The organism is Arthrobacter sp. NPDC058288 (assembly GCF_042880995.1).
In the GTDB taxonomy this organism is placed as follows: domain Bacteria; phylum Actinomycetota; class Actinomycetes; order Actinomycetales; family Micrococcaceae; genus Arthrobacter.
This window is the reverse complement of the sequence record NZ_JBHVYH010000001.1, coordinates 281,394-394,183: the sequence shown is the minus strand read 5'-3', so window position 1 is coordinate 394,183 and position 112,790 is coordinate 281,394. Positions and strand designations below refer to the sequence as shown.

The window sequence follows — 112,790 nt, the reverse complement described above, 5'->3', positions numbered from 1 at the left end:
CCACCTTGAGCATCCCGAGGGAGAAGTCGCAGGCGATGACGTCGATTCCCGCATCCGCGTAGGGCTCGCTGGAGGTGCCCGTTCCCGCGGCAAGGTCCAGCACGCGCTGGCCGGCCTTCACATCCATTGCTTCGACGACTACCCGGCGCCAGCGGCGCGTCTGTCCCATGGACAGGACATCGTTCACGACGTCGTATTTGGGGGCGACGTCGTCAAACATCGTGGCTACTTCGTCCGGACGCTTATCCAAGGATGCTCGGTTCACCATGACATTGTCTCAAATGTTGGGCTGACCCACGAACCACGGCGATTCTTTGGGCTGTGGGCTGAAAGCTGCGCGGTGGCCTTCGCCCCGACAGGGCGCCGGCCGGACTCGGGAGTACTGTTATCTCATCATGACGAGTACGTTCCGCACCTTGACAGTCCCTCTGGATGGAAGATCATTCTCCGGGGGGCTGCCGTCATTTCTGGTCCGGGACGATGTCCTCTGCTGGACCCGCCGCGAGGCCGGCCTGGTGGGCTTCGGCGAGATCGCCCGCTTCACCGCCACAGGGCCCGAGCGTTTCCTGGAGGCCGACATTTGGTGGCGGCACCTGGTCCTCGAGGCGGACGTCACCGACTCCGTGGAATGCCCCGGCACCGGTCCGGTGGCCTTCGGCTCCTTCGCGTTCTCCAAGGTGTCCACGCACCGTTCACGGCTGATCGTTCCCGAGATTGTCGTGGGGGTCAGGGACGGCCGCGCCTGGCTCACCCAATTAACGTTCGACGACGGCGAACTCACCGAGGCGGGCGCCCTCGCCGCCCTGGAGCGCTGGCTCGAGGCAGACCCCCTGGACTCCGAATCTTCGGACCCCGAACTGCGGGAAACCGGGCTGCCGGACACCGGCTTGGCGGGCTCCGCCGTCGGACTGGCCCCGAACGGGCCGCCCCGTGGCGACCGTCCCGGCGGCGGCATAACCGCAAACCCGGGTGCCGACGTCGTACCTAAACTCGAAACCGGATCGCTCAGCGAGCATGACTGGATGGCCGCGGTGGCGGCAGGTGTCGCGGAAATCCGCACCGGCAAGCTGGAGAAGCTGGTGCTGGCCCGGGACATCGTGGCCACCATTCCGGAGGGTGTGAACGCGGCGGAGATCCTGCGCCAGCTGGCTGTCCGGTACCGCGAATGCTGGACCTACGGCGTGGACGGCCTGGTGGGGTCGACTCCGGAAATGCTGATCCAGGTGGAGGGGCGGACTGCCCAGGCGCGGGTCCTGGCCGGAACCCTGGACCGGCGCGACGCCGAAGGGATGGACGGCTCGCCGCTCGAATTTGCCGAGCGCGTGCTGGCGGGATCCGAGAAGCAGCGGCATGAGCACGAGATTGCCATCCAGTCGCTCACCACCCAGCTGGCGCCTTTCTCCGAGGCCATGAACGCGCACAGCGAACCGTTCATCCTGGAGCTGCCGAACGTGTGGCATCTGGCGTCCGATGTGAAGGCCGAACTGACCGAGGTGGAGGGGCACGTGCCGACGTGCCTGGCGCTGATCAACGCGCTGCATCCCACAGCAGCGGTCTGCGGCACGCCCACCACCGTGGCCGGTGCACTGATCCGCAAGCTGGAACACATGGACCGCGGACCGTACGCCGGCCCCGTGGGCTGGCTGGATGCGGCGGGGAACGGCGAATGGGGCATCGCGCTGCGCGGCGCCGTCGTCGAGGCGCCGGACACGGTGCGGCTCTACGCGGGCTGCGGCATCGTGGAGGGCTCGCATCCCGAAGCCGAACTCGCGGAGACCTGGGCCAAGTTCCGGCCAATGCTCGAGTCGCTGGGGATCAAAAGCTGACTTCAACGCCGCCGGGGACCCAACTGACTGGCAGTTAACGTCGCGAAACAGCGTTTTCAGGACGTTAACTGCCAGCCAGTTGGGGTGAGGGAACGCCAGCGGGTAGCCAGCCGGGCCGAGAGTCCGGGATTTCAGACAATGCTCCGGTGCGGGGTCTTGCGCTAGCCTCGATATTAGTTATCCAATAGTGAAACTAAGTTTTCTGTGATGCACATCTCAGGTTCGGCGATACACTATAAGCCGTTTTAGTCACGCATACCCCTGCAACAAAAGGTAAGAAACTATGCAGCTCATGTCCTCCGCCACGGCAAAGCTGGCCGCCAAGGCAGCCGCAATCCTCGCCGTCGGCGCCCTCTCCCTCACGGCCTGCGGCGGCAGCTCCACCCCCGCCGCGTCCTCCGCGGGCGGCGTCCAGCTCATCAACGCCGGCAAGCTGACCGTTTGCTCCGACGTCCCCTACGAGCCGTTCGAGTTCCAGAAGGACGGCAAGATTGTCGGCTTCGACATGGACATCGCCGCCGAGGTCGCCAAGGACCTGAAGGCCGAGCTCAGCGTGGTGGACAGCTCCTTCGAGGCCATCGAGACCGGCACAGCGCTCACCGGCTGCGACGTTTCCATCTCCTCGGTCTCCATCACGGACACCCGCAAGGCCGTCATGGACTTCTCCGACCCGTACCTCAACGACGATCTGACCCTGGTGGCCACTGAGGCTTCAGGTATCACGAACATCGACGGCGCCAAAGGCAAGAAGGTGGGTGTGCAGCAGGCCACCACCGGCGCCCAGTACGCCAAGGACAAGGGCATCGACGCGCAGCAGTTTGAAGACACCGGACTCCTGGTCCAGGCACTCAAGGCCGGCACCATCGACGCCGCCCTGGGCAACCAGTCCGTGCTTGGCTACGCCATCAAGGATGACTCCAAATTCAAGCGCGTGGAGAACTACGCAACGGGCGAGAAGCTGGGCATCGCCATCAAGAAGGGCAACACCGCCATGGCTGACCAGGTCAACTCCACCCTCAAGCGCCTGACCGACGACGGCTCCCTGAAGAAGTACGAGACCACCTGGTTCGGCGAAGCCGCCAAGTAGCCCACGCTCCAGAGACCTACGCAGCCGGGGCCCCGTCCAGCATCTGTTCATCAGCCTGCACGGGGCCCTCACTGCGCAAACGAATGTGAGAACACCATGGCAATGACCGCACGTCAACGAGCCAAAGTCAGCCTGTACGTACAGGCCGGAATCTTCGTTGTGGCTGTGGCCGCGCTGGTTCTGGCCACGGACTGGAAGACCATCGGCACCAGCGTCTTCAACTTCGCCAAGATCGGCCCGATGTTCCCGGACATCTTCTTCTCCGGCCTCAAGAACACCCTCATCTACACGGCCCTCGGTTTCATTGTGGGCCTGTCCGGCGGGTTGCTGCTGGCACTTATGAAGCTCTCCAGCTTCCCGCTCTACCGCTGGCTCGCCACGGGCTACATCGAGTTCTTCCGCGGCATTCCCGCCCTGCTGGTGTTCATCGCCTTCGGCTACGGTGTTCCGCTCGCGTTCGGCGTGCAGTGGAATGTCACCATTGTCGTGATGATTTCCTTGGGCATGGTGGCCGCGGCCTACATCGCCGAAACGCTCCGAGCCGGCCTGCAGGCGGTGCCCAAGGGCCAGTTGGAAGCCGCCCGGTCGCTCGGCATGCCCCAGTGGCGTGCCATGGTGTCCATCGTGATCCCGCAGGCGTTCCGTATCGTGCTGCCGCCGCTGACCAACGAGGTCATCCTGCTGACCAAGGACTCCTCGCTGATCTACGTGCTGGGCCTCACCGCCTCGCAGTATGAACTCACCAAGTTCGGCCGCGATGGCATCTCCAGCCTCGGCGCAGGGCTCACCCCGCTCCTCGTGGCCGGTGCCTTCTACCTGGTGATCACCATCCCGCTGAGCCTTTTGGCCCGGAAGTTCGAAAGCCGCTCCGCGCGGACGAAGCGATAGGCAGGACAGTCATGAACGACGTCGTACACTCCTCCGGCAGCGCCGGTACCAGCGGATCCGTCCATGCGGCCGGAGTCTCCCTGAAGGACCTCCGCAAGTCCTACGGCTCCAACGAAGTCCTCAAGGGCATCAGCCTCGACGTTGCCCCCGGCGAGGTTGTCTGCCTGATCGGCCCGTCCGGCTCCGGCAAGTCCACCCTGCTGCGGTGCGTGAACCTGCTCGAGCAGCCCAACGAGGGCACTATCCAGGTAGGCGGCTTCGAGGCTACCGACCCGGACGTGGACATCGACAAGATGCGCCGCAAGGTAGGCATGGTGTTCCAGCAGTTCAACCTGTTCCCGCACCTGAACGCCCGGCAGAACTGCACCATCGCCCAGACCAAGGTGCTCAAGCGCGGCCAGGCCGAGGCGGACAAGGTGGCGCAGGCCAACCTGGACCGCGTGGGCCTGGGCCACCTGGCCGACCGCTTCCCGGACCAGCTCTCAGGCGGCCAGCAGCAGCGTGTGGCGATTGCCCGCGCGCTGAGCATGGACCCCGAGCTCATGCTGTTTGATGAGCCCACCTCGGCCCTTGACCCGGAGACGGTGGGCGACGTCCTGTCGGTCATGCGGAACCTGGCCAAGGAGGGAATGACCATGCTGGTGGTGACCCACGAGATGGGCTTCGCCCGCGAAGTGGCCGACCGCGTGGTCTTCATGGACGGTGGCGTTGTGGTCGAGGAAGGCATGGCCGAACAGGTCATCAGCGCCCCCACGCAGTCCCGCACCAAGGAATTCCTCAAGCGCGTCCTGGACCCGACCCACATCGACATCTCGAGCTAGGCTCCTGCTTTCGACGCGTAAGTGCCCGGGCGCTACGCAAATGCCCTGGCGCACCTGCAATTCCGGGTGCGCCAGGGCATTTGCGCGTCACGGGGCATTTCGCGCCTCGAAGTCGGCTGAACGGGCTCGACGGCGGGGCACGCCGCCCGCTGCCAACATGCGTTCCAGCTTGCCGGGTTCCATCAGGTCGGCCCAGTCCCACCGCACCACCTTGAACCCGGCGGCCCGGATCCGGTTCTCACGCCCCTTTTCGTCCACCACCGCCTGGGATGCCGTCCGGCCCATCAGGAACTCCGGCTTGACGTACTTTGCCACGACGTCGAACTCTCCGAGGACCTTTGCCTGCTTCCACGAGAAATCTGCGTAGCCCACCAGGCCGTCGGAGTCGTAGACCGCCTGCTGGAGGACCGGTGGTTCGAAACCTCCCACGTGCATCAGCGAGCGGCTGTAGGACTCCCCCGCCGACCCGGAAAGCGGAGTCGCGAACGACAGCGCCGTGAGGATCCTCGTTTGGGCTGCCCCGGTGTAGTTCGACCCAACACCGGCCGTCAGGTCATCCAAGGTCAGGGCCCGCAACCCGCCGGTGCGGTCCGGCTTGAGCACATGGTCCAAGGGCACAGCAACTTCGGTGAACGGCGTGAACGCGGCAAGATCCAGAACAGTCCGGATGCGGTCCGTGACCAGCAGGCCCTCCCGCCGGACAACTGCCAGGCCTGACGGATCTGCGAAGTAGCGGCGGACACCGGCGCGGGACCGGCCGCCGTCGTTCTTCAACGTCAGTGCCTGAACGGGATGACGCACGCCCATGGTGGGAATCTTCCACACGCTTGCCGCGGAATGCCGAGCGAAAACGGTGGGGCTGTGAAGCGTTTCTCCTGCAGCCTGGACACGGAGCCGGTACTGTTCCCAGGGCATCAGTTCCCGCCAGGCCGGCCCGTCTACGTACACCCCGTGCCGGATTCTCACGAGCGCACCCGACGCTGCCCGCCGGACCAAGTCCTTCGCTGTCAGCCCATGCAGGACGCGGTCGCGGGCGAGGAGCAGCGGCGGGAGATCGTTCATACGTTCACGATGCCAACGGTGCCGCCCAGGTGACAGCTGCGGGCGCCTGCATGTGGATAAGGCGCCCGTTTTCGACGCACAAGGGCACTTGCGCTACGCAAATGCCCTGGCGCACCAGGAATACGGAGTGCGCCAGGGCATTTGCGCGTCGTCAGGCGTGATGCGCGTCGGGCGGCAGCCGGCGCGACGCCCCGTCAGGCGGCGCGTCGCCCGGCAGCCGGCGCGTCGCGGGTCAGCCTCCTAGAACACCCCGTGCGGCTTCCCCCACCGCGGCTTTGATGCGGGTATGCAGCTCGCGGAGAGTCGCCCGGTCCGTGCGGACTTCAACGATGCTGCGCCCCGACGGCGGCGCGGCGAGCGCGGCGGCGAGTTCCGCCGTCGTACGTACCGAGCAATGTTCGACGCCGTACGCTGCGGCGAGTGCCGCGATGTCGACTTTGTGCGGGGTGCCGAAGAGGCGTTCGACGGCGTTGCCGTAGGCTCCGGATTCCTGCACGGCGCCGTGCTCCAGAAGGTTGAAGATGGCGCCCCCGGCATCGTTCAGGACCACGATGCGCAGCAGCGGGTCGTTCTCGGCGAAGCCCAGGAGGAGGCCGCCGGCGTCGTGCAGGAAGGTGACATCGCCTATGAGCAGCGTGGTCTCCTGCCGGCCGCCCCACGCGATGCCCGTGGCCGTGGAGATCGTGCCGTCGATCCCGGCGAGGCCGCGGTTGGCGAATACGGTGGCGGACGGCTCGGGCGTGGGCTGGCCGGCGAGGTCCACGTCGCGGATGCCGTTGGAGGACCCCAGCATCAGCTGCCCGCGCGCGTGTTTCCACACCAGTGCACCGACGGTCGGTCCGGTCGCGGCCGGTTCCTCGGACAGCACCTGGTCCAGCGCGTGCTGGGCTGCGGCGCCGGCCAGCAGCCAGGCATCCAGCCACGCCGACGGGCCGCGGCCTGAGAAGTCGGCGAGGTCGCTGAGGTTGTCCAGCGGAAGCTCGGTCCGGCGGCCCGGCTCGTACCACGCCACCGGAAGCGGCTGGTAGAGGGCCGAGGGAACGTCGGCGCGGGCCAGCAGCGCGGAAACCGGGCGGGACAGGGTGGGCCGGCCGAACAGGACCACCCGCTCGATCGGCTGGGCGGAATCCGGGCCGAAATGCTCCAGCAGCAGCCGGTACGGCCCCACGGCATTGGGCCCGAAGCGCGAGTTGGAGGACGGCTCGGCCAACAACGGCAGGCCGTGGGCGCGGGCGAAGGCTTCGGCAACGGGGCCGGCGTTGTGCCCTGCCAGCACCACGGTGCGCCGTTCCGCCAGCGTGGCCGGTGCCGGTGGGAGGGTGAGCGGCTCGGGGCCCCGGCCGATCTGCCAGATCCCCGGGCCGGCTGCCTCCGGCAGGTGGTCGCCGGCCGCCGGGACCAGCGGATCGCGGAAGGCCAGGTTCAGCTGCACGGGCCCCGGCGGGGTGTCCTCGAAAACCCCCGTGGCCGCGCTGAGCGCCGTTTCGATCGCACGCTGCGGGTCCGTACCGGCGGGGACGTCGACGGCGAACCGGACGTGTTCGCCGAAGAGGTCCAGTTGGGTTGTGGTCTGGTTCGCGCCGGTTCCACGGAGTTCGTCCGGCCGGTCGGCGGAGAGCACCACCAGCGGAACAGCGGCGTGGTTGGCCTCCATCACGGCGGGCACCAGGTTCCCGACGGCGGTTCCGGACGTGGTGAGCACGGCCACCGGCGCCCCCGTTGACAGGGCGAGGCCCAGGGCAGTGAACCCGGCAGACCGCTCGTCGATCCGGACCAGGAGTTCAACCCGTCCGGCGGCGTCGGCCTCGGCGAGCGCGTAGGCCATGGGCGCGGACCGCGAACCAGGCGAAACCACCACGTACCGGACGCCGCCGTCGAGCAGGGAGGTCACGGCAACCCGCGCGGCCTCGATTGCGGTCAGGGTGCCGGATCCTGGGCTGGCCGGGGCACCCGTGGGGTCACCTTCGGAAAGCGGGGCATCATCGGCGGCGGCGTAGGCGTTGATCGGGTCCAGCGGGTTCTCGGAAGTCACCAATCCAGTCTGCCACCAACCCAACGCTCTCCCACTTCCCGCCGCCTCCACGCCAACGCTCTCCCAAAGCAGCGCCGGGCTCACACGAGTTAGGTAAACTGCAGCAAAGCAGTGATTACCATCCGGAGGATCAGCCCATGAACCGCAAGGCCACCGCACTGGACGTCGCCAAGCTGGCGGGCGTCTCGCGCAGCGCAGTGTCGCTCGTACTGAACGGGCGGGGCGACGGCAATGTGGCCCTCGAAAGTCAGCAGCGTATCCGCGAAGCCGCCGCGGCGCTCAACTACTCCCCCAACAAGATCGCCCTGAGCCTGCGCAACCAGCAGTCACGGGTCATCGGGATCGTGTCGGACCAGGTGGTCACCAGCCCGTTCGACGGCAACATCATCGCGGGAGCGGACGCCGTGGCGCGGTCTCAGGGCTTCGTGACCGTGGTGATGGACACGGAGCTGGACGAATCGCGGGACGAAAGTGCCGTGGAAACCCTGCTGGACCGGCAGGTGGACGGGCTGATGTACGTCACCGTGGGCCTGCGTCCGCTGCACGTGCCGCCGAACATGGCCCGGGTCCCGTCGATCCTGGCCAACTGCTTCGACGACCGTCCGGACGCCGGGCTGCCGGCCGTTATCCCGGACGAGGTCCGCGGTGGGCGTGAAGCCGCCAAGCACGTGATGTCGCTGGGCCACCGGGACATCGCCTTCCTCGCCGGCGACTCCCTGACCCCCGCGGCGCCGCGCCGGATTGAGGGCTACCGCGAAGCCTTTACCGGCGCGGGCCTGTCCGTCAACGAAGACCGCGTCCTCCAGGTCGGCTGGGACATCGACGCCGGTTTCCACGGCGCCATGAAACTCCTCGACGGCGTGGAACCGGCCGGCCGCCCCACCGCGATCCTGTGCGCCAACGACCGCCTGGCCATCGGCGTCGTACTGGCCTGCTACCGGCTGGGGCTCAGCGTCCCGCAGGACGTGTCGGTCATGGGCTACGACGACGAATTCCGCATCGCCAGGAACATGGTCCCCGCGCTCAGTACCATGGCCCTTCCGCTGCGGGAGATGGGCGCAGCCGCTATGACGGCGCTGCTCACCGACGTGGGGTCAGCCCCCACCGGAAAGCACGACGACGACGGCCCGGGTGCCAGCAACGGCTCCGGTTCCAGTGCTGGAACCGGAGCCGCTGCCAGCGAGGTGACGATGGTTCCGTGCCGGCTGGTGGTCCGGGATTCCACCGGTCCTGTGCCGGCCGGGCGCTAGGACGGCTGCCCGAGTTCCCAGACCTCGGCGGTGGCACCGGCGGGAAGCAGCAACTGCCACTCTTCACCGGCAGCCGGGTAGGCACGCAGCGTTGTGGCCACCGAGCCGGCCCGGTACACCTCCACCAGCGAGGCATCCACGAAGACACGCAGTTCCTCCCCCGGCTCGATGGTTCCGCTGAACACGGTCTGCCGCGCACCGTCACCCACGAGCACGAGTTCGACGGCGGTGTCCCCGCCGCCGGCATCGGTCCCGCCGCCGGCATCGGTCCCGCCGCCGGCGGTCACCAGGGCCTCGGCAAACGGCGGCAGCTGAACGGTCCCTGCGGCCTGGCTGGCCGCAAGCCTTCCCCGGTACGCATCGATTTCGGGGGCGGGACTCACCGCCAGGGCACCGTCAACCACCGACAGCTCACGCGGGAAGGTCAGCACCCCGGCCCAGCCGGCGGTGTCGATTTCGTCCTGGCTGCGGCCGCGCCGTCCGTCACGGCCCGGACCCTCGTTGGCCCAGCCCCACAGCAGGGCCCGGTCCTCCAAGGCCGCCACCTGCGGAGCGTAGAAGTCGCGTCCATGGTCCGACTTGCCGCCGCCGCGGGGCGTGAACACGGGCAGCCCGGTTTCAGGGTGCTCAGTCAGCGAACCGATCAGGTGGCCCACGCCGTTGGCGTGCTCGTGCGCGTCGCCGGAGAGCCAGAGCGAGAACATCATCAGCCAGGTCCCGGAATCGCCTGCGGCCGCGGACGCATCCGGCACCCGCACCAGCTGCGGGCACTCCCAGATTTCGGCCGGTGTGAACTCCGAGGCCACCGGGTTCTCCGAGGTCAGCCAGATGCCCTGGTACTTCCAGTCGGACATGTCCTCCACGGTGTACAGGAGCAGAGCGGCATGCCCGTTGGCCAGGCCGGCGCCCTGCATGGCGTACCGCTTCCCGTTGAACCGGAAGATGAACGGGTCCCGCACCGCGGTGACCTGTCCGTCGTCGGGCATCGAAGCCGCCACGTGGCCGGTCTGCTCCCAATGGACCAGGTCCTCCGAGCCACGGGCGATGACCACCTGCGAGTGGCCGCCGTCGCCGCGGACGCCGGAGTACGCGGCGGTGGGAACGCCGCCGTCGTCCGTCACCACACCGGTCCAGCAGCCGTACTCATCCGGCCCGCCGTGCTGCGGGCGGAGCGCTACCGGGTGTTCCTCCCAGCGCACCAGGTCGGCGGAACTGACGTGGCCCCAGGCGATCCGGTGGTGCCGGGCGGAGTCCGGGTTGTACTGGAAGAACACGTGGTACCGGCCGTTGATGAAGCTGACGCCGTTGGGGTCGTTGATCCAGCCCTGCGCGGGACGCGGGTGGAAACGCGGGAAGGCGGGGTCGGGGTGGTGGGCGGCGACGTCGTCGAAACGGACGGCGGCGAGGTCCGGGGAGGGCATGGCGGGGCCTTTCGGTGGGTAGGTTATTTTCCGGTGCCGGCCGTGAGGCCGTCCTGGAGTGCGCGCTGGCCGAACATAAAGACCACCAGCGCCGGAATCATGGATAGGACCACGCCTGCGAGCACCACGGAGATGCTGCCGGTTCCCAGGTTGCCCTGGAGCGAGACGAGTCCCAGCGGGAGCGTGAAGTTTTGCTCGGAGATGGTCAGGATGAGCGGGCGGAAGAATTCGTTCCAGTGGAAGTTGAAGGCGAGGATTCCCACGATCGCCATGCCGGGCATCGCCAGCGGTGCATAGACGGAACGGAACGTACGCCAGGGCGAGGCGCCGTCGATCGAGGCGGCCTCGGCCAGCTCAGCCGGCAGCCCCATGAAGTACTGGCGCATCAGGAAGGTGCCGAACGCCGTCGGAATGGCCGGCAGGATCAGCGCCAGCAGCGTGTCCGAGAGGCCCATGCCGCGGATCAGCATGAAGACGGGAACGATCGTGACCTGCACCGGCACCATCATCGTGGCGAGCACAATCGAGAAGAGTGCGCCGCGGCCGCGGAACTTCAGGTGCGCGAACGCGTAGCCTGCCAGCGCTGCAGAGACCATCTGGCCCACCGCGATCAGCCCGGTCACCAGGGCGCTGTTGAGGACGAGCAGGAAGATATTCAGCTGCTGGAATACTTCGCCGTAGGACGTGAAGTCGGGGTTCCAGGGGATGAACGACGGCGGAAGCTTGAAGGATTCCGACGGCGACCGCAGCGAGGTGGACAGGGTCCACAGCACCGGGCCCAGCGTCAGGGCTGCCGCGAGGAGCAGCAGGACGATGCGGATGGCGAAGGCCCCGTTGAACCGGCGCCGGTTGGGTGACGTTTCCGGGAGGCCTTCGGACAGTCGGGGGGAATGTCCGGCCAGGCCGTGGTCTGTTGTGGTTGTCATGGCTGGCCTTACTGGTAGAAGACGAATCGTTTGCTGAGCCGGAACTGCGCGGCCGTGATGGCCATGATGATCAGGGTGAGCAGCACGCCGATGGCGGACGCCTGACCGAACTCGAGGCGCTGGAAGGCCGATTCAAAGATGACCATGACGGCGGTGCGCGTGGAGTCGCCGGGGCCGCCGCGGGTTAGCACGTAGGGCTGGTCGAACACCTGCAGGGCGCTGATGATGGCCATCACCGATGCCACAAGTGTGGTGGGGCTCAGCAGCGGCAGTGTCACGTGCAGGTGCTTGCGCCAGCCGGTGGCGCCGTCGATCGCGGCTGCTTCGTATGTCTCCACGGGAATGGAAGCCAGCCCGCCGATAAACAGCAGGAAGGAGAACCCGAAGTTCTGCCACACATAAACCAGAATCACGACGGCGGCAGACCCGCCCGGTGTGGTCAGCCAGGGCACTGCGGGGATGCCCACGAGGGACAGGAACCAGTTGACCACGCCGAACTGCTCGTTGAAGAGGTACCGCATGAAGATGGATACGGAGGCCGCGGACAGGATCAACGGGAAGAAAAAGGCGGAGCGGAAGAACACGCGCAGCCAGGCCGGCATCTTCTCCTGCACCATAACGGCCAGTGCCAGGGCGAGCCCCAACTGGAGGGCCACGGCCACCACCACGAACGCGATGGTGTTCAGGAAGGACACCCGGACAGTGGGGTCCTGGACCACTTCGGAAAAGTTGTCGAAACCCACGAAGGTCGGCGCGGAAATGATGTCCCAGCGGAAGAAGGCAAGGACCACGGACGCCACGATCGGGACCAGGGTGAACAGGCCCATGCCGAGGATGGTGGGCGCCAGGAAGATCCAGGCCAGCCAGCGCTGGCTGTGCCGCGCCTTGGTTGCGGTGTTGTTGGCGTGGGCGCCGACGGGTGCAACCCCCGACGCCGCCGGCCCGGCGGCCCGCTTCGGCCGTTCCCGGTGCGGGGTGGTGGTGCTCATGACTGCCTCCTCAGGGCCAGTTCAAGGTCTCGCTGCATGGAGGCGAGGGCCTGCTTGAGCTGGCGCTCGTCGCCGCTGACTGCGAGGGATACGTTCTTCATCAGGGCCGTTTCGACGGCGGCCTGCTGGGGTGGCGCCGGGATGGGGCCAGTAGTGGGGAATCGGTCCAGGGTGTCGTAGAAGACCTTCCAGTGGGCGGGCCCCTTGCCTGCGTACAACTGTTCGTTGACCATGGAGCGTCGTGCCGGCGTCGTAATCGGGTTGGGGAAGATCAGTTCCATGGCCTCGCGGCTGGAGCTGAACTTGATCCATTCCCAGGCGGCGTCCTTGTCCTTCGCGGTCTTCATGATCGCGTAGCCTGCGGTGCCGAACTGGTGGCGCTGGGTCTTCCAGCGCGGGAAGAACTGGACGTCGAAGTCGCTTTCGCCCATCCCGGCTTCGTGCAGGCCCTGCACCCAGTAGCCGCCGGCCGGGGTGGTCCCGATGCGGTTGGATGCGAACAGTCCCACCAGTGAGCTGCCGCCGCCTTCCTCGGGGCGGACGCCGAGCCCGTCCTTGACCAGCCCGCGGAGGTAGTCGAAGGACTCGAACACGCGGTCGTCATTGGCGTTGGGTTCCAGCCACTGGTAGCCGCCGGAGCGGAGGCCGCGGGAAGGATCGTTGGCGTAGAAACCGTCCCAGAGCCACTCTCCCCCGGCGGACCTTGTCTCCTTCAGGAAGCTGGTGTCGTTGGCGTAGAGCCACGGCACCACTCCGCCGAAGAGCCGGTTGGTCCAGTAGTAGGGCGTGAAGTCCGAGGTCCTGGCCTTCCGCATGGCGGCTAGGCTGTTGCGGAAGTCCATGTGGTTCCAGTCATCCGCCGGGCGTTCGAGGCCGGCCTGCGCGAATGCTTTGGTGTTGTAGTACATGTTGGCGGCGTTCCAGTCCATGGGGAGCTGGTACAGGCTGCCTTTGTACATGAACGCCTCCACCAGGCTGGGGTGGACGTCGTCGAAGAACTCGGCCATGTCCGCGGCGTCGCGACGCACGTACTCGTCCAGCGGGTGGGCGAGCTTTTCGGCGAACAGCTGGGCGCCTTCGGTGGCCACGTAGACCACATCGGGCGGGGTGCCCGCGGCCACCATGGTGAGGATCTTGGTGAAGAAGTCCTTCCAGTCGACGGCCTGGATGGCCTGGACCTTGACCCTGATCTCTGGGTGGAGGCGGGTGAAGGCATCGATGGCGCGCTGGCGGGCAGCGGCGTCCGCGGCGGTGCCCATGATGGCGATGCTGAGGCTGTTGTCCCCGCGGCCAGGAATGTCCGTCCCGGAGAGCCGCGGCCACGACGCCACAGTTGCTCCGATGATTCCCGCGCCGAGGGCACCAAGGGCGGTACGACGGGTGATTTCCCGCAGATGCCCGCTTGTGGCTCCGGTCATGTCATTTTCCTTCCTAACACGTGTTAGGAACTTTAGATGGCGCACCTAACACGTGTCAAGCGTCACAATGATCTGGTCCGTAATGCGACGCCCTCCCCCTTCCTGCGGCTTTTTCGGACCCCTCCCTCACCCCCTGCCACTTCACCCGCCCCCTCCCCCACCTCCTGCGCCTGGAAGCCCCGGAGCGCCCTCCCGCCACGCCCTGACCTGGTCCATGACCTGGCAGGCCGCGGCGTCGGAGGGAGCGTTGCAACAAAAGGCGCAGGATCGGAGAGCGCGCTGGAACGGTCGCTGACTCCACAGGGGAATGCTAAGCGCATAGACTCATGGGAGAAGGAGAAGTGAAATGGCAAAAGGTCCCACGGTTTATCACGTCGCGGAGCGCGCGGGTGTTTCCATCGCGACTGTCTCGTTCACGTTCCGGCAGCCCGACAAAGTGAAGGCGTCCACGCGCGAACTTGTCCTCGCTGCCGCGGAAGAACTGGGCTACGTCCCCAGCGCCAGCGCACGCGGCCTGGCCAGGGGCCGCACCGGCGCCCTGGGTCTATTTGCCTACGACTACCTGTTGGACCCGGCCGGCGGAATCCGCGGCGAAGGCCAGGACCCGCTCCACCCCGCGGAGGCCGACCTTGAGCGCCGCAACGAGGATCTTCGGCTGTTTCCGCTGTATGTGGACGAGGTCCAGCGCGGCGTTGAACTCGAGTGCTGGCGCCGGGGGCAGGCGCTGCTCGTAGGCGGCGGAAATCCGGAAAACAACGAGGCCATGCTGTCGGACATTGCCGGCCGCGTTGACGGCCTGGCCGTGTTTCCGCGGTCCGTCCCGAGCGAAGCCCTCGCGCGGATCGCCCGGCGCATCCCCGTGGTGGAAGTCTCCGAGAACGTGCATAACCGCGAACTGGACCACGTGACGGTGGACAACATTTCCGGGGTGCGGGCCATCACCGAACACCTCATCTCAGCTCACGGACTCTCGGATTTGATGTTCCTCGGAGGCATGCCGTCCTCGGACAATGAGGAGCGGCTCGAGGGGTTCCTCGGGGCACTTCACGATGCGGGACTGCCAACAGCGCGCGAGCCGAAGTACCCGTGCGGCAGCGAACAGTCCCTCACGGAAGTCGTCAGCGACATCTGCCGGCAGGGCTCATTGCCCGAGGCCTTTGTGTGCGCCACCGATCAGGACGCACTGGTGGTGATGGATGCCTTGGCTGCCGCCGGCGTGGGGATTCCCAAGGATGTTGCCGTGACAGGCTTCGATGGCATCGCTGCCGGGCGGGTCATCAAGCCGTCGCTGACCACCGTGCGCCAGCCCATGGAACAAATGGGGCGCACCATGGTGGAACTGCTCCTGGACCGACTGGACCATCCCGACAAGCCCCCGGTGGCCCGCCGGCTTCCCGTCCGCGTCGTGCTGCGTGAAAGCTGTGGCTGCCAGCCGGGCTAGAACCCGCCACGCCGAATAACAGAGGCACCCGACGACGACGGCGCCGTCCGGGCGCCTTCCCTCGCCTTCGCACTCCCCCACTGGAGTTGTTCCCCCGCCGCGCACTCCGCCGCGCCCCGGAAAAACGCACTCCGCCACGCCCCGGGACGCCCCGTCGCCGCCCCTTCCGGCCACTCCAAGGCCCCTTCGGGACGTCCCTCCGCCGCCGGTGCCCACTCCCCGGGTAACAACTTTCTTTGGACTAACTGTTGCCAACATCACATTCAATGCGCTTAGATTGATCTGAGCGATAAATCAAAGCGCTTAGATACTTTGCAGAACGGCGCCCTCACAGGCCCGCCCCGCTGCACAAGAGGCCAAGCACAGGCCCACGCACCGGCCAAGCCGGCCGAGCATGCGGGGACCCACGAAAGGAACAATGATGATCCGTCCGAACGCAACGAAGGCAGCCGCAATCGGCCTTGCCGCAGCGCTGCTGATGACCGGCTGCGGCAGGGACTCCGCGGGTTCATCCGCAGCGTCATCGGCCAAGCCCATTGCCTCAGGCCAGGCATCCGGCACCATTACCCTGTGGGCACAGGGCAGCGAAGGCGAAGCCCTTCCGGCATTGCTCAAGGAGTTCGAGGCCGAGAATCCCGGCGTCAAAGTCAACGTCACGGCCATCCCCTGGGACGCGGCGCTCAGCAAATACAAGACCGCCATCGCCGGCGGGACAACACCGGACGTCGCCCAGATGGGCACCACCTGGATGGGCGATTTCGCCAGCTCCTTCGACGCGACGCCGAAGGAGATCGACGCCAGCGACTTCTTCCCCGGTTCGGTGAAGTCGACCGAAGTCGAAGGAACCACCTACGGAGTGCCGTGGTACGTCGACACCCGCGTGGTCTACTACCGCAGCGACCTGGCGGAGAAGGCCGGCATCACCAAGGCGCCCGAAACCTGGGATGACTTCAAAGCCCTTGCCAAGGGTCTGCAGGAGAAGGCCGGGGCAAAATACGGGGTCCAGCTGCCCGCCGGCGTCGCCGGCTCCTACCTGGACACCCTCCCGTTCCAGTGGTCCAACGGCGCGAAGCTGATGAACGACGACGGCACCAAGTGGACCCTTGACACCCCGGAAGCGGCAGAGGCACTGAAGTACTACTCCAGCTTCTTCGCTGATGGGCTCGCGTCCAAGGCCGTGTCCACGGGCACTACTGCCGAAGCATCCTTCGTGGACGGTTCCGCCCCCATGATGATCAGCGGCCCGTGGCACGTCGGCCTGCTCAACAAGGCCGGCGGCGCGGGCTTCGAGGACAAGTACAAGGTTGCCCCGATGCCCACGGAGAAGACTTCAACGTCCTTCGTCGGCGGCTCCAACATGGTGGTGTTCAAGAAGTCCAAGAACCGCGATGCTTCCTGGAAGCTCCTTCAGTGGCTGTCCAAGCCCGAGGTCCAGCTCAAGTGGTACAAGGCCACCGGCGACCTCCCCTCGCAGCAGAGCGCCTGGAAGGATCAGTCACTGGCATCGGACAGCAAGCTCTCCGTCTTCGGCGACCAGCTCAAGACCACCAACAACCCGCCGGCCGTTTCCACGTGGACCCAGGTTGCCGCCGCCGCTGACAGCGAAATCGAACAGATCGTCAAGGCCGGCAAGGACCCCGCGGAGGCGTTGAAGTCCCTGCAGCAGGCCGCAGATTCGATCGGCACCGGGAAGTAACAGTGGCCACCACGACAGACGTGATGCCTGCCGGCACCAAAAATGCCGGCAGGCCTCCGGCCCGCGCCAGGGTCCGTGCAGGACAGTCCCGGCGCCGCCGGAATGCCCTCACGGCATGGCTGTTCGCCCTGCCGTTCGTCCTTATCTTCGGTGTATTCATGCTGGGACCGCTGGTCTCATCGTTCCTGATGTCCTTCACGGACTTCACCAGCCGCGACATCGAGAACCCCTTCGCGGTGGGATTCGTCGGACTTGAGCAGTATGCCGCGCTCTTCCGGAATCCGCAGTTCCTGCACTCCGTGCTGAACACGGCCTATTTCGTGGCGGCCGGGATTCCACTCACTACCGTCCTGGCCCTCGCGCTGGCCGTGGCACTCAACAACGGCATCAGCCGCTTCCGCACGGCCTTCCGCGTTGGCTTCTACACGCCCGTGGTCACCAGCATTGTGGCCGTGGCCGTTGTATGGCGGTTCATCCTCCAGCCTGACGGTCTGCTGAACGTCATCCTCGGCTGGGTGGGCATCGCCGGCCCGGACTGGCTGAACAGCACCACCTGGTCCATGCCGGCCCTGATCATGCTGGCCGTCTGGCGGAACCTGGGCACGCTGATGATCATCTTCCTGGCCGGGCTGCAGGCTGTCCCCGGCGACATCCTCGAAGCCGCGGAAGTGGACGGCGCCAACGCCTGGCAGCGGTTCATGCGGATCACCCTGCCCATGCTCCGCCCTACCCTCCTACTGGGAACCGTCCTGCTGTCCGTCGGCTTCCTGCAGTTTTTCGAGGAACCGTTCGTGATGACAAAGGGCGGCCCGCTGGATTCGACCCTGTCGGTCAGCTACTTCACGTACAACCAGTTCGGGTTCGGCAAATACGGACTGGCCTCGGCGGCCAGCTATGTGCTGTTCGTGGCCATCGCGCTGTTGAGCCTGCTCCAATTCCGAGCCCTGCGATCCAAGGACTGAGGACCGATCCCCATGACGATCCCTGACACTTCAGCACCGCTTCCGGCCACCGCAGCACCCGTTGCGCCGGAACCGAAAAGTGCGCCGCCCGCCAGAACCGAACCCAACGCACGACGGCGGTCCAGCCGGCGCGCGCCGGCGCGCCGCACGCTGACCTACGCCGTCCTGGTGGTTGCCGTTTCCGCCACCCTCCTGCCGTTCGCCTGGATGTTCCTCGGCGCCTTCAAGACCCAGGGCGAGCTCCTCCGCCGGCCCATCACCTGGTGGCCCGAGCAGCCCACGCTGGACAACTTCCTGGTCTGGTTCAACGAGCTGCACATCGGCACGTTCTTCCTGAACAGCGTGGTGGTGGCTGCGTTCACGGTCCTCGGCAACCTGCTGTTCTGCTCCATGGTGGGCTACGCGCTGGCCAAGATGGATTTCCCGGGCAAGCGCTTCCTGTTTCTGCTGGTCATGGTCATGCTGATGGTCCCGGGCGTGGTCACGTTCGTGCCCCTGTTCGTGATGGTGAGCAAGCTGGGCCTGGTCAGCACCTACCCTGCCCTGATCCTGCCGTTCCTAGCGGCCCCGATGGGCGTGTTCCTGATGCGCCAGTTCATCATGGGCATCCCGGACTCCCTGATCGAAGCGGCCCGGATCGACGGTGCCGGTGAACTGCGCACCTTCCTGCGGATCGTGATGCCCCTGTGCGGGCCGCCGCTGGCCACCCTCGGCATCCTGACCTTCCTGGGGTCCTGGAACAATTTCCTCTGGCCGCTGGTCGTTGCCCAGAGCGAAGAGATGTACACCCTGCCGGTGGCACTGTCGCTGTATTCCACCGGCCAGAACGCCACCGACTACGGGCTCCTCCTGGCCGGATCGGTCCTGATCATCACGCCGATCATCCTGCTGTTCGTCGCCCTGCAGCGGTACTTCATCCAGGGCGTCGCAGCCACGGGCATCAAATAGGTCCCCATCTCCCTGCCCCTCCAGACTTCACCTGACGCAAGAGAGCACCCATGACTTCACATACCCACACCAGCCCGCGCCACGCAAACCACGGAAACCCCGTCACCTCCGTGGCTGACAACGGCACCCGATACCGGGACCTCAACGGCAACGGGATCATGGATCCCTTCGAAAACCCGGACCTCAGCCCCCACGAACGCGCCGCCGACCTCGTGGCCCGCCTCAGCCTCGAGGAAAAGGCCGGCCTGATGTTCCACACGGTCATCGAAGCCGGCCCCCACGGCACCCTGCTGGAGACACCCGGCAACATCAGCAAGTCGCCCACCAGCACCGTGATCCTGGGCAAGTTCATGAACCACTTCAACATCCACGCGCTGGGCACCGCCCGTGAGGCAGCCCGCTGGAGCAACAGCTTGCAGGCCCTTGCCGAGCAGACCCCGCACGGCATTCCGGTCACGATCTCCACGGACCCGCGGCACGCCTTCATCGAGAACTCCGGCGTCTCGTTCACCGCGGCCCACTTTTCCCAGTGGCCCGAGCCGATCGGCCTGGCCGCAGTCGGCAGTGCCGACCTCATCCGCCGCTTCGCCGAGATCGCCCGCACGGAGTACACCGCCGTCGGCATCCGTGCCGCGCTGCACCCCACCGTGGACCTCGCCACCGAGCCGCGCTGGTGCCGCCAGGCTGGAACTTTCGGGCAGGACTCGGAGCTCAGTTCGAAGTACGTCGTGGAATACCTCCAAGGGTTCCAAGGCGACGAGCTGGGTCCGGACAGCGTTGCCTGCACCACCAAACACTTCCCGGGCGGCGGTCCGCAGCGCGACGGCGAGGACGCGCACTTCCCCTACGGCCGCGAACAGGTCTACCCCGGCGGCCGTTTCGACGAGCACTTGGCTCCGTTCCGGGCCGCCATAGCGGAGAAGACCAGCGCCATCATGCCTTATTACGGCATGCCGATCGGCGTCGAGCTGGACGGCGAACCAGTGGAGGAAGTCGGCTTCGGCTACAACAAGCAGATCATCACCAACCTGCTCCGGGACGAGCTCGGCTACGACGGCGTGGTGCTCAGCGACTGGGAGCTGGTCAACGACAACATCGTGGGCGACCAGGTGCTGCCGGCACGGGCCTGGGGCGTCGAAGAGCTCACGGCCCCCGAGCGGATGCTGAAGATCCTCAACGCCGGCGTGGACCAGTTCGGCGGCGAGGAATGCACCGAACTGCTCCTCGGCCTGGTCCGGGACGGCCTGGTCAGCGAGGAACGCCTCGATGAATCCGCGCGCCGCCTGCTGCTGGTCAAGTTCCAGCTCGGCCTGTTCGACAACCCCTTCGTGGACGAGGACGCCGCGGCCGGAATCGTGGGCAACGCTGAGTTCCGGCGTGAGGGCCACCGGGCGCAGGCACGGTCCGTCACGGTACTTGCCAACGGAACGCACGACGGCGGGACCGCCCTGCCGCTGACCGGCTCACCCGCCGTCTACGTCGAGGGAATGGACCCGCTGAGTTTCGACGGTTTCGGGACTGTGGTGCAGGATCCCGAGCAGGCGGATGTTGCCGTGATCCGGCTGCACTCCCCCTGGGACCACCGCGACGACCTGTTCCTGGAACAGCACTTCCACGCCGGAAGCCTGGACTTCCCGCCCGGGTTGGTGTCCCGGCTCCGCACCCTGGCCGCGAAGGTTCCGCTGATCATCGACGTGCGGCTGGACCGGCCGGCCATCCTCACGCCCCTGGCCGGGTTCACTGCGGCCCTGGTGGGCACCTTCGGCGTCTCAGACACGGCCCTCCTCGATGCCCTGTTCGGACGCGTTGAGCCGCAGGGCAGCCTCCCGTTCGATATTCCGAGGTCCATGGACGCCGTGCGTGCTTCGCGCTCCGATGTCCCCGGAGATACCGCCGATCCCCTCTTCCGGTTCGGACACGGCCTGCGGCTGCCGCACCTGCCGCAGGCCGGAACCGCCACCGCCACCCGGTCAGGACTGAGCTCATGAACCGGCGCTTTGATGCAACCCCGGGATTCTCCACCGCCACCCGCCGCCAGCTCCTCGCCGGTGCGGCTGCCTTTGCCGTCACCGGACTCGCCTCCGCTACGGCGAAACCCGGCTTCGCAGCGGCCGGCGCGCAGTCGCCGTCGTACTTCTCCCGCGCACGAAACCTGGGCGGGGTGGACCGCAAGGTCATCACCCGGTGGGCGCAGGACACCTGGAAGTCCCTGGTCGCGATGACCGATCCCGTGACCGGACTGCCGGCCGACTACATCGGCGAGTCCATCACCGCACCGAAGCGGAGCGGCTTCACGTCGCCCACCAACATCGGCGGCTACCTGTGGAGCACCGTGGTGGCCCGGGAGCTGCACATCATCAGCGCCAGCGAGTGCCGGGAGCGGCTGACCCGCACCCTCACCACCCTGGCCGGCCTCAAGCACCACGAGCCCAGCGGCATGCTCTACAACTGGTATGACGAAGCCACCGGCGAAGTCATCACCGTGTGGCCCGAGAACGGAAACCCCGTGGCGCCGTTCATGTCCAGCGTGGACAACGGCTGGTTCGCAGCAGCGCTCATGGTGGTCCGCAACGCCGAGCCGAAGGTGGCCGGACTGGCCAACACCATCCTGGGCAGGATGGACTTCGGAATCTTCTACGACAAGGACGCCCGGCCCGGTGTGGCGGCGGGGCTGCTGCGCGGTGGCTTCTATGACGTCAAACCACCGGTGGAAACAGTCCAGGGCAACTATCTGGGCAAGGGCGCTGACGTGTACTACACGATGAACCACTACGACGTCACCAACTCCGAGCCGCGGATCGCCACGTACATCGGCATTGCCCTCGGCCAGCTTCCGCCGGCGCACTACTTCGCCACCATGCGGGTCTTCCCGGACACCTGTGACTGGTCCTGGCAGGAACAGAAGCCGGTGGGCGAGACTCGGACGTACCAGGGAATCGTTGTGTTCGAGGGCGCCTACACGTACCGCGGAATGCGGATCGTGCCGAGCTGGGGCGGCGACATGTTCGAGTCCCTGATGCCGGACCTGTTCGTTCCGGAGTCCGCCTGGGCGCCGAAGGCGTGGGGCATCAACCACCCGCTCACCGTCCGCGCCCAGCGGGAGTTCGGCCTGGACGACGCGAAGTACGGGTACTGGGGCTTCTCGCCCGCCAGCCACCCGAACGGCGGCTACTCCGAGTGGGGCGTCGACGCCCTGGGCATGAGCAGCGACGGCTACCCGTCCGACGTCGAACGCACCAGCGTGGACACCGGCTTCGACGGCTGCCGTCCCGCCGGCAACCCGACGCCGGCCTGGGGCGACGGCGTGGTGACCCCGCACGCCGCCTTCCTGGCCATGGAGTATGAGCCGCGCGAGGCGTACGACAACCTGGTGAAGATCGAACGCGACCTCGCCGCCTATGGCGCCGGCGGCTTCTTCGATGCGGTTGCGGTCAAGTCCGGAACCATCGCCCGGCGCTACCTTTCCCTGGACCAGGCCATGGTCCTCGGCGCGATCGGCAACGTCTTCGGCGACAACGTGATCCGCCGCAACTTCATCCAGGGCGAAGTCGAGAAGGTCATCAAACCGCTGATCGAGGTCGAGGAGTTCGGCGCCGGACTGGTCGGTTAAGCCCGCCCGCCGGGCGCGCATACCCTCTCACTTCCTGCCATCACGTGGCGGGAAGTGAGAGAGCGTTGGGGCTACATGTTCTCCGGAGTCTCGATTCCCAGCAGGTCCAGGCCCTCGGAGAGCCTGTGGAGGACCAGTGCGCACAAGGCGAGCCGTGACTGGCGGACGGACTCGTCCGCCTTCAGCACCGGGCACTGGTCGTAGAACGAGGTGAACAGCTGCGAGAGTTCGAACAGGTACGCACACAGCCGGTGCGGTTCCAGCAGTTCGCCCACTTTCCGGAGGGTGGCCCCGTACTCCAGCAGGTGCAGTGCCAGGGCCCGCTCGGCCGGTTCGACGACGGCGATCCTGGGTGCCGCCGCCGGCTCCCCCGCCACCTCGCCCGGCCCACCCGCCGGCGAAACGGCCGGTGCCGCCGTCGGCTCCCCCGCCTTCCGCAGGATGGAGCGGATCCGGGCCGCCGCGTACTGCACGTAGGGGCCGGTGTTGCCGCTGAGGGCCAGCATCCGGTCGAAGTCGAAGACATACTCGGTGTCGTGGCCCGTGGAGAGGTCGGCGTACTTCACTGCGCCGATGCCCACCTGCCGGGCCGTCACCGCGCGTTCCTCTTCCGAGAGCTCGGGGCGGCTCGAGTCCACCACGGCGCGGGCACGGTCCACGGCCTCATCCAGCAGGGCCATGAGCTTCACCGGGGTGCCCGAGCGCGACTTCAGGATCTTGCCGTCTTCGCCCAGCACATTTCCGATCTGCACATGCGTGGCTTCCACAGTGTCCGGGAGCCAACCGGCCTCCCGTGCGGTCTCAAAAACCATCCGGAGGTGAACGTTCTGCGGGGCGCCCACTACGTAGAGGATCCGGTCGGCATGGAGTTCGTGGACCCGGTACCGGATGGTGGCGAGGTCGGTCGTGGCGTACCCGTAGCCGCCGTCGGATTTGCGGATGATCAGCGGCAGCGGTTCACCGTCCCTGCCCTTGAAACCCGCCGGGAACGTGCACAGCGCCCCCTCGCTGACGCGGGCCAGCCCGCGCTCCTCCAGTTCCTGGCACAGCTGTGCTAGATGGGGATCGTAGGAGCTTTCGCCGGCGATATGGTCGTCCTCGAGGCTGACTCCCAGGGTGGCGTAGATGGCATTGAAGTAGACCTTCGAATGGTCCACCAGCCGCTGCCACACGTCCAACGTTTCCTCGTGGGCCGACTGGAGCGACACCACGCGAAGGCGGGCCCGCGTCGCAAAGCTGTCCGGGCTGCCGTCGGAGCTGTCGAACTTTGCCCGCGCTGCCTGGTAGAACGCACTGGGGTCCTCCACCAGCAGGGCAGCCTCGGGCGAATCCTCGCCGATCTCCAGCCAGTGCTCAATCAGCATGCCGAACGGCGTGCCCCAGTCGCCGATGTGGTTCTGCCGGATCACCGTATGGCCCAGCGCCTCAAGGACCCGGACCAGGCTGTCCCCCACCACGGTGGTGCGGAGGTGGCCCACGTGCATTTCCTTCGCAACGTTTGGGGAGGAATAGTCGACGACGACGCGGCGGGCCTGCGTCTCCGGCCCGGCCTGGGGCTGGGACGCCTGGGCGTTGAGAAGCTCCTCGATCCAGGTGCCGTCGAACGTGAGGTTGATGAAGCCGGGGCCGGATATTTCCACGGCGGTGCAGAGTCCGTCCAACTCCAGCGCCTCGACGATCCGGGCAGCAGCGTCGCGTGGCGGCAGGCCGACCTTCTTGGCGAGCGCCATGGCCGCGTTGATCTGGATGTCGGCGAACTGCGACGGCCGGACAACCGGGTCGGTGTCCCGGAACTCTTCGCCGAACGCTTGGGCAATAGCTGCCTGGACTCTGGGGACAACCATCTCGGCCGGATTATTCACAAGCTCAAATTATCAGCCCCCCGCGCGTTGCCCTATCACTTATGGTCCCCAAAGCTGCTCGTAAAGGACCACAAGTGATAGCGCAACGGTCGGGTGGGAAGGGGGTTAGGCGTCCGTGCGGAAGACCTGGACCACGGACGGGCGCGGGGCGCGGACCTGACCGCGCGCCGGCGTCGTGCCTGCCGGAACGTAGTCCGGGAAGTACGAGTGGGGCGCGTCGAACGTGCCTTCTTCGCCCGGGTGCTGCACGGAGACGAAGACGGTGCGCTCGTCGTCGTGCACGATCGGTCCACACGTTTCGGCGTCGCGCGGCACGGCCAGGAACTGCTCCACCTTGCCGCGTTCGGCGCCGTCGAGCGTCACCTTGAACAGGCCGTCCGCACGGCCGATGCCGGACGGGGCGCCATCCGTGGAAATCCAGAGGTTGCCCACGGAGTCGAACGCCACGTTGTCCGGGCAGGAGATCGGCGAAACCTGGTCCACCGGGAAGCCGGAGAAGTAGGTGACGTCGCCCTGCGCAGGGTCGCCGCAGACCATCAGCAGGTTCCAGGCGAATGCCGTGGAGGTCTGGTCGCCGGTCTCGGTGATTTCCACGATGTGGCCGTCGCGGTTGGCGTTGCGCGGGTTGATCTCGGTGGCGCCTTCCTTGCCCGCCTTGCCGCGGTCCGAGTTGTTGGTGCACGCCACGTAGACCTTGCCCGTGTGCAGGCTCGGCTGGACGTCCTCGCAGCGGTCCATCTTGGTGGGGCCAACCTTGTCCGCGGCCAGGCGGGTGTACACCAGCACTTCTTCCAGGGACATGCCCGGTACCTTCGAAGCCCCGTTCTCAACCAGCGGCAGCCATTCGCCGGTGCCGTCGAACGAACCGTCGGCCGGCACGGCGCCGGTTCCGGTGATCTCGGCGGCCGGGGAGTTGCCGGTGAACTTGGCGACGTACAGGTTGCCGGCGGACAGGAGGGTCATGTTGTGCTTGCGGTCGCCCTCCCGGTACTTGTCGGCCGAGACGAACTTGTAGAGGTAGTCGAAGCGCTCGTCGTCGCCCATGTAGGCCACCACATGGCCGGATTCAGCCACGATCACGTTGGCGCCCTCGTGCTTGAAGCGGCCCAGCGAGGAGTGCTTCTTCGGCGTGGAGGTGGGATCGAACGGGTCCACTTCCACGATCCAGCCGAAGCGGTTGGCCTCGTTCGCATAACCGGTGTTGCGGGTGTCGAAGCGGGGATCGTCCAGTTCCCACTGGCGGGCAGTCGCTTTTGAGGTCAGCCCGTAGCGGAGGTCCGACTTCGACGTTCCCGGGGAGACGAAGTAGCCGTTGAAGTTCTCTTCGCCGGAGAGGATTGTTCCCCACGGGGTGGTGCCGCCGGAGCAGTTGCCCAGGGTGCCCTTGATGGCACGGCCGGACGGGTCGTCGATGGTCTTTACCAGGGAGGATCCCGCGGCGGGGCCGGTGAGTTCGTAGACCGTGCTGTTCAGGTAGCGGCGGTTGAGTCCCGCGCCCTTGACGTAGCTCCAGGGCTTGTTCTTGTTCTTCCGCTCCAGCTCCACCACGGTGAGGCCGTGCGCAGCCTGGCCCACAGCGCGGACCTCGGCGGCCGGCATGGTGGCGGGGAACATGATGTTCTCGTTGGTGTACTCGTGGTTCGCGAACAGCACGGCGCGGCGGCCCTTGCTGCCGGGAATCTCCAGGATGTCCGAGTAGTCGTTGTTGTAGCCGAACTGCTGTTCCTGGGCGGCGGCCGTCTGGTTGTTGAGGTCGAAGTCCGGCGCGGTGTTGAAGATGGGATCGCCCCAGCGGATCACCGGCTGCCAGGTGAACCCGGCGGGCACGGTCAGCTTGTCCACGTCCGCTGCAACGGACGGGATCGCGGTGAACTGCAGCTTGGACTGGCCGAAGCCGTCCTTCGCGGCGGCGGCGAGGCCGGTGCCGCCGTCGGCCACTGCGGTGCCGGCGGAGGTCACCGCACTTCCGAGTACGACGGCGAGCGCACCGGCGGCGCCGAAGCCCAGGGCGGCGCGGCGGGACATCGTGGCGGAGGCGATGTCGCGGAAGTAGCTGTTGGAGCTGGTGTTGCAGACCTCGCCCGAGCAGGCGTTGTCGCATTTCAGCGCGCAGGTGACGGGGCTGCGCTTGCCTTTGGTGTGGCCAAGCATGGGAAGTAGGGCAAACTTGCGTCCGGTCGTTTCAGACATGGGGGCCTTCCAAGGGATGTGATGCGGTCCCGCCCACCTTTCCAGCCAGTTCCAACGCGCAGCCGTCAGCCAGATGAAGTTCCGGTTAACCGATAGTGACCTCCGGGAATCCTCGGCTCAGTCGGGCGTGGACGCGGCGGAGGCGGTCGAGCCACCAGTCCCGGCGGTCGGCCGGTGCCGCGTAACGCTCCAGCAGCCCGGCGTCGGCGGTGGCGTCGCGGACGCGGATGGCGCCGTCGTCGGCCACCAGCGGATCCAGCGTGATGTCCTGCTCAAACAGTGACACCGTTCCCAGCCCGCACGCGTACGGCAGTTCCGGGAGCGCCGCCGCCAGGGCCAGCCCGGCGCGGATCCCCACGGAGGTGTCCAGCGCGGAACTGACGACGGCGGGCAGCGCGGCCTGTGCCACGATGTCCAGGGCGCGCCGCACTCCCCCGAGCGGCGCCACCTTCACCACGATCAGGTCCGCCGCCCCTGCACGGGCGACACGGAGGGGGTCCTCCTCCTTGCGCACGCTCTCGTCCGCGGCGATCAGCACGGGGGTCCCGGCGGCGCGCAGCCGGCGGCGCACCTCGGCCAGGCCTTCGATGTCCGGGACCGGCTGCTCGGCGTATTCCAGTCCGACGGCGGAGAGCCGGGTCAGTGCCTCGACGGCGTCCGGCACATCCCAGCCGCCGTTCGCGTCCACCCGGATGGCGGCGTCGGGGAGGGCGCTGCGGACGGCGGCAACCCGGGCGGCGTCGTCGTCGAGCGTCTGGCCACGCTCGGCCACCTTGATTTTGACGGCGTCCACCCGGCCGAAGCGGGCCAGGACCTCCGGAACACGGTCTGCGGGGACGGCGGGAACCGTGGCGTTGACCGGAATCACTGACCGCAGCGCAGGCGGAAATCCCTGCCAGCCGGCTTCGACGGCGGAGGCGAGCCAGCGGGCAGCCTCGGCATCCCCGTACTCGGGGAAGGGGCAGAACTCGCCCCAGCCCAGCGGACCGTCCAGCAGCAGGGCTTCGCGCTGCGTGATGCCGCGGAACTTCACGCGCATGGGCAGGCTCACCACGTGTACGGACGCCACAAGCTGGTCCAGGGAAGGAAGGTTCACCGAAAGGAGGCTCTGGTGCTGGAGGGGTGCGTCGGCGGGCATGTTTTCACTTTACCGGCCAGGTCTGACAGCCATTCGGCCAGCCGCTCCCCTGGTAGGGCCGCCTGACGGGGCCCGCTGGAAGGGCTCCCTTGGTAGGGCCGACGGCGACTGGGGGCGAGCTTCACGTTTATGAGACTCGTCGCCGCCGGCCCAGCTCAAGGAGCCCCGGGCATGCTTTCCCTGCGGTTACCGCAGGGAAAGCTGCGGGGTTCGGCCGGTCCGCAACCCGGCCGTTAGTAAAATCGTAGGGGCCGGACTACGGTGCCGCATGAGTACCTGCTACTCGTTTTTGCCTCCGGAATGTACTCACGGAAGCGGCCACCACGCGCCGCAAAAAGCGCATGATGGCCGGCTGGTTTCCGCCCGGTTACCGGTGCCCGTGATCGTCATCCTTGGCGCGGTCCAGCATCTTGCAGATGTCCTTTGCGTGTTGGACGCTGTTATGCGTGATCTCGCCGGACACTACTTCCTTCTGGTCGGTGGAGGCATACACCACGTTGCCTGCCAGCCGTCCTTCGGTGAAGTAGAACGCCTTGGGCAGGCCCTCGTCTTCAAAGGCCTTCTCCTCAGCGGCTCCCATCGCATAGATCAGGGCGGGACCCCGGCCGGACAGGTGGGCGCTCAGCCCGTCTGCCGCAAGCCGCATGGTGAACGGCCCGGAGACGTCCAGTTCGTCGATCGTGGCTCCGTCGGAGGCCCGGGTCAGGTCGATCGTGGCGTCGCCGCGGTACTTGATGACCAGGGTCCCGTCATCCTTTTTCTCGCCCTTGTACGTCACTTCGCGCTCGTCCCCGGCAGATACCTTGATGGTGGTGTCACAGGCGTCGAACTCGTAGTCCGCGTAGTACGCGTCGGGAACGGAAACGTACTTCCCGTCCGTGTCCTCCGGGGGCCACGGCCCCACCGCGCCTCCCCCGCCGTCGGACCCGGCAAACGCAGGGGCCGAAACTCCCGACAGCAGCGCCAGCGACAACGCGGCAGGCAGGCACAGTTTCCTCATTTTTCGGTTCATGGCAGCACTCCTGAAATGTGGCAGGAGGGGACGCATACGGACCTGACCTGCCGATGTTTAAACATCAAATGCCCGCAGTGGGCGAACGAGACCAGTTGTGATGCGGTGACATTGCGGCCGCTGTGTCCAGGCCGGCAATACGATCAAGCTAGCGCCGCCGTCGCCGGGGTGTCAACGGGTTTTTTGCGGATGCCAATGCCCTGCGTGTCACCGTCCCGGGACATTGGCATCCGCCACGGTCGCCGGCTTAGTGCTGATCGGCTGACGGCCGCTGTGCCAAGCGTAAGTAGGACGACCGCCGTCGGGCACGAGTATTTACTACCTGTATTGGCGCCGGATTTCCGCCAGTGCCGGGCCCCGGTACCGTGCCGTAAAACCGGTTCCCACCCCCGCAGCCCCGCCGGTTCCCGCAGACGGCTCCCAGCATTCTGTGGGACGCTGATGGTGATGAGTTCTCACCTTAAAGATTCCCGACGACGGCGGCCCGCCGGGCAGGTGCGCGGCGCAGGGGCGCTGGCTGCGTTGTGCGTTCTCGCGACGCTGGCCTGTGTGGCCGGCTTGATTGCCACGTACTACTTCTTCGTGCGGACCACCACGGGACAGTACATTGACGAATCCGCCCTGGTGGAGGCCGTGGCCATCCACGGCCCGGCCGGGAAGGCCACCACCAGGTTCCTGGACTGGCTGCCCACCATCTCGCTGGTGGCGGGCGCCGTCGTGGTCCTGTTTGTCACGGTGATCCGGAAGCGCTGGCGCGCCGCAGGCATTGCCGTGTCCGCGTGCATCGCCGCGAACATCGCCACGCAGGTCCTGAAGGAGCTGTTGCCGGAGCGGCCGTTCCGCGGCGTGGAAACCCTGGAGCTCAATTCGCTGCCGTCCGGCCACACCACGCTGGCTGCCTCGGCTGCGGCGGCGGTGTTCCTCATGGCGTCACCGCGCTGGCGGCCGTTCGCTGGGTTTGCGGGCGGCAGCTTCGCCATTGTGTCCGGGATTTCCACCGTGGTGAACCAGTGGCACCGCCCGGCCGACGTCATCGCGGCTTTCCTGCTGGTGGGCGCGTTCGCCATCCCGGCCGGCTGGCTGATCATCCGCACCGGCAACACCTGGAACGTGTGGGACGGTTTCGGCGGGCACTGGGCGTCCTCACGCTGGTGGATCCGCCTGCCTGGCCTGCTCTGCCTGGCGTTCGCCGTGGCGGCGGCGTTCCTGCTTACCCGTTACGTCCCCGGCCAGGGCGGCAGCACCACAAGCTACTTTTGGGGCGGAATCTCACTGATTGTGGTGGCCGGGTATCTGGCCACCGTGGCAACCACTGCTCTGTTTGCGTTTGCCGCACGACGGCGGGCGGCCGGCCGGCGCTAACGGCCCGCCGGCCACTGCCGCAGGGCGCTGGATGCCACCTCATGGCTGCCCCGCCCTACTTCAGGAACGCGGCGTTGAAGGAATTCAGGTCCACCGGGACGCCGTTGAGGCTGTGCTCGAACTTCTGCTGGATGCCGATCCGCATGGTGGCGGCCGTGTTCCAGCCGCCGTACTGCACCGGTGCGGGCGCGAGGTAGTCGGCCGTCCAGGTGGAGTAGTTGAGGTTGCTGGTGTTGGTGTCCCACAGCGGAACGTCGGCGAAGGCGGTGCTGTTGCCCATGAGGTCCGGCCACATGCCGGAGCCGCTGTAGATCACGGGCCGTACGCCCGTGCTGCGGACGCCGTCCACCATGGCCCGGGTCACCGGCGGGCTGCCCGGCTCCACGTCCAGGGCGAAGAACTGAAGCTGTGCTGTGTACGGGCCTGCCGCGCTGATGCCGCCCTGCCAGCAGCTGGCATCCCGCGTGTACACGGCAATCTTCAAGCCGGCGTCCAGCGCCATCTTGAGCTGGGGCTGCGTGCGGTACCAGGGCTCGCAGGTACCCCAGGCGGTGGAGTGCATGACGTAAAGGCGGATCCCGGCGTCGTACGCTTTTTTGAACCACGCGGGATCAGTGATCGCTGCGGTGGTGTCCACCACCTTGACCGAAGAGCCTGCGGTTGGCAGAGCTGCAGCGGGCTGCATCTTCGCCTCCTGGACTGGGTTCTGCTTCGCTACCGCCGGCTTGGGTGCGGCAGGTGCCGGTGCGGCGGCGGGTGCCGAAGCGGGTGCCGCTGGGGCGGGTGCCGAAGCGGGTGCGACAGCGGGTGCCGAAGCGGGTGCCGGTGCGGCGGGTGCCGCGGCGGGTGCTGCGGCGGCGGGGGCCGAAGCGGGTGCGACGCCGAGGCTCAGCAGCAGGGGCAGGGCGGCAAGGGCCGCAGCAAGGTTGATCTGAAGCAAACGATACTCCTGGGTCTGGCCCGCCCGGTGTCATCGGAGGCAGGCATGGCGCAGCAAAGGCCGCGTTCGAAGGGGGTGCGTAGTTGATCGAGCCCAGTTCCCGGTCAACCCGTGGGACGCGCACACGTAGTGCGCAAGGTCCGCAGCCTACTTTACGGGTGTTGCGGCGGGTAGTGAAAACGGCGGAAACGAGTGTTGACGGCCGCGGTCCCGGTAGCTGGCGGCTGTGGGCGGACGCCTGCCATTTACTTTGCCGCCGGCGCGGGCCAGAATAAATCGCACAACAGCCCCCACTGGCTCAGCAGCGAGCTGACTTCCACGCTGCAAAAACAGGGGGTTGCTCTGATGGCCGGTATCTACGATTCCAAGCTCTCCGGGAGGGTGGATTTCCCGGCGAGGGCAAGGGCTGTCGCTTCCATTCCCTCCCTGCTCAGGGTCCAGGGATTCCTGCGTACGCATGCCGGCCGCCAGGACAAGCCGGGCATCTGCGACTTCACCCTCGGCAATCCCCATCAAATGCCGCAGCAGGCATATGTTGCGGCGCTGCGGGAGCAGCTGGAACCCAGGAACGAAGGCTGGTTCGCGTACAAGACCAACGGCGTCGAGGCCCAGAACGCGGCGGCTGACTCGCTGCGGCGCCTGCTGGAACTGCCGTTTGAACCGGACGACATCCACCTGACCACTGGCGGTTTCACGGCCATCGCCATGGCCTTGAAGGCCGTGGCCGATCCGGGCGACGAGGTGGTCTACAGCCTGCCGCCGTGGTTCCTGTATGAACCGATCATCACCGAAGCCGGCCTGGTCCCGGTGAAAGTCCGGATCAACCCCGAAACGTTCGACCTGGACCTGACGGCCATTGCGTCGGCCATCACGCCGCGGACCAGGGTGCTGATCGTCAACAGCCCCAACAATCCCACGGGCCGGATCTACCCGGAGACGCTGCTGGTGAAGCTGGCCGCCATGCTGGAACTTGCCTCGGAACGGAACGGACGCCGGATCTATTTGTTGTCCGATGAGGCATATAACCGGATTGTGTACGACGGCGCCCGCTTCCATAGCCCGGCCGAGTACTATCCGTACACGCTGCTGGCCTACTCCTACGGGAAGACGCACCTGGCTCCCGGGCAGCGCGTGGGGTACCTGGCGTTGCCGCCGGCCATGCCGGACCGCGACGCCATGCGGGAAATCCTGGCAGCACTCCAGGTTGCCATGGGCTGGATCTACCCCAACGCCCTGCTCCAGTACGCGCTGCCGGCGCTGGAGACGTTCACCATTGACGTGGGGCAACTGCAGCGGAAGCGGGACCGCCTCTTCGAGGAGCTCACGGGGATGGGCTATCAGCTGCACCGGCCGGAGGGTTCCTTCTACCTCTTTGTCCGCTCCCCGGTGGCTGACGACGAAGCGTTCACCGAGTCCCTGGCCACCCATGACGTGTTCGTGTTGCCGGGCGTCCTGTTCGAAACTCCCGGGTTCTTCCGAATCTCCCTGACTGCCAATGAGGAGATGGTGGAACGCAGCCTGCCCGCGTTCGCCGAAGCCATCCGGCTCGCGGGGATCGGCTAGGGAGACTCGGCGGCGGGGGCCTCCGCCCCGCTTAACATGCCGGGCCATGTGTTGACTCGCCGCAGGTCGCGGAGGAATATCGCATTTGTCCGCACCGGCGCTGTCAGGGCTCTCCACCGCCGTGCAGCGCGGGTGGCCCCAGCCGGAAGAAGGATCCTCCATGTCCATATTCGCCACCACTCCCGAAAGCCAGGCGTTCGGCCTGAAGGCGAAGATTTACGACGACGAACTGCGGTCGCGCGGTTATGTCGCCAAATTCACCAAGGACCTGGCGGTGAACCCGGAGGCGTACGTGGCGTTTGAAGCGCTCATCAGCGCTATCACCCAGAACATGGACCTGCGCCGCTACGAGCTGGTCACCCTGGCCGCCGCCCAGGCGCTCGGATCGGCACACTGCCGCCTTGCCCATGGAGTGAAGGCCCTGCGGGCGATAGACGAGGAGGAACTGGTCCAGATCGCCCGGGACTACCACAATGCGGGGCTGTCGCCGGCGGAGGTGGCCATGATGGAGTACGCCGAAAAGGTCAGCACCGATGCCGTCACCATGACGGACGCGGACACCCTGGACTTGCGGGACCACGGGCTCACCGACCGCGAAATCCTGGACATCACGCTGGCAGCCGGTGCCCGGAACTACATGAGCCGCGTGCTGCAGGCCATCGCGGCCGAGGTGGACGTTCCCACCAAGCTCTCCCCGCAGCTCCGCGGCGCCTTGCTGGCGCCACTGGCACAGTACGGAGCCGAAGCGAAGCCGCGCCACCGCGGCGCCTGAACCCGGCCCCTGAACCCGGCCCCAGGACACGGCGGCCGCCGTCGCGCGCTGCTATGCCAAAGGTTCCTACGCCAACGCGGCGGCGAGCGCTTTGAGGATCCACTCCCGGTAGGCCTCGGGGGTCCACCCGGCGTCGTTCACCAGGGTGCGGTAAGCCTGCGGATGGCCCAGGGACCAGATGGCGGCCGCGGCGTCTTCGTCGGACATGCCCGAGGTCAGGCCGCCGCGCTCCCTGACTGCCGCGGCCGCTTCGTGGTACCGGGTCAGCCGCTGCAGCGCGCGGGCCTTTTCCAGCTTCGCCACGTCGGCATCCACGGCTGCTGCCTGGGCGATCACACCCAGCACCGTGCCGGTCCGCTGATGCACCTCGACGAACCAGTCCGCAAGCATCGCCAGCAGCGATCCAAGATCCGGAGCCTGGCGGGTCCGCTCGCGCATGAATTCCAGCACCTGCGCCGGTGCGTTGGGACCGGAGGCTGCGTCATCGAGCACGGCCGAGAGCAATGCTGCCTTGTTTCCTACGGAGTTGTAGACGGTCTGCACCGCAACGCCGCTTTCGGCAGAAACGCCTTCGATGGTGGTGCGTACGTAGCCGTTGGCAGCGAAGAGCTCGCGGGCGGTGGCCACGATGTGCAGCCGGGTGTCCGCCGCCTGTGCCGTTCTTCGCGTGACTCGGGGAGCTGTTGTCTTTGGAGCTGGCGTCATGAAATTAGACTATCCCTCCACTCACTGGAATGGTATTCTAATCACATCGAAACACGGCAGTTCTCCGGTCAAAGGAGCCAGTCATGGACCAGGACATGCAACAGTTTGATGTGGTGGTGCTCGGCGCCGGGCAGGCGGGCCTTGCCGCCGGCTATCACCTTTCCAAGGCGGGGCTGCGGTTCGTCATCCTGGAGCAGGCACCCCGGATCGGGGACGTCTGGCGGGCCAGGTGGGACTCGCTCCTGCTCTTCACTCCGGCGCGCCACGACGCCCTCCCCGGGCTTTCCTTCCCGGCGGACCCGGACGCGTTTCCGTCCAAAGACGAGTTCGCCGACTACCTCGAGACGTATGCGCAGCAGTTCAGCCTTCCGGTCCGGACCGGCGTGCGGGTGGTCAGCGTACGCGGAACGGAGACCGGCTTTGCCGTCAGCACCAGCGATGGCGTGCTTCACACGCGCAACGTGATTGCCGCCGTCGGCGCCAACGCTCTCCCCCGCATCGCGGCCGCGGCGGCCGGGCTGGATGCCGGGATCCTGCAACTCCACAGCTCGCAGTACCGGCGCCCGTCGGACATCCCTGACGGGGACGTGCTGGTGGTAGGGGCCGGGACCTCGGGTGCAGAGATCGCCCTGGAGCTCGCCGCTACCCACCGCACCTTCATCTCCGGCCGCCCCACTCCCCACGTGCCCGATCCCGTGCTGCGACGCGCCGGCGGGGCCTACTGGCGCTTCATCCATTCCGTCCTGACAACGGACAACCCGCTGGGGCGGAAAGTGTCCGCCAACTTCCACCGTCGCGGGGCGCCGCTGATCCGGATCTCCGTCAAGGACCTGGACCGGGCGGGTGTGGTCCGGCTGCCGCGGTTCAGTGCCGCTGCCGGCGGACAACCCGCGTTCGACGACGGCACGTCCCGGAACGTACGCACCGTCATTTGGGCGACGGGCTACGAACCAGCGCTGGACTGGATCGACGGCCTGCCCGTGACGGACTGGGGTTGGCCCATGACCCGCCGTGGCGTCGTGCCGGAGCTTCCCGGGCTGTACTTCGTGGGCATGCCGTTCCAGTATTCGCTCACGTCGGGGCCGATCGGCGGGGTCGGCCGGGATGCGGCGTACGTTGTGGACGGCATCCTGGAGCGCAGCAAGAACGGAGTCCCCGCACCAACGAAGTAGCGCCCGCCCCAACCGGGTATGCCCGCCCCAACCGGGTGGGGGCTAGCCGGGCGGGGCCGGGAGGGGGTGGTGCGCGGCGGGGTCGAACGCGTCAAACCTGGACGAGCCCATCATGAAGATCCCGCGCTGGGGTATCCAGAAGTCGCCCAACCGGGTCTGCACCGGAAGTGCCTGCAGGGAGCCCAGGTCCTCGCCCTGCAGCGTCGCCTTGCTGCCGGAAATGAACCACATCCGCTTGGGGTTGGCCCGGAAACCCTGCCCGTTGGGGACCCGGCCAACCAGCCCTATCCTGCCGGCCTGCAGCGAGGGCCCGGCCACGGCTCCCATGACCCGCAAGAATGCCGGGCTACTCCACAGTTTCGCCGGCAGCGCGGACGCGAGCGCGGACATCGCCCGGGTGACCGGTGTGGCGGCGAGGCTGACTTCCCAGTGGAGGCCGACGTCGTCCGCTATATCCACCGTGAAGCGGTGGTCGTCGAGCCAGGCGACGTCGATCCGGTGGACCGACGTGGACTCCAGGGCGCTGCCGAAGTAGCGGGGGCAGGACACATCCGCGGGCACGTCCGTGTACATAATCCAGGAGCCCGAGGGGCGACGCATCCACACGGCGGTGTAGCCGGGACCCACTGAGGTGGCGGAAAACCGGCGCAGCGCGAGGAGGTAGCCGGAGCTGAACGGCTGGCCCATGATGCCGTAGCCGGTGAACCGCTCGTCCTCTCCTTCGGGGAGCCGGGAGTCGCGTTCCGCGGCGGTGATGATCGATCTGATGGATTCCATGGCGCCCTCCTAGGCCTGCCGGCGGTAGGTGGCCGCAACCACCTGGTACGGATCGTGGCCTGGCACCACGTTGTGCATGATGATGCGGCCGCCGTTGCCGTCGCCGGGTTCGATGTGGATCTGCCAGCCCCAGTCGGGTCCCTCCGGGGCGGGATAGGAGCCGGTCAGCCGGACCACGCCGTCGCCTCCGATGTTCCCGGACAGGGTGAGCCACTCCGGCCCCGAGTGGAACGAATCCACCCACACCGCCGTGGCGCCCGGTCCGGAAGAAGCGTCCGACGGCGGCGCCTCGCCCTCCGCCGTCGCGTCACCGCCTGCTCCGCCACGGGCCGACGGACCCGAGCCCAGGAGCAGCAGGCCGTTCTGCGGCTGGCCCTCGTGCGCCCACGTGTACTCGATGGTCACGAAGTCCTTTGCCGTCACCGCCACCGTGGCGGCGGACACTGATTCCTGGTACTCGTCCGTGGGCATGATCCGCATCCGGTTGTGGCCCTGCCAGGTCCCGGTGAACGGCGCCAAACATTCGACAATTTTCATACCGGAAGTCTGGCCCTGATCCGCCCGTGCCGCTAGGGGGCGCCGCCGGTCACGGCTCTGGCCGGTCCGGCTAGTCCTTGCGCCGCGCGGCGTCCCCCGCGGCGTCCGCTGCGGCCTCCGCTGCGGCGTCCCCCGGAGCGGCTTCTGCAGGTGCCGGCCGGGTGGTGTTCCAGATGGCCAGGAAATCGAGCTGTTCCTGGGCGTGGCTGCCGGGTTCGGCCGTGTACGCGATGAGGGTCAGGCCCTCGCCGGGGAGTTCGAGTGAGTCGCCGGTGAGTTCGATTTCGCCAATGAGGGGGTTGCGCAGGGTCTTGCGTGCCGTGCGGTGGAAGCGGACGTTATGGCGTGCCCAGCGGGTGGCGAATTCGTTGCTGCCCGTCGCGAGGTCGCCGATCAGGGCCTTGAGTTCCCGGTCGTGCGGGCTGCGTCCGGCCTCGGCGCGGAGCGCAGCAGCGAGGTCATCGGCCACGGTGTCCCATTCGCGGAAGAATTCCTGCGAGCGCGGGTCCAGGAACATGAACCGGGCGAGGTTCAGGGGCAGGGCCTCTGGCCGGAGGATGTCCCCGTACAGGGCGAAGCAAAGGCTGTTGGCGGCCAGGACGTCCATGCGGGAGTTGCGGACATAGGCCGGTGTGCCCGTCATCCCGGCCAGGATCCGTTCCACGCTCGGGCGCACTTTGGCCGAAGACCGGCGTGTTCCCGGCGCCCGTGACGGTTCGGACGCCCGGGCCAGGTCAAGCAGGTGGGCACGTTCAGCCTCGTCCAGCTGGAGGGTCCGCGCCAGGGCCTCGATGACGGATTCGGACACTCCTCGCAGGTTTCCCCGTTCAAGGCGGGCGTAGTATTCCGTGCTTACGCCGGCCAGCATGGCCACTTCCTCGCGTTTAAGTCCGGGAACCCGCCTGGCGCCTCCGTAAGACGGTATCCCGGCCTGTGCAGGTGTGATCCGTGACCGCCGGCTCGTGAGGAACTCGCGGACGTCCTTGCTGTTGTCCATGGCTACAACGCTACGACGCCGGGGCCCGGCCTAAGAGGAACTGCCAGTACACCTCACGCCAGTTACTCCCGCGCCCGCGCACGGAATGGTTCGCTGGAAGTCATCCCAACGGGGCCGGCCAACCCAGGAAAAGATACAGAATGAAACGTCTACTCATACCGTCCTCGGCGCTGCTCTGGGGGCTGCAGTTCGCCTTCCTGAGCCCGGCCCTCGCGCTCCTCCTGGTGGCGCTCTACAACGCAACGGCCGCGGAAGTGGGCTGGGTGCTCGCGGTGTCCAACGCCAGCGCGTTCGTTGCGTCCTGGCTGGTGCCCGCCTATGCCGACCGCAAGCAGAACTACCTTGCCCCCATGCTCGGCTGCGGAATCCTGACGCTGGCTCTGGCCGGACTGCTGGCGGCCACCACCTCGCTGCCGGTCGCCGTCGTCGGCCTGATTGTCCTGGGCGGTCCTGCCGGCGTGGGGTCATCGCTCCTTTTCGCCCATCTCAGGCATTCGGGCGCCAGCATTACGGATTCGATGAACACGCGGGCAATCGTGTCCTTCGCCTGGGTGGCGGGGCCGCCGCTGGCAACGTTCATCATGGGAACACTGGGCAACCGTGCAATCCTGCTGGCCATCGGGGCCGTGGCCGTTCTCAATATCGGCACCACGGCCGCCATGATCTCACGCCGGCAGCGGCGCCTCGAAGAGCGCGGGGCGTCGGCCGGCGGCGACGGTGACAGCCACCCCATGTCAACAGCAGCCATCGCAGCAGTCTTCGTTGGTTTCATTGCCCTGCACGCCGCGAACAGGTCGGCGGTTTCGATCATGAGCCTGTTCGTGACGCAAAAGCTTGGCTTGGATGTGATGTGGGCCGGAGTCATTCTCGGCGTATCCGCCGCCGCCGAGATCCCGGCCCTGCTCCTGATCGGGCGCCTGGGCCGCCGCTTCTCCAGCCGGGCGCTCCTCACTTCCGGGTGCGTTACCGGGATCGCGTACTACGCGGCCATGGCATTCGCTACAAGCCCTGCCGTCCTCGTTGCCCTGCAGGTCCTCAACGCCTGGTCGTTCGCCATGGTGGCGGGCGTGGGGCTGACATTGTTCCAGCAGATCATTCCGCGCCCCGGACTGGCGTCCGGCCTCTTCACCAATGCGGCGCGCCTCGGCGCCGTCGTCTCCGGGGCGGTCATCGGCCTGGGATCGACGACGGCGCTCGGCTATCAGGGCGTTTTCGCCGCCAGCGCGGCACTCACCGTTCTGGCAATGGTGATCCTCAGCGTGGCCGGGCGCACCACGGGCCGGCGCCGGGAGCCCGGCGGGGCAGAGCAGCCACAACCGGCCGGCGCCGCCCGCTAACACCGAGGCCCGCTAGGACCGCCGGCACTCCGCGCGGCTAGTAGTTCCGGCGGTGTTTGAGCCGCGGAATCGTGATGGCGAAGACGACGGCGGCGGCGAACCCCAGCACTCCGGTGGCCCAGACACCGGCCCCCAGTGAGACTGCGGCGGTGACGCCGGAGAGGAGGACCGGGCCGCCGGTGGCGCCGGCGTCGGCGATGAATCGCCAGAGTCCCAGGAACTGGCCGCGGCCGCGGTCCGGGGAGAAGTCGGCGCCGAGCGTCATGATCAGGCCGGAGCTGATGCCGTTGCCGAACCCGATCAGCAGGGCCGCCAGCAGCAGGCCCACGAAGCTGCCCGTCAGCGGGATGAGCATCAGGGCGGTTCCCATAATTACCGTGGACGGGATGGCCACCCATTGCCGGCCCTTGCGGTCCATGAGCTTGCCGGCCGGGTAGAACACCAGCATGTCGATCGCGCCGGAGAGTCCGTAGATCAGCGAGGCGTGGGTGGCGTCCATGCCCAGGTTGTCCGCCCACAGCGGGATGACCACCTGGCGGGAGGCGCGCAGGGCGCTGAGCAGCAGGATCCCGGCGCCCACGGTGAGGAACACGCCGGCGTGGGAGACGGCAATGCCGCGCATGGTGGGCTCCGGTCCGCGGTGGCCTTCGCCGGGACCCCCAACAGCAGGCAGGTCCGGGATGGTGACGGACAGGATGGCGGCCGCCGCCATGGCCGCCACGCCCACCCAGTACGCGCCGCTGATCCCGGCAAACTGCATCACGCCGGCGCCCACGAACGGGCCGATGAAGATGCCGATCCTGCTGACGCCGCCCAGCGTGGACAGGGCGCGGGCGCGGAAGGCCACCGGCACCGCCTCGGTCAGGTATTTCTGCCGGGCCAGGCTGAAAACGCTGGCGGCCATTCCGACGACGATCATCGCCACAGCGAGCAGCCACAGTCCGTCGGGAATCACCGAGGACAGCGCTGCCGCCGTCAGCGCCAGGGCACCGGCCGCGGCGGCGCCGACGATGGACCAGCGTTCGCCGAATTTGAGGGTGATGAGGGAGGCCGGCAGGTTGAAGAACCATGAGCCCAGGCCGATCAGCGTGACGATCAGCGCGGCCACCGCCACCGAGGCGCCGAGGTCGCGGGCGGAGAGCGCCACCACCGGCAGCACGGCTCCTTCCCCGATGCAGAACAGCAGCGCCGGTCCGAACGCGGGGACGGCAATGCTGCGGAGGCTGAAGGGTTTGGTGGCTTGTGCGGAGGTCATCCCTTTCATCCTATGCAGGCCCGGGCAATACCGGCGCGAAGCGGATCCGCCAGGACCCCCGGACCCCGGTCCGGGGGTCCTGGGCGCCCCCCAACGTCCCCTCCCGCAACGGCCCTTCCCGGGACTAGGATCAGGTATCGCCGGAAAACTTTCGGCGATACCCCGGTTAAGGACGACCCATGACATCGAAGTCCGCCAGCACGCGTGAACCTGCTGAACGGCCCACGGAGTTCACCGGCCGGCTGGCTGTCCGGCTCAGCGATCTTGCCCGGGAGCTGCAGCAGGAACAGGACACGGAAACGATCCTGCAGATCATTGTCCAGGCTGCCCTGGAATTGATCCCGCACGTCTCGGAAGCCTCCATCAGCCTGGTGACAGGCCGCCGCACGATCGACTCCCGGGCCGCCTCGGGTGAACTTCCTGTCAAAATTGACGCGCTGCAAAGCGAGATGGGCCAGGGTCCCTGCCTCGAGGCAGCCTACGACGAACGCATCGTACGCGTTCCCGACATGAGCAAGGACAAACGGTGGCCCGGCTTCGCGCAGGCGGCCTACGACCTTGGCGCCCGCAGCATGCTGTCCATCCAGCTCTTCGTTGAGGGGGACAAACTGGGTGCCTTGAACCTTTACGGCCAGGACGTGGACGTCTTCGACGAAGAATCGGAACAGATCGGACTCCTGGTGGCTGCCCACGCAGCCATCGCGTTCTCCGACGCCAAGGAAATCGCGCAGCTGACCCAGGCGTTGGACACCCGGGACCTGATCGGCCAGGCCAAGGGGATCCTGATGGAGAGGTTCAAAATCACGCCCCAACAGGCGTTCCTGGTGCTGACCAGGGCGAGCTCCGAAGCGAACATCAAGTTGCGGGACGTGGCCCAGCACCTCGCCAGCAGCGGGGAGTTTCCCACGCGCCGGAAGTGACCGGTGACCCTGCAGGGACCCTGGTCCGCAGTAAGGGCAACTCCCCGGCGGGTTATGCTGGTTACGGACCTTTCCCGGTCCCGGCTCAGCAGGGGGCATCTACCAGGACGCTTCATGTTCTGATGCAGAAGGTTTGCCCTCATGCCACGGAATCTCCCCCTCAATGAAACAACGTTCACACTGGCCCGTATCACAGGCCTGCTCCTGACACCGGAGAAGGTGGAGCGCGCCGTGCAGCTGCTCGCCGAGGGTGTCCGCGACGCCTTCCCGGGGTGCTCCGGCGCCGGAGTGTCACTGGTGGACGAACAGGGCGCCCTCTCCAGCGTGGGGTCCACGGACACCGTGGTGGTCAACGCGGACGCGGCGCAATACGACCTCGGCCAAGGGCCCTGCCTGCACTCCTGGGAGTCCCAGCGCACCGTCCTGGTCAACGACGCCGGAACTGACGACCGCTGGCCGCTCTGGTCCAAGGCCGCAATGGATCTTTCGATAAAGTCCGTGATCAGCGCGCCCCTGGTGGTAGCCAGCAGGTGCCTGGGGTCGTTGAAGGTCTACGCACCGCAGCCCGGCGCCTTTGACGGCACGGCAGCCCGGTCCCTGGAAAAGTTCGCCGTTCCCGCGGCTACACTGTTGGACCACATCCAGGGCCCCGACACCCCGCGCCGCTTCACGGACGTGGTTACCGCGGCGCTGTACGGCAGGGACACTACCCACCGTGCGCAGGGCATCCTGATGCAGCGGCATGGATTCAGCCCGGACCGCGCCCTTGAGGAACTGATGCATCTGTCCAGGTCCAGCAAACAATCTGTTGTCAGCGTCAGCGCGGAAATCCTCAAGATGTGTGCGCAACAGGAACCGGTGGGCCCGGCCTGGCAGTAGCCTGCAGCGCCTAGACGTACCCGTCCACAATCGCGGCCGCGATCTCCTTGTAGGCGCGCCGCGTCTCAGGCTTGAGCACATCCAGGGTGACCAGGTCGCCGTCGGCCACTCCGCGGTCGTGGGGAACGGCGATCAGCTGCCGGCAGATGCCGGAGAGGTGTTCCTCGATGGCGTCCTTGTCCACGCGGGAGGACACCTCGTCCTTGTCCGTGATCACCACGATGGCGTTGCGGGCCAGGTCCTCGTAGCCGTGGCTGGCGAGCCACTGCAGGGTGCTGCGGGCGCGCTTGGCGCCGCTCACCGCGTAGCCGGCGGCAATCACCAGGTTGTCCGCGGACTGCAGGATCCCGCTCATGGCGTTGTGCGTGACGCCGGTGCCGCAGTCGGTCAGGGCCACGGAGTAGTAGCCGGAAATGAGCTTGCGGATGCGGAGGTATTCCTCGGCCGTGAGCGAGTCGGACACTTCCGGGTCCTGCTCCCCCGCGATCAGGTGCAGGCGCCCGGCGTGGTGCATGTAGCGGGCCAGGGCGGTGAGCGAATCAACGGATTCGATGTTCTTGAGCAGGTCCGTGATGGTGCGCGGGCTGGACTGCTGGTAGATGCCTTCGCCGAGGGCGCGTTCCACGAGGTCGCCCGAGTCCGGGTTGGCGTCGATGGCGCAGGGGGCGTCGCCGCGGAATTCGGCGAGGGTCAGGCCCACGCCCACGGTGGTGGAGGTCTTGCCGATGCCGCCCTTGAGGCTGAGCACTGCGGTGTTGTAGCTGCCCTGCAGTTGGCGGGAGATGCGCCGGGCCAGTTCGTCTTCTTCGCGCTGACGGGGGCCGGGCCCCAGGTTGATGGCTCCGCCGGTCATGGCATAGAGGGCGCCGCGGAAGCCGCCGCGGGGGCGCGGTTTCTGTTCGCGGACAAAGGAACCTGGCGAGGTGATGAAGTCGGAGATGGGCGCGTCCGCGGCCGCCAGTTTGGCGGCCTGGCGGGAAACGTTCGACGGCGGCGCGCTGGGTTCGGCCGGGACGGCGCCCCTGCGGGAGGTGGCGGGCTGCGCGGCCGGCTGCGCAGGAACCGAGGCGGGAACCGAGGCCGGCACCGGGGCGGGAGTCGCCGCGGAAGTCTCCGGGGCACCCTCGGTTGTAGCTTCGGCTTCTGCCTGTGCGTCGGCGACGGCTGCCGCTTCGGCCCAGGAACTCCGCCGGGTGGGCGCGGTGCGGCTGTTGTTCGGGGTGGCAGCGGCTGGCATGGTTCCTGTCCGGGCGTCCGGAGAAGCGCCGGCCGGGCGACGGAGGTCACGGCGGCGGCGCGTCTGGGGCTGCCCTGCATTGTGTGCAGTGGCGCGTGCGTTCTTATCGGCCGATTCGGGCATGTTCGTCCCCCCAGGACATTCGGCAAAGCGTGCAACGGCTCTTTACGGCTTCGGTCAAAGAGCAATTCTAGGCGCAATAGGCCAAAAGTCCCCCACATTCCGGCGGAAGAGAGAAAGCGCACACAGTTGCTCCGACGGGGCGTGCGCTTTACATTGAGGCATGGCCAACTCTCCCGAGCACGAACGCGTCCTGGAACTTCAGGACCTCATTGTCGGCACCCAGAATGTCGCCGAGTTTTTGGAGCGGCTGTCCGTCATGGCGGCTGGTGCCCTGAGCCGCAACACCTCCGGCACCATTGAATGCGGGGTCACCCTGAAGCGCCGGCGAAGGACCTTTACCGTGGCCGGGAGCAGCCCGAAGGCGGTCCTCCTGGACGAGATCGAACAGCGCATCGGGGACGGCCCGTGCATCGAGGCGCTTAGGGTCAAGGAGCCGGTGCTGCTGGCCGACGTGGACAAGGATCCGCGCTGGCCGGAATACCGGAAAGCGCTGGCGGACGAGGGCTGCCGGGCTACGCTGGGTGTGCCGCTGGAGCTGGGCGAGGACGCGGCCGCGGCGCTGAACTTCTTCGCGTTCGAATCGGGCGTGTTTACGCCTGCCGTCATCCGGGAGGCGGTGGAGTTTGCCGATCTCGCCGGAGGCGCCGTGCGGCTGTCGGTGAAGCTGGGCACGGCGCAGTCGCTGGCGGACGACCTTGCCGCCGCGATGGAGAGCCGCACTTCCATCGACCTGGCGTGCGGTGTGATCATGGGCCAGAACCGCTGCACCCAGGCCGAGGCGATGGCCATCCTGACGAAGGTGTCCAGCAACCGCAACCAGAAGCTGCGCACAGTGGCCGAGGAGATGCTGGCCAACCTCGCCGGCGGCGACGTCCGGACCCACTTCGACGCGTAAGCAGGACCCGGGGCGGGAACCCCGCCTGACCAATCACCCGGCGGCCACTCCCCCGCCCGTAAGCCTCTCAGCCAGCCCGGAGAGCAGGATGCTGATGCCCTCGTCCAGTTCCGCCTCGCCGTCGTAATCCGCCAGCACGGGCGCGAGCTCGCGCAGGTGGGGGAAGTCGCGGGCCGGGAGCCGGTGCAGGCCCAGCCGGAGCAGGGCCACATTTTCTTCCGGGTCCACGATGTATTCCTGGAGTTCGTTCAGGATGTGGCCGTAGAGGAAGCCGTAATAGGCGCGGTAAACGTGGAGGGCATCGTTCGCCTCAAACCCCGCCTCGATCAGCAGTCCCAGGATCTGTTCCAGCGGGCGCAGCGTCCCCAGCGGCCGCAGACCCAGCGGCGTGGACAGCGGGCGCGTCACCAGCAGCGGCACAACGTTGGGGTGGCGGAGTGCCAGGAGCCGGAGGTCGTGGGCGATCCTGCGGAGCTGCGCCTGCCAGTCGGGGTCCTGCGGAAAGATCGCCAGCTCGTTGAGGACAAGTTCGGTGATCCCGTCCAGCAGGTCGGCGCGGTTGGCGGCGTAGCGGTAGAGGCCCATCGGGTCCCGGTCGAGCGCCTGGCCCAGCCGCCGCATGCTCAGGGCCTCGAGCCCTTCGGAGTCCACCAGCTCGAGCGCTGTCTTGAGGACTTCCTCCCGGTTCAGCCGTCTTTTGGAATCGGTATCCTGCGGGGCTGGCATGGTGGTTGGTCCTTAGCTCGGGATGGGACGGGATGGGCGCATTCGGATGTTCACTCTTGCTTAACCCGTAGTCTACGCCTAGTGTCTACAGTGTAGATGTCTCCGCAGGGAATAGTGCCAGACTTCCGGATTCACCTCGTCACTGCTGCTAATCCAGGGCGTGAGCAACCTCAGGCCTTGTGCAGTGATCTGAGGTGCAGCTGCTGTAGCCGAACGGCGGCACATGATGCACGGTACGGAAGAGAGCCAACCATGGGCGTTTCAAAGATTGACCGTTTTCTCAGTGAAGCCACCGCTCCGGACCAGGACGGCGGCGCGTCGCTCAGGAAAGACCAGCTCTACGGGCTGTACACCAGCTGGTGCATGCTCAACCAGTTCATCCCGGCATCCGCCGGGGACTTCTGGTCGGAGATGAAGACCCGCAGGATCAGGTCCACGGACAGCCGCCTGCGCATGACCGGGGCCGCCGCCGCGGACTACATCCTGGCCACCCGCCCGGTTCTGGTCTAGCGGCCGCAGGTCCGGTAGAAGCACGACGACGAGAGGCCGGTTCGCGGTCAGCCTTGGGGGCTGACCGGGGAGCCGGCCTTTTTCGCGCCTACCGGGGCAGCGCCTTCATCCCCTTCCTCGTGATCGAGGACCGCTGGCCGCAGCTGGAGCACGTGATGCGGTACGCGCGGGACATGGTGAACACCGGGATGAAGAAGAGCGTGAACTTGGACGCCCGTTCTTCGAGGTACTGCTCGACGTACTGGCCGCAGTAGCGGCACGCGGAACGCCTCCCGGGCAACGCCCGCAGGACGGTTTTGAGGCCGAAGAGTAGAAGCATCTCTGCCTTTCTGGGTTTCTCGACCCGGGTGGCGAAACACCCAATTCATCAGGGTGCTTACGATCTAATAGTAATCATGCTTAGTATTGGGATGAGGTTTCACACAACAACCCGTCACCGTGCCCCCCAGCCGCGGTCTCCCGGAAGGCAGGCAACACGCACATGGCTTTGGCCCAGCAGAACAGAGCGGCGGGATGGTCCACCCACCGCTTATTGTCGACGGCGGCGCGGCTGGACGAGCGCCGAATCAACCGGCGGCTGGTTGGGCTGGGACTCACGAAGTCGTCCTTCGACGCCCTTGATTGCGTGGAGGAGCTGGGCCCTGCCACCCAGAACTGCCTGGCCGACGAGCTCGGTATCACCGCCCAGAGCCTGGGCAAGATCCTGGACCGGCTGAAGGAGCTGGGCCTCCTCACCAAGGAACGCGGCGCGGGTGACGGCAGGAGCCGCAGCGTCAGGCTGACGCCCAGGGGACGGTCCGTGCTGCGGACGGCCGAAGAGCTGGTGCGTGGCCTCCCCCGGCCCGAGCGCGACGTCGAGGTGGACCTGCGCCGGCATCTTGAACAGCACATCGCGCACCTCACGGAGACGCAGCAAACAGACTCCCGGCAGACCCAGGTCCAGTCCCGGGCTTAGGCACTTTTACCTGTTACAAGAGTTACCAGAGTGACAGAAATAAAGTTGAGTTAATCTTGAGCTTTCCTTGGCTGCCGCTTGAGTGTGCTCCCGGAGACTCGATCTATCGGAGCCGGACAGGCCCCGAAGGTCTGCGGATAAGCCGCACAAGTTCAAGGGGAACTGCAATGAGCAAAGTAGCTGGACGCAAAAAGCGCATCATCATCACCACCGCAGCCATGGTGGCAATCGGCGGCGGTGCGGCCTTCGCCTACTGGTCCGCCGTCGGCGTCGGCACCGGCTCCTCGACCGCCGGCCAGACCGTGGCGTTCAAGGTCCTCAGCAGCCCCGCCACCGGCGAGGCCCTGAGCCCCGGCGGCCCCGTCCAGACCGTTGCCTTCACGGTCAAGAACGAAAACACCGGCGCGCAGAACCTGGCCAGCGTTACCGCCAAGGTTGCCAAGGCTGACGGTACGGACTGGGTTTCCGGAACCTGCTCGGCCACCGACTTCACGGTCACCGCGCCCTCAATCACCCTGGGCCAGCTCGCACCGGGCGCTACTGCCTCCGGCACGGTCACTGTTCAGATGGTCAACAAGGCCGCCAACCAGGACGATTGCCAGGGCGTCACGGTACCGCTGTACTTCGAAGCAAAGTGAAGGGATAGCGCGCTGACGCTCCTCCTCAATACCGCAACGTTCATTCCCCAATGGTGAACGTGGCACCCCCCACCACCCCCTGAGCCAATGTCGAGAAGGTGCGTATGTCCGGCAGGCGCAACCCCAGCTCCCCCGAAAGCCCCCGCGGCTTCCGGCGGGGGCTGGTGTTGTTTCCGCGCCTGATCCGTCGCGGCGCGGCCGCCTGCCTCGCACTGCTCCTTGCAGTACTTTTGGGCGCTCCGGCGGCGTACGCTTCCTGGTCGGCAATCGGAAAGGGAAGTACGACGGCGGCGGCCGCCACCCTGGCACCGCCCACCAATGTGACCGTCCCGTCGAGCAGCAACTCGAATGTGCCGGTCTCCTGGACCGGATCAGCCGGGACGCCCGCAGCGACGGGCTACTACGTCACCCGCGTCGCCGGCACCAGCACCGCCCCTGCCTGCGGCAGCAGCCCCGCCGCCCTCATCACCGGCACCAGCTGCACGGACTCTTCTGTTCCTGCCGGCACGCAGCAGTACGTCGTCACGGCGGTGTACCGCTCCTGGACTGCAACGGGCCTGCGCAGTGGCATGGTGACCGTCAGCAGCGCCAACTACTTCACCTTCGCTGTCCAGCCTGCGGCCATCGCCGCGGCCGGATCACCGCTGCCATCCGTCACGGTGGAGCTGCGCACCGCGTCGGGGACCAAACTGGCCACTGCCGGCGTGCAGGTGACCATCGGAATCGGCAACAACCCTGGCGGCGGAACGCTCTCCGGCTCGCTGACGGCCACCACCAACAGCCTGGGTGAGGCCACGTTCAGCGGCCTGTCCATTAACAAAGCCGGCACCGGCTACACGCTCACGGCGTCCAGCCCCGGCGTTTCCGGCGCCGTGAGCTCACCCTTCACCGTCACGGCAGCGGCCCCCGCCCAGCTTGTGGTCACGGGTCCGTCCTCGGGCACCGCCTCCGCAACAGCGGTTATCGGCCCCTTTGCCGTCCAGCGGCTGGACGCCTACGGGAACCCGGTGACCGCCGGCAGCACCGACGTCACCCTGGCCTCAAACTCCACCGGAACCAAGGTGTTTGCCGCGACGTCCGGCGGCGCAACCGTCACGAAGGTGACCATCCCGGCAGGGTCCGCATCGGCGTCGTTCTTCTATGGCGACACCAAAGCCGGACCGCACAGCCTCACGGCGGGCAGCAGCGGACTGACCGGGGCAACGGCAGCGGTCATGGTTTCGCCGGCCGCGGCGTTCAAGCTGGCCTTCGATGCCGCAACAATCGCACCGGTCAAGAACACCATCATCGATCCCCCGGTCACCGTCAGCATCCTGGACACCTTCGGCAACCTGACGGCCGGCACGGCGACGGTTACGGTGTCGTCCCAGTGCAATCTGAAGGGAACACTGAGCGTCTCCGCCGCAGCGGGGGTGGCAACGTTCTCGAACCTGGCGTTCTACGGCACCGGATCCGGCTGCACCATGGTGGCCACCGGAACAGCACTCCAGCAAGCGACCAGCAACGCCTTCACCTACGGGTGACCTGGCCTGCGGGCCGGCTGAGGCTCCTGTTCGTGGAACTTTGTCGTTGAGTGAACCCGTTGCCGCTGCCGCGGATTAGGCGCGGAACAGGGCCGCTGCCACCACGCCCGCGGTGAGCACCAGGAGCACGCCGAGCAGAAGGTAGCCGCGCCATTTGGGGCCGGAGCGGTGGGGGTTGATATCTACGTAGGGCATTACCGGCGGACCTTAACGGGAACAGGCTTCGCTGCCGCGCCGCGCTTGAGGCGGAGCATCAGGTACAAAGCGGAAAACGGAATGAACAGGGTTCCCATCAATGCGCACAGCGCAAAGACATAATCGGTCAGGGCCACGGAATTACCTCCAGGATGCGTCGTTGCACTCGAGGCTGGCACGCTACGTGGAAAGCTCTTAACGGCCGGCAACGAACGGTGGGATCCCCCATGTCGGATCGGTCATCACCCTACGTGGGCCGCGGCACATTTGTCCAACGCAGTAAAGCGGCACAAACTCCGTCAAACCCATGCCGGATTTATGCCGTGCGGTGGCGCGCTCAGCGCTGCAGCGCCATAAGCACCACCGCGGCCGTGGCCACGGCCAGGGCAGCCAGCCCCACGTTGGCCAGCACACGGAGGCGCCGCCTCCGCAGTTCGCGTCGCGAGTCCCGCGCGGTCAGTCCCTTCACGTAATTCCCCATGCCGGCGATAGTACGCCCACAATGTTTCCGGGAAACCAAGTCAAGCGGATTGTGACGCCGGCTTTATAACGACCAGCCTTTTGCGTCCCGCAGGGGCGGCGGGAAAGTGGTCCGGGTTTCCGGGGGCATATTCTGCTGGTCCAGCCAGGATCGGACGGGGTACGGATCATCAGCGACGATGTTCCTCGCCACAAAGCGGCGGAACGCTTCCTTGATGGCTCTAATCATGCACTTACGCTACGGGCGGCCAACTCCTCTAGACAGAGTGGTCTGTACTCGTCTTTTACGGCTCTCACCACTCGTTTATGGCAGTAACCGGTACTTGTTTCTTCCATCTGTCCACCAAATGCGTTAGTGCCCGTTTGAGGAACTCATAAAGCGCGAAAAATGCCGGGAAATAAACATTTGCGCACGCCCTAGCGCCGCTTTCCGGCGGAGGAGCATACTTTTAACGCCGCCCCAATCGATGGATGATTTCCACCCGGGCGGCCCATCACCGGCAGTGCCCATCGGGCCGGCCGGCATCCTGGCGAAGCGGAGTGTCCCGCACCCCTGCTTCGCGTCCCTTACCGAACAATGCAATCTCGGGTCTCAGAGGGTTGGAAGAAAAATGAGGAATCGCAGCACAACAGGACTGATGTCCATGGTGGCCGCGGCCGTCCTGGCCGTGGGGCTGGCCCCCGGGGCCGCCGTCGCGCACGAAGGCTCAGGGCACGGCGGCGGCTCGGACAAGAGTGATGACTGGAAGAACAACTCCGAGCAGCGCAGGCTGGTGAAGACACTGCGGAATGTCACTGACGATTACCGCTGGCTGGATAACGCAATCGATGACGGGTACAAGAAGATCACCGAATGCATCGAGAAGGACGGCGTCGGGGCCATGGGTTTCCATTACGCCAAGGAGTCACTGATCGATGACAAGACGCAGGCCCGCAAGCCGGAGATTCTTGTGTACATGCCCAACGACAGCGGCCGCATGAAGCTGGTGGCCGTGGAGTTCCTGTCCACGGCAGCGGTGCGGCCGGAGATCGCCGGCCTGGACTTCGACGACGGGCCCTTCCCGGGTTCCTTCGCCCTGCACGCCTGGGTATGGAAGGACAATCCGGACGGCATGTTTGCGGCCTACAACCCTGACCATAGCTGCCCGAAATAACGGAACAACGCGTGAGGGGGTGACCGGCAATCACCCCTTCGCGGTGACCAGGGCCTTCTGCAGGAGGGGAACCAGCTTGGTGTTCCGGCCCCAGACGGGGTCGAAGATCTGCAGTTCCCAGCACTCGGCCAGGGATTTGGCGAGGGTCTCGTTGGTCCAGTCCGTGTAGGTCTCGTGGGCGTAGGAGGGCCCGCCGGAGCTCCCCAGCCAGGTGAACTCCCTGGCGCCGTCGAGCGTCACGCAGATCTGTCCGGTGCCCGATTCGCCCGGAGGGAACACCAGCACCACCAGATCCGTTTCCACCAGCACTGAGGAAATAATGCCTGCCGACTGCTCGGTGCAGCGGCCGGTCACAAAGGCGCGCTGGCCGTGTCCGCTGGACATCTCGCTCCCGGGCTGGGAATCGTCCGTGAGGAAGCCAAGCCGGTTGATCGCGGCCAGGGCCTCGCTCATGGGGCCGTTCTCTCCGGCGTACTGCGGCGCGGCATAACCGGGCACGTAGCGGAGGGAACCCTCAAGCCAGCGTGCAGTCAGTTCGCAAGCGCCTTCGAGCGTGGTGCAGTTCCGCCACGCGTCCTCATCGGGGACACCTTCAAACATGCAACTATCTCCTTAAAGTTCCCCCAGTAGTCACATGCAGAATGTATCACTGCTCACACTCGCTATGCTCTGTCACTTGCGTAACACAACGGCGCGCAGGGGCCTCCCGTCAGGGCTGCACTTTGTAGCGGTACATGAACGCCGCCATCTGGTCCCGGAGGATGGAGGCTGCCGGCCGGAAAGTCGTGGACCCGTCCTCTTCAGTCCAGCCGTTGCTGATGCCCTCCTTGGCCAGCCAAGAGATCTCCTTGTAGAAGTTGTGCGTGACGGGGATGTCCGCAAACGGGGACGTCGTTTCCGGGACGAACCCGGGGGCATCCGGGTGCAGGTAGACATAGTGGCGGTACAGGAAGGCTGCCATCTGGTCCCGGTTCACAGTGGACGCCGGGCGGAACGTCCACGAGTGATCGGCCTCCTCCCAGCCCTTGCTGATGCCCTGCTTGGCCAGCCAGGAAATCTCCTTATAGAAGTGGTGCGTCGTGGGCACGTCGGCGAACGGCGACTCCGCCGGCGGCACAAAGTCCGCCGGGCTGCCTGCCAGCCGGAACAGGAAGGCCGCCATCTGGTCGCGGTTCACCTGCTCTGCCGGGCGGAAGACGCGGGTGCCGTCGGACAGTGTCCAGCCTTCCGTTATGCCCTTAAGCCCCAGCCAGTCGATCTCGGTGTGGAACGCTGACGCGGACGTGATGTCGTTGAACACCACGGGGCTGAAGGTGAAGGTCCAGCTGGAGGCCTGGCCGGCCACCAGGGCGTAACCGGCGGTGGCCCGGGAGGTCACGGAGACGGTGCCGGTGCCGGCGTAGATTCCGGCGGGAACCACGTTCCCCGCCACCAGGTACTCCACGCCGGTGGCCGAGGGCACCGTGTAGGTGTCGTTGAGGGCGCCGATCTTGTCCGTGAACTGCACCGGGGCCGGAACCGCACCCGTGGCCACGGTGGCTGTGGAAGCGCTGGTCCGCTGCGCGGACACGTAGGCGTCTTTAGTACCCGTGACACGGACCGCGAGGGTCTTTCCCTTGTCGTCCGCGGTCACGGTGTAGGTGCTGGCCGTGGCGCCGGAGATGGAAGCGCCGGCGCGAAGCCACTGGTAGGACAGCGCCACCGGGGCCGGCTGCCACACGCCCGGGTTCGCGGTCAGGGTGCCGCCCACAATGGCCTGCCCGGTGATGACGGGGTCATAGGGCGCCGTCACAGTGGCGGGCGCCACCGCGGCCGTGGGCGCGGAGGTCAAGGAGACGCTCGCCCCGAAGAACCGGCTCCCTGTCACTGTGACGGTCAGGGTGGTGCCAACGTCCGCGGGCTGCAGCTGGTAGCCCACTGCCTGCGCTCCCGGGATGGGGGTGCCGTTCCGCTTCCACTGGTAGGAGTAGGTGATGTCGCTGGGCGTCCAGTTCTGGACGACGGCGGACAGGTAGTTCCCGACGACGGCCTGGCCGCTGATGGTGGGGGTGGTCCCGGTGATGGTCCGGTCCGGCTGGAAGTTCAGCGCCGCCGTGGCGTCCAGCGCTCCGCTGCCGCAGCCTTTGGTGCCGCAGGCCCAGGAATAGTTTTTGGCGGTGGATTTCATCCGGGTTTCGACGTTGGCCGGGGTGGCCAGGTCCCCCAGCCGGGACATGAGCAGCGCAGCGAGCCCTGAGGCGTGCGGGGCCGCCATGGAGGTTCCTTCCGAGGCTGCGTAGGCTTCGGAAACCACGGGCGTGGTGGTGCCGAAGTTGAATGCCACCGCGATTCCGTCCTGCGACGTCTGGGTCATATCCCCGCCCGGTGCCGCGACGTCAACGGTGGATCCGTAGTTGGAGTACGGCGCCAGATAACCTCCGCGGCTGACGGCGGCCACGGAGATCACGTTCTGGCAGTTTGCGGGGCTTGACGAGGAAGCCAGCATGTTCTCGTTGCCGGCTGCGGCCACCACTGCTGCCCCCGTGCCGTAGGCGAAGTCCACGGCATTCTGGAACGTGGCCGAGCAGGGCTGGGTGGCGCCCAGGCTCAGGTTGATCACGCGGGCCGGGGTGGGGTTGGAAGGCAGGCCTGCGATGCTTCCGCCGGCGGCCCAGATGATGCCGTCAGTGATGTCGGAGAGGTAGCCGCCGCAGGGGCCCAGGGCACGGACCGGCAGGATCTTGGCCTCGGGGGCGACCCCCGCCAGGCCCATGCCGTTGTTCGTGGTGGCGGCAATGATTCCGGCCACCTGGGTGCCGTGCCAGGAGGACGGGCTGGCCGGGATGCCGTCCCCGCACATGCCGGCCGCGGTCCAGTCGCCTTCATCGCGGGGATTGGCGTCCCGGCCGTTGGAGTCGCGGGAGTAGGCGGGATCGGACATCATGTCGTACCCGGGGAGCACGCTGGCGTTCAGGTCGGGATGGCTGGTGATCCCCGTGTCCACCACGGCCACCACCACGCCGGCGCCCTTGGTGGCCGTCCAGGCACCCGGGAGCCTCATTCCGCCGGAGGCGTCCCCCAGTGCCCACTGCTGCGGGTAGAGGGGGTCGTTCGGAGTGGCGGCCGGGTACATCCTGCTGTCCGGTTCGGCGTATTCGACGGCGGGGTCCGCCTTCAGGGCGGCCAGCGCCTTTTCGGTTTCAGCAGTATCGAGGGAGCGGCTGGCGCGCAGGACGCGGGCCCCAGCTGCCGTCCCGCGGATGTCGGACACGGGAACGCCGACTTCCCGGGCAACAGCGGTGGAGGATTCTTTGCGCAGGGCGGACCCGGCGGCGGCTGAGTCCTTGAACTTCACAATGAACTGGTCCGTGGCGGCAACGCTGCCGGCAGCCGCATGAGCCGGCGCCGGCGCCGCGGGAAGCACGGGCGCGTCAGCGGCAACAGCCGGGACCGGGAGCGACGAGGCACACAGCAGTGCAACTACACCGGGTATCAGGAGACGGGAAGACAGCCGGGTGCGCAGAGCGTGCAACATCGCGAAATCCTAGGGGCCAGGCGTCGACCCCCCAGGAGCCGGACCGCGGGAAATAGAGACCGCGAAATCCGCGTCAAGCACGAGTGTAACAACGTGTTTGTTTATTTCTAGGCCTGCGGCCCCACCGGTTTTTAGTGGTGTGCCTGGGTTTCCTGCAGCCGCTTGATGAACCAGCGGGACTGCTCGGGTCCGTAGGGCAGCACCGGGGAAATAATGGCTGCCGACTGCTCGGTGCAGCGGCCGGTCACGAAGGCGCGCTGCCCGTGGCCGCTGGACATCTCGCTCCCGGGCTGGGAATCGTCCGTGAGGAAGCCAAGCCGGTTGATCGCGGCCAGGGCCTCGCTCATGGGGCCGTTCTCTCCGGCGTACTGTGGCGCGGCATAACCGGGCACGTAGCGGAGGGAACCCTCAAGCCAGCGTGGAGTCAGTTCGCAAGCGCCTTCGAGCGTGGTGCGGTTCCGCCACGCGTCCTCATCGGGGACACCTTCAAACAGGCAACTATCTCCTTAAAGTTCCCCCAGTAGTCACATGCAGAATGTATCACTGCTCACACTCGCTAGGCTCTGTCGCTTGCGTAACACAACGGCGCGCAGGGACCATCCGTCAGGGCTGCACTTTGTAGCGGTACATGAACGCCGCCATCTGGTCCCGGAGGATGGAGGCTGCCGGCCGGAAAGTCTTGGACCCGTCCTCTTCAGTCCAGCCGTTGCTGATGCCCTGCTTGGCCAGCCAGGAGATCTCCTTGTAGAAGTTGTGCGTGACGGGGATGTCGGCGAACGGCGACTCCGCCGGCGGAACATAGTCCTTCGGGCTGCGGCCAGCCGGAACAGGAAGGCCGCCATGTGGTCCTGATGAAAAGCTCACTCGACTACAACAAGGTCGCCTACAGGGGTAACGCGTTCTTCGTCATGACCGGTCGGCACGTTGAAACCAAGGGCAACGGCTCAGCGGGAACCACATGGACCGGCGCGGAAGGGCATTTCCAGCACACCGGGGCAGTGGCCCGCTCCGTGTTCAATGGTGTCCGCTTCGTCATCACCGGGGCGCATACCGAGCTACTCGAGCCGTGGAACGGTGACGGCGACTTCATTGATGAAACCTCGCTGGACGCCTTTGTCTTCAACCAGCCGACATTCAGTTGGGGCACGGATGGGCCTGGTCGGCCTCGTTCGCCAGCCGTCTCGCGGTCTTCCCGCATAAGCCTTACGTCAACGAGGCTAACGGGCGCCGGGGATCAAGCCGGGGGATTTTCCGTGGGGTTGGCACCACCGACTTGCGCCCGTACTTCGGCGCATCAGTTGTGCCAGGCCGGACTCAGACAGCAGCGCTGCCCACAGTTGTCCCGTCAGTATCTGCAGGCGACGCGATGTCAAGGGTGCGGAAATCTTCGCCGACCAGTCCGGAACGAAGCCCATCTCGGCAGTGATCTGGGCTGCGCCGGCCACGGCAGCAGGGAACAACAACGCGATCTTCAAGGTTCCGGTCTACGTCGGCAGAATGTTCCTCGCGGACATCCGGGCGGACATCACCGTGACGGGATCCGACTCGCAGCGCGTTGGATACATCAACTTCAAAGCGCAGAACGGCGTCACCTTCATGTCCGCAGAAGCGGCCATGACGCTGACAACGGTTCCGACCGGGACCAACACGGGCCTGTCACTGCTGCCCACCTGCTCGCAGCTCAAGGTTCCTGCAGGGACGCACTACGCGGAGATCGAACTCCAGCTCACGAAGATCCGCAACGGCGACTCGATCACCTTGTACCACCCGCAAGTGAACGTGGTGTAGGTTCCAACTCAGGCTCTGGAGTCCTCACTTGGGTGAGACTCCAGAGCGCGAGGATCGTGTAGCAGGCGAAAGCGATGGACTGGTTGCCGCCCCATGGGGAGAAGAACAGGTCCCAGATACCGTGGAGCGACGCGAATACGACGATGGGCATCATGGCGCCGTTTACGCGGATTATGGCGAGCACGAGCACTGCCAGGATGGCCACTGGCAACAGCACGCCGAGGACTCCGCCTTCGACCCACGCAGTAAAGAAGATGGAGTGAAGGGACACGCGGTGCCCGGCGCGGATCCAGACCGGCAGGTACATGGCCGGGTTGTGCATACCTAAGAAGTCCGCGACCCGGACGCCTTCCGCCAGTGTGATCGGATCGAGGCTCTGAACGTTGCCCCAGCCAAATAGTGGCTCTCGCATGATCATGGCAATGGACAAGGGCGATTCAGTGCGTCCGCCGAGGATCGCCGGTGTGTCATCGAGCGTCTGGCCGATGGTGCGCTGCTGAATCTCCAAGCCGAAGTACCCGGCCTTCATGGCCGACGGTAGGACTTCGGACAGAACGTAGACGATGATCCCGCCGACAATAGCTCGCATAGGCCGCCCCTTGCGTGGGCCGCCCTTCACGTAGATTGCGACCGCCGAGAGCATGCAGACCAAGCCCATTGATCTGTAGTCCCAGAAGATGCTGGCGATACCAACCAGGATGAGCATTGGGATAAGCATTGGCTTGGCGCGGGAGTTCATGAAGATGTAAACCAGAACTGTTCCCACGGGGTAGGCGATGCCGTACTTCCAAAGGTCATCGAACCCACCAAGCGTGTTTTCAGGCCGGGCGATCAAGTAGTACAGCAATTGCCCGAACGTGAACCATGCCAGGAGTTGCGCCGCTTCGATCTTGCTCGTGGTGATCCGGCTGAAGGCGAACAGGAAGATAGCGAACGACAGCGACTGCCCAACGTTCGAGTCCGGGATTTCAACGCCCTTGAACACGCAGACCAGTACGAAGGACGCCGAGCCGATCCCAGCAAACAGGAGGATTCGCTTCAGCCCGGCAGGAGCCTTGGTAGCGCTACGAAGCGGAAGCGTCGCCAGTGCGAGTATGAAGCCGAAGGGCATGGCCGTTCCAAGCATTGGAACGTTCGAGGCAAGTGCCACCAGACGACGGAAACCCAGCTTGTGATGTAGAGGCTGCTTATCACTTTGCGACAGGGTAGGTACTGGGATTCGACTTGCCTGCCTCACCGGGTGGCCCCCGCAGCTGACCGCTGCCTAGCCGGCGCAGCGCCAGCCGAACGCTTTGTCTTCAGCTTGAGCGCGGGCTTCTCCACCGATAGGAAGCTCGCAAAGGCAAGGGGCAGTGTGCATACGATGCTCAGCGTCACATACACCAAGGGCCCCAGTGCGTGAGCCCCGGCCAGGACTAGCAACTGCTGGACCGGAAAGGCGTACAGGTATGTCCCATAAGATATGTCCGTCTTGCTTCCGATGTGCCTCACCATCTTCGGCATGGAATTCCCAAGGTACATCATCAAATAGGCCGTCGGCAGGGCCGTCAGTGAGCGTCCGAAATCAAGAGCGCTGGCGGCTACGATAGCGACTGCCGCAAGTGCTGCGAGGCTCGCGAGCGACGGTATTTTCTCGGCGTAGGCGTAGAGCGCGGCGCCGGCGACGAAGAACGGAACCAGCAGGCCGAGCTCCCCAACGATTCCGCCGGTACCTCGTAGATCGATGACAACGCTGACCGCGGTCGCAGCGACAAGCGCAATCGGGAACAGGGCTACTGTCGTTCGAGCCTTCCTCCCCAGCAGTACGAGGCCGATCACGACGTAGCAGGCAAATTCGTAGCGCAAGGTCCAGAGGGAGCCGTTCCAGGCTTCCGGGTAAGGCGCCCCCGCCAGGGTCGTTCCGATATCACCGCCGCCAGCTTTGATCATCAGCGCGTTGCTGACCAGAAACTTCAGTCCGTCGAGCAGTGTCCACGAGCCGCGGAAGGCGCCTGCTAAGCCAGCTGCTGCGAAAGCTGTGAAGACCAGGCAGACCCAGTACCCCGGGAAAATTCGCAAGACCCGGCTCCACATGTACGTGCCCAGTCCGGACTGAAAACGACTGCGCGTAATGAGGTAGCCACTGATTGCAAAGAAACCACCAACAGCGAAATGGCCGAGGCTAAGATCGCCCACTGCCGGGTCTGGACCAAATCCGCCGATTGGAAATGAATGTGACACGATCACGAGAACCGCCAGCAAAATTCTGATCAGATTCAGGGCGTTGTCCCGCGTGATTTCTAGCGTTCTCATGTTTCCCCAGTCATTTCGTGGCCCGCCCATTCCACGCACCCATCCCGCTATCGTACTCGCCGTGCACTACGGTTCGGCTACTTCCCTTGCGTCAGGAATGCCACCAAAGGCCACAGGATCAAGAGCACTACCAAGTGAGCGCCCATCCAGCGCTCGGGCTTATCCTCGGTCCGCCGAGTATCGTCTTCGCGTCGAGCGGCGAACCAGCTTGAAACGTGGTCGATCAGCCCAATGCGAGTCCCCTAAGGAAGAGTTGCAAGTATGCCCATAGTGTATCGGCTGACATAAGTTGCGTCACATTATGGGTGGCACCACGGCCGCAACAACATTTCGTCGGGTAAGGGATGCTGTAACACAGGTAGCAACAGGTAACATGCGTCACAAAGACGGGTATATGCCACTGTCGTTTACGCAGTAGCTACGCAGGTACCTTCTAGCCATGAACGGCAAGAAGAGTAACAATGCAGTGTCCCCCCAGGGCGGGAACGCCGCGGTGAAGCGCCGGGGACTTCTCCGGATTGGCACCCTCATGACGGCATTCACTAGCGCTTCCGCTATCTCAGCTTTCAGTAACACTGGGGCTCAAGCGGCTCCGGGGGATAAAACCTCTCAAAGTTATGTGCCTACCGCCGAAAAGGGCGTTGCATTAGGCGTCGCAACGTTGGACTCTGCGTCCAAAATTCCGCCTGCGCAACTTCCAGACCTTTCTTCCACCGTTGCCATTAAGGGCCTCGAGAGCTCCAAGGTGGATAAGGCGGGGACAGGATGCGTCTACGCGACCGACTATGGGGTGACCGCAGACGGCACAAGCGACGACACCGTCGCTCTCCAGGCATTCGTAACATATATATGCAGTAATGCGAGAGTCGGAATCCTCCCGGCCGGGACGATAAAGCTCACCACCAAGATTGATTTCCCGCAAAGGCCAGGGTGGCAGCTGCGGGGCGCTGGCTCAGAAAAAACCATCATCTTGCAGGCCGCGGATAACGTCCCGATCTTCGATATCGGCGCAACGTCGGGGCCGGCTGTTCACACTTTCTTGATCCAAGACATACGCTTCACCTTCGCCAACATACAACCGCCGACTAACACGAATGCCAACCCCATCGTGTTCAGCAAGGAAGCCTATTGGGGGACGTTCAGCCGACTCGTCTTCGTGAGGGGGTTCTATGCCTTCAAGGTGAACAACGCGGTTGGTGGACCATGGGGTTCAGTATGGGACGGGATTCGCTGCGGATCGGAAATGACCGGCGGCGTAATGAACTGGTCGCTGTGCATTAACGGCGTACCGAACAATCACTTCGGGCGCATCTTCCTAGACGGGTCCAACATGCTCGGACCAATCTTCTGGGTCCGAGGTTACAACTTCACCATTGACACCATCGAGTTCGCCGCTGTTCACCAAGGCGCCCAACTGCTGGTACTCGATCCATCGTCACGTGTAGAGGTCTGCACCCTGAAGCTGGAAAACGGCACCTACGGACCCGGCTTCAACGGCAAGGCGCTGGTGGAGCTAAAGGGAAATGCCTACATGAATCTCGGCAACTTCCACATGGGCGGCAACAACATGGTCATGAACATGACCGGCGCCAAGTGCTACATGTTCGCCGTTAACAGCGGTGCAGGCGGCGGCGGGTACCTCCGCGCCGAGTTCGTTGACGCTCAATGGACTTCAAGGGCCGGCAATTCCTACGTCGCTTCGCCAGGCACCCTCGCCCGCGGCATTGATATCGGGGGGACACTTCTCTCACTCTGGGATATTACGGATTCCTCTTCGTCAACAACGCAGAACCGAACTCGCATCCTGTCCGCGATGAACGGCCGAATAAGCCTGGACAGAGGTGACGCCGACGTCACCCTGTCAGTCGGCAACGACAACATACAAATGTTCAACACACCGCTCACCGCGCCCCGCGTCGTCACGCTGCCCAGTGTGGGTGCCGCGTTCAATGGCCTCGAATACACCATCGTCTCCGACGGAGCCGTGAACGGGGCCAACATCCTGACAGTCAAGTCCGGCGAAACTCCGCTCGCTACCCTAGCGGTGGATAACACTTCCATGCGCATAGGCTTCCGACGAACCAACACCCGCGACTGGGTCGTGATCCCTAAGTAACTGTCATACCCCAGATCGAAGGACCGAAAGACCGGGACCGTTCCCCAAACTTAGGCGCCGCTCGGATTGTTTCCAGTTAGGCGGGCGAACCCGAGGGGGTTCGTGACTACCGACGCGCAACGTAACATTAGGTGTTCTGGAGATTCGGGACAGACTGTTTTCAGACCCAATTGCAGGGATACCTTTTACTCCCCTCCCGGCCGGTACCACCCGAAAGACGTCGGCCCCTATCGCTCGTGGGCTCCCATGGAATCTCCTGCAACCGCTGAGCTATCTCGACGCCCCGCGCTTGACCCCTCGGTGAGAAGGGAACGATAGACCGGCCTGGCGAACCCCGCCACGAGCGAGCAATGGCACGATGCCCGCGTGGAATTGAATACCTAGATGATTAATTCCTATTGGTTTCAGTGGTCGCAGGCGATTAGGGAGCGCTTGCGGGGCGCGCCGGTGAGCCAGTTGTGCCAGATTCCGGCCGCGAGAGCAAGGAGCCGTGCAGCGACGCGTGCTTTGACGCCTTCAAGGGTGCGCCCGCCGTGTTCGTCGAGGGTGAGTTGGCCTTTGAGGGCATCGAAAACTGACTCTATCCATTGCCGGATGCCGCCGGGTTTGCCGAAGCGTGGCTTTTCGTCCTTGTGGTCAGGTCTAATGAGGTGTGCTCCGAGGTCTGCTGTGATGAACCGTTCAAAGTCCTTGCCGGCGAAGCCTTTATCGCCCAGGATGACCTGCCCGGCTCGGACGAGGTGATGGTCCTCTTCCAGAAGGGCCTGGGTGACCTCGCGTTCGCCGACATTTCGGGTTCGCCAGGCCCCAGATGACCGGCATTCCTTCAGGGGTGCTGATCAAGTAGAGACGGAAGCCCCAGAAGAAACGTGAATGCGACGCGCAGTAGCCGTAGCTGGCATGGCCGGCAAGATCGCTGCGTTGGACGGTTACCCGTGACATTCCGCAGGGCAGCGGGGTGGAATCGACCAGCCGGAGCACGTCATACCAGGACGGGATGTCCCTGGCCAGGGCTGTGATCGTCGCGCAGATCAGCGTCCCGGCGGCCCGAAACCGTTTGTTGTATCCAGATTGCTGCGGGATGTCGGGGAACATCCCGGTCAGGTGCGTCCGGGCGTAACGGATCCACCTGGTTTCGGAGGAGTATCCGAGTAATTGCTGTGCCACCACCAGGCAGAGCAGCTCGGCATCAGACAGCCCGGGCTTGCGCCCGGGCCGCCGGTCCCGTGACACGCCAAGATCAGGCAGGACACGGTAGGTCAGAAGGACATAGAGTGTGGTCAGGAGAGTGTTTAGTTCGGGGTTCACATACCGGGTTTAACACTCTCCGCCTTACTTTAAAAGGCTCCCCACCGTCCTACCCAATAGGAATTACTCATCTAGTGCTGCGCGCGAGTCTCCTGTAGCCGCCTGATGAACCAGCGGGACTGCTCCGGCCCATACGGCAGTATGGGGATGGCCTTGGTGGCGTCGCTGGGGGTGTCGCGGATGGACTGGATGGCCTGGCGGACGGCCGTGGACATGGTGTTGGCCATGGTCTTCACGAACTGGTCGCTGCAGGGTTCGCCGTGGCCCGGGATGAGGAATTCATAGCGGTGCCGGAGCGCGGAGATGTGCCGCAGGGCGACGGCCCATTCCTCCGGGAAAGCGTCCTCGAAGGAGGGGTGTGAGCCCTGCTCCACGAGGTCGCCGGCGAAGAGCGTGGTGGACGTTCCCACCAGCAGGTCGCCGTCGGTATGGCCGCGGCCCAAATAGAAGAGGGTGACGGTCTGGCCGCCGAGGTCCACCAGGACGGGCTGGTCTTTCACGATGGCATTGGGGACCACCAGTTCGGAGTCAGCTCCTTCGCCTGCCGCCATTTCCGGCTCCAGGGCGGCGACCATGCGGCGCTGCCGGTCCCCGTTGTCCTCAATCTCCCGTGCACAGTTCTCGTGGGCATAAAACTCCGTGACGCCTTCGTCCGCGAAGATAGCGTTGCCGAAGAAGTGGTCGTAGTGGGCGTGCGTGTTCACCACCATCAGCGGCAGCTGGGTCTTTTCCCGCACCGCCGCCAGGATTTCCCGGCCCTGCCGGGGCCCGCCGCCGGTGTCGATCACTATGGCGCGTTCGGCGCCGATTATGAGTCCGGTATTGAGCTTCGAGCCTTCGGTGGTCAGCACATGGTTGCCCTGGCCGACCTCCATCCATCGCGACATTCTGTTCTCCGTATTCGTGCGTTCCGGCGATCCTAGGACTCGATTCTACCCACGGAGACTTTGAGACCCCCGAAGGGGGAACGGATTCAGCGCGACCCAAGCCGTAACCGTAGCGGACTAAATGTTTACCCGTCCGAAACCTTTACCTGCGTACTCTCTGACTATGGGGACTAAACAACACAAAGCTCTTTGCTCGGCGTGTGGAACGGCAACCAACCACGTTACGGTTTACTGGAATTCCAGCGACGACGGCTCTCTAATTGCGAATGTTCAATGCTCCGAGCACTCGGACGTACCAGCATCTTGCTAGTGAACGCGAATTGATATCCGTGGCGAACCCATGTTGGACATCGGTTTTTGACGAAAAGTCCGGCCGGCAGTGAAGTCACGACCGCAACGCCAACGTCTTTAAGCTGGAAGGCGCACTGCGGAACATTAGAACGTCACATTCCCTACGGCGCTTCCCGGCTTTCACTGCAACTCCGGCCCCGCCGACGGGAGGGTTCAGCTCCATGACTTCCCATGTTTGGCATGCCGGTGCGGTTACCGGGGGCCAAGGGCGTCAGGCGATTCCCGTGGCCGGACTGCCAGAGAACAACCGTCACCGAGGGGCATCCGATGGCTGGATCCCGGGCGAAACTCACTGCCCGGGCCGCCGGGTGGGCGACCGATGCACCGCAGCGTTCGATCTCTCGGCTTCCGCCCTGGCCCACCATCCCTGCGTTTCCTGCTCTTCGCGGTTGGTGGGGGAATGATTTCGTGTCGTAGCTAATAAAGGGCTCGTGACCCTGCTGGGATGAGTGTGTCTAGCATTCAACCAGGAACAGGACCACGATCCTTGACTAAGGCTATCGTTGTGGCGTCCGACACTGCCACCGCCACCGCGCCATGGACCCGGCCTTCCAGGATGACTACCGCACCCACCGGCCCATGCTCGAGCGGTCCATCGCCTGGCTCACCCGCGGCTACCGACGCGTTCCCCACCGCGGCATCAAACGGGACAACGCCTGGCTGAAGTTACGGACCACGGGACTAATCTTGCGACGAATGCTTGCCCTCGGACTGACCACGAAGAAGGGACCATGGGCGCTGGGATAATCCACCGCCCGGACACCGGCCAATCTATAAAACCACTGAATGACGCCCCGAATCCGAAGCAGAATGAACGCAAGCGGGCGGAACGACCCCGTTGTCGCACCTTAGGGTGCTGACCGGAACACGCCACTTGACGGCCATTGGTGGCGTTCCGTCCGCCCCACCACCCAATTGTTCAGCAGCTCCTAGGGCATCGGCAGGCCCCTGCAGATCGGCGCCGAAGCACTCACCGCAAAAAAGGCCGCCGTCTATCCCCGAAACCTACGCCAGCACATAACTCATGCGTTTACGCCTCAGGAAGCCCTCCCAGTAAACCGGTTCACTGCAACACGTAAGACCCACAAGATTCTGTGTGGCTTGCGGAATACGTGCGCAGTCAATTGAGCCACCGTCCTAAGCTGACTGGCTCGAAGCTGGAATTTTCCTACTGGAGAAGGCTCTATTTGGACGTCAAAATATGCAGCTACAACCTCGGGGGCGGCTCGAACTCCTCGCAATGCGTTGCCAATATTCAGACCATGTACCATTTGCAACCACATAGGATGAGTCACTACTTGCCTAATCGGCCCAAATTCGGCGATCTTATCATGCCGTCCCACATAGACGCCACGCAAAGGCTTGGCAGTCCGTCTTTCAATTAGTGAGATAAAAGGGCCAGATGGATCCGAACGGTAGTAAACTTCCCCGTCATCCGACATCTGGAGGCCGGACTGAAAGTTTATGAATTGATGATCCTCTTTACCGAATTGCGCCTGCACTGCATCGATGAAGTCCCGAGCCAATGCATCGTCATTGTCCACTCTCGTGGTGATAACCCAATCAGCGCTTACTCGTTCCTGCACGGCGGCAGCAGCCTTTTCTGGGCTTAGTGGTCCATCCACCCATACTGGCTCAAAAACTCCGGCAGCAAGGCGGTCAACTTCATCCTGGAACCATTCATCGCGATCGGCGTCGAAATAGATCAACCATCTGAAGTTCTTGTTTGTCTGGTTTATGACAGAGTAACGACACAAGCTTTCAAAGTATCCGATGCGGTGGCGTAACCAGGCCTCACTAGCCCGCGCATCAAGCCGAGTATTAAATCTCGTCAGCAAGAAATGGTCGAAGTCCGAAGGATTAGGCGAAACGGTCCCCATGAGTATTCCTGTCTACTTTGCCGGGCCAGTTCGGTCTCCCGGCGAGCCCACGCTGTTTCGTGGGCTAATTGAACGTCAATACGCGGTCTTCAGCCGATCAGCCGTAACGCAATGTTCGTGGCTTAGTATAGGTCACACCAACTATGAACAGGCGGCATGTAACTCCATACCTTCCCGACCACGTCTCCGGGAGCGCGACTAATCCCCGAAGTCTGGGTCGTCGCCTGCCGGTACTCTGCAGACCTTGGAAGGTGCGGAAGTTCGACCCAAGCAGCCTTGTTCATCGCTCATCTGATGTTGGCATCGCAAACCCTTGAAGACCCAGGGCCAATCATCCAGCTCGAATCGGTCGAATAGCATGTGCCAGTAACAAACTATCTCCTGTCAGGTACCGGCATAGGATCACCATCGCGGGGTCCGGGCCGTGGGCGAGGCAATGCCTCTCCTGCATGAGCCGGTACCTGGGTCCGGTTCCTCCCGTATGCTAGAGGTCATGGGGAACAACCTGATTCTTTTGACCGCCGCAGTTACGCCTGATGTCGCCTTCGGGTCTTCTCTGTCCGATCCGAAGGAAAGGCTCCGTCAATACCGCTCGGCCATCGATGAGTGGTCACGTGTAGCGGATGCGTCCGATTGCGATCTGGTCACTGTTGAAACGACGGGTTCCGGTGATTCCCTGCGCGATCAGGTAAGAGTCGTAGACTTTCACGCCCCTGAAGACACAAAACAGCACGGGAAGGGCGCAGTTGAATCCGCAGCCCTCGACGCGGCCATCTTGGCTTGCGGACTCCCAGACAGCTCGACAGTCCATAAAGTGACAGGACGACTGACGCTCCGCAACGCTGAACGCTTAGTCGCTCCCCTGGATAATGGCGCGAGGGTTCGGAGAACGTTGGACCGAACATATTGCGACACCCGTTTTTTCTCCACAAACGTTAAATTTTGGCAAACTCACCTGTCCGGTATGGCTAACGAGGTGGCCGACGATAGTGGTCGCTATTTGGAGCACGTGATGGCTCACCGCCTGATGAAAGCTGAGTATGGTGGCACCGCTGTCCAACGCTTTCCTGAACGCCCGATGCTTCTTGGTGTTTCCGGCACGACGGGGAAATCATATGGCACTCTGTGGCAGCGTGCGCTTTCCCCAGTTTTGCTAAGAGTTGAGGGTCTTCTCGACACCCGACTCAGGCTAAAGCAAATCTGACCAAAATCCATCACCTCCACGGAGCATGAGGCCGCGCCAGCATCCGGCTAACCTATCTGGTTCCAGTCGCCTTAGTCCATAACGGGCGAGCCAGAGCACTATCTAGGCGGATGTTATTCGCCACCGACTTGGGTCGGAATATTATCCTCCCTACGCCCCATCTTCATGCCCAGTGGGCGTCGTGGAAATCCGTCGGCAGCCCTACCCAACGCAAGATGTAGGAGGCTTAGACGTCGGTCAACACCGTCCCTGGGTTCTCCATCGCATCAGCCACGTACCGTAAGAACCCTCCGGCCGCGCCCCCATCGCACACCCTGTGGTCAAATGTCAGTGTCAGCTCAGTGACTTTGCGGACGGCAAGCTCACCATTGACGACCCACGGCCTGTCGATGATTCGGCCAACGCCAAGAATCCCCACCTCCGGCTGGTTGATGATCGCAGCAGAGCCGTCCACTCCGAAGACCCCGTAGTTGTTCAGCGTGAAGGTGCCGCTACCTAGCTGGGAAGGCGTCGCCCTGCCCTCCCGTACGACCACGGTGAGCCGGCGGATTTCGGCATCCAACTCACGAGCACTCATCCTGTCCGCGTTGCGGATGGATGGCACCATGAGCCCGCGTTCCGTCTGCGCTGCGAAGCCCAGGTTGACTCCGTCGAATGCGACGATCTCCTGGCTCCCACCGCCGACAGCGTCCTCCGTGGTGACGATTCTGGTGTTCAGCTCCGGATACTTCTTCAGCCCGGCGGTGACAAACCGCGCTATGAACGCCAATAGGCCGGGGGTGTTGTGCGGGTTCGCCCTCTTCAAGGCAGCACGCATCTCCACGAGGGCCGTAGCATCAACATCTACCCACACCGTGGCTTCCGGGATCTCCGAGCGGCTGCGGGTCATATTCGCGGCCACTGCCTTCCGAACGCCGCGGACAGGCGTCCGGGCGGTGACGCGAAGGCCAGTGCGGGAGTCGGTCTCCGCTCCGGTTTCGACAGGCTCAACCACCGGGGCGGGAGCAATCGCCGCTTCGACGTCCTTACGCATGATCAGCCCGCTCGTTCCCGAGCCCTGCAGGTCGCTCAAGTCAACGCCGTGGTCACGGGCCATTCGGCGGACGAGCGGCGAAATTACGGCACCGAGTTTGCCAGGCACGCGTGTACGCAGAAGCACGAGATCGTCGGCGGCTTTCTCGGCACTTGTCGTTTCGGCGGGCTCAACCACCGGGGTACGAGTTGCGACAGCACTGGCCTCAACATGTACGACCACCGGCTGCTTCCGCGCGCGCGTGCGGCGGGCTACACCGTGGCCGCCGGATGTTCCGTAGCCGATGAGGACGTTGCCGGAGCCGGCTTTTTCCTCTTCGCGGTAGGTTTCGGCCGCTGTGGTTTCTGCAGGCTCGGTTTCAGCTGGCTTGGTCTCGACAGGCCCGACCGCCGCTTTGGCGCCAACGGGTGTCACCGAGATCAGCGGCTTCCCTACGTCGAGCGTCTGGCCTGGCTCCCCATGCAGCACAGCGACAGTGCCGGCGTACGGGGACGGGACTTCCACCATGGACTTCGCGGTTTCGACCTCGGCGATGGGCTGGTCCACCCGGATTTCGTCGCCCACGGCCACGAGCCAGTTCACGAGTTCGGCTTCGGTGAGGCCTTCGCCCAGGTCCGGCAGCAGGAATACTTTCGTTTCGCTCATCTGATCAGTCTTCCCACTGGAGGTCGTCAACGGCGTCGAGGATGCGGTCCACGCCGGGCAGGTAGTAGTGCTCGAGTTTGGGCGCCGGGTAGGGAATGTCGAAGCCGGTCACGCGGCGGATCGGTGCGGCCAAGTAGTGGAAGCAACGCTCCTGGACCCGGGCCACGATTTCTGAAGAGACGGAGGCGAAACCATGCGCCTCGGCGATCACGACCGCGCGTCCGGTCTTGCGGACGGAGGAGCAAATAGTCTCGTCGTCGAACGGCACGATGGACCGGACGTCGATCACTTCCAGCGAGCGGCCCTCCTCTGCCGCCGCTGCAGCCGCGGCCAAGGCGGTCGGCACGGAGGGACCGTAGGCGATGAGCGTGGCATCGGTGCCGGGACGGGCAACGGCGGCGCGGCCTTCGGAAGAGGTGCCCCGTTCGGCGTTCGCCGAATGTTCGGCGCGGAGCCCCTCCAAGTCCACCAGGTCCTTGGACCAGTAGAGCTTCTTGGGCTCCATGAACATCACGGGGTCGTCGGAGTCGATGGCTTCCCGGAGCATGCGGTAGCCGTCGGCCACGGTGGCCGGGGTGAAGACCTTCAAACCGGCGGTGTGGGCGTAGTAGGACTCGGAGGAGTCGCAGTGGTGCTCCACTCCCCCGATGCCGCCGGCGTAGGGGACGCGGATGACGATGGGCAGCTTGACCGCACCTTTGGTCCGGTTGTGCATCTTGGCCACGTGGCTGACGATCTGCTCGAACGCCGGGTAGGCGAAGGCGTCGAACTGCATCTCGATCACGGGGCGCATGCCGTTCATGGCCATCCCCACGGCCATGCCGACGATGCCGGACTCGGCCAGCGGGGTGTCGAAGCAGCGGGACTCGCCGAAGGTCTTGGTGAGACCGTCCGTGATCCGGAAGACGCCGCCGAGCATTCCCACGTCTTCGCCGAACACCAGCACGGAGGGGTCTGCGTGCATGGCGTCGGCCATGGCGGTGTTCAAGGCCTTGGCGAGAGTGATGGTCTGCGGGCCGGTCGATTCGGCCGTGGCTGCTGCCTTGGCGGCGGCACGGGCGGTGGCGGCGCTGACGTTGCCGTTGACCTCGGAGGACGTGGTGACTGTGGGGCTCATTTTGCGGCCTCATCCCGGGAGATTTCGTCGGCGAGCATGGCGGATTGTTCCTTTAGCTGCGGGGTGGCTGTGGAGAAGACGTACCGGAAGAGGTCCTGCGGATCCACGGGGACGTCCTCGCCCAGGCCTTCGCGGAGCTGCGTGGCAACTGCCTCCGCCTTGTCCGTAATCCGGGCGGCGCCGTCGTCGTCGAGCAGTCCGCGGTCCGTCAGGTAGGTCTGCATCCGCTTCAGCGGATCCTTGGCGACCCACTGGGCCACTTCGCTGTCCTGGCGGTAGCGTGTGGCGTCATCGGCGTTGGTGTGGGCCTGCATGCGGTAGGTGTGCGCCTCCACCAGGAGCGGGCCGGAGCCTTCGCGGGCCAGCTTGACGGCGCGGCCCAGCACGGCGAGGAGCGCGACGACGTCGTTGCCGTCCACGCGTTCGCCGGCCATGCCGTAGCCCACTGCTTTATGGGCCAGCGACGGCGCCACGGACTGGTGGGCCAGCGGCACCGAGATGGCGTACTGGTTGTTCTGCACGAAGAATATGACGGGCAGGTGGAAGACGGCCGCGAAGTTGAGGGCCTCATGGAAGTCGCCTTCGCTGGTGGCACCGTCGCCGCACATGGCCAGAACGACGGTGTCCTCGCCGCGGAGTTTGGCGGCATGGGCGACGCCGACAGCGTGAAGCAGCTGGGTGGTGAGCGGGGTGCACTGGATGCCCACCTTATGCCTGAGGGGGTCGTAGCCGCTGTGCCAGTCGCCGCGGAAGAGAGTCATGGTTTGGACGGGGTCCACGCCGCGGGCCATGACTGCGACGGAGTCACGGTAGGTGGGGAAGATCCAGTCGCCCTCGGCGAGGCAGAGGGCGGCCGCCACCTGGCAGGCTTCCTGGCCGTGGCTGGAGGGATACACAGCCATGCGGCCCTGACGGACCAGGGCGGAGTTCTGGTCGTTGACGCGGCGGCCGACCACCAGCTGTTCATAGGCAGCCAGCAGTTCGGCGTCGCCCGGCAGCGCGTATTCGTGGCCGGGCTGGGCGCCCTGCTCGGTGTGAGGGTTCAGGGTCCCGTCCTGGTCCACCATCTGGATCTGGTGGCGTGCCGGCAGCATGTAGTCCTCCACCGTGATGCCGAACTTGCGCACAGCCTCGGCGGCGGCGCCTTCAGTCAGCTGGGTCCCGGCCGGCTGTTCCGGAGAGTCCTGCCCGAGGGCGGTCTGGTCCGCGGAGATCGTCATTGGTCCGTCCTTCTGTAGCCACTATTCGCTTCCAGTATCGTCCTGAATGAACTTTCGTATCCAGTCCCGGCAGGAATCGTGGAGAAGTTTGGATTTCTACCCTAATCTGAAAGACGAATCGTAAGTGTGAGCTGGGTTACCGGCGGGAGTTGTGGACAAATGGCAGAAACAGAGGCGGACCAGGTGCCGGTGCCGCTGGATGACGTGGACCGGAACATCATCGCGGAGCTGACCCGTGATGGGCGGATGTCCGTCACACAGGTGGCCGAGAACGTGCACATATCGAGGGCGCACGCGTATACGCGGATCGCCAGGCTGACCGGTGAGGGGGTGCTGACCAAATTCACGGCGCTGGTTGACCCTATTAAGGCGGGGCTCAAATCTTCCGCCTACGTGACTCTGAAGGTGAGACAGCATTCCTGGCGCGAACTGCGGGAGCTGCTGCGTGCCATTCCGGAAGTGCACCACATTGCCTTGGTTGGCGGAGACTTTGACGTCATCCTGCTGGTGCGGGCCGTGGACAACGTGGACCTGCGCCGGGTGATCTTCGACCAGCTACAGTCCATGCCCGGGGTGCTGGATACGCAGACGTTTCTGGTGTTTGAGGATGTGGATACGCGGTAGAGGCTGGATCTCGCGACCACCAGTTGACGACTCCGTCTTGTATCGCACCGTAGATGGCAATTCACACCGACGAGTCAGCTCTCGAACCAACGCTTCAGCCCGCAGGCCAAAGTTGACCGTGAACCGCGCGAACTCCTGACCACCGACGCCAACTTAAGTCCCCGACGGGTTCCACTTTCAAACAGGCATGGCAGAGGGCTCCAGAAAGCACAACCCTCTCTGGTGCCGGCACGAGGGCATCAGGACAGCAGCACAACACCTGCGTTCAGATATCGGAATGGTTTGACGGAAACCTAATGGACGTGCTGCCGACGCCCGAAATCGAACAAGTCTTAGATGTGCGGCGTCACCCTCGTAGTGCGAATTGAATAAGGTGTCCGACCGTTAGAATGGACGGGATGCAACACTCGCGCTGTGGTGGTGGCAACTTCCCGCCGACAGACCTCAGCAATCGACACAGGGGGCCTGGCTTGGATTTACGCGACTATATCCGCATTTTGCAGCGAAACTGGATGGTAGTTCTAGGCGCTATGTTGATTGGACTGCTTGCGGGAGGCGCAGCATCCGTTCTCGTCAAGCCAACTTACACGGCCGAAACGCAGCTATTCGTCGCCATTCAGAGCTCCGGGTCGGTTCAGGAGCTCCAACAGGGCAACACATTTAGCCAAGCCCGAGTTCAGTCCTATGTTAAGACTGCGGCCACTCCGGTTGTGCTTCAACCAGTAATCGACAGCCTGGGCTTGGACTTATCGCCCGGCGATCTGGCTGAACGGGTAACAGCTTCGGCCGATCTAAATACAGTGCTAATCAAGATTGCTGTAGATGACCAGTCTCCAGTCCAAGCTGCTGCAGTGGCTCAGGCCGTAGGCGACAGCCTCATTCGCGCAGTCGAGAGACTCGAAGCCCCGAAAAACGGCGGCACTTCGCCAATCAGTCTTTCCGTAATCACTCCCGCTGCGGCACCATCTTCGCCATCGGCGCCAAATACAAGACTAAACCTCCTACTGGGTCTTCTAGTTGGCACATCGTTAGGAGTCGGTGCCGCGCTGCTGAGAACTACCCTCGACAACCGTATTCGAGGTGAAGCTGACCTGCGAGGTGTGACCGAATCACCCCTCCTGGGCGGTATTGCGTTCGACAGCGACGCCACAAATAAGCCCCTGCTTACGCAAGCGCCGCACCAAAGCCCTCGTGCTGAATCATTCCGCCAGATACGAACAAACTTGCAGTTCGCGAACGTGTCCGGAATTGCTCAAACGGTTCTGATTACGTCGTCCCTGCCGGGAGAAGGTAAAAGCACCACAGCAACCAACATAGCGATCGCCCTGGCCGAAGCCGGTCAAACAGTATGCCTTGTTGACGCAGATCTCCGGCGGCCCATGATCAATGAGTATCTGGGTCTCGACAGGAACGCGGGTTTGACTACTGCTCTGGTGGGCCTTGCACCGGTTGGCGACCTTCTTCAACCGTGGGGTAACGACCAACTGTTTGTCCTAACGTCCGGCCAGATACCACCAAATCCGAGCGAATTGCTAGGGTCGGCTGCCATGAAGAATCTGATTAGCGGTCTGGAAGCGGAGTTTGACGCCGTCATCATTGACGCTCCTCCCCTACTTCCGGTCACAGACGCGGCCGTACTCTCACAGCACGTGGGAGGAGTAGTTGTCGTAGTCGGATCACATAAGATCAAACGCCAAGACCTCGAGAAATCCATGCGGGCACTGGAAATGGTGGAGGCTAATTTGCTCGGGATAATCTTGAACCGCCTTCCATCCAAAGGTCCGGATGCCTACACCTACAGCTACTACAGCCATGAGGGCGACTCGGGACGCAGGCGCGAGAAACGCGGACGTAACGAAGGACAGTTCCACATAACGAATAGTTACGACACTTCAGACAACGACGGTTGGAACACCGACACACGACCACCAGCGTTCTTCCCGGATTCGCGCGTTTAACCGCGTTCCGGGTCTAGATGAGAATATTCGCTGTAGCGGAAGTCCGCTTGGTTACGCATCTCTGACAAGGGGGGTCCTAGCCAAGTCAGATTATGGCCCGCTGGCTCTGACACTTAGCCTGCGGCGCGCTAAAGGGGAGTCACAAGGCCTGGTCAGATTCCGCAGGCCGAGAGTCCTCGGATCGTGTATTCCACGCGCTCAGCGCGCCAAAACGAAGTAATATGCAGACGACCTTAGGGATTCCCCTACGGTCCGAGTGGATTGACGACTCCAAATAGTACCGCAGTACTTAGGTGCCACAGTTTAGAGGAAGTAAGAAATGCCCAGAAGAATCGACGCTTTGGAAACGGTTACAACTGGCGCCCGGCCCGGATCCGGACGCCCATAATGAGCGGACTTATAGTCCACGAATGGATTTCGAAGGCTGGAGGCTCGGAAAAAGTTCTCGATGCCTTCACGGAGATTTACCCCGATGCGGACATAAGGTGCCTTTGGAGTGACGTTAATGATCGATATGCAGATCGAAACGTACACGAGACATGGATGGCACGAACACCGCTCCGTAAATCAAAGGCGGTAGCACTCCCATTTATGCCAGTGACATGGGCTATACCACCCAAAAAGGACTTCGAGTGGGTCCTGACCAGCTCTCATTTGTTCGCTCACCACGCCCGAGTCATGAACGGATCGCTGCCAGCAAGAAAGTTCTCCTACGTGCACACTCCGGCGAGGTACCTCTGGAGTTCCGACCTCGACGAGCGGGGAGCAAATCCGGCAATCCGGGCGGTTGCGCCTCTGTTCAGAGTCATAGATAAAGCTGCTTCAAAATCTACATTCGAATTTGCGGCTAATAGTGAGTTTATTCGAAAGAGAATTCAAACAACGTGGGGCTGCGATGCGAAGGTAATATATCCACCTGTTGATGTAGCCAGAATTCAAAGCGTGGCGGACTGGTCGGATTTTGTAACAGGCGATGAACGACGCGTCCTAGATTCCCTTCCCACAAACTTCATTCTTGGTGCTTCACGTTTTGTTCCATACAAACGACTTGACCTAGTGATCGAAGCAGGTCTGGCGTCGTCACTTCCTGTCGTCATAGCCGGTTCTGGGCCAGGCTTGCGAATGCTTAGAGAGCGTGCCGACGAAAGCGGCATTCCAGTGATATTCGTGGAGCGACCATCCGATGAAATGCTCTTCGCACTATACCAACGCGCCATGGTCTTCGTTTTTCCGGCCATCGAGGACTTTGGCATTATGCCCGTTGAGGCCATGGCGTGTGGCACTCCTGTTGTTGTTAATGCCGTTGGCGGAGCCAGCGAAAGTGTCAATGCGCCGATTGCGGGGGTTGCAATAGAGGAATTCACAGGAAGGGCCATTGCGGATGCCGTCTATAACTCGGCAGGCATCGAGCGAGATGTGGTCTCAGAAAATGCACGAAGATTTTCGCTCCAAAGGTTTAAGACCGAAATTGCCGAGTGGATTAGTCGGGGAAATTCAATATGAACAAACTAGCGGCACACGCTAATAGAAGAACCATTCAGCCGAATATTTTGGTCCTGGGGACCGCTGACTGGGATCAGGCTATCGCGACCAACCAGCACTATATTGTGCGTGAATTACTTCGCTCTTATCCCTTGACCTACAGTGAATCTTTCGGACTACGAAAACCGGAGTTTCGGCGCCGCGATTTGTCACGAATGGTCAAGAGGCTTCTCCCTCGCAGAAAACGATCGGCAACTATAGCCATGAAGCGCAGGCCTCGACCAACAGGACTAGATGTCGTATCACCTATTATTATCCCATTGCACACCAGTATTTCACGCCCTTTTAACAAACGGAAAATTCATCGCCTTTTTCGTCACTGGATCACGGCGGAAGGGCCGAAGATCCTGTGGACTTACACACCCGTGACATATGGCCTTGAGGAATATGCCGATTCGACTGTCTATCACTGCGTAGATCTCTTGGGTGAGTTTCCCGGCGTCTCAGCATCGATGATCAGGAACCAAGAAGCTCGTCTGGCACCACACACAGCTACGGCTATTGGTAGCAGCCAGGTCGTCGAACAACATTTAATTGATACAGGATTCAAAAACGTTCTACATTGGCCGAACGTCGCGGATGTTGAAACTATCCTGAATGAGCGACCGACCGAATCAGCCAGAGACCCCAAGCGCGTTGTGTTTGCGGGGAATCTAAGTCGAGCCAAAGTGGATTTCAAACTGCTGCGCGACATCGTTGAAGCCGGCTTTGAATTGCACCTGGCTGGCCCGATCGCCGAGGGCGGAGGAGACGCGACTCCAGAAGTGGAGGACTTAAGGGAGCGCGGAGCCGTTTATCACGGACTCCTGTCGCTAGAGGAACTATCACGACTTTACTGGACCTGTAGCGTCGGACTAATTCCGTACAAACTCACGTCGTACACACGTGGCGTCAATCCACTTAAGACCTTTGAATACCTCGCGGCGGGCTTAGGCGTCGTCTCTACAGCCGTTCCGGCAGTCCAAGCTGTCCCAGGACATGTCGTTGTAGTCGAGGATGCCATCGATTCTGCTGCTGCAATTGAGGCAATCTTGTCGGTGACCAACTCAGATGCCGTCGACTCCAGGCTGGAAATTTCCAAGATGAATAGCTGGCTCGGCCGAGGTGAATCTGCTCGACAACTAGTGGCTGATACCTTCGCCGATATCGACACGCCTGGAAGTCTATAGTTGAGATTCTTTAGTTCGTGCTGGCTACGGAAGGATTTCCATTCCTTCCTCGGGCGTGCTCCAGCCGGACGTTGACTTAACCTGAAAGGAAGCAAATGAAAGTTCCTGACGCGCCCAGGTCTGGGCCCGTGGTCATTATGGAGCCAAATTTCAACGGCCACCGCATGGTCTATTGTCGACTAATATCGGAATTTGCGCTTTCGCAATCGAGGCAAGTAATTCTCGCAACTAGCTCCGAAACAATTGATTCGACCGAGTACGAAACCCACATGAAGCACCTATCTCATAAGATATCTATCCATGATTTAGGGCCGCTCATGCCAAAGCCTAGCTGGCGATACCAGCGAAAATTGCTTCGCAACATTGACCGAATAGTAGCTGGTGATCATTTTGCCCAGATAATTGTCTTGGAGGGGGATAAGTTCATTCTCCCACTGGCCGCCCATACTACGTCTCATCGAAAGGCCTTGACCGTACTTGTTATGAGGGCTCCCCTTAAAGCCCGAGTTTCAGGGTTCAACAACCTCCTCAAGCGATTCGGCATCGCCGTATCTCAGCGGCGAGGCGTTGATATAAAAGTTCTGGCACCAGCACTCAAAGCAATACACCCCTATCGCTACCGGGGATATAATGCCGTGCCTGATCCAGTTGACATCAGTTCTACACCTGAATCAATAGAACGGTACCGGGCGGATATGAACCTGGATATGTCCAGACTGTGGGTGGGCGTATTTGGAAACATTACTCCGCGAAAGAATCTCGATCTAGTTGCCGACGCAATCGGGAAGTGCCATTCATTGCAATATGGCCTTCTGATAGCTGGAAAGATCACCCAGGAAGAGCGTTCAAGGTGCGATCCGAGTCTCCAGCGTCTTCGCGATTCCGGAACAGCCGTGATTTTCGACTCTCGACTGCTATCCGATAGCGAGTTGGATTCAGCGATCGCATCGGTACAAGTAGTAGCCATTGCTCACAGTTCGGAGGGACCCAGCGGAATCTTGGGCAAAGCCGCTGCTTCCGGCGTCCCAGTTGCGGCAGCTGGGGCAGTCAGCCTGCGAGAAGATATTGAACGGCTTGGCGCTGGCACGTGGGCACCGCTAGATGTAGACGCTTTCGCCGACGCGTTGCACGGCGCTGCGACCTCTACTCGTAAGGAAAACGCCGGGTTGGCTGATGGTCGGGACTTCGCTTCAGCTTTGCTGTCAGTCACGCCGGGCAAGCAGTGAGTTTCTTCGGTAAGTTGTGGGCGCAGAAGAGATTTGGTTCTGCTCTAGCTTTCCGAGTCATCGCCCGGTTCGCTGGTTCACTAGGTCAAGCTGGGTTCCTGATTCTTCTAGCACGAGAACTCGGACCCGCTGAATTTGGCATAGTAGCCATCGTTTTGTCTGTCGGATACATAGTCAGTGCGTTCACGAGCTTTGGCACAGGCGTACGAGTCCTCCGGTTGGCGGCTGAGACCGATTCTCAGCGAACCGCTACAAAGTTCCTGTACATGCGGATAACTGGCACCGCATTGACGGCTGTGATTTGCAGCACTATGGTCTTTGCCGCAAGCCCGACCTCGACGTTAATTGCCGTCTCTATGATTGCCAGCGATCAAGTGGTCGATTACGCTCAGGCATATTTGGCTGGTACCAATCGGCAGATCAAGTCGTCGCTGGTTGTCATTTTCCAGCGACTCATTCCGTTCATGGTGATCGGTTCTGCGAGCGTCGCCAGTTTTTTCTCCGGAGAGCTGATCATGATCAGCTTCTTGTCGACTCTTATTTGCGGCCTACTGATTCCCTTGCGAGAACGAGCGAAAAGTGTGAGGTATTGGTCAAAGGACACTTGGTCGGAACTTAAAGGTTCCACTGGCTATTGGATGAGTAGTCTGGCTCCCAATATCGGTCAGTTGCAGGCACCGGCGCTAGGGCTAGTAGTCGACGCTGCGAGCGTTGGCCTCTTTGCAATAGCTGCAAGGTTGACGAACCCACTCTCGATTTTGGTCGGGGCTCTTCAGACTCTTCTGATGCCCGAGCTAGCCCGCCGGCGGGGCACGGCTCGATTTCGAACCCTGTATCGTGCTTCAGTGTCAGCGTCGGCTGCCTACGGACTCGCACTATGTCTTTCAGCATGGCTAATCACAGATATCGCAATTCTACTTCTAGGACGAGACTATGAAAGTGCGCGTTGGCTCATCATCGGGATGATCATTGCGTCGGGAATGTCCGCAGTCTCTCAGGCATTCCAGTCGAAGCTCTTGGCTGAGGGCAGGGCCGCGGTTGTTGCATGGATCGTCGGTACTGGAAGTTCTATCGGACTTGCAGCCTTAGTGGTAATCGTGGCCCTAGGTGGTATGCCGTGGCTCTGGGTGAGTCCAATAGTTGCCCAAGCCATAATCGCGGTAGGCCTTGCGTCGAGCGCCAACGCCGCCCTTCCCAGAGTGGGTAGACATTCCAATCACTAGTCTGCCCAGGCAGAGGACGCCCCAGTTTCCGGGACGCCATCCGCTCCCCGGACCACTCCTCCTGACGAACTCTGGAAGCCTCCCCGGTTAGGTTGGTGAATGACCCAGCCGAGAAACATTCCTGTCAATGGCGTCGCTGTAGGTAGTATTGGGGCGGATAAGCTTCACAACATCGCGCAGCATTCCTTGTTGCGCGATTCTTCATTTTACTTGGGGGCACCTTTGACCAAACGCGCGTTAATCACCGGCATCACTGGCCAGGATGGCTCTTACTTGGCAGAACTACTCCTGCGTAAGGGGTACGAGGTCCACGGACTCATCCGAAGGGCTTCGACGTTCAACACGGCACGGATCGACCACATGTATGTAGATCCTCATGACCCAGCAGCTAAGCTTTTCCTTCATTACGGTGACTTGAGCGACGGTGCTAGGCTCGTAACGCTCCTTGCGGAAATTAAGCCAGACGAAGTGTATAACCTGGCCGCACAGTCCCATGTGCGAGTCTCGTTTGATGAACCAGAGCACACGGCAGATACAACAGGTGTCGGCACAATCCGCCTTCTCGAAGCGGTTCGTATGTCAGGTATCAAGACTAGGTTTTACCAAGCTTCCTCCTCCGAAATGTTCGGTGCCACACCGCCGCCCCAGAATGAAGAGACGCCCTTCTATCCCCGCTCTCCCTATGGAGCGGCCAAGGTGTACAGCTACTGGATCACAAAGAACTACCGCGAGGCGTACGGCATGTTCGCTGTCAACGGGATTCTCTTTAATCATGAATCCCCCCGCCGCGGTGAGACGTTCGTCACTCGGAAGATCACGCGAGCTGTGGCTGCAATCAAAGCCGGGAAGCAGGACGTTCTGTATATGGGTAACCTGGATGCCGTCCGCGACTGGGGATACGCTGCCGAGTACGTTGAGGGCATGTGGCGGATGCTCCAAGTTGATGAACCGGATGACTTCGTTTTGGCCACGGGCGGGAACTACACCGTGCGCGACTTCCTTCAGATCTCATTCGAACACGCCGGCCTCAACTGGGAGAATCACGTACGCTTCGACGAGCGCTACCTGCGCCCGACGGAGGTTGACGCTTTGGTGGGCGATGCCTCTAAAGCTCAGGAGAAGTTGGGGTGGAAGGCGTCCGTCCATACGCCGGAACTGGCGCGCATAATGGTCGACGCTGACATTGAGGCTCTCAAGCATGCGGGCAATCATTGGATCGACAGTGTGGACCTGGCAACGTGGAAGAACTAAACGTCGTGCCGACCGATTTCACACCCGGCGAACTTGATAGGTCAGAAACTTTCTACGTTGCAGGTCATAAGGGCCTAGTTGGGTCCGCCATTTGGCGAAACCTTAAAGCCGCAGGTTTCACCAATCTGATCGGCCGCACTTCGTCCGACCTCGATCTGAAGGAGCGCGATGCGGTGTTCGCGTTCTTCGCGGCAACCAAACCAAAGTATGTGGTGCTTGCGGCGGCTAAAGTCGGAGGAATTCTGGCTAATAGCACCTACCCAGTGGACTTCCTCAGCGAAAATCTCCGGATTCAAGTAAATGTCCTGGATGCTGCGGTCAAACACGGTGTAGAACGTCTCCTATTCCTCGGGTCGTCGTGCATCTATCCCAAGTTTGCTGAACAGCCCATACGTGAAGATTCCCTGCTCACAGGTCATCTAGAGCCGACAAACGATGCCTACGCAATCGCCAAGATTGCCGGAATCATGCAAATTCAGGCCGTCCGTCGGCAGTACGGGCTGCCGTGGATTTCTGCTATGCCGACTAATTTGTATGGGCCGGGAGACAACTTTTCTCCTGAGGGGTCACATGTACTGCCGGCAATGATTCGGCGTTATGACGATGCTGCCAAGTCGGGTGCCTCCAGCGTGACCAACTGGGGCACGGGGACTCCTCGGCGAGAATTCCTGCATGTGGATGACATGGCGTCTGCGTGCCTGCACCTCTTGGAGAACTACGATGGGCCCGCCCAAGTAAACGTGGGCACCGGGACTGATGTAACTATCAAGGAACTCGCAGCGATAGTTGCTGATGCTGTGGGCTTCGACGGCGAGATGGTCTGGGATACCACCAAACCGGACGGTACGCCACAGAAGCTCTTAGATGTATCTGAGCTCACCAAAGCGGGCTGGACTGCAGGGATCGGGTTGCAAGACGGCGTTCAGCGGACTGTCGAGTGGTACCGCGCAAACGTCGACAGTGTCAGATCCTAAAGGCTAGCAATGGGGGCAGCGGCAGGCTTGAAAACCAAAGTCATAAAAAGCATTCGAGAATCAACGGGCGCTGCTGACTGGCGGCGACGGTACTCGTCACGCATTAGGTTTATTGACGCCGGAGTAATCATCTGGGCAGTGGCGGGTGCCTTCGGCATCAGATTCGGTATCCCTGACCTCGACACCAGCCACATTCGTGACTCTGACTACGTCCTGCTCTCCATTGCACTTGTTGTAGCGTGGTGGATCTTACTTGAGGTCTGGGGCTCACGAGAGGCTCGAGTACTCGGCTCAGGAGCAGAAGAATACAAGCGCGTTATTGCCAGTTCCGCCTGGTTGTTCGGTTTAGTAGCGATCGTGTCTTATGCACTGAAGATAGACACAGCCCGGGGTTTTGTCGGTTTGGCTTTCCCCGCAGGTGCCGCGGGCCTGCTAATAGGTCGTTGGCTCGTCAGACAGCACCTTTCCCTGGAACGTAAATATGGGAAGAGCGACTCACGGGTACTTATCATTGGCGGCCCATTCTCTGCGGCCCACTTGGTCCGATCACTTAATAGCGCACCTTCAGCCGGGTATCGCCCTGTTGGTGTTCACTTGCCCGGGGCTGTTCCTGAACTGACGTCGAACTTCTCAGTGCCGGTCACTGGCACTCAGGCCGACTTCGATTCCATACTGGCCATCATTGTCGAGGCAAATGTAGATGCTGTGGCTGTCTCTGCGGGTGTTAACATGCATCCCCAAGACCTTCGACGACTCGGGTGGGAGCTTGCAGCGAGAGATATTGGGATGATCTTGGCACCGGCTCTTACGGACGTAGCGGGACCTCGAATTCATACCCAGCCGGTCGCTGGTTTACCACTGATCCATGTGTCTACCCCCAAGCTCACAGGCGGGAAGAAAGTGGCCAAGCGGGCTTTCGACATAGTAGGTGCGGGCGTGTTGGTTGCCTGCCTCGCGCCGTTGTTCCTTGTGTTGGCTGCGCTAGTCCGCTTTACGGATCCTGGCCCTGTCTTCTATCGCCAAGAACGAATTGGTCTTCGCGGGACGACTTTTCACATGCTGAAGTTCCGGTCTATGAAAGTCGACGCTGACGCCCAGTTAGGCGAGTTACTGGCAGCACAAGGCTCCGCTGATACACCTCTTTTCAAGGTTGAAAATGACCCGAGGATCACACCCCTAGGACGGGTCTTGCGAAAGTACTCTCTGGATGAGCTGCCCCAGCTACTCAACGTGCTGGGCGGTAGCATGAGCCTTGTCGGCCCGAGGCCGCAGCGCGAAGGCGAAGTTGCACTCTATGACGACGCGGCCCATCGGCGGCTCTACGTTAGTCCTGGCATGAGCGGCCTTTGGCAGGTCAGTGGGCGCTCCAACCTTAGCTGGGAGGAGAGCATCCGGCTCGACCTCTACTATGTGGAAAACTGGTCGCTCATGGGTGACGTGGTCATTCTCTTCAAGACTTTCAAAGCCGTATTTACAAGCACGGGCGCGGTTTGAAAAGTTCCGCTCCTTTTTCAACGGCAACAACCGCCCATTCTCTTGGGGAAGGCATCAAAATGCGTATATCAGTAATCGGCTGCGGGTATCTCGGAGCCGTCCATGCAGCTTGCATGGCCAAACTTGGACACGATGTCGTTGGCATAGACGTTGACGAACAAAAAATTGCTGCACTCTCAGCAGCCAAGGCACCGTTCTACGAACCGGGACTTGAAGAGCTTCTCGAAGAGGTCCAGACAACCGGCCGGTTGTCCTTCACAACCGACATGTCGGCGGCTGCCGGCAGTCGTGTGCACTTCGTCTGTGTTGGCACTCCACAGAAGAAAGGCGAGAACGGCGCGGACCTGACCTACGTCGATGCCGCCGTCAATGGGCTCGTGCAATACTTGGCGCCGGGGGACATCGTCGTAGGAAAATCGACGGTCCCCGTTGGAACAGCCTCGCGGCTCTCCGATCTGGTGAGAGCTCACGAGTCGGATGCCCATCTGATATGGAATCCCGAGTTTCTTCGCGAAGGCCACGCAGTAACCGACACGCTCAATCCTGACCGGTTCGTTTACGGCGTCGCCGGTGGCTCCGAAGACCATCCGGCTGTCGCTATCCTGGACGACGTCTACTCTGTTTCGCTCTCCGCTGGAACTCCTCGGCTCATCACTGATCACCCGACCGCCGAGTTGGTCAAAACCGCCGCCAACTCATTCCTGGCGACCAAGATCTCCTTCATCAATGCAATGGCTGAACTGTGCGAGGCTGCTGGCGCTGACGTAACGCGTCTGGCGGATGCTATCGGTATGGACGACCGAATCGGCCGGAAATTCCTCAATGCAGGCATCGGCTTCGGCGGAGGCTGCTTGCCGAAGGACATTCGGGCTTTTATGGCACGAGCCGGCGAATTGGGTGCGGACCAAGCCCTAACCTTCCTGCGGGAAGTTGACTCTATCAACATGCGGCGCCGCACGCGCGTGGTGGAACTGACTCGCGATCTCTGCGGCGGAACCCTGCTGGGCAAGCGAATTACAGTTCTGGGAGCAGCATTCAAGCCGGAAAGTGACGACGTTCGAGACTCCCCCGCGCTCAGTATTGCCGCGCAACTCCAGCTACAGGGTGCCGTTGTGACCGTGACAGATCCTAAAGCCCTTGCGAACGCGGCCAAGAGGTTTCCGGAGCTTCATTACGAGACCGAGACAAACATTTCAGTCGAAAAGGCCGACGCCCTGCTGCTACTTACGGAGTGGCAGGAATACCGGAATCTTGACCCGTACGAGCTCGGCGGGCGCGTCTCATCCCTCCGCATCCTTGACGGACGCAACGTTCTGGACTCGGAAAAGTGGCGAGCCGCGGGCTGGATTTATCGCGGGTTGGGACGCCCTTGACGATGGGTCACATAGATGACGACCAAAACCCGGCCGTAAGGGGCCCCAGTCGCTCTAAAGGTCTGGCTAGAAGCAAGCGGCGCCGTCCGATCCTTATTTCGGCGGTGGTTCTTGCCTCGGTTGGACTCCTGCTGCTGGCTGCTGGCGCATGGTTGGGTACAAGAGCGAACATCGTCAAGAACCAGCTTGAAGCAGCGGCTCAGCTAATCCCTGTACTCAAAACGGATATGGCGGACAACAAGCCCGAACAGGCCTCCGATACGGTCGAACAGCTCCGCTGGCATACAAAAGCGGCACGCGAAGCCGTCGAAGATCCGGTCTGGACATTAGCCTCCGTAGCGCCCGGCGTTGGCCCGAACTTCAGTGCAGTGGCTGAGGTTGCTCGCTCAGCTGACGACGTATCCACGTTGGGCGTCGCCCCACTGGTCAGGGTGTTTGATTCGCTCAACTGGGACAGCCTTGTACCGAGCAGCGCAGGGACCGACCTGAGCGGCCTCCAAAAGGCCTCCCCTAGTATTGTGTCCGCGGCTCATGCTGTTCGCGTATCTGCGGATCGGCTCGAGCGAATCGATGCCGGCGATCTCTTGCCCCAGGTCGCTGACCCACTGGCGCGAGCTAGGGAGCAACTTGAGGCAGTGACCGGAGCGCTGGACGCTTCGGCCGATGCCTCACAGGTCGCCCCCGGCCTGCTGGGGGCAAACGGCCCGCGGAACTACCTGCTGATGATCCAAAACAATGCCGAAGTCCGGGCCTCGGGAGGCATCCCCGGAGCTCTTGCCGTGCTGACCGTCGATCAAGGGAGACTCTCGCTGGCCGCCCAAAGCAGTGCTGGCGACGTTGGAGTCATGCAACCGCCTCTGCCCGTTGACGCCGAACAACAACAGATCTATTCCGGACGCCTTGGAAAATTCATGCAGGACGTCAACCTGACGCCGGACTTTGCTACTACTGCGACTACAGCCCAGGCGATGTGGGAGCGAAAATCAGGACAGCGCGTCGATGGCGTCATTTCTATGGACCCTGTGGCACTGAGCTACATTTTGGACGCCACGGGCCCTGTCAAAATCAGCAACCCAGAACTACTCGCATTGGCTTCCGGTCTCCCTACGGAGTTGAACGGCAAGAACGTTGTGCCGACTTTGCTCTCCGATGTCTACGCCAAGATCGAACAGCCAAAGCTTCAAGACGCCTACTTTGCAGGCGTCGCCCAGGAAGTCTTCACTGCTCTCTCCAACGGTAAGGGTGACGCGAAGGCCCTCGTCGAGGGCATTACGCGCGGAACTAGTGAAGGGCGCGTCCTTGTTTGGTCGGGCAAGACGGATGAACAGTCGATCATTGCAAAGTACGCCTTGAGCGGCTCAGTATCCGGCGCCAGCGTCGCTCCGGCTCAGTTCGGCGTGTACTTCAACGACGGAACAGGCGCCAAGATGGACTACTACGTCAAGCGCACGGTGCAACTCGTTGAAGAATGCACTGGAAATGACTACGGAAAAGTAAAAGTCCGGATCACGAGCACCAATACAGCACCGGCGGATGCCGCTAACGCATTGCCGGAATACGTGACTGGGGGCGGCATCTTTGGCGTACCGCCGGGTTCGGTACAGACAAATGTCATCGCTTACGGCCCAGTCCAAGCGAACGTCGAAACCGCGACCGTAGACGGCAAAAAGACGGATTTCGCCGCGCACAGGCACAGCAACAGGCCAGTAGGATCCGTAACAGTCACTTTGGCGCCTGGTCAAAGCAGCACAGTGGAACTGACTTTCGGAAAGATTGTCCAACACACTGAACCTAACCTGGTTGTCACGCCGACTGTCCAGCCAATCAAAGATGTGGTGCTCGGCACCAAACCGGCAGAATGCGTTCCGGGTAAGTAGACATCGCGTTAACAGTATGTAAAGCGACTTGATTCACTTTGGTAACACCCGTCACGGAGTGTTACCGTTTACTCGGGCACATCAAATGAGATTTCAACCTACGGTCACTCGGGGGATCGGAAATCTCCACCACATCACGTGACACATCGTAATTACGGTCTCAGGGGGACTCATGAAGAAATCACTTGCAGCAATCGCACTTGCAGGTTCCATCGCACTTATCGGCGCAGCTCCTTCCATGGCTGCAACCTACCCGGCACCGCCGGCCAACGCCGCAGTTTCTGACGGCACCGTTGGCCCCGGCGAGCAGTTCGTCTTTCGCGGCAACGGCTTCCTGGCCGGCGAAGGCCTGTCCATCACCGTGACTCTGGGCAGCGCTCCGGCAGCAACCGGCTCCAGCGTCTCCAACGGTAGCCGCACGGTTCCGACCAAGATCACCCTGCCGCTGGCACCGCAGACCTTCTCCACCACAGCTGACGCCAACGGCGCTTTCGCCTTCCCGCTGACCATCAGCGAAACGGGAACCTACACGCTGACCGCTACGGGCCTCACCTCGGGCAAGACGGCAACCGCCGTTGTCACCGTTGAGGGCACCGGCCTCGCCAACACCGGCGGCGCTCCGCTGGCTAACACCGGCGCCGGCCTGGCCAACACCGGTGCCGACGCAAGCCTGGTTCTCTGGTCCCTGGTAGGCGCAGGCGCACTGGCTGCCGGCGCAACCTCGGTAGTTGTGGTTCGCCGCCGCGCCAAGGCTGAAGCCGCAGCGTAAGGCTAAACCAACAGCACCAAAGAGGGTGGGTGGTCTCCGGGAAACCGGAGACCACCCACCCTCTTTTTTGCGATTTCGACGACCTCAATCACCGCTGTGTGGTATTGATAAGACTTATGGGGAGACATTGGCGCAGACCACGCTGGCAGTTCGACTTCACTGTGCCGCTTCCCCCGCCACAGGCACTCCCCTACCTCCTCCTGGCGCTCCTAGCCATCGCGGCGCTGGGTGTGGCGGCTTTGGCGCTGTTCCGGACGTCCTGAGGCCCGTTTGAAGCGCCTGGAGCAGTCGTGGTTTTGGCGGGCAGTGCTTGCTGCCATGCTGGTACCGCTGGCGCTGCTGGCCTTCTGGCCCAGCCCGGTAGACAAACCCGTGCAGGGCGAGCTGGCGGGCTTCCTCATCCTTATCCACGCACTAGGAATCCCAGCCTGGATCAATTACGCGTTCATTGAGGCCACAGCAAATGTAGTGCTGTTCGTAACTGTTGGCTTAGTTGCTTCCCAGGGCTTCCCGAACAAACGCATTTGGCAGCTTGGCGCCTTTGGGCTGGTGGTGTCCGGCTGCATGGAGCTGGGACAACAGCTTTTTCTTCACGACCGGTTCGCGAGCCCGCTGGATCTTGTCACAAATACTGCGGGCTGTGTCATAGGGGCTGTGGCAGCCCGCGTTGGGCTCAGGGAGCTAAAACGCAGACAGGCCCACCGCCAAATGACGATGAGCCTGCCGCAAAACAGTTTGTGAGCTGCCTTAGTCGTTCACGAACTCCTTCATCCATGCTTTCAAGTCTTCGCCGAAGTCCACACGCTCAGACGCGATGGAAATAACCGCCTTGATGTAGCTCAGCTTGTCTCCGGTGTCGTAGCGGCGCCCACGGAACACCACGCCATACACACCTCCACCTTCGCCGCCGGACGTTGCCAGGGTCTGCAGCGCATCCGTCAGTTGGATCTCGCCGCCGCGGCCCGGCTCAGTCTCTTCCAGCACATCAAAAACAGCCGGGTGCAAAACGTAGCGGCCAATGACGGCCAGGTTGGACGGAGCCTCATCTACCGAAGGCTTCTCCACCAGCCGGTTCACCCGGAAGTAGTTCTCGCCGTCCACGGGGGTGATGTCCGCGCAGCCGTACGCACTGATCTGCGACGGGTCCACCTCGATCAGTGCGACAACAGAGCCGCCGGTCTTGGCCTGCACATCAATCATGGTGCTAAGCAGCTCGTCGCGGGCGTCGATAAGGTCATCGCCCAGGAGGACAGCGAACGGCTCATCCCCCACGTGCTGGCGCGCGCACAGAACGGCGTGGCCCAGACCCTTGGGGTCACCCTGGCGCAGGTAGTGCAGCGGAGCGAGGCTGGAGGCGTGCTGAACGGCCTCCAGACGGTCCAGGTCGCCCTTGAGCTCCAAGGTGCGCTCCAGAGCCGGAGCCCGGTCAAAGTGGTCCTCCAGGGCGCGTTTCTGGCGCCCGGTGATCATGAGGAGATCAGTCAGCCCTGCCTTAACGGCTTCTTCCACCACGTATTGGATTGCGGGCTGGTCAACAACCGGCAGCATTTCCTTTGGCATTGCCTTGGTGGCGGGCAGGAAGCGAGTTCCCAAACCGGCAGCAGGAATGACGGCTTTTCTTACTGATTTCCCCAAAGTCATAGCTGAACCATACAAATCGTTGGAGGAAACTGGCAATTCAGGGCCAAGTTTACGCACCCCATGGGGAGGCCTGCCCATCGCAGCGGTTTCTATTTCGGGACATACTTCTGGTTGCAGCTTTCGAGAATATTGGGGGACATTTTGAATAACGACCAGCAGCCAGGTGTACCGCAGCAGCCGGAACACACCGGGTGGCAGCAGCCCGAGCAGCCGCAATTCGGCCAGGCGCCCTATCCCCCGCGTGCGGACCAGTACAACGTCAACCAGCCGCCCTACGGCGAGCCCGGACAAGGCCAGTACAACCAGCCTCCCTACGGTGAGCCCGGACCGGGACAGTTCGGCCAGGTCCCGTCCAAGGGTGGCTTCCCCGTCTGGGGCTGGGTGGCAAGCGGCGTGGGTGCCGTGGCAGTCCTGGCTGTGGCCGGCGTGATGGTCCTGGGCGGACTCGGCTCCAACAAACAACAAGAAGCCGCTCCGGCACCGACGGAGACCGACGGCAGTTCTGAATCGGCCGGGGCAACCGACGGCGCAACCGGCGAGTCCTCGGCCGCAGCCTCCGGCGAAGAAGACTTCTACATCTTCCAGGACGCCGACTTCACCTCGGCACCTGTCTGGTCCACCAAAATGCCGGAAGGCTGGACCACGTCAGAGGTCAAAAACGGAACCATTCAGTACCGCAGCAAAGAGAGCCCCTGCAACTTCACTACGCACCAGGCCATCCTGCCGCCCCGCGCTGAAACCACCGACGAAGAAGCGACCAAGGCCTCGATGCAGCTCGAAATCGACGGCATCAAATCAACGGTGGGAAAGCCGGTCACCGTTGTGACCGACGCGGACTCGCTCTACACCAAGTTGCGGAACGCCGATGGCCGCGTCATCGAAATGCAGGAAGCGGAGCTTCGGTTCAAGAACAAGAGTGACGTGGACGTGGTGTACCGCATCGCCGTGCGGTCCATGCCGGCCGGCGACGGCCTCATGGAACTCATCCTCGCCTGCCCTGCCAACCTGCCCACGGAGTCAGAACTGTGGACAGAACTGACGGACAGCGTCACCATGGTTGACGATCCGGCGGCCTGATTCCGTCGGGGACCATCAGCGGCCTTTGAACTCCGGGGTCCGCTTCTCCTGGAACGCCTTGAAGCCCTCTGAATAGTCTTCGGACTTGCACAGCCGGGCCTGTTCCGCGTTTTCCTCTTCCATGGCTTCCCAGAGGCCAAGGCGCTGGTCGCGGATGTGGGCCACCAGGTCCTTGCTGGCGTTGAAAGCGCCCGTGGCGCCCGTGGCAACCTTCGCCACGATGCCGCGGGTGTTTTCCAGCAGCTCGCCCTTGGGCATGGCGCGGCTGAACATCCCCTGCGCCACGGCCTCGGCGCCGGACATCAGCTCGGCGGTGTAGATCAGGTCCAGCGTCCGGTGCATGCCCAGCCGTTCGGTGAAGTACCAGTGCCCGCCGGAATCCAGGGTGGCGCCCAGCTTGGCGAACGGCGATCCGAACTTGGCGTCCTCCGCCACATACACCACGTCCGTGGCCAACAGCAGGCCCAGCCCCACACCCAGGCAGGCGCCCTGCGCCGCCGCGAACGTGGGTGCCGGAAACTCAGTCATCTTCTTCAGCAGCGGCTGCAGCAAACCGCCCAGGTACCCCTGCACATCGTCCGTCTCCGGCGTGACGCCGGCAATGTCCCGGCCCGCGCAGAAGGCGCGTCCCTCTCCCCTGAGCAGCAGCGCCCGCACCTCACCGCGCGAGGCGGCGTCAGCGGCGTCGTCGTACGCCTGTGTTAAATCCTTCAGCGCCTGCTCGTCCAGTGAGTTCAGCTTGTGCGGGGCATTCAGCACAACCTCGGCGATGCCGTCGGCGATGGAGAGGGAGATCATGGGGCTCCTGTTCGTGGCCGTGACAGCCGGGTTGGGAAGGGCTTAGACGTCGAAGTCGACGGTGACTTCCGGGGTGGTGGGGTGGGACTGGCAGGTGAGTACGTAGCCCTTGTCCAGTTCATCCTGCTCCAGGGCGTAGTTCTCGTCCATGGTGACGGCACCGGTGACCACCTTGGCGCGGCAGGTGCCGCACACTCCCCCGGCGCACGCGAACGGCACGTCCGGGCGCACCCGCAGGGCGGCGTTGAGGAGGGATTCGCGGGCATGGGTGGGGCTCTCCACCTTGCCTTCGAGGCCGTCCAGCTTGAACGTGATCTTGTAGGTGTCCTTGGACTCGTCCGCGATCACCGGGCGGCCGATGTTGCCCTCGGGACGGTCCGGCTTGCCGGAGGTGAACAGCTCAAAGCGGACATGTTCGGGCTTCACACCGCGGGCCGCCAGGGTGTCCCGGCACAGCTGCACCAGCTCGAACGGCCCGCACAGGAACCACTCGTCCACATCGTCCGCGTGGATGGCGGTGCCCAGCAGCGCCTGGAGCTTCTCGGCGTCGATCCTTCCGCTCAGCAGCGGCGCGATGCGCTGCTCGCGGGACAGCACGTGGTGCAGGGCCAGGCGGCTGGGGTACTTGTCCTTCAGGTCCGCGAGCTCCTCCAGGAACATCACGTCCATGGCGGCCTTGTTGGCGTAGATCAGGTCGAAGCGGGTCTCCGGGTTCGCCGCCAGCAGCGTACGGGCAATCGCGATCACCGGGGTGATGCCGGAACCGGCGGCGATGGCCACGAAGCAGCCGGGCTCCCCCACCAAGTCCTCCGGGTGGTTCATGGAGTTCATGACGTTCTGCTCCACGGCCTTGCCGTCCCGGCCGTGCTTGGAGACGAACGCACCCATGGGACTCATCACGTCCAGCTGGTCGCCGGGCTTCAGCTCGGCATTGGCCCACGTCGAGAACAGCCCGCCCAGGTCCTTCTTGATGGCCACGCGGATCTCGCTGCTGCCGTCCGCGAAGCTGCGCGGCTCGGCGCAGATGGAGTAGCTGCGGCGCACCTCGTGCGGCTGGCCGTTCTCATCCGGCATGGTGGTGCGCAGGGCCACGTACTGCCCGGGCAGGTAGTCGTACTGGCCGGCAAGCTCCGCCGGGACCCCGAACGTCACCTCGATGGCATCGTCCGTGAGCCGGCGGACTTCCGCCACCGTCAGCGTGTGGAAGGACGCACGACGGCGGCCGGTGGCCGTGGCCTGTTCAGCGGCAGTCTGGCGGACAACAGTCATGGGAGCACCTGTTCCTTACAAAACTTTGAAGTAGTCGAACGGTTCCTTGCAGTCCTGGCAGACGTACAGCGCCTTGCAGGAGGTGGAACCGAAGCGGGTGAGTTCCTTGGTGTTCAACGATGAACACTGCGGGCATTTGACGGCCATTTGCAGGCGGATTGGTCCTGCGTGGCGGGCAGCGTCCGAGCGGCCGGTGGGCGGCGCGATGCCGTATTCCTTGAGCTTGGCCTTGCCGGACTCGGTCATCCAGTCCGTGGTCCACGCGGGGCTGAGCACCAGCTCCACATGCACGTTGGGGTAGCCCTCCTTGGCGAACACCGCGTTGAGGTCATCGCGGATGGCGTCCATCGCCGGGCAGCCCGAGTACGTGGGCGTGATGGTGATCTGCACGGCGGGCACCATGGCGCCGTCGTCTGCGCTTGGTTCCTTCGTCACCTTGACGTCTCTCAGGATGCCCAGGTCCGCGATGGTGAGCACCGGGATCTCCGGATCGCACACGGTGGCGGCGAGATCCCAGGCCTTCTGCTCCGGAGTTTTCACGGTGCGCGCGGCGTCGCTGTCCGCGGTGGGGTGGCTGACGTACATGTCCGGCATGGCTACCAGCTCGCTCCTGGGTGCTGGCGGGCCAGCACCTGCATCTCTGCCAGCATGTAGCCCAGGTGCTCGGAGTGCCTGCCCTGGCGTCCGCCGCCGAGGGCGGCCGGAACCTGCGGAAACTCGAGTTCCGCCTCGGCCAGGACCTCACCGGTGAGCCGGTCAAAGTCCGCGCGCAGGCTGGAAGGTTCGACGGCGGCACCCGCCGCCGCGAGGCGGGCGGTGAGTTCGTCGTCGCGGAACAGTTCGTCAACGTAGGGCCAGATGACCTTGAAGCCGTGGATCATCCTGCGGCGCGATTCGTCCGTGCCGAGGGCCAGGCGCAGCACCCACTGGGCGCTGTGGTCCCGGTGGTAGTCCACTTCCTTGACGGCCTTGGCGGCGATGCCGGCCAGTGTGGCGTCCGTGGACTTCGTCAGCCGGCTGTAGAGCTCGAACTGGTAGTAGCTCACCACGAACTGCCGGGCGATGGTGACGGCGAAGTCGCCGTTGGGCTGCTCAAAGAGTTCGATGGACCGGAATTCGTCCTCGGAGCGGAAGTAGGCAAGATCGTCCTCGCTCTTGCCGTTGAGGCCGCCGGCGTAGCTGAGGAAGGAGCGGGCGTGGCCCAGCTGGTCCAGGGCGATGTTGCCCAGGGCGATGTCCTCCTCCAGCTCGGGGGCGCGGGAAATCCAGTGGCCCAGGCGCTGGGCCAGGATCAGGGCGTCGTCCCCCAGGCGCAGCGCGAACTCGGCCACGTCCTCGGTGGGCTTGGCCGTGCCGCGGCTGACGGCCAGCGCGATGTCCTCCGGGCGGAGGGCGTTGCCCGGCGTGATCCGGGTGGCGCTGGCGGTGGCGTCCCCGCTGGTGCCGGCGGTGGGGACGCCCACGGAGATGTCCCCGTGGCCGGTTGTTTCTTGTTCTTGCGTTTCAGTCTCAGGTGAGGTGCTCACAGGTGCTTCACGCCCTCGCTCTTGGTGTAGTACGTCGCGTGCCGGTAGTCCTTGCCCTGGGGCGATTCGAAGAAGGCGCCCTTGGCGTCCGGATCGCTGGAGGCGATGGCCTCCGCGGGGACAACCCAGATGGACACGCCTTCGTTGCGGCGGGTGTACAGGTCGCGGGCGTTGCGCAGCGCCATCGCTGCGTCCGGCGCGTGCAAGGATCCGGCGTGCACGTGGGACAGGCCGCGGCTGGAGCGGACAAAGACTTCCCAGATAGGCCAGACGTTGCCGGCGGGGGTTTCGGGGCTCATGCTGCGGATTCCTTCTCTGCTTGCTTCTTGGCCTGTTTTTCCGCGTATGCCGCTGCGGCTTCGCGCACCCAGGTACCGTTCTCGTGTGCTTCGCGGCGCCGTTCCAGGCGCTGGGCGTTGCAGGGGCCGCGGCCCTTCAGGACCTCATGGAACTCGTCCCAGTCCAGCGGGCCGTGCTCCCACTTCTTGGTTTCTTCGTTGAAACGGATGTCCTTGTCCGGGAGCGTGAGGTCCAGGACCTTGACCTGCTCCATCATCATGCCGACGAAGCGGTTGCGGAGTTCGTCATTGCTGAAGCGCTTGATGTTCCAGGCCATGGACTGCTTGGAGTTGGGTGAATCGTCATCCGGCGGGCCGAACATCATCAGGGCCGGGGCGTACCAGCGGTTCACGGCGTCCTGGGCCATCTGCTTCTGCTCGGGGGTGCCGTGCGAGAGTTCAAGCAGGATCTCGAAGCCCTGGCGCTGGTGGAAGGACTCCTCCTTGCAGACGCGCACCATGGCCCGGCCGTAGGGGCCGAAGGACGCGCGGCACAGCGGAACCTGGTTGGCGATCGCGGCGCCGTCCACCATCCAGCCGATAGCTCCCATGTCCGCCCAGGTGCGTGCGGGGTAGTTGAAGATGGAGGAGTACTTGGCCTTGCCGTCCATCAGGTCCTGCATCATCTGGTCCCGCGGCTGGCCCAGGGTCTCGGCGGCCGAGTACAGGTACAGGCCGTGGCCGGCCTCGTCCTGCACCTTGGCCATCAGGATGGCCTTGCGCTTCAGGCTGGGGGCGCGGGAAATCCAGTTGGCTTCCGGCTGCATGCCGATGATCTCCGAGTGGGCGTGCTGCGAGATCTGCCGGAAGAGGGTCTTGCGGTAGGCAGCCGGCATCCAGTCGCGGGGCTCGATGCGCGAGTCCTCCGCCATGACGCGGTCAAAGTACGCCTGACCTTCAGCCTCGTGCCGGGCTGCCTCTTCCAGCTGTTCAGGTGTCAGCTCAGCGGGCACTGACTGCAGGGTCTGCGTTGCCATGGTTGCTCCTATGCATATCCGATAAATAATTACCGACCGTTCGTTCAGGATATGCGGAAGCCGTGAGATGCGTCAAGCACATGCGGCGTTTGGCGGGGTAGCTTCGGGGCGCGAACGCAGCCGCCGACGGAACGCCAGCGGCTGCCAGGGCGCGCCGAGGGCACCGGGGCGCCGGCCACGAAATCCGCGTGTGTAGGCTGTGGGCATGACGGCACCGCAGATCTATGTCAGTTTCCCCGGCACGGCGCGCGAAGCACTCACCTATTACCGTGACATCTTCGGCGGAGAGCTACACCTGTACACCAAGGCGGAGTTCGGTGTCAGCGACGGCCCGCCGGATGACATCGCCCACGGAGTCCTCAGCGGCACCGTGGCCCTGGCCGGATCGGATGCGCCAGCCGACGGGAAGACGGTCCGTTTCGAAGGCCTCATGCTCGCGTTGCTTGGTACCGCCGAGCCCGAGACGCTCCACGAGTGGTTCGACAAGCTCGCCGTCGGCGGCCACGTGGTGGATCCGCTCGCCCCCAAGCCGTGGGGTGCATCCGACGGCCAGGTGATCGACCGGCACGGACTTCACTGGCTTATCGGCTACGAGCCCGGCGAAGCTGGCTGAGGTCTCGCACTATTCGGGGAACTGAACGTACAAACTTCCCCCATCTGGCCTTTTGCAACCGGAGCCGGCCGCGGAACGACAGGTCCGCATAGAGATTCCCGCTCAGGAAGACTTCCGGGGCCGGGAAGACCGCGCGAAAGAGCATCTTCGGCTTGTCCCGCAGCGGGGCCTGGACAATGGCGATGATCCGGGCGCTGCCGGGCTCCTTGGCCAGCAGGCGGTTGCGCCATTCCGTGGAGGGTTGGGGCCACTCCACCGATGCCTCCTGTGGAAGGTGGTCCTCGAGGAATGGACGCATGGCTGCCACGGATCCGGTAGCCGCAGAGATCTCCAGGATGGTGTCGGCGAGCGACTCCCGCTCCGTGAGTTCCGCCAGGAACACGAGCTCCTGCCGGCACGCCGGCAGATGGGGCGAGCGAAGGGCATGCAGGGCAAGAATGAGGATTCCCAGCGCCTTTGACGGGACCCGCACCTCCTGCCCTGCAAGTTCAAGGGCCTCTGTGTGTGCCCACATCGTCTCGAAGGAGTGAGCGGGGTCCAGTTCCATGCCGGGGAACCGGAAGTGGACGTCGATGCAGCAGGGCCAGGACGGATGGTCGATCGTGATGGAGTGCTTCGGAAAGGTCCTGCTGTCCGGGTCAACGGGCCGGTCCCGCCAGCCCCGCTCGCGCATCCCGTTCAGCAACGCTTCCAGGTCCGCCGGGGATACAAAGACATCGACGTCCACGGACATCTTGGGCATGCGCAACCCCTGGACCACGCTGGCCGGACCTTTGATGAAGAACGCCCTGATTCCCAGGCCGTCCGCCACCCGCTGTACCAGGGCATGCCCCAGGAGCACGGCCTCGGGAATGCTCAGCTGCGTTTCATCGGCGGGGTTCTGCATCGCTGGGTTCTGGGTGGCCTGGTTCTGCATGGCGGGGGTGAACATGGCGTGGTTCCGCATGGCTGGGCCTAGCCCCGTGCCCGGCGGCCGGCCGTTGCGGGTTCCAGGACGTCGTCGCGCTCGGTGTCCCACTGGGGTTCGTGCGACACAGCGTCCGGGTGCGCGAACTCCGGGACATCCTGCGTTTCAGGCGCGGAGGTGTACGTCCCGTAGTAGGAGTAGGCGTCGGTGCCCTTGGTGGGCACGTAGTTCAGGACAGCGCCCAGGATGCGGCCCTTCACCTTTTCCAGGTTGCCGAGCGACTGCCCCAGCTGCTCCTGGGTGGTCCTGCCCGTCCGGATCACCACGATGGCACCATCCGCCACGCGGGAGAGGACGGCAGCGTCCGTGACCGGCAGCAGGGGCGGGGCGTCGATCAGGACAATCGCATTCTCAGCCAGCGCGTTGAGCATGTTCTTCATGGCCTTGGACCCCAGCAGCTCGCTGGGGTTCGGCGGAACGCGGCCGGAGCCCAGGACCGAGAGGTTCGGCAGGGCACCCCAGGGCTGGAGGACATCCTCCAGTTCGGCGGTGCCGGTGAGCACGTCGGTGACCCCGACTCCCGGAACCAGGTTGAAAACGTCCACCAGCGTGGGGCGGCGGAGGTCGCCGTCGACCACCACCACGTTCTCGCCGGCGGCCGCCATGGTGACCGCCAGGTTGGCCGTGACGGTGGACTTGCCTTCGGCCTGCATGGAGCTGGTGACCACGATGATCCGCGGCGGCTGGTCCACGTCCAGGAAGCTGAGGTTGGTGCGCAGTTCCCGAAGTGCCTCGGCCATGGCCCCGCCGGCGTCGTGCAGCTGGGCTGCGGCACCGGCGTCCAGGATGGTGCTCTTTTCGTCCAGGCGGTGGTCCACCGGGAGGGTGCCGATCACCGGGACGTCGAAGAGCCGCTCGATTTCGGAGGCATTGCGGATGCGCCGGTCCAGGTGCCGGCGGACCAGCGCATAGGCCACGCCGAGGGCCAGGCCGATCAGCGCACCGAGCGCCAGCGTGAGCTTGACGTTCGGGGACACCGGGCTGGTGGGAAGAACCGCCTTGCCCAGCGGGAGGATCCTGACGGCGGAGGCCGTCGCCGCAGGTGCGAGGGCAGCGCCCGGCGAGGTGCCGGCGTCGGGCGTTGCTGTTTCTGGTGTGGCTGTTTCGATCGCTTCCACCTGGGCGGCGAGGCCGTTCACCCAGGCGTCCGCCACGCGCTGGGCGGTCGCGGGATCGGGCGACTGGGCCGTCACCCGGATCTCCGCGGTATCCAGCGGAACCTTCACGCTGATGGTGCCGAGCAGGGCGTCTGCGGTTGTTTTCAGTTCCAGGGAGGCGATGACCCGGTCGGCGACGAGGCGGGACTTGGCCACGGACTCGTAGTTCTTGACCTTTGCCTTGGCCAGGCTGTCCCCCGCCAGGGAGAGGCTCACGTTGTCCGAGCCGGGCGTGACCACAATGCCGCTGGAATCGGACGAGTAGATCTTGGGCTGAAGGACGGTCCAGCCGAACGCCGTCAACGTGGCCAGCAGCGTGAAGGCGACGATTGCCTTCCAGTACACCCGAACCACCCGAAGGTAGTCGGCCAGGTCCAGGCCGGCAGGTGCTTCGGCGCCGGGCGCGGTGTTGACGCTCATGGTGGTTCCTTCCAAGTTTGTATGTTTCTCTGACCGGTCTTCGTTGCCGGGTTACTGCGTCGGGCGGTCCCCCGCGTTCGAGTGGTCCCGCACGCGGTGGGCGTCCCCGCACGCGGTGGGCGGCTATTCGCCGCCCTGCTCCAAGACTGATTTGGCGATGAGCTGCCCCGCGGCTGCGGCGACGGCGGCCCGGTAGTCCTCTGGTCGGCCGTGCACTTGTGCGATTGCTTCCGTCAGTTCGTTCAGGGTGACGGCGCTGGCTGTTGCCTCCCAGATGGCCGGCCCGATCCCGCTCAGCCGCACGATCTCGGATTCCAGCATCACCAGCAGGTCGCCGTCGACAGTCACGGCATCCTTGGGTTCCACCCGGCGGATCCAGCCTGCGGGGATTTCTCCCGCTTCGGCTTCTGCTGCTGCTGTGGCTGCCGCTCCTGTTGGTCCTGCCGTTGGGCGGGCTTCCCACGTTGGCTTGGAGCGACGCTGCTTTTTGAACAGCGGTTCCAGGGCTTGGGGCAGGTCCGCAGCCTCGGAGTACGTCACCTGCCACACCCCGCCCACACGGTCGATCAGCCGGCACAGCGACTGCAGCGGCTCATCGATTTCGGCCTGCGAGGACGAATCCGGGATGAGCACGAGCAGTGCGTCCGCCAGCGGGAGTTGGCGGAGGGTTGGTGCGTGGTTTGCGGCTTTGTTCGGTTCGGTCCGGCTCGGTTCGGTCCGGTTTGGTTCAGTCCGGTCGAGCAGGACGATGGACTGGATGAACGGCTTGGCCGGTGTCGGCTGGAGGCCGAGTTCATCCGGACCCACCTGGTGCTTGGGTGCGCCCGGACCCTGCTTCAGGGACAGCGGCTTGGGGTAGGGAAGCACCGAACCGTCCGGCCCGATGGCGACGGTTTCGTCCGTGACATACCCGTACGTCCCGGCCAGGACCGAGGCCGCGGTGGTTTTGCCCGTGCCGGACTTGGCGACGAGCGCCACCACGGCGCCGGTGGCGGGATCGGCGACGCCACAGGCGTGGAGCATCATGAATTCGCCGGCGTTTTCCAGGATGGCCGCGACCGTCAGGCGGGAGGTGAGGTTCTCAGCCAGCTCCTCAAAGGAGGCTGCCTGCAGGGCGAACGTCCCGCCGTCGTGCATCAGTGACATATACGAAACGGAGGCGGAGAACGGGAGGGATTCGGTGGGTTCCTTCGCGAGCGGCGGGACCAACGGCGCCTCGGTGCCGGCACAGCGCGACCAGGCCGAGCGCATGCTGTGTTGCTGCTCGGGCGTGACCGCGCGGCCCCAGCGGATGGCGAACTGCGTGCCCAGGACGACGACGCTCAGGATTTCGCCGGCGCCCTTGAAGTCCCCGAAGATCCATTCGCCGGGGAAGCCCCAGTCGAGCTGCGCATTGGCGCCGCGCTCTTTGTCCTCGCCTTTCATGACTCCCCCATCAGTCCTGCCGGTTGGTGCTCGGTTACTGGTTTGCGCTGGCTACTGGTCCTCTTGGTTACTGGTCCGCGCCGGCCGCGGCTTCGATGAGCCGCTGGGCCTCCAGGCTGGCCAGGAAGGCCTCCACCTGGGGCGCCAGTTCACCCGCCGCGTCCTCGAAGGCCGCTTCCAGTTCGGCAATGACGTCCGACTGGTCGCGTCGCCCGTCGAGAAGTTCCCAAATGACCGCCGCAGTGCCGTCGAGGACCACCGGCTGGGTTGCGTCCAAGTGGAGCAGGGCAACCCGGCCGGCGGATTCGGAGCGGACTTCGGCGACGTCGGTGGAGCGGTGGTAGATCATTTGAACTTGATGGACAGGTTGGTCTGCGTTTGGACGGTCAAACCCGAGACCGTAACCGCAACTGTCACCACGTAGTTGTACACGTCGGAGGGCCTGGGTTTTGTCGTCGGCGAAGTATCCTCTGCGGCCGTAAAAGTGACGGGAAAAACCACCTGTGATCCGGCTGCATGTGCGAACAAAGTCGTGGACTCGTACCCGTTGAACGTCGTAGCTTGGAATTCACCAGATGCGGGCTGCTGTACGCCAATTTTGGCGTGAACCGTACCCACAGGCGTAATTGTCACGCTTCCGCTGATGGTCCCAACCGCGTTATCAACTTGGAAGCCCGTGGGACCGTTGCCGCCCTTGCCCCCTCCGACGAAGGTAATTGCTGAACCGGCGCCCAGGACCGTAACGGTCGCGCCGCCCGACGCCGCTGCAGCCGGAGCCGCGATGGCTGTGACGATAACGGGCACCGACCAAGCCACACCTTTTACTACCCTGCGGCGGCTGAACCCGTCCTCTTCGCCGCTCGTGACCTCTGCGTTCAGAACCTCAGACAATTGCGCCCCCACATGGATTTCGACTGGGGCCAGCCCTCGTGGACCGGCCAGATGCTTTCACCGCGTTTCCGCCGGTTGCACCCACTTTCCCCAACGACGCGAAAGGTTCACGCAACCGTTTTGCAAGATTCGGTCAAGGTTTCCTGTGCATGCAAAATTGAGCGATAAGGCGGAATTGAGATTTCATCGCTCCCACAACAAATCACGGCTTTCGGGGTTTGTTGCGCAGAGCAGCGAGCTTGAATGTCGGACCCCTTTGGCAGAGTTATCCCATGGAAGCCGTTGGCGAATTCGCCCCGAACCAGGTCCTGCGCCTAGGGCGGATTTACGACGCGCTTTCGACTCGGCCACGCCCAACCGGACCCTGCGAGCTGTGCCGTCGGTTGACCTCGTCGGCGAGCCGACGGAGCTCGACGGCATGTTCGACGGCGGTGGTTCCGGTGATCTGGCCCGGTGCCTTGAGTTGCTGGCGGCTTTGAGTTCGACGGCGGTTGCGGACGCTGCGGTGTTGGGTTTCCGGGAGGCTGCTGACTTCGCTTCCAACGTCGAGGAAGCCTCCCGCGCCGTTGAGTATTTGCAGGTGGTTGCTGCCGGGGCGGTGGAGCGGTCGCGGCGGGAGGCCTCCGCTGCTGCGCGGGCTGGCTCCGGTGCTGGCTCGGCTGTCGGCTGGACCACCGGGTGGGGAAACGAGACTGCCGTGCACGGGCCGATCGGCTGGGCGGCCGGGACGGCGGGCCAAACGGATGCCGGCCCGGGCGACAGCAAACGAGGCACCGGGGCCGCCGCGGATCACGTGCCGAGCCCGGGCACGCCGAAGACCAATGATCCTGATCTGGCCGATGACGGGTGCCGGAACACCACCGAGTTCCTCCGTTTGAGGTTGCGGATCGGCGCCGGCGAAGCCCGCCGCCGGCTCGCCCTGGCCGAAGCGATACTGCCCCGGACCGGGATCACCGGCCACCCCCAACCTCCGGCCCGCCCTCAGCTGGCCGCGGCCGTGGCATCCGGGTCCGTGGGTTCCCGGTCCGCGACCATCATCACCCTCGCCCTGGACCGGGTCCGGCACCACGCCCCCGACCACACCATGGCCCGGATGGAACACACCCTGACCCGCACCGCGGTCGAGAACGACACCGACTTCCTCGCCCGCATCGCCCGGCAACTCGTTGACGCGATCGACCAGGACGGCGCCGAACCCTCCGAGGAGGAGCTCCGGTGCCGGCAGGGCGTCTTCATCCGGAAACCCCGCCGCGGGCTGCACCACGTGGAATTCTTCGCCACCCCGGACCAGTTCGAACCCCTCCTGACCGTGATGAACACCGCCACCAACCCCCGCACCCAACCAGGCCAGCCTGAAGGCACCGACGGAACCAGTAGCGGCAGCGGGCTGGACCGGCGGACCCGGCCCCAGCAGCTCCTGGACGGCCTCGTCGGCGCCGCCACAGCCGCCCTCGCCAGCGGAACCCTCCCCGCCGCGGGCGGGCTCCGTCCCCAGGTCATGGTCACCATCGACTACCGCGACCTCCTGAACCGCCTCGACCGGCTCGACCACAACAGCGACGGGCCAACCGGCACGTCAGGCACCGGGACCATCCCCGGCACCCTCACGGGCACCGTCACAGCCTCCACGGTCCGCAAGATCGCCTGCGACGCGGACATCATCCCGGTCCTGCTCGGCAGCGAGGGCCGCGTCCTCGATATCGGCCGGACCACCCGGATCTTCCCGCCCCACATCCGCAAAGCCATCACCGCCCGCGACCAGGGCTGCGCGTTCCCGAACTGCACCATCCCCGCACCCTGGTGCGAAGCCCACCACATCACCTACTGGTCACACGGCGGAACCACCAGCACAGAGAACGGCACCCTCCTCTGCTCCCATCATCACCACCTGATCCATAAAGAGCAGAGTGCTCTCTCGTGAGCGTCGCAACACCTGACTGAAAGCGGTGTATTTGTGGGACGTTCACGACGCGGTACGCGGAAGATGGGGCCTTCGGGGTTTACAGAGAAGCGCGAGCGATTCTTTGTCCTTTTCTTTATGTTGTGGCTGGAAGTGCTGGACCTTGGCTTCGATAACTCTAGGGTCCACGACCACGTATGTGCGATCAGCAACTGTCACACGCTGCGCCCTACCCGGCCATGGCTTTGGCGGGCCGCTAAGGGTTGGGTTGCAGCCTTGGAATGTTCTGCTGTTGACTTGTCGGCCGAAAGCGCGAAATGGGTTTCGTGACGTTCCGAGCGTGGAAGTCCACTGAATGCGCAGGGTTTCCACAGTTATGGCGCCTTCGGCTTAAGTGGCACCCAGTTTCTCCACAGTATGGATAAACTTCCCCGTTGCCGCTGTTAGCTTCAAAGTACCGGAGATCACCTGGTGCGGACACTGGTTCCGTCAATGGGACGCGTGGCAGTGGGTCGATCCGCCGGGATGTTTCGCCGTCACTCCACTTCCAGCAAAGGTCTCAAATCCATGCGTAGTTTTTCCCGTGCATCACTTGTTGTAGCAGCCTCCGCGGCCCTGATCGGTTCCATAGCGCTGCCGGCGTCGGCGGCTGACACCACCGCGACCGTCGAGGTTCCGGTCGGTTCGCTGTCGATCTCAGCTCCTGTCGGCGCAGACCTCACCACGATCACTCCCGGCGGAAGTGCATCTGCGACGCTGTCCGGTGTGCAGGTCACCGACACCCGCGCCGGCGAAGCAGGCTGGGCCGCTCAGGTTGTCCTGTCCAACTTCGTGGGAGCCACACCCAGTAACGTCATTCCGGCAACCTTGGCCACCTACGCTCCGGCTGCGGCTGTCCCGACCGGAACCGTCACCGTTGAAGGAACCACGCAGACGGACCTCTCCACCGCCAAGACGGTGCAGGCCGCCACGGCCGTCACCGGGAACAACTCCGCCATCTGGAACGCAGACCTGAGCGTCGCCGCCCCGGCAGATGCCCTGGCCGACGTCTACACGGCAACGCTGACCCACTCCGTTCTCTAGGTCTTCGGACCACGAGACTCCTGTTCCGGGTGCCCGCAGACCGACGTGACGGCACCCGGAACAGGTGCCAGGTCCCCGGACCTGGCACCTGGCACCTGATCCATGCTTCCCAACTAACCCGAGGTCGCCGTTTTGCGTTTCCTGATGACACTGTCCGTGATGATCATGCTCGCCTTTTCCGCCGCGGTCGCTGCGGCGGCGGGTCCGCCGCCGGCGTCGACCGCGCCTGCACCCGCCGGCATCGGCATCAGGCTCTTGGATATCCCGGCCAGCACCAAAGACGATCCCCGGGCACGGACCTATATTATTGACAGGCTCGCGCCCGGCGCCGAAATCAGTCGCCGCATCCAGGTCGAGAACAACACAGGGTCCGCGCAGATGATCCGCCTGTACGCCGGAGCGGCACGTATCGACGGCGGGTCCTTCATCGGTGAGGACGCCGGATCCAAGAATGACCTCAGCACCTGGACGGCCGTGGGCCAACCGCAAGTCAACGTTGCCGCGGGGGCCAAGGCGGAGGTTCCCGTGACCATCAAGGTTCCGTCCGATGCACCGGAAAGCGAACAGTACGGCGCCGTGTGGGCCGAGGTCCGCAGCGCAGCCGGTCAGGGCGGCGTCGTCCAGGCCAACAGGGTCGGGATCCGCGTCTACCTGTCCGTCGGGCCCGGGAACGGCAAGCCGGCCGACTTCACCATCACCTCCCTGACCCCGTCGCGGGATGAGCAGGGTAATCCGCAGCTCAGCGCGCTCGTGACCAACACGGGCGGACGCGCCCTTGACGTTACCGGGGACCTTCGCCTCGCGGCCGGTCCCGGAGGACTGTCCGCCGGGCCCTTCGGCATCCAGAACGCCACAACCATTGCCCCGGGCAAAGCCCAAAACGTGATCTTCACGCTGCCATCCGAACTCCCCGATGGTCCCTGGACCGTGAACGTCGGACTCAGGAGCGGCCTGATGGAACGGGAGGCCTCGGCGCCGGTCACATTCCCCGCGGCCGGACCCGGCGAAGCCGTGTCCCCCGCCCCGGACAGCGAAATGCCCTGGCTTGTTCCCGCAGCAGTCGCGGCGGCGTTAGCCATCACAGCCCTCCTATCAGTCCTCCTGCTGCGCCGCCAGCGCCCTTCCGGCCGTAACACGGCCGTACCGGCCGACGGAACCCGCCGGGCCACCCGCAGAAACGCCGATGTCACCCGGTAAGGGATGGTCCCGGCCCGACACGCGGGCCGCGAAACCAAGCAACGACCCGAGCAACCGACGTGATGACATGCCCGCCCGTGGCGGCCTGACGGGCCCCGACCGACCGGAAACTGTCATGCCCGGAGACTACCGGCCCCACCGCGATGCAACGTCGCTTCTTTCAATGCTTGCCCCCGAGCTGAGCGTCCACCACAACACCAGCGGTGCGAACGGACGGAACATCCTCACCTGCGTTCTGGCCGTCCAGGCAGCGCTGGTGCTGAGCACAGCGGCTGCACTGTTGCTTCTGCCATTGGTACCGTTCACGCCTTCCGCAGCGCAGATCATCGCCGGATCCCTGGTGGTGATCCTGATTCACGCCGCGGCGCTCTACATCATGAGGTTAGTGAAGGCCCGACGGCGGGAGAGGATCCGCGCCAAGGGCGCCGTCGAGCTCATCGACACCGTTCTCTGCACCAGCAGGGAGTGGCTGTGGGCCGTCGATGATCTGGGATATTTCACCTTCTCCAGCAGCGCCAGCCAAACTTTGCTCGGGTACCACGCCTCCGAACTGATCGGCAAGCCGTGCAGCATGGTGATCGAAGCGGACGACCTGGTCCGGGCCCGGGAAACCGTGCAGTCCTCCCAGGAGACTGACACCTCGCTTTGGACGGGTGTGATCGTCCGGTGCCGGCACCGTGACGGCAGCACAGTCTGGATGGAATCCTCCGGCAAAACACGTCCCGCCGCAGCCGGACAGCGCGGCGGATCCCACGGCACGAGCCGGCTCCTGGCAGGCAGGACCGCGGAGGAGGCCGCTGCCGACCACAGCAGGGCCCGCATCCGGGAAGTTATTGACGGGCAACTGCTGTTCACGGCATTTCAACCCATCCACGATTTGGGCTCAGGAAACGTAATCGGCGTCGAAGCATTGTCCCGTTTCGTCAGCGACAACGGCGCCCCGGCCGAGTACTGGTTCAATGAAGCCACCGCTGTCGGACTCGGACCGCAGCTCGAATTCGCCGCGATGGAAGCAGCCCTCTCGGCAGCGCATGACCTCCCCGCCGGCGTGTATCTGGCGCTAAACCTCTCCCCGGCCACCTGCCTGGACCGCAGGCTGCAGGGAACACTGGCCCTCTCACCCGTTCCTCTGGACCGGATTGTCCTGGAACTGACCGAACGCCTGGAGGTGGAGGACTACGGCGTCCTAACCGCGGAACTTGCACCCCTGCGAAGGCGTGGACTGCGCATAGCCGTGGACGATGCCGGCTCCGGGTTCGCCTCCATGCGCCACATCCTGCACCTCCGGCCCGACATCATCAAGCTGGACCGCAGCCTCATCGCCGGCATCAACGAAGACATCGGGCAACATGCACTTGGGGCGGCCATGGTCGAATTCGCCCGACAAACCAGGGCAACCCTCGTCGCCGAAGGCATAGAAACCGCCGCCGAACTCGCCGCCGTGACCGGCCTCGGAATGACCGCAGGCCAGGGCTACTTCCTGGGCCGGCCAACGATCCAGCCTGAGGAATGGGCCAAATGGCCTGTAGACCTCGGAAACCGGAACGCAAACAGCTAAGCAGGCGGGCGTTCGTTCGACGCCGTAGGGGCGCTGTTCCCCCATGTCGCCACCAATGGAAACTGACATGACCGCCGGTGCCGGTCGCGCAGGGATCAGAGAGTCATCCTGCTCCCCGGCCCTGCGCATATGACTGTGTGGATCCTGAACTCCCGGTTAGTATCAGCCCCGGTTCCCCCGACGAAAGGTCCCCCGCCCCGTGGATTTCACCCGGTACATTACTTCCCTGGCGATTTTTCTCTTCGTGTCACTGACGATCACGATCAGCGCGCACCTGATCCTGCGCCGACATACCCGGGCGAGGGCCAAAGCACTCACGGAAAGCAACGGATAGGAGACCATGCCGTACCTTGACATCAACCCTCATCGTTCGGGCCCGAAATGGCCGGCCTACGCCCTGCTGGGAACTCTCTTGGTCCTCACCACCGTCGTCGTCATCATGGCGCTGTCGGCCGGGTAGGCTGCCCGCCCTCGGATCGTCTACCCCAAGGGAAACCAGCTTCGGCCACCTCCGGCCATGATCAGCCGCTCAAGGAAGCCACAAGGTTTCCGCAGTTTCTACCTTCCGCCGGCTATTACGGAATCCGGGCACGTAGCCTTATGAGATGTCCAGTTCAGCCCCCGAGCCCGGCGCCCGCAGCGCGGACAGCGTCCACCAGCAACCGTCCGACCTGCAGCAATCGGCAAGCCTCGGAGACGGGGTCGACGAGCTGCCTTTGGTGGACTTGGCAGTTCTCGCAGAACTGGAAGAAGATCTCGGCAGCCCGGACATCGCATGGAACTTTGCCCGGGACTACATCCTGATTTGGCGGCGGCGGCAGCTGGCTCTCTCCGCGGCGTTGGAGCGGCGCGAACGGTCAGCGGCGCTTGATGCGGTCATCAGCGTGCGAATATCGGCGGCCATGATCGGAGGGATGCGGCTGGCTTACCTGGCAGGGACGCTGCACGCCCTCATACAGGCGGGGGACATGGAAGGCGGCGAGGAGCTCCTGGCCACGGTCGATGACTATGGAAGTGCAACGGTGAAAGAACTCGAACGCAGCTATGTCCTGAAGGCGAGGACACCCTGAGTAGCACCCCAGATCGTGGGTTTATGACCGCCCGTTCTGCCGTGCCGCGCTGTCGGGCGCGAGCCGGTACCCGACGCCCCGGACAGTCTGCAGCCACCGGGGCGATTCGGGGTCTTCGCGGAGCTTTCGGCGCAGATTTCCCACGTGCACCTCGACGGCCCGCTGGTCCGAATCGCTGATGTAGGTGTCCTGACTGTAGTAATCGCCCCGGACCACACGTACCAGTTCTGTTCTGGAACGCACCTCGCCGCCGGCGCGCAACAGGTCGTGAAGGAGGTCAAACTCGCTCCGAGTGAGCTCCAGCGATTCCCCTGCCAGCTCGGCCGTCCGGCTCTTGGAATTCAACGACAGCCCGTTGTGCTGCAGGACGCCCTCCTGCCGTTCCGCGCCGGTGGAAGATGCCGGTGCGCCCGCCGGTGGCTCCTGGCCGGACGGGTGGTGCCGGGGACGACGCATCATGGCCCCGATCCTGGCCCGCACCTCCCGAGGGCGGAACGGTTTGGTGATGTAGTCGTCCGCTCCGGCGTGCAGCGCGGTCAACAGGTCCGGCTCCTCGGTTCTGCCGGTAAGCATCATCACATAGGCGTTGCTGAACTGCCGGATGCGCCGCAGGACCTCGAACCCGTCTATGTCCGGCAGGCCGATATCCAGGGTCACGATGTTTGCGTGCTTGTCCCTCACGACTTCCACCCCCTCCCGGCCGCTCGTGGCTGAATGCACCTCGAAGCCTGCCTGAAGAAGCACCGCCTGCAGAAGATTCCGCATGTCGTCGTCGTCTTCAATGACGACGGCCACGCCCAAGTCACTCATGGCCCCCACCTTTTGCGCGGGCGAATCCATATCAGCCCAGTACTGATACGGAATTTGCCCTCCGTTTCCAAGCTACAATGCCAAGCCGGCTTTGCATAACATTTAGCAGGAATAAATAATGAATGTAGTTCATTATGATGTGACGCGTACTGTTACAACATCGCCGGCTAATTGCGTCCGGGCTTCGAATCTTCCGAGTTTATAAATCGGGATCCGTCGCGTATGGGTTATTGGTTCATTTGTCTCATTTACCCCTCTTGCATCGGGGAACTTGTCATGGCCTGTCACGGTTTAGTGACTTGAGTGTAAAGTGAGCGAGACTTGTTCCGGGCCGGTGACCGTTGCTGGACGCCTGTCCAGAGGAGTTTGAAGGCAGGACGGGGGTGAGGGCAGTGGAGGTCTCGATTGGGGAAGCCAGAGGCACAATCGAACTGGCAGAGGGGATCCTTCATCTGCGGTGGGCTCCCGGGCAGGCCATCAACGAGGTGGACGCCAGGGCCGCTATGGCGGCGTTGAAGAAGATTTGCGGTGACCAGCGGTATCCAATGCTTGTCACCCTGGCCGCGCCGGTTTGGCTGAGCTGCAAGGCGCGGAAGGTTCTTACTCTTCCGGGACCGGCTACTCGGATCGCACTCCTGGGATCAACACCGGTTGACGCTGTGTTGGCGAAGTTCTTCCTGTCCGGCAGCGCCCTGCCCTGCCCGGCGCGGTTTTTCACCTCAGCTGATACAGCAATGATCTGGCTCCGTGACTTGTGACGATAGAAAGCCGTGCCGGCTGCCGCATGCGCTCGGATGCAGAATCACCGTGAAGGCAGCCTGGTTCCTTGATCCGTCTAGACCCGACAGGTAAACAAGATTAAGGAAGAACAGCTGCCAAACTCTCAAAACGTTAATGGGGAAAGGGATGAGAGCGTATGGGTGGGGGCCAGCCAATGCCGTCTGAAAATGAGCGCCTCTATGCGCTCGTGATGCAACTCAATGATGTGCTCACCCGCCTGGGTTCCGCACTGCGTGGCCGTCCGTTGTTTGTTGTTGAGAAGGTCCTTGCAGATGAGCTGCGCCGGTCAATCCCGGACGCCAGGTTCAGCGAGGAAGACATCAGGCGATGGTCGGCAGAGATATCGAGCTGAACCCTGCCAAGGACAGCCACTTGAAACCGGACTGCAAGTCACAGCGCCCTCAGCAAATTATCCAGCGGGAATAGCAGCTTACTGTCCGTTAGACCGGTTCTGCGGCTCGAGCCCGGCTGGCTCATGCCTCCGGATCGGCCTGTGCGGCCATAATCTGCGGGCAACGCTCTGTGCGGGTCAGACGATCACACAGCAGATCGTGATCCTCTGGTGTCAGGGATTCTCGAGCCAGGATTCGTGCGGGGGAGGGCGGCCAGCCAGGCCGGGACGCGTTCCGGCGGCATGGGCTTGCTCCACAGGAAGCCCTGAGCGTGCCGCACCCCCAGACGGCGAAGTTCTGAGAGTTGGTGACTAGTCTCCACTCCCTCTGCTATCACGTCGAGGTTCAGGCTACCGGCCATGCCGAGGACGAGTTCGATAATGGTCGCACCGTGGGGTCTTCCCAGCTCGTCAACGAAGGTGCGGTCTATTTTCAAGGTCCGGGCTGAGAGCCACTTGAGATAGCTCAGGGATGAGTACCCGGTGCCGAAGTCATCGATTGAGAGACCGACCCCAAGGCGGGCGAGCCGGTGCAGGGTTGCTTTGGGCAGGTCGGGCTGATCCATAAGCACCGTTTCGGTCACTTCGAGATGGACGGCGGCAGGGTCAATGCCCGAGGCGAGGATGGCTGCTTCCACCACGTCGGGGAAGTCCTTCGCCACGAGCTGGCGGCCGGAAATATTCACGCCAGCGGAGAAGTTTTCCGCGCCAAGCAGGTCTCTGCGCCATTCCTGCACCTGGCGCACGGCCTCGTGCAGCACCCAGGCGCCGATTGGAAGGATCAGCCCGGTTTCCTCGGCGATGGGAATGAACGTGTCCGGCATCACCAGTCCGTGTTCGGGATGGTGCCATCGCAGCAATGCCTCGAACCCGATAGGCGATCCTGTGGCGACGTCCATGATTGGCTGATAGTTGAGGGAAAGCTCTCCGCGGCCCAGGGCCAGCCTCAGGTCGGATTCCAGGTCAAGACGCCCGGCGGCCCTGCCGGTCATACGGACGTCATAGACGGCCGAGGAATCCCCGCCGGCTGATTTGGCCCTGTACATGGCCGAGTCAGCCCCCTGCAGCATCAGTTCGGCGGTGTCGTCCGGGGCTGCGAGTGCGATGCCCACGCTGACATTCAAATAGATCTGGCGCCCGTCGACCTCGAAGGGGCGGCGGGTGGACTCCCGGATCCGTTCCGCCAGCGCCTTCGCACCGCGCATCTGCAGGTGCTCGGCGACAACGACGAATTCATCGCCTCCAAACCGGGCAACTGTATCGCCAGCCCTCACGGCAGCTTTGAGCCGCTGACCCAGAAGTATGAGTATGGCGTCGCCGGCTCCGTGGCCTATGCCGTCATTGATGAGTTTGAACCGGTCGACGTCGACGAACATCACCACCGGCCGGGAGGCGCGTGCGAGGCAGCCCTGGAGTACTTCGGTAATCATGTATCTGTTGGGCAGACCGGTCAGGGCGTCATGGCGGGCCCGCCACTCCAGAATCTGTTCCGCGTTCTTGCGTTCAGTGATGTCCAGGACAGTGTCCAGGAACCTGAGAGGTTTCCCATCCGGGCCCTTCACGCTCCGGATCCGGGAATGCAGCCACCGCTGCTCGCCATCCGGCCTGATGATCCGGTATTCGAAATCCGCGGAGTCAGCCCCGTTGTCCAGACTCTTCCAGATCCTGCGAACCAGATCCTGGTCCTGCGGATGCGTCAGCTCCAGCATTGATTCGCGGGAGTTTGCGGTGTTATCCGCCCGTCCGGTGATCCTGGAGAACTCCTCCGAGTGCCAAGTATCCCCGGTCGCGGCCGTGTATTCGACGCTTCCGACGTGGGCCATCTCCTGGGCGGCCAGGAGCCTCTCACGCTCGGCCGCGGCCATTGCCTTCAGCCGCTGGATCTCGGTGACATCCCTGGCGATCGCAGAGACACCTACCTGCGCGCCGTCCGGACCGTAGACAGGGGACACGGTCAGTTCCACATCGATCAACGACCCGTCCTTGCAGCGCCAACGCGCCTCCACCCCGGTTACGAAGGTTCCGCTGCCAATGCGAGCCGCGACTTCGTCACCGAAACCGGAACCGGAAGTGTCAAGAGTCGTCAGCAATCGGTAGCTTTGACCGACTGCATCCCGCGAGCTCCAACCCAACATTCGTGTGGCTCCTGCGTTCCAGCTGGTGATCGTGCCAGCCAGATCAGCGCCGATGATCGCATCCCCTGAAGATTCCACCATGGCTGATAGTCGGCGCAGAATCGCCTCCCTGTGCTTACGGTCAGTGATGTCCTTCGAGATTGCAACGACCGCGACCGGCACGGTGTGCCGCCCGCGGATCGGGCTTACCGTTGCATGGACCGGGAAGTCCAAGCCGTCCCGGTGGCGCATCCAGAGTTCCCCGGCCCAGTCCCGTCCGCTGGCGAGCGTGTTTGCTATTTCCTGGGCGGTGGCACCCTGCCCCTGTGGCTCAGCACCGACAATGGCAAGATCGGTGATCCTCGCCCCCAATGCCTCTGCACGGCCAAACCCATAGAGTCTTTCCGACGCGCGGTTCCAGTACGTGATCCGCCACTGCTCGTCCATGCCGATGACCGATTGGCCAATTTCATCGAGCAGCAGCGACTGCATAATCAGGTCATCGTGGTGCTCCTCAGCCATTAATATCCCCCCGGCAGGCAGCTTCCGCTGTAGGCCCTCTTACCTTCACGCCAGCGGCTTTGGCTGAAGTGCCATTCTGAGTTTGTAGCCTAGCCGGGACTGAGAGCAGCTCCTAGTGGGCCAGGCAGAGATTCTGTTACCTTCAGACAGAGCTTGGTGCGACGATGGTTGGAAACCGCCCAGTGGCAGATCCAGGTCAAAACCGGGATCCCCTGGTTCATCCCGCCACCCCACATCGACCCACACCAAAAACCACAACGAAACAACTACTTCAGATGCTGACGATTCAGTGGTGAATAGCGGACTCAACGCGGTCGCATTGCAATGAAGGTCGCCTTGCAAAGAAGGTCGCCCTGCGAAGAAGCCTGGGCGCCTGCCGCCTGCCCCCGGGAGTCGCGGGACGGGTCTATGCGTCGTAGCCCTACAGGCGGATCAGGGCGCCGGAGGACAGAACTGTCGGCGCCTGCTGGCCGTGCTCCTGGAAAGTGACCTCGGTGGCCACCGAGAAGTCGCCGCGGTCACTGTTCCTCCCACGGTAGCTGTGGCCGCAGAAGTCGAAGTCCAAGTTCTCTAAACCCGCTGCCACAGCGCAGGCGAAGGCAGCGGTGAACGTATTACCCGCGCGCTTCAGCGTCGGTGAAAGGGACACCGCCCCTACGTCCACATATGAAAAGGACACCGACACGTCGCCGGTTGCCGGAGCGACTGGCGTGGCCGGGCTGATGGTCACCTGCACGCTCACGGAACCGCTGACGGAGCCGAGGCCAGCAAGGCTAAGCCTGACGGGCACCTTGACGGCAGGACGGAGATGGGCTGTCCCATGACGATGCGACGTCGAAGGAAGGGCCCGAATACCCGAATGAAGCACAGCCGACGCCTCCGTGGCCGGAGCCGTGGTCGGGGTCGGCGCCGGAGGTGTGGTCGTGGTCTGGGTCCACCCGGCCGATACGGGAGTGACGGGAGCCGCCAGGGGCCGCGTGCCGCCCCACACCGGCGTCCGGCGGTTGACGCCGGCACGTTGCTTGGTTCGATAGGCGAGCTCTGACATGTTCGTCCCCCGTAGCATTCGGTTGGGTCTCCCTGCCGGGCCGCCCAGCTGCTTTAGCCGTGTTCTTCACCGGTTGGCCCCACTCTGCCTGTTGGGCCTTTAGATTCCCGCAATCGACCGTCAAGATTCGATCAAGATCTGCCCGTTCCTCCTGGCGGTTTGCCCCCGAACAGGAACTGCTTGCATGTTAAGTTGAAGACCAGGGATCGCACCGATCTGACAGCCCATCCGGAAAGAGCCCTCACCGTGGAATCGCCAACGCCCGTTCGGATCCTCACAGTCTGCACGGGAAACATCTGCCGCTCCCCCGTGGCCGAACGCCTGCTGCAGGCCGGCCTGGACCAGGTCCTGCCCGGCGGCTTCGAAGTGCGGAGCGCCGGCACCCGAGCCATGGTGGGCAACCCCATCCAGCCGCTGTCGGCCGAGATCGTGAACATGTACGGCGGCACGGACAAGGGCTTTGCCGCCCGGCAACTGACCCCGAAGATCCTCCGGGACACGGACATCGTGCTGACCATGACCTCCAAGCACCGCGGCGAGGTGCTGCAGCTGGACGCCTCCCTGCTCAAGCGCACCTTCACCATCCGCGAATTCGCGCGCATGCTCGAAGCCCTGGAAGAACGCGACGCCGCAGCCGTAACCACCGGCACGGCACCGGCTGAAAAGGCACAAGCCCAAATACCGTCCGACGCCGGTGCGATGTGGCGCGGCCTGCCCGCCCGCCTCGCCTCCGTGCGGCACCTCGCTCTCGCAGCGGACAGCGCGGACAACGAAGTGATCGACCCCTACAAGCGTGGCCCCGAGGTGTACCGCCAGATGGAAGACGAGCTGGCCCCCGCCATCCTCACAATCCTCCGCTACGCCCGGCTGAACACGCCTGCATAAACAGGACTTTCGGCGTCGTTGTTTAACGCCCCAGCGGTGGTACCGTCCGGATATGGACAACCAGTCTGATCCGGAAGGAGCGGCTGACAGTAAGCCGCCGCAGGGAAACTTTGCATGGCTCCCCGCCTGGCTGCGCCGGCAGCCCACCTGGCTCAAAGCGGTCCTGGCGATGGTCCTGGTGATCGCCCTCGGCAGCACCGCCTACGCCTTCTCGCAGTTGGGACGCGGCGGACAGCCCGCCCCCACCGCCAGCGGAATTACGACGGCGGAAGGCGCCACCGCTACGCCGTCACCGTCACCGTCCCAGCCGGCTCCCACACCGACCCCGACGCCCACACCCGAACCGCCGCCCGTTGCCATGAACGTCCTGATCATGGGCAGCGACAGCCGCGGAGACTTCCGGGCCGAGGAAGCCCAGGCCGCCGCCGGAACGCCGGCCGACCAGCGCGCCGACGTCCTGATGCTTGTCCATATCCCGGCGGACCGGCAGAAGATCTACGGCATCTCCATCCTTCGCGACACGTGGGCCGATATCCCGGGCTACGGACAGGCCAAAATCAACGCGGGGCTGGAACTCGGCGGCATCCCCTTGATGACCCGGACCGTGGAGACGTTGTTCAACACGCACATCGACCACACGGTGCTGGTGGACTTCAAAGGGCTCTGGGACGCGACGGACGCCCTTGGCGGAGTGGATGTGAACGTCACCGTTCCGTTCACCTCAAGCACGGACTCCAGGCACTACTTCCCGCCCGGAGTCAACCACATTTCCGGCGCGGAAGCCCTGCAGTTCGTCCGCGAGCGCTACGCCTTTGCCGACGGCGACTTCCAGCGGGTCCGCAACCAGCAGACGTTCCTGAAAGCATTCATCGGCAAGTTCATGAGTACCGGCACCCTCACCAATCCGGCAACCGTGATGAATGTAGTCAACGCGGTACTGCCGCGCGTGATGGTGGACGCCGGACTCACCCCCGAGGCCCTGGTGCGGCTCGGCGTCAGCCTGCGTGATGTGGGGCCCGAGGATGCGTACTTCTTCCGGTTGCCCGACGGCGGCTTCGGCACCAGCACCGACGGGCAGTCGATCGTCCTCCAGAATCCCGGTGCGATAGCCGCCGTGTCCGCAGCACTCGCCAGCGGAACCCTGGCCGACTACGTGGCGGCCAATGGCTTCCAAGGAGGGAACTGAGGGATCGCCCACACCCGCTCAGGGACAGCTGCAGGCGATGATGGGCCTACACAGCTGGCTGGCTGGCGGTGGGACGATGCT

At 64.0% G+C, this 112,790-nt stretch carries 100 protein-coding genes and 1 pseudogene (1 of these 101 only partly in view); 51 read left to right on the top strand and 50 right to left on the bottom strand.

Annotated features, from left to right (window positions below; genetic code table 11):
- Nucleotides 1-265, bottom strand: partial view of a demethylmenaquinone methyltransferase gene (locus ACFVWT_RS01795; RefSeq protein ID WP_390244708.1) — the start only. It extends 509 nt beyond the left edge of the window; 265 of the gene's 774 nt are visible here — the first part of the coding sequence; the start codon lies at nt 263-265; the stop codon falls past the left edge of the window.
- A gap of 130 nt (nt 266-395) precedes the next feature.
- Between ACFVWT_RS01795 and ACFVWT_RS01790 the strand changes: the two genes are divergently transcribed.
- From ACFVWT_RS01790 to ACFVWT_RS01775, 4 genes are all read left to right on the top strand, one after another.
- The gene (locus ACFVWT_RS01790) at nt 396-1,826 is read left to right on the top strand and encodes an isochorismate synthase MenF (protein ID WP_390244706.1); all 1,431 of its coding nucleotides are present in this window, start codon (nt 396-398) and stop codon (nt 1,824-1,826) included.
- Between the two features lie 283 nt (nt 1,827-2,109).
- Nucleotides 2,110-2,913, top strand: coding sequence for an ABC transporter substrate-binding protein (locus ACFVWT_RS01785; RefSeq protein WP_390244704.1), 804 nt, complete (start codon nt 2,110-2,112; stop codon nt 2,911-2,913).
- Nucleotides 2,914-3,009: 96 nt separating this feature from the next.
- Nucleotides 3,010-3,801: an amino acid ABC transporter permease gene (locus ACFVWT_RS01780; RefSeq protein WP_011692964.1), complete on the top strand. Its 792-nt coding sequence runs from the start codon at nt 3,010-3,012 to the stop codon at nt 3,799-3,801.
- An 11-nt stretch (nt 3,802-3,812) separates the two neighbouring features.
- Nucleotides 3,813-4,622 (top strand): amino acid ABC transporter ATP-binding protein, encoded by an 810-nt coding sequence (locus tag ACFVWT_RS01775; protein WP_390244702.1) that lies wholly within the window; start codon nt 3,813-3,815, stop codon nt 4,620-4,622.
- 87 nt (nt 4,623-4,709) lie between these two features.
- Here ACFVWT_RS01775 and ACFVWT_RS01770 read toward each other — a convergent pair whose 3' ends face one another.
- Nucleotides 4,710-5,684: a hypothetical protein gene (locus tag ACFVWT_RS01770; protein ID WP_390244700.1), complete on the bottom strand. Its 975-nt coding sequence runs from the start codon at nt 5,682-5,684 to the stop codon at nt 4,710-4,712.
- A gap of 232 nt (nt 5,685-5,916) precedes the next feature.
- On the bottom strand, nt 5,917-7,716 hold the full coding sequence (gene menD / locus ACFVWT_RS01765; protein ID WP_390244698.1) for a 2-succinyl-5-enolpyruvyl-6-hydroxy-3-cyclohexene-1-carboxylic-acid synthase: 1,800 nt from the start codon (nt 7,714-7,716) through the stop codon (nt 5,917-5,919).
- Nucleotides 7,717-7,853: 137 nt separating this feature from the next.
- On the opposite strand from menD, the gene ACFVWT_RS01760 reads away from it, so the two are divergent.
- Complete coding sequence (locus tag ACFVWT_RS01760; RefSeq protein ID WP_390244696.1) at nt 7,854-8,966, top strand: LacI family DNA-binding transcriptional regulator; 1,113 nt, start codon at nt 7,854-7,856, stop codon at nt 8,964-8,966.
- Here ACFVWT_RS01760 and ACFVWT_RS01755 read toward each other — a convergent pair.
- From ACFVWT_RS01755 to ACFVWT_RS01740, 4 genes are read right to left on the bottom strand one after another with little or no spacing between them, the layout of a single operon-like run.
- Nucleotides 8,963-10,387, bottom strand: coding sequence for a glycoside hydrolase family 32 protein (locus tag ACFVWT_RS01755; protein ID WP_390244694.1), 1,425 nt, complete (start codon nt 10,385-10,387; stop codon nt 8,963-8,965). The genes ACFVWT_RS01760 and ACFVWT_RS01755 overlap by 4 nt on opposite strands.
- A gap of 23 nt (nt 10,388-10,410) precedes the next feature.
- The gene (locus tag ACFVWT_RS01750; protein WP_390244692.1) at nt 10,411-11,313 is read right to left on the bottom strand and encodes a carbohydrate ABC transporter permease; all 903 of its coding nucleotides are present in this window, start codon (nt 11,311-11,313) and stop codon (nt 10,411-10,413) included.
- A gap of 8 nt (nt 11,314-11,321) precedes the next feature.
- A complete protein-coding gene (locus tag ACFVWT_RS01745) occupies nt 11,322-12,302 on the bottom strand; it encodes a carbohydrate ABC transporter permease (RefSeq protein WP_390244690.1) in 981 nt (326 codons plus the stop codon).
- Nucleotides 12,299-13,720, bottom strand: coding sequence for an extracellular solute-binding protein (locus ACFVWT_RS01740; RefSeq protein WP_390244688.1), 1,422 nt, complete (start codon nt 13,718-13,720; stop codon nt 12,299-12,301). Before ACFVWT_RS01740 ends, ACFVWT_RS01745 begins: the two co-directional genes overlap by 4 nt.
- A gap of 346 nt (nt 13,721-14,066) precedes the next feature.
- Here ACFVWT_RS01740 and ACFVWT_RS01735 point away from each other — a divergent pair, with 346 nt between their 5' ends.
- The 6 genes from ACFVWT_RS01735 to ACFVWT_RS01710 all read left to right on the top strand — a co-directional run bounded on the left by ACFVWT_RS01735 (nt 14,067) and on the right by ACFVWT_RS01710 (nt 22,377).
- The gene (locus ACFVWT_RS01735; protein WP_390244686.1) at nt 14,067-15,161 is read left to right on the top strand and encodes a LacI family DNA-binding transcriptional regulator; all 1,095 of its coding nucleotides are present in this window, start codon (nt 14,067-14,069) and stop codon (nt 15,159-15,161) included.
- Nucleotides 15,162-15,582: 421 nt separating this feature from the next.
- A complete protein-coding gene (locus tag ACFVWT_RS01730; protein ID WP_390244684.1) occupies nt 15,583-16,857 on the top strand; it encodes a sugar ABC transporter substrate-binding protein in 1,275 nt (424 codons plus the stop codon).
- A 23-nt stretch (nt 16,858-16,880) separates the two neighbouring features.
- The gene (locus ACFVWT_RS01725; RefSeq protein ID WP_390247033.1) at nt 16,881-17,819 is read left to right on the top strand and encodes a carbohydrate ABC transporter permease; all 939 of its coding nucleotides are present in this window, start codon (nt 16,881-16,883) and stop codon (nt 17,817-17,819) included.
- Between the two features lie 12 nt (nt 17,820-17,831).
- Nucleotides 17,832-18,767 carry a carbohydrate ABC transporter permease gene (locus tag ACFVWT_RS01720; protein ID WP_390244682.1) on the top strand — a complete coding sequence of 312 codons (936 nt, stop codon included), beginning with the start codon at nt 17,832-17,834 and terminating at the stop codon, nt 18,765-18,767.
- 50 nt (nt 18,768-18,817) lie between these two features.
- Nucleotides 18,818-20,755, top strand: a complete 1,938-nt coding sequence (locus ACFVWT_RS01715; RefSeq protein ID WP_390244680.1) for a glycoside hydrolase family 3 protein — start codon at nt 18,818-18,820, stop codon at nt 20,753-20,755.
- On the top strand, nt 20,752-22,377 hold the full coding sequence (locus tag ACFVWT_RS01710; RefSeq protein WP_390244678.1) for a glucoamylase family protein: 1,626 nt from the start codon (nt 20,752-20,754) through the stop codon (nt 22,375-22,377). Before ACFVWT_RS01715 ends, ACFVWT_RS01710 begins: the two co-directional genes overlap by 4 nt.
- Before the next feature lie 71 nt (nt 22,378-22,448).
- Here the strand turns inward: ACFVWT_RS01710 and argS are convergent, their stop codons facing one another.
- From argS to ACFVWT_RS01690, 4 genes are all read right to left on the bottom strand, one after another.
- Nucleotides 22,449-24,221, bottom strand: a complete 1,773-nt coding sequence (argS, locus tag ACFVWT_RS01705; protein ID WP_390244676.1) for an arginine--tRNA ligase — start codon at nt 24,219-24,221, stop codon at nt 22,449-22,451.
- Nucleotides 24,222-24,344: 123 nt separating this feature from the next.
- Nucleotides 24,345-26,429 (bottom strand): PhoX family protein, encoded by a 2,085-nt coding sequence (locus tag ACFVWT_RS01700; RefSeq protein WP_390244674.1) that lies wholly within the window; start codon nt 26,427-26,429, stop codon nt 24,345-24,347.
- 85 nt (nt 26,430-26,514) lie between these two features.
- A complete protein-coding gene (locus ACFVWT_RS01695) occupies nt 26,515-27,567 on the bottom strand; it encodes an o-succinylbenzoate synthase (RefSeq protein ID WP_390244672.1) in 1,053 nt (350 codons plus the stop codon).
- A 367-nt stretch (nt 27,568-27,934) separates the two neighbouring features.
- Complete coding sequence (locus tag ACFVWT_RS01690; protein WP_390244670.1) at nt 27,935-28,579, bottom strand: hypothetical protein; 645 nt, start codon at nt 28,577-28,579, stop codon at nt 27,935-27,937.
- A 441-nt stretch (nt 28,580-29,020) separates the two neighbouring features.
- On the opposite strand from ACFVWT_RS01690, the gene ACFVWT_RS01685 reads away from it, so the two are divergent.
- Nucleotides 29,021-29,941 carry a phosphatase PAP2 family protein gene (locus tag ACFVWT_RS01685; RefSeq protein WP_390244668.1) on the top strand — a complete coding sequence of 307 codons (921 nt, stop codon included), beginning with the start codon at nt 29,021-29,023 and terminating at the stop codon, nt 29,939-29,941.
- 55 nt (nt 29,942-29,996) lie between these two features.
- On the opposite strand, the gene ACFVWT_RS01680 is transcribed toward ACFVWT_RS01685, so the two are convergent.
- Entirely contained in the window at nt 29,997-30,881 is an 885-nt protein-coding gene (locus ACFVWT_RS01680) for a hypothetical protein (RefSeq protein ID WP_390244667.1), read from the bottom strand.
- Nucleotides 30,882-31,226: 345 nt separating this feature from the next.
- Between ACFVWT_RS01680 and ACFVWT_RS01675 the strand changes: the two genes are divergently transcribed.
- Nucleotides 31,227-32,444, top strand: coding sequence for an aminotransferase class I/II-fold pyridoxal phosphate-dependent enzyme (locus tag ACFVWT_RS01675; protein ID WP_390244665.1), 1,218 nt, complete (start codon nt 31,227-31,229; stop codon nt 32,442-32,444).
- 160 nt (nt 32,445-32,604) lie between these two features.
- Entirely contained in the window at nt 32,605-33,216 is a 612-nt protein-coding gene (locus ACFVWT_RS01670; protein WP_390244663.1) for a carboxymuconolactone decarboxylase family protein, read from the top strand.
- A 66-nt stretch (nt 33,217-33,282) separates the two neighbouring features.
- On the opposite strand, the gene ACFVWT_RS01665 is transcribed toward ACFVWT_RS01670, so the two are convergent.
- Complete coding sequence (locus ACFVWT_RS01665; RefSeq protein ID WP_390244661.1) at nt 33,283-33,921, bottom strand: TetR/AcrR family transcriptional regulator; 639 nt, start codon at nt 33,919-33,921, stop codon at nt 33,283-33,285.
- Between the two features lie 83 nt (nt 33,922-34,004).
- Here ACFVWT_RS01665 and ACFVWT_RS01660 point away from each other — a divergent pair, with 83 nt between their 5' ends.
- The gene (locus tag ACFVWT_RS01660) at nt 34,005-35,093 is read left to right on the top strand and encodes a flavin-containing monooxygenase (RefSeq protein ID WP_390244659.1); all 1,089 of its coding nucleotides are present in this window, start codon (nt 34,005-34,007) and stop codon (nt 35,091-35,093) included.
- 42 nt (nt 35,094-35,135) lie between these two features.
- On the opposite strand, the gene ACFVWT_RS01655 is transcribed toward ACFVWT_RS01660, so the two are convergent.
- The 3 genes from ACFVWT_RS01655 to ACFVWT_RS01645 form a co-directional block, all read right to left on the bottom strand.
- On the bottom strand, nt 35,136-35,870 hold the full coding sequence (locus tag ACFVWT_RS01655) for a hypothetical protein (protein ID WP_390244657.1): 735 nt from the start codon (nt 35,868-35,870) through the stop codon (nt 35,136-35,138).
- Between the two features lie 9 nt (nt 35,871-35,879).
- A complete protein-coding gene (locus tag ACFVWT_RS01650) occupies nt 35,880-36,407 on the bottom strand; it encodes a DUF1579 domain-containing protein (RefSeq protein ID WP_390244655.1) in 528 nt (175 codons plus the stop codon).
- A gap of 70 nt (nt 36,408-36,477) precedes the next feature.
- Nucleotides 36,478-37,404, bottom strand: a complete 927-nt coding sequence (locus ACFVWT_RS01645) for a helix-turn-helix transcriptional regulator (RefSeq protein ID WP_390244653.1) — start codon at nt 37,402-37,404, stop codon at nt 36,478-36,480.
- Between the two features lie 140 nt (nt 37,405-37,544).
- Here ACFVWT_RS01645 and ACFVWT_RS01640 point away from each other — a divergent pair, with 140 nt between their 5' ends.
- A complete protein-coding gene (locus ACFVWT_RS01640) occupies nt 37,545-38,741 on the top strand; it encodes an MFS transporter (RefSeq protein ID WP_390244651.1) in 1,197 nt (398 codons plus the stop codon).
- 37 nt (nt 38,742-38,778) lie between these two features.
- On the opposite strand, the gene ACFVWT_RS01635 is transcribed toward ACFVWT_RS01640, so the two are convergent.
- Nucleotides 38,779-39,996, bottom strand: a complete 1,218-nt coding sequence (locus ACFVWT_RS01635) for an MFS transporter (RefSeq protein ID WP_390244649.1) — start codon at nt 39,994-39,996, stop codon at nt 38,779-38,781.
- A gap of 179 nt (nt 39,997-40,175) precedes the next feature.
- Between ACFVWT_RS01635 and ACFVWT_RS01630 the strand changes: the two genes are divergently transcribed.
- Together ACFVWT_RS01630 and ACFVWT_RS01625 are read left to right on the top strand one after the other, a co-directional pair.
- Entirely contained in the window at nt 40,176-40,916 is a 741-nt protein-coding gene (locus tag ACFVWT_RS01630; protein WP_390244647.1) for a GAF and ANTAR domain-containing protein, read from the top strand.
- A gap of 141 nt (nt 40,917-41,057) precedes the next feature.
- Entirely contained in the window at nt 41,058-41,795 is a 738-nt protein-coding gene (locus ACFVWT_RS01625) for a GAF domain-containing protein (RefSeq protein ID WP_390244645.1), read from the top strand.
- A gap of 10 nt (nt 41,796-41,805) precedes the next feature.
- Here ACFVWT_RS01625 and ACFVWT_RS01620 read toward each other — a convergent pair whose 3' ends face one another.
- Complete coding sequence (locus ACFVWT_RS01620; RefSeq protein ID WP_390244643.1) at nt 41,806-43,155, bottom strand: MinD/ParA family protein; 1,350 nt, start codon at nt 43,153-43,155, stop codon at nt 41,806-41,808.
- Nucleotides 43,156-43,315: 160 nt separating this feature from the next.
- Here ACFVWT_RS01620 and ACFVWT_RS01615 point away from each other — a divergent pair, with 160 nt between their 5' ends.
- The gene (locus ACFVWT_RS01615) at nt 43,316-44,050 is read left to right on the top strand and encodes a GAF and ANTAR domain-containing protein (RefSeq protein ID WP_390244641.1); all 735 of its coding nucleotides are present in this window, start codon (nt 43,316-43,318) and stop codon (nt 44,048-44,050) included.
- Nucleotides 44,051-44,083: 33 nt separating this feature from the next.
- Here ACFVWT_RS01615 and ACFVWT_RS01610 read toward each other — a convergent pair whose 3' ends face one another.
- Entirely contained in the window at nt 44,084-44,776 is a 693-nt protein-coding gene (locus ACFVWT_RS01610) for a TetR/AcrR family transcriptional regulator C-terminal domain-containing protein (protein ID WP_390244639.1), read from the bottom strand.
- Between the two features lie 252 nt (nt 44,777-45,028).
- Between ACFVWT_RS01610 and ACFVWT_RS01605 the strand changes: the two genes are divergently transcribed.
- Nucleotides 45,029-45,286: a hypothetical protein gene (locus ACFVWT_RS01605; RefSeq protein ID WP_390244637.1), complete on the top strand. Its 258-nt coding sequence runs from the start codon at nt 45,029-45,031 to the stop codon at nt 45,284-45,286.
- A gap of 88 nt (nt 45,287-45,374) precedes the next feature.
- On the opposite strand, the gene ACFVWT_RS01600 is transcribed toward ACFVWT_RS01605, so the two are convergent.
- The gene (locus tag ACFVWT_RS01600) at nt 45,375-45,605 is read right to left on the bottom strand and encodes a zinc-ribbon domain-containing protein (protein WP_390244635.1); all 231 of its coding nucleotides are present in this window, start codon (nt 45,603-45,605) and stop codon (nt 45,375-45,377) included.
- A 162-nt stretch (nt 45,606-45,767) separates the two neighbouring features.
- Between ACFVWT_RS01600 and ACFVWT_RS01595 the strand changes: the two genes are divergently transcribed.
- The 3 genes from ACFVWT_RS01595 (at nt 45,768) to ACFVWT_RS01585 (ending at nt 48,402) form a co-directional block, all read left to right on the top strand.
- On the top strand, nt 45,768-46,241 hold the full coding sequence (locus ACFVWT_RS01595; protein WP_390244633.1) for a MarR family winged helix-turn-helix transcriptional regulator: 474 nt from the start codon (nt 45,768-45,770) through the stop codon (nt 46,239-46,241).
- 167 nt (nt 46,242-46,408) lie between these two features.
- Nucleotides 46,409-46,879 carry a hypothetical protein gene (locus ACFVWT_RS01590; protein ID WP_390244631.1) on the top strand — a complete coding sequence of 157 codons (471 nt, stop codon included), beginning with the start codon at nt 46,409-46,411 and terminating at the stop codon, nt 46,877-46,879.
- A 104-nt stretch (nt 46,880-46,983) separates the two neighbouring features.
- Entirely contained in the window at nt 46,984-48,402 is a 1,419-nt protein-coding gene (locus ACFVWT_RS01585) for a hypothetical protein (protein WP_390244629.1), read from the top strand.
- A 194-nt stretch (nt 48,403-48,596) separates the two neighbouring features.
- On the opposite strand, the gene ACFVWT_RS01580 is transcribed toward ACFVWT_RS01585, so the two are convergent.
- The 3 genes from ACFVWT_RS01580 to ACFVWT_RS01570 all read right to left on the bottom strand — a co-directional run bounded on the left by ACFVWT_RS01580 (nt 48,597) and on the right by ACFVWT_RS01570 (nt 49,306).
- Nucleotides 48,597-48,734, bottom strand: coding sequence for a hypothetical protein (locus tag ACFVWT_RS01580; protein ID WP_156810687.1), 138 nt, complete (start codon nt 48,732-48,734; stop codon nt 48,597-48,599).
- A gap of 200 nt (nt 48,735-48,934) precedes the next feature.
- Nucleotides 48,935-49,078 (bottom strand): hypothetical protein, encoded by a 144-nt coding sequence (locus ACFVWT_RS01575; RefSeq protein WP_390244627.1) that lies wholly within the window; start codon nt 49,076-49,078, stop codon nt 48,935-48,937.
- A 63-nt stretch (nt 49,079-49,141) separates the two neighbouring features.
- Nucleotides 49,142-49,306 carry a hypothetical protein gene (locus ACFVWT_RS01570; protein WP_390244625.1) on the bottom strand — a complete coding sequence of 55 codons (165 nt, stop codon included), beginning with the start codon at nt 49,304-49,306 and terminating at the stop codon, nt 49,142-49,144.
- 382 nt (nt 49,307-49,688) lie between these two features.
- Here ACFVWT_RS01570 and ACFVWT_RS01565 point away from each other — a divergent pair, with 382 nt between their 5' ends.
- Nucleotides 49,689-50,231 carry a hypothetical protein gene (locus tag ACFVWT_RS01565; protein WP_390244623.1) on the top strand — a complete coding sequence of 181 codons (543 nt, stop codon included), beginning with the start codon at nt 49,689-49,691 and terminating at the stop codon, nt 50,229-50,231.
- A 30-nt stretch (nt 50,232-50,261) separates the two neighbouring features.
- On the opposite strand, the gene ACFVWT_RS01560 is transcribed toward ACFVWT_RS01565, so the two are convergent.
- From ACFVWT_RS01560 to ACFVWT_RS01545, 4 genes are all read right to left on the bottom strand, one after another.
- Nucleotides 50,262-50,831, bottom strand: coding sequence for a DUF6919 domain-containing protein (locus ACFVWT_RS01560; protein ID WP_390244621.1), 570 nt, complete (start codon nt 50,829-50,831; stop codon nt 50,262-50,264).
- A 109-nt stretch (nt 50,832-50,940) separates the two neighbouring features.
- On the bottom strand, nt 50,941-53,745 hold the full coding sequence (locus tag ACFVWT_RS01555; protein WP_390244619.1) for a S8 family serine peptidase: 2,805 nt from the start codon (nt 53,743-53,745) through the stop codon (nt 50,941-50,943).
- 131 nt (nt 53,746-53,876) lie between these two features.
- Nucleotides 53,877-54,239: a DUF6919 domain-containing protein gene (locus tag ACFVWT_RS01550; protein WP_390247031.1), complete on the bottom strand. Its 363-nt coding sequence runs from the start codon at nt 54,237-54,239 to the stop codon at nt 53,877-53,879.
- 109 nt (nt 54,240-54,348) lie between these two features.
- A complete protein-coding gene (locus tag ACFVWT_RS01545) occupies nt 54,349-54,609 on the bottom strand; it encodes an S-layer homology domain-containing protein (RefSeq protein ID WP_390244617.1) in 261 nt (86 codons plus the stop codon).
- A gap of 558 nt (nt 54,610-55,167) precedes the next feature.
- Between ACFVWT_RS01545 and ACFVWT_RS01540 the strand changes: the two genes are divergently transcribed.
- Nucleotides 55,168-55,533, top strand: coding sequence for a hypothetical protein (locus tag ACFVWT_RS01540; protein WP_390244615.1), 366 nt, complete (start codon nt 55,168-55,170; stop codon nt 55,531-55,533).
- Here the strand turns inward: ACFVWT_RS01540 and ACFVWT_RS01535 are convergent.
- The gene (locus ACFVWT_RS01535; protein ID WP_390244613.1) at nt 55,499-56,683 is read right to left on the bottom strand and encodes a hypothetical protein; all 1,185 of its coding nucleotides are present in this window, start codon (nt 56,681-56,683) and stop codon (nt 55,499-55,501) included. The genes ACFVWT_RS01540 and ACFVWT_RS01535 overlap by 35 nt on opposite strands.
- 83 nt (nt 56,684-56,766) lie before the next feature.
- The gene (locus tag ACFVWT_RS01530) at nt 56,767-57,825 is read right to left on the bottom strand and encodes an acyltransferase family protein (RefSeq protein WP_390244611.1); all 1,059 of its coding nucleotides are present in this window, start codon (nt 57,823-57,825) and stop codon (nt 56,767-56,769) included.
- 439 nt (nt 57,826-58,264) lie between these two features.
- Between ACFVWT_RS01530 and ACFVWT_RS01525 the strand changes: the two genes are divergently transcribed.
- Nucleotides 58,265-59,941: a hypothetical protein gene (locus ACFVWT_RS01525; RefSeq protein WP_390244609.1), complete on the top strand. Its 1,677-nt coding sequence runs from the start codon at nt 58,265-58,267 to the stop codon at nt 59,939-59,941.
- A 404-nt stretch (nt 59,942-60,345) separates the two neighbouring features.
- Here ACFVWT_RS01525 and ACFVWT_RS01520 read toward each other — a convergent pair.
- Together ACFVWT_RS01520 and ACFVWT_RS01515 are read right to left on the bottom strand one after the other, a co-directional pair.
- A pseudogene (locus ACFVWT_RS01520) lies at nt 60,346-61,249 on the bottom strand (IS982 family transposase).
- Nucleotides 61,250-61,320: 71 nt separating this feature from the next.
- Nucleotides 61,321-62,136, bottom strand: coding sequence for an MBL fold metallo-hydrolase (locus ACFVWT_RS01515; protein ID WP_390244607.1), 816 nt, complete (start codon nt 62,134-62,136; stop codon nt 61,321-61,323).
- A gap of 888 nt (nt 62,137-63,024) precedes the next feature.
- Here ACFVWT_RS01515 and ACFVWT_RS01510 point away from each other — a divergent pair.
- Nucleotides 63,025-63,234, top strand: a complete 210-nt coding sequence (locus ACFVWT_RS01510) for a hypothetical protein (RefSeq protein ID WP_390244605.1) — start codon at nt 63,025-63,027, stop codon at nt 63,232-63,234.
- Nucleotides 63,235-63,524: 290 nt separating this feature from the next.
- On the opposite strand, the gene ACFVWT_RS01505 is transcribed toward ACFVWT_RS01510, so the two are convergent.
- Nucleotides 63,525-64,367 (bottom strand): glycosyltransferase, encoded by an 843-nt coding sequence (locus ACFVWT_RS01505; RefSeq protein WP_390244603.1) that lies wholly within the window; start codon nt 64,365-64,367, stop codon nt 63,525-63,527.
- Between the two features lie 493 nt (nt 64,368-64,860).
- Between ACFVWT_RS01505 and ACFVWT_RS01500 the strand changes: the two genes are divergently transcribed.
- Entirely contained in the window at nt 64,861-65,571 is a 711-nt protein-coding gene (locus ACFVWT_RS01500; protein WP_390244601.1) for a hypothetical protein, read from the top strand.
- Between the two features lie 226 nt (nt 65,572-65,797).
- Here the strand turns inward: ACFVWT_RS01500 and ACFVWT_RS01495 are convergent, their stop codons facing one another.
- Genes ACFVWT_RS01495 through pdhA form a run of 3 tightly spaced genes read right to left on the bottom strand, consistent with a single transcriptional unit; the run spans nt 65,798 to nt 69,586 of the window.
- Entirely contained in the window at nt 65,798-67,249 is a 1,452-nt protein-coding gene (locus ACFVWT_RS01495; protein WP_390244599.1) for a dihydrolipoamide acetyltransferase family protein, read from the bottom strand.
- A 4-nt stretch (nt 67,250-67,253) separates the two neighbouring features.
- Nucleotides 67,254-68,366 carry an alpha-ketoacid dehydrogenase subunit beta gene (locus ACFVWT_RS01490; protein WP_390244597.1) on the bottom strand — a complete coding sequence of 371 codons (1,113 nt, stop codon included), beginning with the start codon at nt 68,364-68,366 and terminating at the stop codon, nt 67,254-67,256.
- Complete coding sequence (gene pdhA / locus ACFVWT_RS01485) at nt 68,363-69,586, bottom strand: pyruvate dehydrogenase (acetyl-transferring) E1 component subunit alpha (protein ID WP_390244595.1); 1,224 nt, start codon at nt 69,584-69,586, stop codon at nt 68,363-68,365. Before pdhA ends, ACFVWT_RS01490 begins: the two co-directional genes overlap by 4 nt.
- 159 nt (nt 69,587-69,745) lie before the next feature.
- Between pdhA and ACFVWT_RS01480 the strand changes: the two genes are divergently transcribed.
- From ACFVWT_RS01480 to ACFVWT_RS01420, 13 genes are all read left to right on the top strand, one after another.
- On the top strand, nt 69,746-70,210 hold the full coding sequence (locus tag ACFVWT_RS01480; protein ID WP_011693023.1) for an Lrp/AsnC family transcriptional regulator: 465 nt from the start codon (nt 69,746-69,748) through the stop codon (nt 70,208-70,210).
- A 470-nt stretch (nt 70,211-70,680) separates the two neighbouring features.
- Nucleotides 70,681-72,168 (top strand): polysaccharide biosynthesis tyrosine autokinase, encoded by a 1,488-nt coding sequence (locus ACFVWT_RS01475; protein WP_082506917.1) that lies wholly within the window; start codon nt 70,681-70,683, stop codon nt 72,166-72,168.
- A gap of 387 nt (nt 72,169-72,555) precedes the next feature.
- A complete protein-coding gene (locus ACFVWT_RS01470) occupies nt 72,556-73,671 on the top strand; it encodes a glycosyltransferase (RefSeq protein WP_390244592.1) in 1,116 nt (371 codons plus the stop codon).
- A 299-nt stretch (nt 73,672-73,970) separates the two neighbouring features.
- Nucleotides 73,971-74,879, top strand: coding sequence for a glycosyltransferase (locus ACFVWT_RS01465; RefSeq protein ID WP_390244590.1), 909 nt, complete (start codon nt 73,971-73,973; stop codon nt 74,877-74,879).
- A 137-nt stretch (nt 74,880-75,016) separates the two neighbouring features.
- Complete coding sequence (locus ACFVWT_RS01460; RefSeq protein WP_390247029.1) at nt 75,017-76,105, top strand: glycosyltransferase; 1,089 nt, start codon at nt 75,017-75,019, stop codon at nt 76,103-76,105.
- A complete protein-coding gene (locus tag ACFVWT_RS01455) occupies nt 76,102-77,328 on the top strand; it encodes a lipopolysaccharide biosynthesis protein (protein WP_390244589.1) in 1,227 nt (408 codons plus the stop codon). Before ACFVWT_RS01460 ends, ACFVWT_RS01455 begins: the two co-directional genes overlap by 4 nt.
- A 222-nt stretch (nt 77,329-77,550) precedes the next feature.
- Nucleotides 77,551-78,579, top strand: a complete 1,029-nt coding sequence (gmd, locus tag ACFVWT_RS01450; RefSeq protein ID WP_055805084.1) for a GDP-mannose 4,6-dehydratase — start codon at nt 77,551-77,553, stop codon at nt 78,577-78,579.
- Nucleotides 78,567-79,553: a GDP-L-fucose synthase gene (locus ACFVWT_RS01445; RefSeq protein WP_156372461.1), complete on the top strand. Its 987-nt coding sequence runs from the start codon at nt 78,567-78,569 to the stop codon at nt 79,551-79,553. The genes gmd and ACFVWT_RS01445 overlap by 13 nt, the downstream gene beginning before the upstream one ends.
- A 9-nt stretch (nt 79,554-79,562) precedes the next feature.
- Nucleotides 79,563-81,047 carry a sugar transferase gene (locus ACFVWT_RS01440; protein WP_390244587.1) on the top strand — a complete coding sequence of 495 codons (1,485 nt, stop codon included), beginning with the start codon at nt 79,563-79,565 and terminating at the stop codon, nt 81,045-81,047.
- Nucleotides 81,048-81,106: 59 nt separating this feature from the next.
- The gene (locus ACFVWT_RS01435; RefSeq protein ID WP_390244585.1) at nt 81,107-82,420 is read left to right on the top strand and encodes a UDP-glucose dehydrogenase family protein; all 1,314 of its coding nucleotides are present in this window, start codon (nt 81,107-81,109) and stop codon (nt 82,418-82,420) included.
- A 104-nt stretch (nt 82,421-82,524) separates the two neighbouring features.
- Complete coding sequence (locus ACFVWT_RS01430; RefSeq protein ID WP_390244583.1) at nt 82,525-84,297, top strand: DUF4012 domain-containing protein; 1,773 nt, start codon at nt 82,525-82,527, stop codon at nt 84,295-84,297.
- 172 nt (nt 84,298-84,469) lie between these two features.
- Nucleotides 84,470-85,066, top strand: coding sequence for an LPXTG cell wall anchor domain-containing protein (locus ACFVWT_RS01425; RefSeq protein WP_390244581.1), 597 nt, complete (start codon nt 84,470-84,472; stop codon nt 85,064-85,066).
- Nucleotides 85,067-85,336: 270 nt separating this feature from the next.
- Nucleotides 85,337-85,807 (top strand): VanZ family protein, encoded by a 471-nt coding sequence (locus ACFVWT_RS01420; RefSeq protein ID WP_390244580.1) that lies wholly within the window; start codon nt 85,337-85,339, stop codon nt 85,805-85,807.
- 6 nt (nt 85,808-85,813) lie between these two features.
- Here the strand turns inward: ACFVWT_RS01420 and galU are convergent, their stop codons facing one another.
- Nucleotides 85,814-86,707 (bottom strand): UTP--glucose-1-phosphate uridylyltransferase GalU, encoded by an 894-nt coding sequence (gene galU / locus ACFVWT_RS01415; RefSeq protein WP_390244579.1) that lies wholly within the window; start codon nt 86,705-86,707, stop codon nt 85,814-85,816.
- 141 nt (nt 86,708-86,848) lie between these two features.
- Here galU and ACFVWT_RS01410 point away from each other — a divergent pair, with 141 nt between their 5' ends.
- Nucleotides 86,849-87,784, top strand: a complete 936-nt coding sequence (locus ACFVWT_RS01410; RefSeq protein ID WP_390244577.1) for a hypothetical protein — start codon at nt 86,849-86,851, stop codon at nt 87,782-87,784.
- Between the two features lie 15 nt (nt 87,785-87,799).
- Here the strand turns inward: ACFVWT_RS01410 and ACFVWT_RS01405 are convergent, their stop codons facing one another.
- Genes ACFVWT_RS01405 through paaA form a run of 6 tightly spaced genes read right to left on the bottom strand, consistent with a single transcriptional unit; the run spans nt 87,800 to nt 92,692 of the window.
- Entirely contained in the window at nt 87,800-88,582 is a 783-nt protein-coding gene (locus ACFVWT_RS01405; RefSeq protein WP_390244575.1) for an enoyl-CoA hydratase/isomerase family protein, read from the bottom strand.
- 42 nt (nt 88,583-88,624) lie between these two features.
- The gene (gene paaE / locus ACFVWT_RS01400; RefSeq protein WP_390244573.1) at nt 88,625-89,851 is read right to left on the bottom strand and encodes a 1,2-phenylacetyl-CoA epoxidase subunit PaaE; all 1,227 of its coding nucleotides are present in this window, start codon (nt 89,849-89,851) and stop codon (nt 88,625-88,627) included.
- Nucleotides 89,852-89,866: 15 nt separating this feature from the next.
- Entirely contained in the window at nt 89,867-90,436 is a 570-nt protein-coding gene (paaD, locus tag ACFVWT_RS01395) for a 1,2-phenylacetyl-CoA epoxidase subunit PaaD (protein ID WP_390247027.1), read from the bottom strand.
- An 11-nt stretch (nt 90,437-90,447) separates the two neighbouring features.
- A complete protein-coding gene (gene paaC, locus ACFVWT_RS01390) occupies nt 90,448-91,377 on the bottom strand; it encodes a 1,2-phenylacetyl-CoA epoxidase subunit PaaC (protein WP_390244571.1) in 930 nt (309 codons plus the stop codon).
- Nucleotides 91,374-91,676 carry a 1,2-phenylacetyl-CoA epoxidase subunit PaaB gene (paaB, locus tag ACFVWT_RS01385; protein ID WP_011693044.1) on the bottom strand — a complete coding sequence of 101 codons (303 nt, stop codon included), beginning with the start codon at nt 91,674-91,676 and terminating at the stop codon, nt 91,374-91,376. Before paaB ends, paaC begins: the two co-directional genes overlap by 4 nt.
- A complete protein-coding gene (paaA, locus tag ACFVWT_RS01380; protein ID WP_390244568.1) occupies nt 91,673-92,692 on the bottom strand; it encodes a 1,2-phenylacetyl-CoA epoxidase subunit PaaA in 1,020 nt (339 codons plus the stop codon). The genes paaB and paaA overlap by 4 nt, the downstream gene beginning before the upstream one ends.
- Before the next feature lie 205 nt (nt 92,693-92,897).
- Between paaA and ACFVWT_RS01375 the strand changes: the two genes are divergently transcribed.
- The gene (locus ACFVWT_RS01375; RefSeq protein ID WP_390244566.1) at nt 92,898-93,305 is read left to right on the top strand and encodes a VOC family protein; all 408 of its coding nucleotides are present in this window, start codon (nt 92,898-92,900) and stop codon (nt 93,303-93,305) included.
- Here ACFVWT_RS01375 and ACFVWT_RS01370 read toward each other — a convergent pair.
- The 5 genes from ACFVWT_RS01370 to ACFVWT_RS01350 all read right to left on the bottom strand — a co-directional run bounded on the left by ACFVWT_RS01370 (nt 93,274) and on the right by ACFVWT_RS01350 (nt 98,165).
- Nucleotides 93,274-94,251 carry a nucleotidyltransferase family protein gene (locus ACFVWT_RS01370; protein ID WP_390244564.1) on the bottom strand — a complete coding sequence of 326 codons (978 nt, stop codon included), beginning with the start codon at nt 94,249-94,251 and terminating at the stop codon, nt 93,274-93,276. The genes ACFVWT_RS01375 and ACFVWT_RS01370 overlap by 32 nt on opposite strands.
- A gap of 8 nt (nt 94,252-94,259) precedes the next feature.
- The gene (locus tag ACFVWT_RS01365; RefSeq protein ID WP_390244562.1) at nt 94,260-95,849 is read right to left on the bottom strand and encodes a polysaccharide biosynthesis tyrosine autokinase; all 1,590 of its coding nucleotides are present in this window, start codon (nt 95,847-95,849) and stop codon (nt 94,260-94,262) included.
- A 123-nt stretch (nt 95,850-95,972) separates the two neighbouring features.
- Nucleotides 95,973-97,274 (bottom strand): hypothetical protein, encoded by a 1,302-nt coding sequence (locus tag ACFVWT_RS01360; RefSeq protein WP_390244560.1) that lies wholly within the window; start codon nt 97,272-97,274, stop codon nt 95,973-95,975.
- Nucleotides 97,275-97,341: 67 nt separating this feature from the next.
- Nucleotides 97,342-97,623 carry a PqqD family protein gene (locus ACFVWT_RS01355; RefSeq protein ID WP_390244558.1) on the bottom strand — a complete coding sequence of 94 codons (282 nt, stop codon included), beginning with the start codon at nt 97,621-97,623 and terminating at the stop codon, nt 97,342-97,344.
- Nucleotides 97,620-98,165, bottom strand: a complete 546-nt coding sequence (locus tag ACFVWT_RS01350) for a hypothetical protein (protein WP_390244557.1) — start codon at nt 98,163-98,165, stop codon at nt 97,620-97,622. The genes ACFVWT_RS01355 and ACFVWT_RS01350 overlap by 4 nt, the downstream gene beginning before the upstream one ends.
- 418 nt (nt 98,166-98,583) lie before the next feature.
- Between ACFVWT_RS01350 and ACFVWT_RS01345 the strand changes: the two genes are divergently transcribed.
- The 5 genes from ACFVWT_RS01345 to ACFVWT_RS01325 all read left to right on the top strand — a co-directional run bounded on the left by ACFVWT_RS01345 (nt 98,584) and on the right by ACFVWT_RS01325 (nt 104,973).
- Entirely contained in the window at nt 98,584-100,086 is a 1,503-nt protein-coding gene (locus ACFVWT_RS01345; protein WP_390247025.1) for a DUF222 domain-containing protein, read from the top strand.
- A gap of 546 nt (nt 100,087-100,632) precedes the next feature.
- Nucleotides 100,633-101,148: a hypothetical protein gene (locus tag ACFVWT_RS01340; RefSeq protein WP_390244555.1), complete on the top strand. Its 516-nt coding sequence runs from the start codon at nt 100,633-100,635 to the stop codon at nt 101,146-101,148.
- Between the two features lie 144 nt (nt 101,149-101,292).
- Nucleotides 101,293-102,345, top strand: a complete 1,053-nt coding sequence (locus ACFVWT_RS01335; RefSeq protein ID WP_390244553.1) for a hypothetical protein — start codon at nt 101,293-101,295, stop codon at nt 102,343-102,345.
- 163 nt (nt 102,346-102,508) lie between these two features.
- Nucleotides 102,509-103,903 (top strand): EAL domain-containing protein, encoded by a 1,395-nt coding sequence (locus ACFVWT_RS01330; RefSeq protein WP_390244551.1) that lies wholly within the window; start codon nt 102,509-102,511, stop codon nt 103,901-103,903.
- A gap of 605 nt (nt 103,904-104,508) precedes the next feature.
- Nucleotides 104,509-104,973 (top strand): Hpt domain-containing protein, encoded by a 465-nt coding sequence (locus ACFVWT_RS01325; RefSeq protein WP_390244549.1) that lies wholly within the window; start codon nt 104,509-104,511, stop codon nt 104,971-104,973.
- Between the two features lie 21 nt (nt 104,974-104,994).
- On the opposite strand, the gene ACFVWT_RS01320 is transcribed toward ACFVWT_RS01325, so the two are convergent.
- Nucleotides 104,995-105,783 carry a response regulator transcription factor gene (locus ACFVWT_RS01320; protein ID WP_390244547.1) on the bottom strand — a complete coding sequence of 263 codons (789 nt, stop codon included), beginning with the start codon at nt 105,781-105,783 and terminating at the stop codon, nt 104,995-104,997.
- A gap of 934 nt (nt 105,784-106,717) precedes the next feature.
- Here ACFVWT_RS01320 and ACFVWT_RS01315 point away from each other — a divergent pair.
- Nucleotides 106,718-106,915: a hypothetical protein gene (locus tag ACFVWT_RS01315; protein ID WP_390244545.1), complete on the top strand. Its 198-nt coding sequence runs from the start codon at nt 106,718-106,720 to the stop codon at nt 106,913-106,915.
- Between the two features lie 185 nt (nt 106,916-107,100).
- Here ACFVWT_RS01315 and ACFVWT_RS01310 read toward each other — a convergent pair whose 3' ends face one another.
- Nucleotides 107,101-109,590, bottom strand: coding sequence for an EAL domain-containing protein (locus ACFVWT_RS01310; protein WP_390244543.1), 2,490 nt, complete (start codon nt 109,588-109,590; stop codon nt 107,101-107,103).
- Nucleotides 109,591-110,011: 421 nt separating this feature from the next.
- The gene (locus tag ACFVWT_RS01305; protein WP_390244541.1) at nt 110,012-110,638 is read right to left on the bottom strand and encodes a hypothetical protein; all 627 of its coding nucleotides are present in this window, start codon (nt 110,636-110,638) and stop codon (nt 110,012-110,014) included.
- A gap of 246 nt (nt 110,639-110,884) precedes the next feature.
- Between ACFVWT_RS01305 and ACFVWT_RS01300 the strand changes: the two genes are divergently transcribed.
- Nucleotides 110,885-111,523, top strand: coding sequence for a low molecular weight phosphatase family protein (locus ACFVWT_RS01300; RefSeq protein ID WP_390244539.1), 639 nt, complete (start codon nt 110,885-110,887; stop codon nt 111,521-111,523).
- A 52-nt stretch (nt 111,524-111,575) separates the two neighbouring features.
- Nucleotides 111,576-112,709 (top strand): LCP family protein, encoded by a 1,134-nt coding sequence (locus tag ACFVWT_RS01295; RefSeq protein ID WP_390244537.1) that lies wholly within the window; start codon nt 111,576-111,578, stop codon nt 112,707-112,709.
- Nucleotides 112,710-112,790 lie beyond the last annotated feature (81 nt).

What these genes read in the sequence shown, in the direction of transcription:
- ACFVWT_RS01790 (WP_390244706.1), top strand. Translation starts at nt 396, where the DNA reads ATGACGAGTACGTTCCGCACCTTGACAGTCCCTCTGGATGGAAGATCA.
- ACFVWT_RS01785 (WP_390244704.1), top strand. Translation starts at nt 2,110, where the DNA reads ATGCAGCTCATGTCCTCCGCCACGGCAAAGCTGGCCGCCAAGGCAGCC.
- ACFVWT_RS01780 (WP_011692964.1), top strand. Translation starts at nt 3,010, where the DNA reads ATGGCAATGACCGCACGTCAACGAGCCAAAGTCAGCCTGTACGTACAG.
- ACFVWT_RS01775 (WP_390244702.1), top strand. Translation starts at nt 3,813, where the DNA reads ATGAACGACGTCGTACACTCCTCCGGCAGCGCCGGTACCAGCGGATCC.
- ACFVWT_RS01770 (WP_390244700.1), bottom strand. Translation starts at nt 5,684, where the DNA reads ATGAACGATCTCCCGCCGCTGCTCCTCGCCCGCGACCGCGTCCTGCAT.
- ACFVWT_RS01760 (WP_390244696.1), top strand. Translation starts at nt 7,854, where the DNA reads ATGAACCGCAAGGCCACCGCACTGGACGTCGCCAAGCTGGCGGGCGTC.
- ACFVWT_RS01755 (WP_390244694.1), bottom strand. Translation starts at nt 10,387, where the DNA reads ATGCCCTCCCCGGACCTCGCCGCCGTCCGTTTCGACGACGTCGCCGCC.
- ACFVWT_RS01750 (WP_390244692.1), bottom strand. Translation starts at nt 11,313, where the DNA reads ATGACAACCACAACAGACCACGGCCTGGCCGGACATTCCCCCCGACTG.
- ACFVWT_RS01745 (WP_390244690.1), bottom strand. Translation starts at nt 12,302, where the DNA reads ATGAGCACCACCACCCCGCACCGGGAACGGCCGAAGCGGGCCGCCGGG.
- ACFVWT_RS01740 (WP_390244688.1), bottom strand. Translation starts at nt 13,720, where the DNA reads ATGACCGGAGCCACAAGCGGGCATCTGCGGGAAATCACCCGTCGTACC.
- ACFVWT_RS01735 (WP_390244686.1), top strand. Translation starts at nt 14,067, where the DNA reads ATGGCAAAAGGTCCCACGGTTTATCACGTCGCGGAGCGCGCGGGTGTT.
- ACFVWT_RS01730 (WP_390244684.1), top strand. Translation starts at nt 15,583, where the DNA reads ATGATCCGTCCGAACGCAACGAAGGCAGCCGCAATCGGCCTTGCCGCA.
- ACFVWT_RS01725 (WP_390247033.1), top strand. Translation starts at nt 16,881, where the DNA reads ATGCCTGCCGGCACCAAAAATGCCGGCAGGCCTCCGGCCCGCGCCAGG.
- ACFVWT_RS01720 (WP_390244682.1), top strand. Translation starts at nt 17,832, where the DNA reads ATGACGATCCCTGACACTTCAGCACCGCTTCCGGCCACCGCAGCACCC.
- ACFVWT_RS01715 (WP_390244680.1), top strand. Translation starts at nt 18,818, where the DNA reads ATGACTTCACATACCCACACCAGCCCGCGCCACGCAAACCACGGAAAC.
- ACFVWT_RS01710 (WP_390244678.1), top strand. Translation starts at nt 20,752, where the DNA reads ATGAACCGGCGCTTTGATGCAACCCCGGGATTCTCCACCGCCACCCGC.
- argS (WP_390244676.1), bottom strand. Translation starts at nt 24,221, where the DNA reads ATGGTTGTCCCCAGAGTCCAGGCAGCTATTGCCCAAGCGTTCGGCGAA.
- ACFVWT_RS01700 (WP_390244674.1), bottom strand. Translation starts at nt 26,429, where the DNA reads ATGTCTGAAACGACCGGACGCAAGTTTGCCCTACTTCCCATGCTTGGC.
- ACFVWT_RS01695 (WP_390244672.1), bottom strand. Translation starts at nt 27,567, where the DNA reads ATGCCCGCCGACGCACCCCTCCAGCACCAGAGCCTCCTTTCGGTGAAC.
- ACFVWT_RS01690 (WP_390244670.1), bottom strand. Translation starts at nt 28,579, where the DNA reads ATGAACCGAAAAATGAGGAAACTGTGCCTGCCTGCCGCGTTGTCGCTG.
- ACFVWT_RS01685 (WP_390244668.1), top strand. Translation starts at nt 29,021, where the DNA reads ATGGTGATGAGTTCTCACCTTAAAGATTCCCGACGACGGCGGCCCGCC.
- ACFVWT_RS01675 (WP_390244665.1), top strand. Translation starts at nt 31,227, where the DNA reads ATGGCCGGTATCTACGATTCCAAGCTCTCCGGGAGGGTGGATTTCCCG.
- ACFVWT_RS01670 (WP_390244663.1), top strand. Translation starts at nt 32,605, where the DNA reads ATGTCCATATTCGCCACCACTCCCGAAAGCCAGGCGTTCGGCCTGAAG.
- ACFVWT_RS01665 (WP_390244661.1), bottom strand. Translation starts at nt 33,921, where the DNA reads ATGACGCCAGCTCCAAAGACAACAGCTCCCCGAGTCACGCGAAGAACG.
- ACFVWT_RS01660 (WP_390244659.1), top strand. Translation starts at nt 34,005, where the DNA reads ATGGACCAGGACATGCAACAGTTTGATGTGGTGGTGCTCGGCGCCGGG.
- ACFVWT_RS01655 (WP_390244657.1), bottom strand. Translation starts at nt 35,870, where the DNA reads ATGGAATCCATCAGATCGATCATCACCGCCGCGGAACGCGACTCCCGG.
- ACFVWT_RS01650 (WP_390244655.1), bottom strand. Translation starts at nt 36,407, where the DNA reads ATGAAAATTGTCGAATGTTTGGCGCCGTTCACCGGGACCTGGCAGGGC.
- ACFVWT_RS01645 (WP_390244653.1), bottom strand. Translation starts at nt 37,404, where the DNA reads ATGGACAACAGCAAGGACGTCCGCGAGTTCCTCACGAGCCGGCGGTCA.
- ACFVWT_RS01640 (WP_390244651.1), top strand. Translation starts at nt 37,545, where the DNA reads ATGAAACGTCTACTCATACCGTCCTCGGCGCTGCTCTGGGGGCTGCAG.
- ACFVWT_RS01635 (WP_390244649.1), bottom strand. Translation starts at nt 39,996, where the DNA reads ATGACCTCCGCACAAGCCACCAAACCCTTCAGCCTCCGCAGCATTGCC.
- ACFVWT_RS01630 (WP_390244647.1), top strand. Translation starts at nt 40,176, where the DNA reads ATGACATCGAAGTCCGCCAGCACGCGTGAACCTGCTGAACGGCCCACG.
- ACFVWT_RS01625 (WP_390244645.1), top strand. Translation starts at nt 41,058, where the DNA reads ATGCCACGGAATCTCCCCCTCAATGAAACAACGTTCACACTGGCCCGT.
- ACFVWT_RS01620 (WP_390244643.1), bottom strand. Translation starts at nt 43,155, where the DNA reads ATGCCCGAATCGGCCGATAAGAACGCACGCGCCACTGCACACAATGCA.
- ACFVWT_RS01615 (WP_390244641.1), top strand. Translation starts at nt 43,316, where the DNA reads ATGGCCAACTCTCCCGAGCACGAACGCGTCCTGGAACTTCAGGACCTC.
- ACFVWT_RS01610 (WP_390244639.1), bottom strand. Translation starts at nt 44,776, where the DNA reads ATGCCAGCCCCGCAGGATACCGATTCCAAAAGACGGCTGAACCGGGAG.
- ACFVWT_RS01605 (WP_390244637.1), top strand. Translation starts at nt 45,029, where the DNA reads ATGGGCGTTTCAAAGATTGACCGTTTTCTCAGTGAAGCCACCGCTCCG.
- ACFVWT_RS01600 (WP_390244635.1), bottom strand. Translation starts at nt 45,605, where the DNA reads ATGCTTCTACTCTTCGGCCTCAAAACCGTCCTGCGGGCGTTGCCCGGG.
- ACFVWT_RS01595 (WP_390244633.1), top strand. Translation starts at nt 45,768, where the DNA reads ATGGCTTTGGCCCAGCAGAACAGAGCGGCGGGATGGTCCACCCACCGC.
- ACFVWT_RS01590 (WP_390244631.1), top strand. Translation starts at nt 46,409, where the DNA reads ATGAGCAAAGTAGCTGGACGCAAAAAGCGCATCATCATCACCACCGCA.
- ACFVWT_RS01585 (WP_390244629.1), top strand. Translation starts at nt 46,984, where the DNA reads ATGTCCGGCAGGCGCAACCCCAGCTCCCCCGAAAGCCCCCGCGGCTTC.
- ACFVWT_RS01575 (WP_390244627.1), bottom strand. Translation starts at nt 49,078, where the DNA reads ATGGGGAATTACGTGAAGGGACTGACCGCGCGGGACTCGCGACGCGAA.
- ACFVWT_RS01570 (WP_390244625.1), bottom strand. Translation starts at nt 49,306, where the DNA reads ATGATTAGAGCCATCAAGGAAGCGTTCCGCCGCTTTGTGGCGAGGAAC.
- ACFVWT_RS01565 (WP_390244623.1), top strand. Translation starts at nt 49,689, where the DNA reads ATGAGGAATCGCAGCACAACAGGACTGATGTCCATGGTGGCCGCGGCC.
- ACFVWT_RS01560 (WP_390244621.1), bottom strand. Translation starts at nt 50,831, where the DNA reads ATGTTTGAAGGTGTCCCCGATGAGGACGCGTGGCGGAACTGCACCACG.
- ACFVWT_RS01555 (WP_390244619.1), bottom strand. Translation starts at nt 53,745, where the DNA reads ATGTTGCACGCTCTGCGCACCCGGCTGTCTTCCCGTCTCCTGATACCC.
- ACFVWT_RS01530 (WP_390244611.1), bottom strand. Translation starts at nt 57,825, where the DNA reads ATGAGAACGCTAGAAATCACGCGGGACAACGCCCTGAATCTGATCAGA.
- ACFVWT_RS01525 (WP_390244609.1), top strand. Translation starts at nt 58,265, where the DNA reads ATGAACGGCAAGAAGAGTAACAATGCAGTGTCCCCCCAGGGCGGGAAC.
- ACFVWT_RS01515 (WP_390244607.1), bottom strand. Translation starts at nt 62,136, where the DNA reads ATGTCGCGATGGATGGAGGTCGGCCAGGGCAACCATGTGCTGACCACC.
- ACFVWT_RS01510 (WP_390244605.1), top strand. Translation starts at nt 63,025, where the DNA reads ATGGACCCGGCCTTCCAGGATGACTACCGCACCCACCGGCCCATGCTC.
- ACFVWT_RS01505 (WP_390244603.1), bottom strand. Translation starts at nt 64,367, where the DNA reads ATGGGGACCGTTTCGCCTAATCCTTCGGACTTCGACCATTTCTTGCTG.
- ACFVWT_RS01500 (WP_390244601.1), top strand. Translation starts at nt 64,861, where the DNA reads ATGGGGAACAACCTGATTCTTTTGACCGCCGCAGTTACGCCTGATGTC.
- ACFVWT_RS01495 (WP_390244599.1), bottom strand. Translation starts at nt 67,249, where the DNA reads ATGAGCGAAACGAAAGTATTCCTGCTGCCGGACCTGGGCGAAGGCCTC.
- ACFVWT_RS01490 (WP_390244597.1), bottom strand. Translation starts at nt 68,366, where the DNA reads ATGAGCCCCACAGTCACCACGTCCTCCGAGGTCAACGGCAACGTCAGC.
- pdhA (WP_390244595.1), bottom strand. Translation starts at nt 69,586, where the DNA reads ATGACGATCTCCGCGGACCAGACCGCCCTCGGGCAGGACTCTCCGGAA.
- ACFVWT_RS01480 (WP_011693023.1), top strand. Translation starts at nt 69,746, where the DNA reads ATGGCAGAAACAGAGGCGGACCAGGTGCCGGTGCCGCTGGATGACGTG.
- ACFVWT_RS01470 (WP_390244592.1), top strand. Translation starts at nt 72,556, where the DNA reads ATGAGCGGACTTATAGTCCACGAATGGATTTCGAAGGCTGGAGGCTCG.
- ACFVWT_RS01460 (WP_390247029.1), top strand. Translation starts at nt 75,017, where the DNA reads ATGGAGCCAAATTTCAACGGCCACCGCATGGTCTATTGTCGACTAATA.
- ACFVWT_RS01440 (WP_390244587.1), top strand. Translation starts at nt 79,563, where the DNA reads ATGGGGGCAGCGGCAGGCTTGAAAACCAAAGTCATAAAAAGCATTCGA.
- ACFVWT_RS01435 (WP_390244585.1), top strand. Translation starts at nt 81,107, where the DNA reads ATGCGTATATCAGTAATCGGCTGCGGGTATCTCGGAGCCGTCCATGCA.
- ACFVWT_RS01425 (WP_390244581.1), top strand. Translation starts at nt 84,470, where the DNA reads ATGAAGAAATCACTTGCAGCAATCGCACTTGCAGGTTCCATCGCACTT.
- galU (WP_390244579.1), bottom strand. Translation starts at nt 86,707, where the DNA reads ATGACTTTGGGGAAATCAGTAAGAAAAGCCGTCATTCCTGCTGCCGGT.
- ACFVWT_RS01405 (WP_390244575.1), bottom strand. Translation starts at nt 88,582, where the DNA reads ATGATCTCCCTCTCCATCGCCGACGGCATCGCCGAGGTTGTGCTGAAT.
- paaE (WP_390244573.1), bottom strand. Translation starts at nt 89,851, where the DNA reads ATGACTGTTGTCCGCCAGACTGCCGCTGAACAGGCCACGGCCACCGGC.
- paaD (WP_390247027.1), bottom strand. Translation starts at nt 90,436, where the DNA reads ATGTACGTCAGCCACCCCACCGCGGACAGCGACGCCGCGCGCACCGTG.
- paaB (WP_011693044.1), bottom strand. Translation starts at nt 91,676, where the DNA reads ATGAGCCCCGAAACCCCCGCCGGCAACGTCTGGCCTATCTGGGAAGTC.
- paaA (WP_390244568.1), bottom strand. Translation starts at nt 92,692, where the DNA reads ATGGCAACGCAGACCCTGCAGTCAGTGCCCGCTGAGCTGACACCTGAA.
- ACFVWT_RS01375 (WP_390244566.1), top strand. Translation starts at nt 92,898, where the DNA reads ATGACGGCACCGCAGATCTATGTCAGTTTCCCCGGCACGGCGCGCGAA.
- ACFVWT_RS01370 (WP_390244564.1), bottom strand. Translation starts at nt 94,251, where the DNA reads ATGCGGAACCACGCCATGTTCACCCCCGCCATGCAGAACCAGGCCACC.
- ACFVWT_RS01365 (WP_390244562.1), bottom strand. Translation starts at nt 95,849, where the DNA reads ATGAGCGTCAACACCGCGCCCGGCGCCGAAGCACCTGCCGGCCTGGAC.
- ACFVWT_RS01360 (WP_390244560.1), bottom strand. Translation starts at nt 97,274, where the DNA reads ATGAAAGGCGAGGACAAAGAGCGCGGCGCCAATGCGCAGCTCGACTGG.
- ACFVWT_RS01355 (WP_390244558.1), bottom strand. Translation starts at nt 97,623, where the DNA reads ATGATCTACCACCGCTCCACCGACGTCGCCGAAGTCCGCTCCGAATCC.
- ACFVWT_RS01345 (WP_390247025.1), top strand. Translation starts at nt 98,584, where the DNA reads ATGTTCGACGGCGGTGGTTCCGGTGATCTGGCCCGGTGCCTTGAGTTG.
- ACFVWT_RS01340 (WP_390244555.1), top strand. Translation starts at nt 100,633, where the DNA reads ATGCGTAGTTTTTCCCGTGCATCACTTGTTGTAGCAGCCTCCGCGGCC.
- ACFVWT_RS01335 (WP_390244553.1), top strand. Translation starts at nt 101,293, where the DNA reads ATGACACTGTCCGTGATGATCATGCTCGCCTTTTCCGCCGCGGTCGCT.
- ACFVWT_RS01330 (WP_390244551.1), top strand. Translation starts at nt 102,509, where the DNA reads ATGCTTGCCCCCGAGCTGAGCGTCCACCACAACACCAGCGGTGCGAAC.
- ACFVWT_RS01325 (WP_390244549.1), top strand. Translation starts at nt 104,509, where the DNA reads ATGTCCAGTTCAGCCCCCGAGCCCGGCGCCCGCAGCGCGGACAGCGTC.
- ACFVWT_RS01320 (WP_390244547.1), bottom strand. Translation starts at nt 105,783, where the DNA reads ATGAGTGACTTGGGCGTGGCCGTCGTCATTGAAGACGACGACGACATG.
- ACFVWT_RS01315 (WP_390244545.1), top strand. Translation starts at nt 106,718, where the DNA reads ATGCCGTCTGAAAATGAGCGCCTCTATGCGCTCGTGATGCAACTCAAT.
- ACFVWT_RS01310 (WP_390244543.1), bottom strand. Translation starts at nt 109,590, where the DNA reads ATGGCTGAGGAGCACCACGATGACCTGATTATGCAGTCGCTGCTGCTC.
- ACFVWT_RS01305 (WP_390244541.1), bottom strand. Translation starts at nt 110,638, where the DNA reads ATGTCAGAGCTCGCCTATCGAACCAAGCAACGTGCCGGCGTCAACCGC.
- ACFVWT_RS01295 (WP_390244537.1), top strand. Translation starts at nt 111,576, where the DNA reads ATGGACAACCAGTCTGATCCGGAAGGAGCGGCTGACAGTAAGCCGCCG.